General features: G+C 44.9%; 48 protein-coding genes and 6 pseudogenes (1 of these 54 cut by a window edge). 31 read left to right on the top strand and 23 right to left on the bottom strand.

Annotated features, from left to right (window positions below):
• Nucleotides 1-270: 270 nt before the first annotated feature.
• The 6 genes and pseudogenes from OCV19_RS25100 to OCV19_RS09340 form a co-directional block, all read left to right on the top strand.
• A pseudogene (locus OCV19_RS25100) lies at nucleotides 271-19,346 on the top strand (retention module-containing protein); the annotation flags it as partial.
• Complete coding sequence (locus OCV19_RS25095; RefSeq protein ID WP_455432134.1) at nucleotides 19,339-21,225, top strand: T1SS-143 repeat domain-containing protein; 1,887 nt, start codon at nucleotides 19,339-19,341, stop codon at nucleotides 21,223-21,225. The pseudogene OCV19_RS25100 and the gene OCV19_RS25095, both read left to right, overlap by 8 nt.
• Entirely contained in the window at nucleotides 21,152-22,894 is a 1,743-nt protein-coding gene (locus tag OCV19_RS25090; RefSeq protein ID WP_455432133.1) for a T1SS-143 repeat domain-containing protein, read from the top strand. The genes OCV19_RS25095 and OCV19_RS25090 overlap by 74 nt, the downstream gene beginning before the upstream one ends.
• Nucleotides 22,895-22,925: 31 nt before the next feature.
• Nucleotides 22,926-23,573 (top strand): T1SS-143 repeat domain-containing protein, encoded by a 648-nt coding sequence (locus tag OCV19_RS25085; protein ID WP_455432132.1) that lies wholly within the window; start codon nucleotides 22,926-22,928, stop codon nucleotides 23,571-23,573.
• A gap of 155 nt (nucleotides 23,574-23,728) precedes the next feature.
• Nucleotides 23,729-47,082: pseudogene (locus OCV19_RS24900) on the top strand (T1SS-143 repeat domain-containing protein); the annotation flags it as partial.
• 179 nt (nucleotides 47,083-47,261) lie between these two features.
• A protein-coding gene (locus OCV19_RS09340; RefSeq protein ID WP_261875664.1) for an IS5 family transposase occupies nucleotides 47,262-48,022 on the top strand; the annotation gives its coding sequence in 2 pieces (ribosomal slippage) (nucleotides 47,262-47,802 and nucleotides 47,802-48,022; 762 coding nt in all).
• Between the two features lie 55 nt (nucleotides 48,023-48,077).
• Here OCV19_RS09340 and OCV19_RS09335 read toward each other — a convergent pair.
• The 5 genes from OCV19_RS09335 to OCV19_RS09315 form a co-directional block, all read right to left on the bottom strand.
• Entirely contained in the window at nucleotides 48,078-48,842 is a 765-nt protein-coding gene (locus OCV19_RS09335; RefSeq protein WP_065677156.1) for a transporter substrate-binding domain-containing protein, read from the bottom strand.
• Nucleotides 48,843-49,085: 243 nt separating this feature from the next.
• Nucleotides 49,086-50,852, bottom strand: a complete 1,767-nt coding sequence (locus OCV19_RS09330; protein WP_065677157.1) for a sodium:solute symporter family transporter — start codon at nucleotides 50,850-50,852, stop codon at nucleotides 49,086-49,088.
• 780 nt (nucleotides 50,853-51,632) lie between these two features.
• Nucleotides 51,633-52,259: a bifunctional 4-hydroxy-2-oxoglutarate aldolase/2-dehydro-3-deoxy-phosphogluconate aldolase gene (locus OCV19_RS09325; protein WP_065677158.1), complete on the bottom strand. Its 627-nt coding sequence runs from the start codon at nucleotides 52,257-52,259 to the stop codon at nucleotides 51,633-51,635.
• A gap of 73 nt (nucleotides 52,260-52,332) precedes the next feature.
• Nucleotides 52,333-53,265: a 2-dehydro-3-deoxygluconokinase gene (gene kdgK / locus OCV19_RS09320; protein WP_052878562.1), complete on the bottom strand. Its 933-nt coding sequence runs from the start codon at nucleotides 53,263-53,265 to the stop codon at nucleotides 52,333-52,335.
• 34 nt (nucleotides 53,266-53,299) lie between these two features.
• On the bottom strand, nucleotides 53,300-53,635 hold the full coding sequence (locus OCV19_RS09315) for a cupin domain-containing protein (protein WP_065677159.1): 336 nt from the start codon (nucleotides 53,633-53,635) through the stop codon (nucleotides 53,300-53,302).
• A 333-nt stretch (nucleotides 53,636-53,968) separates the two neighbouring features.
• Here OCV19_RS09315 and OCV19_RS09310 point away from each other — a divergent pair, with 333 nt between their 5' ends.
• The 3 genes from OCV19_RS09310 to OCV19_RS09300 all read left to right on the top strand — a co-directional run bounded on the left by OCV19_RS09310 (nucleotide 53,969) and on the right by OCV19_RS09300 (nucleotide 59,445).
• A complete protein-coding gene (locus tag OCV19_RS09310; protein WP_065677160.1) occupies nucleotides 53,969-56,167 on the top strand; it encodes a heparinase II/III domain-containing protein in 2,199 nt (732 codons plus the stop codon).
• Nucleotides 56,168-56,169: 2 nt separating this feature from the next.
• On the top strand, nucleotides 56,170-58,323 hold the full coding sequence (locus OCV19_RS09305) for a heparinase II/III domain-containing protein (protein WP_065677161.1): 2,154 nt from the start codon (nucleotides 56,170-56,172) through the stop codon (nucleotides 58,321-58,323).
• A gap of 297 nt (nucleotides 58,324-58,620) precedes the next feature.
• Nucleotides 58,621-59,445, top strand: coding sequence for a fumarylacetoacetate hydrolase family protein (locus OCV19_RS09300; protein WP_065677162.1), 825 nt, complete (start codon nucleotides 58,621-58,623; stop codon nucleotides 59,443-59,445).
• A 98-nt stretch (nucleotides 59,446-59,543) separates the two neighbouring features.
• Here the strand turns inward: OCV19_RS09300 and phnE (OCV19_RS09295) are convergent, their stop codons facing one another.
• From phnE (OCV19_RS09295) to phnD, 4 genes are all read right to left on the bottom strand, one after another.
• Nucleotides 59,544-60,374 (bottom strand): phosphonate ABC transporter, permease protein PhnE, encoded by an 831-nt coding sequence (gene phnE / locus OCV19_RS09295; protein WP_050621206.1) that lies wholly within the window; start codon nucleotides 60,372-60,374, stop codon nucleotides 59,544-59,546.
• 10 nt (nucleotides 60,375-60,384) lie between these two features.
• The gene (gene phnE / locus OCV19_RS09290) at nucleotides 60,385-61,239 is read right to left on the bottom strand and encodes a phosphonate ABC transporter, permease protein PhnE (protein ID WP_052878558.1); all 855 of its coding nucleotides are present in this window, start codon (nucleotides 61,237-61,239) and stop codon (nucleotides 60,385-60,387) included.
• Entirely contained in the window at nucleotides 61,236-62,054 is an 819-nt protein-coding gene (gene phnC / locus OCV19_RS09285; RefSeq protein WP_017069947.1) for a phosphonate ABC transporter ATP-binding protein, read from the bottom strand. Before phnC ends, phnE (OCV19_RS09290) begins: the two co-directional genes overlap by 4 nt.
• A 143-nt stretch (nucleotides 62,055-62,197) precedes the next feature.
• The gene (phnD, locus tag OCV19_RS09280) at nucleotides 62,198-63,154 is read right to left on the bottom strand and encodes a phosphate/phosphite/phosphonate ABC transporter substrate-binding protein (protein WP_048607068.1); all 957 of its coding nucleotides are present in this window, start codon (nucleotides 63,152-63,154) and stop codon (nucleotides 62,198-62,200) included.
• 266 nt (nucleotides 63,155-63,420) lie between these two features.
• Between phnD and OCV19_RS09275 the strand changes: the two genes are divergently transcribed.
• The 8 genes and pseudogenes from OCV19_RS09275 to OCV19_RS09240 all read left to right on the top strand — a co-directional run bounded on the left by OCV19_RS09275 (nucleotide 63,421) and on the right by OCV19_RS09240 (nucleotide 78,553).
• The gene (locus tag OCV19_RS09275) at nucleotides 63,421-64,140 is read left to right on the top strand and encodes a FadR/GntR family transcriptional regulator (RefSeq protein ID WP_065677163.1); all 720 of its coding nucleotides are present in this window, start codon (nucleotides 63,421-63,423) and stop codon (nucleotides 64,138-64,140) included.
• Between the two features lie 728 nt (nucleotides 64,141-64,868).
• Nucleotides 64,869-66,647 (top strand): sodium:solute symporter family transporter, encoded by a 1,779-nt coding sequence (locus OCV19_RS09270; protein WP_065677164.1) that lies wholly within the window; start codon nucleotides 64,869-64,871, stop codon nucleotides 66,645-66,647.
• 218 nt (nucleotides 66,648-66,865) lie between these two features.
• Nucleotides 66,866-68,944, top strand: a complete 2,079-nt coding sequence (locus tag OCV19_RS09265; protein ID WP_065677165.1) for a DUF4962 domain-containing protein — start codon at nucleotides 66,866-66,868, stop codon at nucleotides 68,942-68,944.
• Nucleotides 68,945-69,599: 655 nt separating this feature from the next.
• The gene (locus OCV19_RS09260; protein WP_048607064.1) at nucleotides 69,600-70,481 is read left to right on the top strand and encodes an NAD(P)-dependent oxidoreductase; all 882 of its coding nucleotides are present in this window, start codon (nucleotides 69,600-69,602) and stop codon (nucleotides 70,479-70,481) included.
• A 1,047-nt stretch (nucleotides 70,482-71,528) separates the two neighbouring features.
• Complete coding sequence (locus OCV19_RS09255; RefSeq protein ID WP_065677166.1) at nucleotides 71,529-73,400, top strand: methyl-accepting chemotaxis protein; 1,872 nt, start codon at nucleotides 71,529-71,531, stop codon at nucleotides 73,398-73,400.
• A 237-nt stretch (nucleotides 73,401-73,637) separates the two neighbouring features.
• Complete coding sequence (locus tag OCV19_RS09250) at nucleotides 73,638-75,380, top strand: polysaccharide lyase family 7 protein (protein WP_065677167.1); 1,743 nt, start codon at nucleotides 73,638-73,640, stop codon at nucleotides 75,378-75,380.
• A gap of 426 nt (nucleotides 75,381-75,806) precedes the next feature.
• Nucleotides 75,807-77,375 (top strand): polysaccharide lyase family 7 protein, encoded by a 1,569-nt coding sequence (locus OCV19_RS09245; RefSeq protein ID WP_065677168.1) that lies wholly within the window; start codon nucleotides 75,807-75,809, stop codon nucleotides 77,373-77,375.
• A 415-nt stretch (nucleotides 77,376-77,790) separates the two neighbouring features.
• Nucleotides 77,791-78,553, top strand: a pseudogene (locus tag OCV19_RS09240) (IS5 family transposase).
• A 671-nt stretch (nucleotides 78,554-79,224) separates the two neighbouring features.
• Here the strand turns inward: OCV19_RS09240 and OCV19_RS09235 are convergent.
• Nucleotides 79,225-80,979 (bottom strand): hypothetical protein, encoded by a 1,755-nt coding sequence (locus tag OCV19_RS09235; RefSeq protein WP_065676817.1) that lies wholly within the window; start codon nucleotides 80,977-80,979, stop codon nucleotides 79,225-79,227.
• Nucleotides 80,980-81,169: 190 nt separating this feature from the next.
• A complete protein-coding gene (locus OCV19_RS09230) occupies nucleotides 81,170-82,030 on the bottom strand; it encodes an oligogalacturonate-specific porin KdgM family protein (RefSeq protein ID WP_065676816.1) in 861 nt (286 codons plus the stop codon).
• A 502-nt stretch (nucleotides 82,031-82,532) separates the two neighbouring features.
• Between OCV19_RS09230 and OCV19_RS09225 the strand changes: the two genes are divergently transcribed.
• A complete protein-coding gene (locus tag OCV19_RS09225) occupies nucleotides 82,533-83,384 on the top strand; it encodes a polysaccharide lyase family 7 protein (protein ID WP_167352288.1) in 852 nt (283 codons plus the stop codon).
• A gap of 26 nt (nucleotides 83,385-83,410) precedes the next feature.
• Here the strand turns inward: OCV19_RS09225 and OCV19_RS09220 are convergent.
• A pseudogene (locus OCV19_RS09220) lies at nucleotides 83,411-84,676 on the bottom strand (IS4 family transposase).
• 171 nt (nucleotides 84,677-84,847) lie between these two features.
• On the opposite strand from OCV19_RS09220, the gene OCV19_RS09215 reads away from it, so the two are divergent.
• Nucleotides 84,848-85,885 (top strand): polysaccharide lyase family 7 protein, encoded by a 1,038-nt coding sequence (locus OCV19_RS09215; RefSeq protein ID WP_065677610.1) that lies wholly within the window; start codon nucleotides 84,848-84,850, stop codon nucleotides 85,883-85,885.
• A gap of 109 nt (nucleotides 85,886-85,994) precedes the next feature.
• On the opposite strand, the gene OCV19_RS09210 is transcribed toward OCV19_RS09215, so the two are convergent.
• The 4 genes from OCV19_RS09210 to OCV19_RS09195 form a co-directional block, all read right to left on the bottom strand.
• Nucleotides 85,995-86,651: a nitroreductase family protein gene (locus tag OCV19_RS09210; protein WP_065677609.1), complete on the bottom strand. Its 657-nt coding sequence runs from the start codon at nucleotides 86,649-86,651 to the stop codon at nucleotides 85,995-85,997.
• Nucleotides 86,652-86,873: 222 nt separating this feature from the next.
• On the bottom strand, nucleotides 86,874-88,241 hold the full coding sequence (locus OCV19_RS09205; RefSeq protein ID WP_081090258.1) for an MATE family efflux transporter: 1,368 nt from the start codon (nucleotides 88,239-88,241) through the stop codon (nucleotides 86,874-86,876).
• Nucleotides 88,242-88,389: 148 nt separating this feature from the next.
• Entirely contained in the window at nucleotides 88,390-89,112 is a 723-nt protein-coding gene (locus tag OCV19_RS09200) for a FadR/GntR family transcriptional regulator (RefSeq protein WP_048613964.1), read from the bottom strand.
• A 174-nt stretch (nucleotides 89,113-89,286) separates the two neighbouring features.
• Nucleotides 89,287-90,063: an SDR family NAD(P)-dependent oxidoreductase gene (locus OCV19_RS09195; protein ID WP_017072470.1), complete on the bottom strand. Its 777-nt coding sequence runs from the start codon at nucleotides 90,061-90,063 to the stop codon at nucleotides 89,287-89,289.
• Nucleotides 90,064-90,405: 342 nt separating this feature from the next.
• On the opposite strand from OCV19_RS09195, the gene OCV19_RS09190 reads away from it, so the two are divergent.
• From OCV19_RS09190 to OCV19_RS09180, 3 genes are all read left to right on the top strand, one after another.
• Nucleotides 90,406-91,125, top strand: a complete 720-nt coding sequence (locus OCV19_RS09190; RefSeq protein ID WP_065677608.1) for a FadR/GntR family transcriptional regulator — start codon at nucleotides 90,406-90,408, stop codon at nucleotides 91,123-91,125.
• A 284-nt stretch (nucleotides 91,126-91,409) separates the two neighbouring features.
• Complete coding sequence (locus tag OCV19_RS09185) at nucleotides 91,410-93,272, top strand: DUF294 nucleotidyltransferase-like domain-containing protein (RefSeq protein WP_065677607.1); 1,863 nt, start codon at nucleotides 91,410-91,412, stop codon at nucleotides 93,270-93,272.
• On the top strand, nucleotides 93,272-93,988 hold the full coding sequence (locus OCV19_RS09180; RefSeq protein ID WP_065677606.1) for a 3'-5' exonuclease: 717 nt from the start codon (nucleotides 93,272-93,274) through the stop codon (nucleotides 93,986-93,988). Before OCV19_RS09185 ends, OCV19_RS09180 begins: the two co-directional genes overlap by 1 nt.
• 123 nt (nucleotides 93,989-94,111) lie before the next feature.
• Here OCV19_RS09180 and OCV19_RS09175 read toward each other — a convergent pair whose 3' ends face one another.
• The 3 genes from OCV19_RS09175 to OCV19_RS09165 all read right to left on the bottom strand — a co-directional run bounded on the left by OCV19_RS09175 (nucleotide 94,112) and on the right by OCV19_RS09165 (nucleotide 97,670).
• Nucleotides 94,112-94,786, bottom strand: a complete 675-nt coding sequence (locus OCV19_RS09175) for an oligogalacturonate-specific porin KdgM family protein (protein WP_065677605.1) — start codon at nucleotides 94,784-94,786, stop codon at nucleotides 94,112-94,114.
• Between the two features lie 73 nt (nucleotides 94,787-94,859).
• Nucleotides 94,860-96,119 carry an alginate lyase family protein gene (locus tag OCV19_RS09170; RefSeq protein WP_065677604.1) on the bottom strand — a complete coding sequence of 420 codons (1,260 nt, stop codon included), beginning with the start codon at nucleotides 96,117-96,119 and terminating at the stop codon, nucleotides 94,860-94,862.
• Nucleotides 96,120-97,058: 939 nt separating this feature from the next.
• The gene (locus tag OCV19_RS09165; RefSeq protein ID WP_065677603.1) at nucleotides 97,059-97,670 is read right to left on the bottom strand and encodes a toxin-antitoxin system YwqK family antitoxin; all 612 of its coding nucleotides are present in this window, start codon (nucleotides 97,668-97,670) and stop codon (nucleotides 97,059-97,061) included.
• Between the two features lie 509 nt (nucleotides 97,671-98,179).
• Between OCV19_RS09165 and OCV19_RS09160 the strand changes: the two genes are divergently transcribed.
• From OCV19_RS09160 to OCV19_RS09150, 3 genes and pseudogenes are all read left to right on the top strand, one after another.
• The gene (locus tag OCV19_RS09160) at nucleotides 98,180-99,952 is read left to right on the top strand and encodes a sodium:solute symporter family transporter (RefSeq protein ID WP_065677602.1); all 1,773 of its coding nucleotides are present in this window, start codon (nucleotides 98,180-98,182) and stop codon (nucleotides 99,950-99,952) included.
• An 85-nt stretch (nucleotides 99,953-100,037) separates the two neighbouring features.
• Nucleotides 100,038-101,654: a polysaccharide lyase 6 family protein gene (locus OCV19_RS09155; RefSeq protein ID WP_065677601.1), complete on the top strand. Its 1,617-nt coding sequence runs from the start codon at nucleotides 100,038-100,040 to the stop codon at nucleotides 101,652-101,654.
• Between the two features lie 142 nt (nucleotides 101,655-101,796).
• Nucleotides 101,797-103,065 (top strand): annotated as a pseudogene (locus tag OCV19_RS09150) (IS4 family transposase).
• Nucleotides 103,066-103,243: 178 nt separating this feature from the next.
• Here the strand turns inward: OCV19_RS09150 and OCV19_RS09145 are convergent.
• The gene (locus OCV19_RS09145) at nucleotides 103,244-103,741 is read right to left on the bottom strand and encodes a peptide-methionine (S)-S-oxide reductase (RefSeq protein WP_065677527.1); all 498 of its coding nucleotides are present in this window, start codon (nucleotides 103,739-103,741) and stop codon (nucleotides 103,244-103,246) included.
• Between the two features lie 239 nt (nucleotides 103,742-103,980).
• On the opposite strand from OCV19_RS09145, the gene OCV19_RS09140 reads away from it, so the two are divergent.
• From OCV19_RS09140 to tnaA, 3 genes are all read left to right on the top strand, one after another.
• Nucleotides 103,981-105,093, top strand: coding sequence for a YcjF family protein (locus OCV19_RS09140; RefSeq protein WP_065677528.1), 1,113 nt, complete (start codon nucleotides 103,981-103,983; stop codon nucleotides 105,091-105,093).
• Nucleotides 105,080-106,768: a GTPase family protein gene (locus OCV19_RS09135; protein WP_065677529.1), complete on the top strand. Its 1,689-nt coding sequence runs from the start codon at nucleotides 105,080-105,082 to the stop codon at nucleotides 106,766-106,768. Before OCV19_RS09140 ends, OCV19_RS09135 begins: the two co-directional genes overlap by 14 nt.
• Before the next feature lie 817 nt (nucleotides 106,769-107,585).
• On the top strand, nucleotides 107,586-109,058 hold the full coding sequence (gene tnaA, locus OCV19_RS09130; RefSeq protein ID WP_065677530.1) for a tryptophanase: 1,473 nt from the start codon (nucleotides 107,586-107,588) through the stop codon (nucleotides 109,056-109,058).
• A 158-nt stretch (nucleotides 109,059-109,216) separates the two neighbouring features.
• On the opposite strand, the gene OCV19_RS09125 is transcribed toward tnaA, so the two are convergent.
• Nucleotides 109,217-110,101, bottom strand: coding sequence for a LysR family transcriptional regulator (locus OCV19_RS09125; RefSeq protein ID WP_017090766.1), 885 nt, complete (start codon nucleotides 110,099-110,101; stop codon nucleotides 109,217-109,219).
• A gap of 254 nt (nucleotides 110,102-110,355) precedes the next feature.
• Between OCV19_RS09125 and OCV19_RS09120 the strand changes: the two genes are divergently transcribed.
• Complete coding sequence (locus OCV19_RS09120; protein WP_065677531.1) at nucleotides 110,356-110,595, top strand: hypothetical protein; 240 nt, start codon at nucleotides 110,356-110,358, stop codon at nucleotides 110,593-110,595.
• 214 nt (nucleotides 110,596-110,809) lie between these two features.
• Entirely contained in the window at nucleotides 110,810-111,127 is a 318-nt protein-coding gene (locus OCV19_RS09115; RefSeq protein WP_009846539.1) for a Dabb family protein, read from the top strand.
• A gap of 149 nt (nucleotides 111,128-111,276) precedes the next feature.
• On the opposite strand, the pseudogene OCV19_RS09110 reads toward OCV19_RS09115, so the two are convergent.
• Together OCV19_RS09110 and OCV19_RS09105 are read right to left on the bottom strand one after the other, a co-directional pair.
• Nucleotides 111,277-111,465: pseudogene (locus OCV19_RS09110) on the bottom strand (DUF3103 family protein); the annotation flags it as partial.
• Nucleotides 111,466-111,494: 29 nt separating this feature from the next.
• Nucleotides 111,495-114,512 (bottom strand): EAL domain-containing protein, encoded by a 3,018-nt coding sequence (locus tag OCV19_RS09105; RefSeq protein ID WP_083994397.1) that lies wholly within the window; start codon nucleotides 114,510-114,512, stop codon nucleotides 111,495-111,497.
• Nucleotides 114,513-114,996: 484 nt separating this feature from the next.
• Here OCV19_RS09105 and OCV19_RS09100 point away from each other — a divergent pair, with 484 nt between their 5' ends.
• A protein-coding gene (locus OCV19_RS09100; protein ID WP_065677533.1) for an SLC13 family permease crosses the window boundary here: on the top strand, nucleotides 114,997-115,343 show its start. 1,072 nt of this gene lie beyond the right edge of the window; 347 of the gene's 1,419 nt are visible here — the first part of the coding sequence; the start codon lies at nucleotides 114,997-114,999; its stop codon lies beyond the right edge, outside the window.

Genomic DNA, 115,343 nt, shown 5'->3' with positions numbered 1-115,343 from the left:
GTCCATGAACAAACTAAAGTGAATGCCTAGATTTGTGAAAAGAAGTTACTTCGCACAGACATGACATTTCGGATAAGGAAGACTAGGCTTAAGGTTAAGTAAACTATAAAAAAAACAGGCGAAACGGAACTGACTCATCACATACATCAGTCTACGTAATTGATTGTTAATGCAGAGAATAAGTTCTGAATATAATTTAAGCCTGAAACCGTTATTACTATCATTTTCACGATGTTGGGCAATACAGCATTTTGTGACCTCGGGGGATATATGGGTATTGAAGTTTCGCGCCAAGCTGCAGTTGTAGAGGCAGTGAGTGGAGAAGTCATTGCGGTTAAGTCTGATGGAAGCGCACGAAAAATTTCAGTTGGCGATATTATTCGTGAAAACGAGATTGTTATCACTGCAAACCAAGCAGAGCTGTTATTAGGTAACCCAAACGGTGTCACTGAGGTGGCAAGCAATTGTGTTGGCTGTGTTGATCAAGACTTAGTGTGGGCTGATGCTCCTATCGCTGGAGAAGTTAATTTTGACTTACAGCAAGCCGATGCAGGAGATTTTGATGATGATGAATTTGCTGCTATCCAAGAAGCCATTTTAGGTGGTGCCGATCCGACCCAAATCTTAGAAGCAACGGCTGCGGGTGGCGGATTAGGTTCTGCAAACGCTGGCTTTGTGACGATTGACTACAACTACACCGAAACTCATCCGTCGACATTTTTTGAGACCGCAGGTCTAGCAGAACAAACGGTTGATGAAGACCGAGAAGAGTTCAGAACAATAACCCGTTCATCGGGAGGTCAATCAATCAGTGAAGTGCTCACCGAAGGCTCCATTTCTGGCAATACCTACCCCCAATCTATTACAACTACCGAAACGATTATTGCTGGTAGTTTAGCGCTCTCCCCTGATTCTTTTGTTCCAGAAGCACTGTCTCTCGCTTCGCTACTCACAGAGCTAAACAGTGATATTACTTCAAGTGGTCAACCCGTTACGTTTACTTATGATGCGGCGACCAATTCTATCATTGGTGTTCAAGGCACCGATGAAGTATTACGCATCGACATCGATGTTGTTAGTGTTGGAAATGACATTGAATTATCGCTGACCACAACTGTTTCCCAACCGATAGATCATGTTGCGTCGATTGGTGGCGGACAGGTTTCCTTTACGGGTGACCAAATCAACATCGCTTTTGACATACAAGGCCAAGACACCGCAGGTAATCAGCTCGTCACACCAATTAATGCGCAAGTGACCGTCTTTGACGGGGTAGATCCGTCTGCTGAAAGTGTGAATATCAGTAACGTTGAAACAAGCAGTGCTGCAATTGAAGGCACGTTTTCAAATATTGGTAGTGATAATCTTCAGTCAGTTGTTTTCGACCCAAGTGCACTCGTTCAGTTTGATGGTGTGCTCAGTGACAATCAGGCGACCGTTGCATCTTTGTCTGCTGATGGAAGTACCATCACACTGTCAATCCAAGGTAGTAGCGATGTTATTTTAACCGTTAGCTTAGATACTGACGGCACCTATCGATTTGAGCAATTGAGACCAATAGAGCAAGTTGGTACTGATTCGTTGTCTTTCTCTTTGCCAATCACGGTTACCGATTTTGACCAAGATATCGTAACCAATACCATCAACCTCGCTATTTCTGATGGTGATAAACCAGTCATTACCAATGTCGACAGTATTGATGTTGATGAAGCTGGCATTGTTGGCGGTTCTCAAGAGGGGACGGCAACGGTATCAGGAAGTGGCAGTGTCACCTCAGAAATTTTTGATAGTGACATTATCGATCATCATGAACTTGAACCTGCAGAGTTTAATACCGCTGGCACACTGATATCTAACGGTGAGGTGGTGTTACTTGAGCTGGTTGATGAAACCAATGGTGTGCGAACGTACGAAGGCTATGTCGAGATTAATGGCGCAAAAATTACGGTTTTTGATGTAAAAATTGATAGCCCATCTTTGGGTAACTATGAATTTAACCTCTATGAAGAACTGTCGCATCAAGGCGCTGAAGATGCACAGTTAACCTTTGCACTGCCTATTTATGCGGTAGATGCAGATGGCGATAGGTCTGCATTATCTAGTGGTTCAAGTACACCAGAAGCCGCCCAGATTCTTATCAACGTTAAAGATGATGTCGTTGATATTGTTGATAAAGTTGAGTCCGTCACTGAGCCGACTTTAGCTGGCGATACCGTTGTCTCGTATAACCTGTTCAATTTCGAAGGCGCGGATGGTTCGACAATTCAATCATTCAACTACGATGGTGTTGATTATTCATTAGATCAAAGCTTACTGCCTGATGCTCCACAAACTTTCAGTTTTACTGAGGGTGTGGTCACTATCTCGCTAAACGGTGATTTCAGCTTTGAAGTTGCTCGTGATATCGATCATTCCAGTAGCGAAACGCTCATCAAACAGTTTTCATTCTTAGCCGAAGACGGTGATGGCGACACTGATACATCAACGCTTGAGTTAAGTATTACCGATGGTCAAAACCCGGCAATCAATCTGATTCCACCTGTTACTTTATCTGAAACCAATCTAGCTGATGGCTCTGCACCAATTGGAAGTGCAGTAAGTGCAACCAACACTATCACCTTTACTTCTGGCAGTGATGACGTGGCGAATTTCCGCATTGAGCCTACAGAGTTCAATGTCGGCGGCGCACTAAAATCGAATGGCTTTGTGGTTGAGATAAAAGAAGACTCGGCGAATCCAGGTACTTACATTGGTTTCATTACTGATGGTTCAAACACTGAAATCCCAGTGTTTACGATTAGCTTCTCGTCCACCACGCTTGGTGAATACACCTTTACTCTATTGGAAGCGTTGGACCATGCCGATGGCCTAGCGAACAATGATCTGAGCTTTGATCTTCCGGTGTATGCGGTAGACAGTGATGGCGATGATTCTGTTGTGTCCCAACTGAATGTGACTATCGGTGATGATGTTCAAATCATGCAAGATGGCACATTAGATATCATCGAACCAAATCTTGCTGACGGTACTGTAACAACCAACACCATTGACGTGATGCCCGATCAAAGTGCAGATGGCGCGACTATCACTCAGTTCACTTATGACGGTGTTGTAAACACACTGGATCAAAGTATTTCAGGCGAGCAGCAGTTTAACTTCGCAGAAGGTAGCTTGTTCATCACCCTTGAAGGCGAAATGCGTTTCGAGCCCAACCGCGATCTCGACCATACCACGAGCGAAGATATCGTGAAGTCGATTGTGGTGACCTCAAGCGACTTCGATAAAGATTCAGTCACTTCAACGGTTACATTGACGATCACCGATGGTGATATCCCAACTATAGATGTGATTCCAACGGTTAGCTTATCTGAAACGAATCTGAGTGATGGTTCGAACCCGAGTGGTAGTGCCGTAAGCCAAACCGAGACGATCACTTTCACCAACCAAAGTGACGATGTTGAGAAATTCCGTTTAGAGCCTAGTGAATTTAACGTTGGCGATTCTCTCACGTCCGATGGTCTGGTGATTGAGATTAGAGAAGAACCTGCGGGGTCGGGTAATTATATCGGTTTCACGACTGATATTTCGAATACTGAAACTACCGTTTTCACTCTTGATTTCAGCAGTACCAATTTGGGTGAATACACCTTTACGCTTCTCGAAGCGATTGACCACACGCCGATTCAAGGCAATAACGACCTAACATTCAACTTGCCAGTTTACGCCGTCGATAGCGACGGTGACGATTCTCTGATGTCTCCGTTGGCGGTGACGATCACCGATGACGTTCAAGTGATGGTCAATAGCTCACTCAATATTGAAGAGCCAACGGTTGCGGATTTAGCGGCAGGCACGCCGACCACGACAACGGTTAATGTTCTCGATGAAGAAGGCGCTGATGGAACGACCATTACTCAGTTTACCTACGATGGTGGAGTGGTACTAACACTTGACCAAAGCGATACAGGTGAACAGAAGTTTGATGTTGCTGAGGGTTCGCTGTATATCACCCTACAAGGCGACGTGCGTTTCGAGCCTAATCGCAATCTTGACCACACAGGCGGAGACATTGTTAAATCGATAGTGGTGACCTCAAGTGATTCTGATAACGATCTTGTTTCTTCAACGGTTACGCTGACCATTACCGATGGCGATATTCCAACCATTGATAATGTACCAAGTGTTACGCTATCTGAATCCAACCTGAGTGATGGCTCTGCTCCAAGCGGCAGTGCGGTCAGTCAAACTGAGACGATTACCTTCACCAACCAAAGTGATGATGTGACGAGTTTCCGTATTGAACCTACTGAGTTCAATATTGGCGGCCTTCTAAAATCGAATGGACTGACGGTTGAGTTGAAAGTCGACCCAAGTACACCGGGTGGCTACATCGGCTTTGTGACGACGGCGCCTAATGTTGAAACGAACGTGTTCACGATTAGTTTTTCGGATACCAATATCGGTCAATACACCTTCACACTGTTGGAAGCGTTAGATCACGTTGATGGTCTGGTGAATAACAGTTTGAGCTTTGACCTGCCGGTTTACGCTGTTGATAAAGATGGTGATGATTCACTGGTGTCTCAACTCAATGTGACTATCGGTGATGATGTCCAAATCATGCAAAACGGCACATTAGATATCGTTGAACCGAATGTTGCAGGTTTGGCTGGTGGTGCTGTAACGACCAATACCATTGATGTGATGCCAATGCAAAGTGCTGACGGCGCGACAATCACTCAGTTCACCTACGATGGTCAACTTCGAACACTTGATCAAACTGATAATGGCGAGCAAAAGTTCAGCTTCACGGAAGGAGAGTTATTCATCACTCTTCAAGGTGAAGTGCGTTTTGAGCCAAATCGTAATTTAGACCACACAACGAGCGAAGACATCGTGAAGTCGATTGTGGTGACTTCAAGTGACTTCGATAACGATCCAGTGACAGCAACGGTTACGCTGACGATTACCGATGGTGATATCCCAACCATCGATGCCGTGCCAAGCGTTACTCTATCTGAAACACAGCTTGCTGATGGCTCGACACCAAGCGGCAATGCAGTCAGTCAAACTGAGACTATCTCGTTTACTAACCAAAGTGATGATGTTGAGAAGTTCCGAATCGAACCGACCGAGTTCAATGTGGGTGGTGCGTTAACGTCGAATAACATTGTTGTCGAGCTCAAAGAAGACCCAGCAGACTCAGGCATTTATGTCGGCTTTATTGATGAGGCTGGAACGGACGTTCCTGTCTTCAGCTTAAGCTTCTCCGGTACCACGTTGGGTGAATACACCTTCACGTTGCTTGAGGCGTTAGACCATGCCGATGGCTTAGATAACAACGAATTGACCTTCGACTTACCAGTTTATGCGGTGGACTCAGATGGTGATGATTCATTGATGTCTCCGTTGTCGGTGACCATTGGTGACGACGTCCAAATCATGGCGAACGGTACGCTGGATATTACCGAGCCGAATTTAGCTGACGGTACGGTGACGACCAATACGATTGATGTAATGACGGCGCAAAGTGCCGATGGCGCAGTGATTACCCAGTTCATTTATGACGGTGGCACGCCTCAAACCTTAGACCCAACAATCACAGGTGAGCAGAAATTTACGTTCACTGAGGGTGATGTGTTCGTCACCATTGAAGGTAACGTGCGTTTTGAGCCGAACCGTGATTTAGACCACGAGAGTGGCGATATCGTTAAATCTCTCGTCTTCACGTCAAGCGATGGCGATGTGGATGTTGAAACGGCCACTGTCACACTGACGATTATTGATGGTGATATCCCAACCATAGAATCTGTTCCGAGTATTACGTTGGCAGAGGCGGGACATGCAGATGGCTCTTCTCCAATCATTGGGGCAGTGAGTCAAACAGAAACCATCTCGTTCACGAATCAAAGCGATGATGTTGAGAAATTCCGTTTAGAGCTAAGTGAGTTCAACAGTGATGACTCATTGAAATCCGATGGCCTGCCAATTGAGTTGAAAGAGGACCCTGCAGGCTCAGGTAACTATGTTGGTTTTACAACTAGTGCCTCTAATGTAGAAACACAGATTTTCACATTAAGCTTTAGCGCTGCGACTCTGGGGCAATATACCTTTACGCTGTTGGAGAATATCGACCACGAGGATGGTCGCAATAACGACTTCACGTTTGAACTACCAGTTTACGCGGTGGATACCGACGGTGACGATTCGTTAATGTCACCGCTATCGGTGACGATTACTGATGATGTTCAAGTGATGGTGAGTGGTTCGCTTAGTATCGAAGAGCCTACTGTCGCCGATTTGGCTGCAGGTACGCCAACGACATCAGTATTTGATGTATTACCATCCGCGAGTGCCGATGGTGCGAGCGTGACTCAATTTACCTATGACGGCACCGCTTATTCTCTAGACCCGAATGATGCGATCGAGCAAGAGTTTACTTTCACCGAAGGCTCACTGTTTATCACGACTCAAGGGAAGTCCGCTTTGAGCCGAACCGCGATTTAGACCACTCGGGTGGCGATATCGTTAAGAGCATCGTGGTGACGTCCAATGATGGCGATAATGACGTTCTTACCTCGACAGTGGCGCTTACGATTACGGACGGCGATGTGCCAACCATTGACGTCATTCCTCCAATCTCACTATCTGAAACGAATCTAGCCGATGGCTCTGATCCATCTAACTCTGTGGTCAGCGACACCAAAGTGATTCAGTTTACTCATGAAAGTGACGATATTGAGTCTTTCCGTATCGAGCCAACAGAGTTCAATACTCTAGGTACGTTAACATCAAACAACTTGGCGGTTGAGCTAAAAGAAGAGCCTAACAGTGCTGGCGATTACATCGGTTTTGTGAAAGATGCGTCGGATGTTGAAACCAACGTCTTTACCATTAGCTTCTCGGATACAAATCTAGGGCAATACACCTTCACGCTACTTGAAGCGCTTGACCACGAAGATGGTCTGGTGAATAACAGTTTGAGCTTTGACCTGCCTGTTTATGCAGTAGACAGCGATGGCGATGATTCTTTGGTTTCTCAGTTAAATGTAACCATCGGTGATGATGTTCAAATCATGCAGGATAGTACGTTAGATATCACTGAGCCAAATCTTGCAGACGGCACAATCACAACCAGTACCATCGATGTGATGCCAGAACAAAGTGCCGATGGCGCGACGATCACTCAATTTACGTATGATGGTCAAACTCGAACATTGGATCAAACTGACAATGGTGAGCAGCAATTTAGCTTCACAGAAGGTGAGTTGTTTATCACTCTTGAAGGTGAAGTACGCTTCGAACCAAACCGCAATCTAGACCACACGGTTAGCGAAGATATTGTGAAGTCGATTGTGGTGACATCCAGTGATGGCGATGTGGACGTTGAAACCGCGACGGTTGTTCTGACCATTACCGACGGCGATATCCCAACCATCGAATCCGTACCAAGCGTGACGCTATCAGAAACACAGCTTGTCGATGGCTCGACACCAAGCGGCAGTGCGGTGAGCCAAACCGAGACTATCTCGTTTACCAACCAAAGTGATGATGTTGAGAAGTTCCGAATCGAACCAACTGAGTTCAATGTGGGTGGTGCGTTAACGTCGAACAACATTGCGGTTGAGCTTAAAGAAGACCCAGCAGACTCAGGCATCTATACCGGCTTTATTGATGACGGTGGAACGGACGTTCCTGTCTTCAGCTTAAACTTCTCCGGTACTACGTTAGGTGAATACACCTTCACACTGCTTGAAGCATTAGACCATGCAGATGGTCTCGACAATAATGATCTGACGTTTGAATTACCAGTCTATGCCGTCGATTCTGATGGTGATGATTCCTTGATGTCTCCGTTGTCTGTGACCATTGGTGATGACGTCCAAATCATGGCGAACGGCACGCTGGATATCACCGAGCCGAATTTAGCTGACGGTACGGTGACGACCAATACGATTGATGTAATGACGGCGCAAAGTGCCGATGGCGCAGTGATTACCCAGTTCATTTATGACGGTGGCACGCCTCAAACCTTAGACCCAACAATCACAGGTGAGCAGAAATTTACGTTCACTGAGGGTGATGTGTTCGTCACCATCGAAGGCAATGTGCGCTTTGAACCGAACCGTGATTTAGACCACGAGAGTGGCGATATCGTTAAATCTCTCGTCTTCACGTCAAGCGATGGCGATGTGGATGTTGAAACGGCCACTGTCACACTGACGATTATTGATGGTGATATCCCAACCATTGAATCGGTGCCAAGCATCGCGCTTTCTGAAGCAGATTTAGCGGATGGCTCGTCACCAATCATGGGGGCCGTGAGTCAAACAGAAACCATCACTTTCACTCATCAAAGCGACGATGTAGAGAAGTTCCGCCTAGAGCCTAGTGAGTTTAATAGTGATGACTCATTGAAATCCGATGGTCTGCCAATTGATCTGAAAGAAGATCCTGCAGGCTCAGGTAACTATGTTGGTTTTACAACTAGTGCCTCTAATGTAGAAACACAGATTTTCACATTAAGCTTTAGCGCTGCGACTCTGGGGCAATATACCTTTACGCTGTTGGAGAATATCGACCACGAGGATGGTCGTGGCAATAACGACTTCACGTTTGAACTACCAGTTTACGCGGTTGATACCGACGGTGATGACTCGTTAATGTCACCGCTATCGGTGACGATTACTGATGATGTTCAAGTGATGGCAAGTGGCGACCTGACGATTGAAGAGCCTACGGTGGCGGATTTGGCTGCAGGTACGCTAACGACATCCGTTTTCGATGTATTAACATCCGCGAGTGCCGATGGCGCGAGTGTGACTCAATTTTACCTATGACGGCACCGCTTACTCTCTAGACCCGAATGATGCGACCGAGCAAGAGTTTACCTTCACCGAAGGCTCACTGTTTATCACTACTCAAGGGGGAAGTGCGCTTTGAGCCGAACCGAGATTTAGACCACTCGGCTGGCGATATCGTTAAGAGCATAGTGGTGACATCGAGTGATGGTGATGACGACGTTCTTACCTCAACAGTGACGCTGACTATTACCGATGGTGATGTTCCGACCATTGACGTGATTCCGCCTGTATCACTGTCGGAATCCAGTCTTGGTGATGGCTCTGCGACAAGCAACTCTCCAGTCAGTGAAACGAAAGATATTCAATTCACGGAACAAAGTGATGATGTTGACCACTTCAGAATTGCGACTGATGAATTTAATCCGTTAGGTACTCTCACTTCGAATGGTTTGGAAGTCGAACTTCGCGAGTTCCCGGCTGACTCAGGGGAATACACGGGCTTTACGACTAACGCACTAAATCAAGAAGTTGAAATTTTCACCATCAACTTTGATGACGTTGTGTTGGGGCGTTACACCTTTACGCTACTTGAAGCGCTTGACCACGAAGATGGACTCGACAATAACACCTTGAGCTTTGATCTTCCGGTGTACGCGGTAGACAGCGACGGTGATGACTCAGTGATGTCGCCACTGACGGTGACCATCGAAGATGATGTTCAAGGCATGAGCAATGGCATCCTGAATATCGAAGAGCCGACTGTCGCCGATCTGGCCGCAGGGTTGGTGACCACAACTACCATTGATGTGATGCCAGAGCAGAGTGCTGATGGCGCGACCATTACTGAGTTCACTTATGATGGTGGGACTCCACTGACGCTTGACCAAAACGATACTGGCGAGCAAGAGTTTATCTTCACGGAAGGCTCGTTGTTTATCACTCTTGAAGGTGACGTACGCTTCGAACCAAACCGCAACCTAGACCACACGGTTAGCGAAGACATCGTCAAATCGATAGTGGTGACATCTAGCGATGGCGATGTAGATGTTGAAACGGCTACGGTTGTACTGACCATTACTGATGGCGATATTCCAACCATCGAATCCGTACCAAGTGTGATTCTGTCTGAAACACAACTTTCTGATGGCTCGACACCAAGCGGCAGTGCGGTGAGCCAAACCGAGACTATCTCGTTTACTCACCAAAGTGACGATGTTGAGAAGTTCCGAATCGAACCGACGGAGTTCAATGTCGGCGGAGCGTTAACGTCGAGTAACATTGCGGTTGAGCTTAAAGAAGACCCAGTAGACTCAGGCATCTATGTCGGCTTCATTGATGACGCTGGTACGGAAGTACCAGTCTTTACCTTGAGCTTCTCCGGTACTACGTTAGGCGAATACACCTTCACACTACTTGAAGCGCTAGACCATGCCGATGGCTTAGATAACAACGAACTGACCTTCGATTTGCCAGTTTATGCAGTGGATTCAGATGGTGATGATTCATTGATGTCTCCGCTGTCGGTGACCATTGGTGATGACGTCCAAATCATGGCGAACGGTACGTTAGATATCACTGAGCCGAATTTAGCTGACGGGACGGTGACCACCAACACCATTGATGTAATGACGGCGCAAAGTGCCGATGGCGCAGTGATTACCCAGTTCACCTATGACGGTGGCACGGCTCAAACTCTAGATCCAACAATCACAGGTGAGCAGAAATTTACGTTCACTGAGGGTGATGTGTTCGTCACCATTGAAGGTAACGTGCGTTTTGAGCCGAACCGTGATTTAGACCACGAGAGTGGCGATATCGTTAAATCTCTCGTCTTCACGTCAAGCGATGGCGATGTGGATGTTGAAACGGCCACTGTCACACTGACGATTATTGATGGTGATATCCCAACCATAGAATCTGTTCCGAGTATTACGTTGGCAGAGGCGGGACATGCAGATGGCTCTTCTCCAATCATTGGGGCAGTGAGTCAAACAGAAACCATCTCGTTCACGAATCAAAGCGATGATGTTGAGAAATTCCGTTTAGAGCTAAGTGAGTTCAACAGTGATGACTCATTGAAATCCGATGGCCTGCCAATTGAGTTGAAAGAGGACCCTGCAGGCTCAGGTAACTATGTTGGTTTTACAACTAGTGCCTCTAATGTAGAAACACAGATTTTCACATTAAGCTTTAGCGCTGCGACTCTGGGGCAATATACCTTTACGCTGTTGGAGAATATCGACCACGAGGATGGTCGTGGCAATAACGACTTCACGTTTGAACTACCAGTTTACGCGGTGGATACCGACGGTGACGATTCGTTAATGTCACCGCTATCGGTGACGATTACTGATGATGTTCAAGTGATGGTGAGTGGTTCGCTTAGTATCGAAGAGCCTACTGTCGCCGATTTGGCTGCAGGTACGCCAACGACATCAGTATTTGATGTATTACCATCCGCGAGTGCCGATGGTGCGAGCGTGACTCAATTTACCTATGACGGCACCGCTTATTCTCTAGACCCGAATGATGCGATCGAGCAAGAGTTTACTTTCACCGAAGGCTCACTGTTTATCACGACTCAAGGGGAAGTCCGCTTTGAGCCGAACCGCGATTTAGACCACTCGGGTGGCGATATCGTTAAGAGCATCGTGGTGACGTCCAATGATGGCGATAATGACGTTCTTACCTCGACAGTGGCGCTTACGATTACGGACGGCGATGTGCCAACCATTGACGTCATTCCTCCAATCTCACTATCTGAAACGAATCTAGCCGATGGCTCTGATCCATCTAACTCTGTGGTCAGCGACACCAAAGTGATTCAGTTTACTCATGAAAGTGACGATATTGAGTCTTTCCGTATCGAGCCAACAGAGTTCAATACTCTAGGTACGTTAACATCAAACAACTTGGCGGTTGAGCTAAAAGAAGAGCCTAACAGTGCTGGCGATTACATCGGTTTTGTGAAAGATGCGTCGGATGTTGAAACCAACGTCTTTACCATTAGCTTCTCGGATACAAATCTAGGGCAATACACCTTCACGCTACTTGAAGCGCTTGACCACGAAGATGGTCTGGTGAATAACAGTTTGAGCTTTGACCTGCCTGTTTATGCAGTAGACAGCGATGGCGATGATTCTTTGGTTTCTCAGTTAAATGTAACCATCGGTGATGATGTTCAAATCATGCAGGATAGTACGTTAGATATCACTGAGCCAAATCTTGCAGACGGCACAATCACAACCAGTACCATCGATGTGATGCCAGAACAAAGTGCCGATGGCGCGACGATCACTCAATTTACGTATGATGGTCAAACTCGAACATTGGATCAAACTGACAATGGTGAGCAGCAATTTAGCTTCACAGAAGGTGAGTTGTTTATCACTCTTGAAGGTGAAGTACGCTTCGAACCAAACCGCAATCTAGACCACACGGTTAGCGAAGATATTGTGAAGTCGATTGTGGTGACATCCAGTGATGGCGATGTGGACGTTGAAACCGCGACGGTTGTTCTGACCATTACCGACGGCGATATCCCAACCATCGAATCCGTACCAAGCGTGACGCTATCAGAAACACAGCTTGTCGATGGCTCGACACCAAGCGGCAGTGCGGTGAGCCAAACCGAGACTATCTCGTTTACCAACCAAAGTGATGATGTTGAGAAGTTCCGAATCGAACCAACTGAGTTCAATGTGGGTGGTGCGTTAACGTCGAACAACATTGCGGTTGAGCTTAAAGAAGACCCAGCAGACTCAGGCATCTATACCGGCTTTATTGATGACGGTGGAACGGACGTTCCTGTCTTCAGCTTAAACTTCTCCGGTACTACGTTAGGTGAATACACCTTCACACTGCTTGAAGCATTAGACCATGCAGATGGTCTCGACAATAATGATCTGACGTTTGAATTACCAGTCTATGCCGTCGATTCTGATGGTGATGATTCCTTGATGTCTCCGTTGTCTGTGACCATTGGTGATGACGTCCAAATCATGGCGAACGGCACGCTGGATATCACCGAGCCGAATTTAGCTGACGGTACGGTGACGACCAATACGATTGATGTAATGACGGCGCAAAGTGCCGATGGCGCAGTGATTACCCAGTTCATTTATGACGGTGGCACGCCTCAAACCTTAGACCCAACAATCACAGGTGAGCAGAAATTTACGTTCACTGAGGGTGATGTGTTCGTCACCATCGAAGGCAATGTGCGCTTTGAACCGAACCGTGATTTAGACCACGAGAGTGGCGATATCGTTAAATCTCTCGTCTTCACGTCAAGCGATGGCGATGTGGATGTTGAAACGGCCACTGTCACACTGACGATTATTGATGGTGATATCCCAACCATTGAATCGGTGCCAAGCATCGCGCTTTCTGAAGCAGATTTAGCGGATGGCTCGTCACCAATCATGGGGGCCGTGAGTCAAACAGAAACCATCACTTTCACTCATCAAAGCGACGATGTAGAGAAGTTCCGCCTAGAGCCTAGTGAGTTTAATAGTGATGACTCATTGAAATCCGATGGTCTGCCAATTGATCTGAAAGAAGATCCTGCAGGCTCAGGTAACTATGTTGGTTTTACAACTAGTGCCTCTAATGTAGAAACACAGATTTTCACATTAAGCTTTAGCGCTGCGACTCTGGGGCAATATACCTTTACGCTGTTGGAGAATATCGACCACGAGGATGGTCGTGCAATAACGACTTCACGTTTGAACTACCAGTTTACGCGGTTGATACCGACGGTGATGACTCGTTAATGTCACCGCTATCGGTGACGATTACTGATGATGTTCAAGTGATGGCAAGTGGCGACCTGACGATTGAAGAGCCTACGGTGGCGGATTTGGCTGCAGGTACGCTAACGACATCCGTTTTCGATGTATTAACATCCGCGAGTGCCGATGGCGCGAGTGTGACTCAATTACCTATGACGGCACCGCTTACTCTCTAGACCCGAATGATGCGACCGAGCAAGAGTTTACCTTCACCGAAGGCTCACTGTTTATCACTACTCAAGGAAGTGCGCTTTGAGCCGAACCGAGATTTAGACCACTCGGCTGGCGATATCGTTAAGAGCATAGTGGTGACATCGAGTGATGGTGATGACGACGTTCTTACCTCAACAGTGACGCTGACTATTACCGATGGTGATGTTCCGACCATTGACGTGATTCCGCCTGTATCACTGTCGGAATCCAGTCTTGGTGATGGCTCTGCGACAAGCAACTCTCCAGTCAGTGAAACGAAAGATATTCAATTCACGGAACAAAGTGATGATGTTGACCACTTCAGAATTGCGACTGATGAATTTAATCCGTTAGGTACTCTCACTTCGAATGGTTTGGAAGTCGAACTTCGCGAGTTCCCGGCTGACTCAGGGGAATACACGGGCTTTACGACTAACGCACTAAATCAAGAAGTTGAAATTTTCACCATCAACTTTGATGACGTTGTGTTGGGGCGTTACACCTTTACGCTACTTGAAGCGCTTGACCACGAAGATGGACTCGACAATAACACCTTGAGCTTTGATCTTCCGGTGTACGCGGTAGACAGCGACGGTGATGACTCAGTGATGTCGCCACTGACGGTGACCATCGAAGATGATGTTCAAGCGCATGAGCAATGGCATCCTGAATATCGAAGAGCCGACTGTCGCCGATCTGGCCGCAGGGTTGGTGACCACAACTACCATTGATGTGATGCCAGAGCAGAGTGCTGATGGCGCGACCATTACTGAGTTCACTTATGATGGTGGGACTCCACTGACGCTTGACCAAAACGATACTGGCGAGCAAGAGTTTATCTTCACGGAAGGCTCGTTGTTTATCACTCTTGAAGGTGACGTACGCTTCGAACCAAACCGCAACCTAGACCACACGGTTAGCGAAGACATCGTCAAATCGATAGTGGTGACATCTAGCGATGGCGATGTAGATGTTGAAACGGCTACGGTTGTACTGACCATTACTGATGGCGATATTCCAACCATCGAATCCGTACCAAGTGTGATTCTGTCTGAAACACAACTTTCTGATGGCTCGACACCAAGCGGCAGTGCGGTGAGCCAAACCGAGACTATCTCGTTTACTCACCAAAGTGACGATGTTGAGAAGTTCCGAATCGAACCGACGGAGTTCAATGTCGGCGGAGCGTTAACGTCGAGTAACATTGCGGTTGAGCTTAAAGAAGACCCAGTAGACTCAGGCATCTATGTCGGCTTCATTGATGACGCTGGTACGGAAGTACCAGTCTTTACCTTGAGCTTCTCCGGTACTACGTTAGGCGAATACACCTTCACACTACTTGAAGCGCTAGACCATGCCGATGGCTTAGATAACAACGAACTGACCTTCGATTTGCCAGTTTATGCAGTGGATTCAGATGGTGATGATTCATTGATGTCTCCGCTGTCGGTGACCATTGGTGATGACGTCCAAATCATGGCGAACGGTACGTTAGATATCACTGAGCCGAATTTAGCTGACGGGACGGTGACCACCAACACCATTGATGTAATGACGGCGCAAAGTGCCGATGGCGCAGTGATTACCCAGTTCACCTATGACGGTGGCACGGCTCAAACTCTAGATCCAACAATCACAGGTGAGCAGAAATTTACGTTCACTGAGGGTGATGTGTTCGTCACCATTGAAGGTAACGTGCGTTTTGAGCCGAACCGTGATTTAGACCACGAGAGTGGCGATATCGTTAAATCTCTCGTCTTCACGTCAAGCGATGGCGATGTGGATGTTGAAACGGCCACTGTCACACTGACGATTATTGATGGTGATATCCCAACCATAGAATCTGTTCCGAGTATTACGTTGGCAGAGGCGGGACATGCAGATGGCTCTTCTCCAATCATTGGGGCAGTGAGTCAAACAGAAACCATCTCGTTCACGAATCAAAGCGATGATGTTGAGAAATTCCGTTTAGAGCTAAGTGAGTTCAACAGTGATGACTCATTGAAATCCGATGGCCTGCCAATTGAGTTGAAAGAGGACCCTGCAGGCTCAGGTAACTATGTTGGTTTTACAACTAGTGCCTCTAATGTAGAAACACAGATTTTCACATTAAGCTTTAGCGCTGCGACTCTGGGGCAATATACCTTTACGCTGTTGGAGAATATCGACCACGAGGATGGTCGTGCAATAACGACTTCACGTTTGAACTACCAGTTTACGCGGTGGATACCGACGGTGACGATTCGTTAATGTCACCGCTATCGGTGACGATTACTGATGATGTTCAAGTGATGGTGAGTGGTTCGCTTAGTATCGAAGAGCCTACTGTCGCCGATTTGGCTGCAGGTACGCCAACGACATCAGTATTTGATGTATTACCATCCGCGAGTGCCGATGGTGCGAGCGTGACTCAATTTACCTATGACGGCACCGCTTATTCTCTAGACCCGAATGATGCGATCGAGCAAGAGTTTACTTTCACCGAAGGCTCACTGTTTATCACGACTCAAGGGAAGTCCGCTTTGAGCCGAACCGCGATTTAGACCACTCGGGTGGCGATATCGTTAAGAGCATCGTGGTGACGTCCAATGATGGCGATAATGACGTTCTTACCTCGACAGTGGCGCTTACGATTACGGACGGCGATGTGCCAACCATTGACGTCATTCCTCCAATCTCACTATCTGAAACGAATCTAGCCGATGGCTCTGATCCATCTAACTCTGTGGTCAGCGACACCAAAGTGATTCAGTTTACTCATGAAAGTGACGATATTGAGTCTTTCCGTATCGAGCCAACAGAGTTCAATACTCTAGGTACGTTAACATCAAACAACTTGGCGGTTGAGCTAAAAGAAGAGCCTAACAGTGCTGGCGATTACATCGGTTTTGTGAAAGATGCGTCGGATGTTGAAACCAACGTCTTTACCATTAGCTTCTCGGATACAAATCTAGGGCAATACACCTTCACGCTACTTGAAGCGCTTGACCACGAAGATGGTCTGGTGAATAACAGTTTGAGCTTTGACCTGCCTGTTTATGCAGTAGACAGCGATGGCGATGATTCTTTGGTTTCTCAGTTAAATGTAACCATCGGTGATGATGTTCAAATCATGCAGGATAGTACGTTAGATATCACTGAGCCAAATCTTGCAGACGGCACAATCACAACCAGTACCATCGATGTGATGCCAGAACAAAGTGCCGATGGCGCGACGATCACTCAATTTACGTATGATGGTCAAACTCGAACATTGGATCAAACTGACAATGGTGAGCAGCAATTTAGCTTCACAGAAGGTGAGTTGTTTATCACTCTTGAAGGTGAAGTACGCTTCGAACCAAACCGCAATCTAGACCACACGGTTAGCGAAGATATTGTGAAGTCGATTGTGGTGACATCCAGTGATGGCGATGTGGACGTTGAAACCGCGACGGTTGTTCTGACCATTACCGACGGCGATATCCCAACCATCGAATCCGTACCAAGCGTGACGCTATCAGAAACACAGCTTGTCGATGGCTCGACACCAAGCGGCAGTGCGGTGAGCCAAACCGAGACTATCTCGTTTACCAACCAAAGTGATGATGTTGAGAAGTTCCGAATCGAACCAACTGAGTTCAATGTGGGTGGTGCGTTAACGTCGAACAACATTGCGGTTGAGCTTAAAGAAGACCCAGCAGACTCAGGCATCTATACCGGCTTTATTGATGACGGTGGAACGGACGTTCCTGTCTTCAGCTTAAACTTCTCCGGTACTACGTTAGGTGAATACACCTTCACACTGCTTGAAGCATTAGACCATGCAGATGGTCTCGACAATAATGATCTGACGTTTGAATTACCAGTCTATGCCGTCGATTCTGATGGTGATGATTCCTTGATGTCTCCGTTGTCTGTGACCATTGGTGATGACGTCCAAATCATGGCGAACGGCACGCTGGATATCACCGAGCCGAATTTAGCTGACGGTACGGTGACGACCAATACGATTGATGTAATGACGGCGCAAAGTGCCGATGGCGCAGTGATTACCCAGTTCATTTATGACGGTGGCACGCCTCAAACCTTAGACCCAACAATCACAGGTGAGCAGAAATTTACGTTCACTGAGGGTGATGTGTTCGTCACCATCGAAGGCAATGTGCGCTTTGAACCGAACCGTGATTTAGACCACGAGAGTGGCGATATCGTTAAATCTCTCGTCTTCACGTCAAGCGATGGCGATGTGGATGTTGAAACGGCCACTGTCACACTGACGATTATTGATGGTGATATCCCAACCATTGAATCGGTGCCAAGCATCGCGCTTTCTGAAGCAGATTTAGCGGATGGCTCGTCACCAATCATGGGGGCCGTGAGTCAAACAGAAACCATCACTTTCACTCATCAAAGCGACGATGTAGAGAAGTTCCGCCTAGAGCCTAGTGAGTTTAATAGTGATGACTCATTGAAATCCGATGGTCTGCCAATTGATCTGAAAGAAGATCCTGCAGGCTCAGGTAACTATGTTGGTTTTACAACTAGTGCCTCTAATGTAGAAACACAGATTTTCACATTAAGCTTTAGCGCTGCGACTCTGGGGCAATATACCTTTACGCTGTTGGAGAATATCGACCACGAGGATGGTCGTGGCAATAACGACTTCACGTTTGAACTACCAGTTTACGCGGTTGATACCGACGGTGATGACTCGTTAATGTCACCGCTATCGGTGACGATTACTGATGATGTTCAAGTGATGGCAAGTGGCGACCTGACGATTGAAGAGCCTACGGTGGCGGATTTGGCTGCAGGTACGCTAACGACATCCGTTTTCGATGTATTAACATCCGCGAGTGCCGATGGCGCGAGTGTGACTCAATTTACCTATGACGGCACCGCTTACTCTCTAGACCCGAATGATGCGACCGAGCAAGAGTTTACCTTCACCGAAGGCTCACTGTTTATCACTACTCAAGGGGAAGTGCGCTTTGAGCCGAACCGAGATTTAGACCACTCGGCTGGCGATATCGTTAAGAGCATAGTGGTGACATCGAGTGATGGTGATGACGACGTTCTTACCTCAACAGTGACGCTGACTATTACCGATGGTGATGTTCCGACCATTGACGTGATTCCGCCTGTATCACTGTCGGAATCCAGTCTTGGTGATGGCTCTGCGACAAGCAACTCTCCAGTCAGTGAAACGAAAGATATTCAATTCACGGAACAAAGTGATGATGTTGACCACTTCAGAATTGCGACTGATGAATTTAATCCGTTAGGTACTCTCACTTCGAATGGTTTGGAAGTCGAACTTCGCGAGTTCCCGGCTGACTCAGGGGAATACACGGGCTTTACGACTAACGCACTAAATCAAGAAGTTGAAATTTTCACCATCAACTTTGATGACGTTGTGTTGGGGCGTTACACCTTTACGCTACTTGAAGCGCTTGACCACGAAGATGGACTCGACAATAACACCTTGAGCTTTGATCTTCCGGTGTACGCGGTAGACAGCGACGGTGATGACTCAGTGATGTCGCCACTGACGGTGACCATCGAAGATGATGTTCAAGCGCATGAGCAATGGCATCCTGAATATCGAAGAGCCGACTGTCGCCGATCTGGCCGCAGGGTTGGTGACCACAACTACCATTGATGTGATGCCAGAGCAGAGTGCTGATGGCGCGACCATTACTGAGTTCACTTATGATGGTGGGACTCCACTGACGCTTGACCAAAACGATACTGGCGAGCAAGAGTTTATCTTCACGGAAGGCTCGTTGTTTATCACTCTTGAAGGTGACGTACGCTTCGAACCAAACCGCAACCTAGACCACACGGTTAGCGAAGACATCGTCAAATCGATAGTGGTGACATCTAGCGATGGCGATGTAGATGTTGAAACGGCTACGGTTGTACTGACCATTACTGATGGCGATATTCCAACCATCGAATCCGTACCAAGTGTGATTCTGTCTGAAACACAACTTTCTGATGGCTCGACACCAAGCGGCAGTGCGGTGAGCCAAACCGAGACTATCTCGTTTACTCACCAAAGTGACGATGTTGAGAAGTTCCGAATCGAACCGACGGAGTTCAATGTCGGCGGAGCGTTAACGTCGAGTAACATTGCGGTTGAGCTTAAAGAAGACCCAGCAGACTCAGGCATCTATGTCGGCTTCATTGATGAGGCTGGAACGGACGTTCCTGTCTTCAGCTTAAGCTTCTCCGGTACCACGTTGGGCGAATACACCTTCACACTGCTTGAGGCGTTAGACCATGCCGATGGCTTAGATAACAACGAACTGACCTTCGATTTACCAGTTTATGCGGTGGACTCAGATGGTGATGATTCATTGATGTCTCCGCTGTCGGTGACCATTGGTGATGACGTCCAAATCATGGCGAACGGTACGTTAGATATCACTGAGCCGAATTTAGCTGACGGGACGGTGACCACCAACACCATTGATGTAATGACGGCGCAAAGTGCCGATGGCGCAGTGATTACCCAGTTCACCTATGACGGTGGCACGGCTCAAACTCTAGATCCAACAATCACAGGTGAGCAGAAATTTACGTTCACTGAGGGTGATGTGTTCGTCACCATTGAAGGTAACGTGCGTTTTGAGCCGAACCGTGATTTAGACCACGAGAGTGGCGATATCGTTAAATCTCTCGTCTTCACGTCAAGCGATGGCGATGTGGATGTTGAAACGGCCACTGTCACACTGACGATTATTGATGGTGATATCCCAACCATAGAATCTGTTCCGAGTATTACGTTGGCAGAGGCGGGACATGCAGATGGCTCTTCTCCAATCATTGGGGCAGTGAGTCAAACAGAAACCATCTCGTTCACGAATCAAAGCGATGATGTTGAGAAATTCCGTTTAGAGCTAAGTGAGTTCAACAGTGATGACTCATTGAAATCCGATGGCCTGCCAATTGAGTTGAAAGAGGACCCTGCAGGCTCAGGTAACTATGTTGGTTTTACAACTAGTGCCTCTAATGTAGAAACACAGATTTTCACATTAAGCTTTAGCGCTGCGACTCTGGGGCAATATACCTTTACGCTGTTGGAGAATATCGACCACGAGGATGGTCGCAATAACGACTTCACGTTTGAACTACCAGTTTACGCGGTGGATACCGACGGTGACGATTCGTTAATGTCACCGCTATCGGTGACGATTACTGATGATGTTCAAGTGATGGTGAGTGGTTCGCTTAGTATCGAAGAGCCTACTGTCGCCGATTTGGCTGCAGGTACGCCAACGACATCAGTATTTGATGTATTACCATCCGCGAGTGCCGATGGTGCGAGCGTGACTCAATTTACCTATGACGGCACCGCTTATTCTCTAGACCCGAATGATGCGATCGAGCAAGAGTTTACTTTCACCGAAGGCTCACTGTTTATCACGACTCAAGGAAGTCCGCTTTGAGCCGAACCGCGATTTAGACCACTCGGGTGGCGATATCGTTAAGAGCATCGTGGTGACGTCCAATGATGGCGATAATGACGTTCTTACCTCGACAGTGGCGCTTACGATTACGGACGGCGATGTGCCAACCATTGACGTCATTCCTCCAATCTCACTATCTGAAACGAATCTAGCCGATGGCTCTGATCCATCTAACTCTGTGGTCAGCGACACCAAAGTGATTCAGTTTACTCATGAAAGTGACGATATTGAGTCTTTCCGTATCGAGCCAACAGAGTTCAATACTCTAGGTACGTTAACATCAAACAACTTGGCGGTTGAGCTAAAAGAAGAGCCTAACAGTGCTGGCGATTACATCGGTTTTGTGAAAGATGCGTCGGATGTTGAAACCAACGTCTTTACCATTAGCTTCTCGGATACAAATCTAGGGCAATACACCTTCACGCTACTTGAAGCGCTTGACCACGAAGATGGTCTGGTGAATAACAGTTTGAGCTTTGACCTGCCTGTTTATGCAGTAGACAGCGATGGCGATGATTCTTTGGTTTCTCAGTTAAATGTAACCATCGGTGATGATGTTCAAATCATGCAGGATAGTACGTTAGATATCACTGAGCCAAATCTTGCAGACGGCACAATCACAACCAGTACCATCGATGTGATGCCAGAACAAAGTGCCGATGGCGCGACGATCACTCAATTTACGTATGATGGTCAAACTCGAACATTGGATCAAACTGACAATGGTGAGCAGCAATTTAGCTTCACAGAAGGTGAGTTGTTTATCACTCTTGAAGGTGAAGTACGCTTCGAACCAAACCGCAATCTAGACCACACGGTTAGCGAAGATATTGTGAAGTCGATTGTGGTGACATCCAGTGATGGCGATGTGGACGTTGAAACCGCGACGGTTGTTCTGACCATTACCGACGGCGATATCCCAACCATCGAATCCGTACCAAGCGTGACGCTATCAGAAACACAGCTTGTCGATGGCTCGACACCAAGCGGCAGTGCGGTGAGCCAAACCGAGACTATCTCGTTTACCAACCAAAGTGATGATGTTGAGAAGTTCCGAATCGAACCAACTGAGTTCAATGTGGGTGGTGCGTTAACGTCGAACAACATTGCGGTTGAGCTTAAAGAAGACCCAGCAGACTCAGGCATCTATACCGGCTTTATTGATGACGGTGGAACGGACGTTCCTGTCTTCAGCTTAAACTTCTCCGGTACTACGTTAGGTGAATACACCTTCACACTGCTTGAAGCATTAGACCATGCAGATGGTCTCGACAATAATGATCTGACGTTTGAATTACCAGTCTATGCCGTCGATTCTGATGGTGATGATTCCTTGATGTCTCCGTTGTCTGTGACCATTGGTGATGACGTCCAAATCATGGCGAACGGCACGCTGGATATCACCGAGCCGAATTTAGCTGACGGTACGGTGACGACCAATACGATTGATGTAATGACGGCGCAAAGTGCCGATGGCGCAGTGATTACCCAGTTCATTTATGACGGTGGCACGCCTCAAACCTTAGACCCAACAATCACAGGTGAGCAGAAATTTACGTTCACTGAGGGTGATGTGTTCGTCACCATCGAAGGCAATGTGCGCTTTGAACCGAACCGTGATTTAGACCACGAGTGGCGATATCGTTAAATCTCTCGTCTTCACGTCAAGCGATGGCGATGTGGATGTTGAAACGGCCACTGTCACACTGACGATTATTGATGGTGATATCCCAACCATTGAATCGGTGCCAAGCATCGCGCTTTCTGAAGCAGATTTAGCGGATGGCTCGTCACCAATCATGGGGGCCGTGAGTCAAACAGAAACCATCACTTTCACTCATCAAAGCGACGATGTAGAGAAGTTCCGCCTAGAGCCTAGTGAGTTTAATAGTGATGACTCATTGAAATCCGATGGTCTGCCAATTGATCTGAAAGAAGATCCTGCAGGCTCAGGTAACTATGTTGGTTTTACAACTAGTGCCTCTAATGTAGAAACACAGATTTTCACATTAAGCTTTAGCGCTGCGACTCTGGGGCAATATACCTTTACGCTGTTGGAGAATATCGACCACGAGGATGGTCGTGGCAATAACGACTTCACGTTTGAACTACCAGTTTACGCGGTTGATACCGACGGTGATGACTCGTTAATGTCACCGCTATCGGTGACGATTACTGATGATGTTCAAGTGATGGCAAGTGGCGACCTGACGATTGAAGAGCCTACGGTGGCGGATTTGGCTGCAGGTACGCTAACGACATCCGTTTTCGATGTATTAACATCCGCGAGTGCCGATGGCGCGAGTGTGACTCAATTTTACCTATGACGGCACCGCTTACTCTCTAGACCCGAATGATGCGACCGAGCAAGAGTTTACCTTCACCGAAGGCTCACTGTTTATCACTACTCAAGGGGGAAGTGCGCTTTGAGCCGAACCGAGATTTAGACCACTCGGCTGGCGATATCGTTAAGAGCATAGTGGTGACATCGAGTGATGGTGATGACGACGTTCTTACCTCAACAGTGACGCTGACTATTACCGATGGTGATGTTCCGACCATTGACGTGATTCCGCCTGTATCACTGTCGGAATCCAGTCTTGGTGATGGCTCTGCGACAAGCAACTCTCCAGTCAGTGAAACGAAAGATATTCAATTCACGGAACAAAGTGATGATGTTGACCACTTCAGAATTGCGACTGATGAATTTAATCCGTTAGGTACTCTCACTTCGAATGGTTTGGAAGTCGAACTTCGCGAGTTCCCGGCTGACTCAGGGGAATACACGGGCTTTACGACTAACGCACTAAATCAAGAAGTTGAAATTTTCACCATCAACTTTGATGACGTTGTGTTGGGGCGTTACACCTTTACGCTACTTGAAGCGCTTGACCACGAAGATGGACTCGACAATAACACCTTGAGCTTTGATCTTCCGGTGTACGCGGTAGACAGCGACGGTGATGACTCAGTGATGTCGCCACTGACGGTGACCATCGAAGATGATGTTCAAGGCATGAGCAATGGCATCCTGAATATCGAAGAGCCGACTGTCGCCGATCTGGCCGCAGGGTTGGTGACCACAACTACCATTGATGTGATGCCAGAGCAGAGTGCTGATGGCGCGACCATTACTGAGTTCACTTATGATGGTGGGACTCCACTGACGCTTGACCAAAACGATACTGGCGAGCAAGAGTTTATCTTCACGGAAGGCTCGTTGTTTATCACTCTTGAAGGTGACGTACGCTTCGAACCAAACCGCAACCTAGACCACACGGTTAGCGAAGACATCGTCAAATCGATAGTGGTGACATCTAGCGATGGCGATGTAGATGTTGAAACGGCTACGGTTGTACTGACCATTACTGATGGCGATATTCCAACCATCGAATCCGTACCAAGTGTGATTCTGTCTGAAACACAACTTTCTGATGGCTCGACACCAAGCGGCAGTGCGGTGAGCCAAACCGAGACTATCTCGTTTACTCACCAAAGTGACGATGTTGAGAAGTTCCGAATCGAACCGACGGAGTTCAATGTCGGCGGAGCGTTAACGTCGAGTAACATTGCGGTTGAGCTTAAAGAAGACCCAGCAGACTCAGGCATCTATGTCGGCTTCATTGATGAGGCTGGAACGGACGTTCCTGTCTTCAGCTTAAGCTTCTCCGGTACCACGTTGGGTGAATACACCTTCACGTTGCTTGAGGCGTTAGACCATGCCGATGGCTTAGATAACAACGAATTGACCTTCGACTTACCAGTTTATGCGGTGGACTCAGATGGTGATGATTCATTGATGTCTCCGCTGTCGGTGACCATTGGTGATGACGTCCAAATCATGGCGAACGGTACGTTAGATATCACTGAGCCGAATTTAGCTGACGGGACGGTGACCACCAACACCATTGATGTAATGACGGCGCAAAGTGCCGATGGCGCAGTGATTACCCAGTTCACCTATGACGGTGGCACGGCTCAAACTCTAGATCCAACAATCACAGGTGAGCAGAAATTTACGTTCACTGAGGGTGATGTGTTCGTCACCATTGAAGGTAACGTGCGTTTTGAGCCGAACCGTGATTTAGACCACGAGAGTGGCGATATCGTTAAATCTCTCGTCTTCACGTCAAGCGATGGCGATGTGGATGTTGAAACGGCCACTGTCACACTGACGATTATTGATGGTGATATCCCAACCATAGAATCTGTTCCGAGTATTACGTTGGCAGAGGCGGGACATGCAGATGGCTCTTCTCCAATCATTGGGGCAGTGAGTCAAACAGAAACCATCTCGTTCACGAATCAAAGCGATGATGTTGAGAAATTCCGTTTAGAGCTAAGTGAGTTCAACAGTGATGACTCATTGAAATCCGATGGCCTGCCAATTGAGTTGAAAGAGGACCCTGCAGGCTCAGGTAACTATGTTGGTTTTACAACTAGTGCCTCTAATGTAGAAACACAGATTTTCACATTAAGCTTTAGCGCTGCGACTCTGGGGCAATATACCTTTACGCTGTTGGAGAATATCGACCACGAGGATGGTCGTGCAATAACGACTTCACGTTTGAACTACCAGTTTACGCGGTGGATACCGACGGTGACGATTCGTTAATGTCACCGCTATCGGTGACGATTACTGATGATGTTCAAGTGATGGTGAGTGGTTCGCTTAGTATCGAAGAGCCTACTGTCGCCGATTTGGCTGCAGGTACGCCAACGACATCAGTATTTGATGTATTACCATCCGCGAGTGCCGATGGTGCGAGCGTGACTCAATTTACCTATGACGGCACCGCTTATTCTCTAGACCCGAATGATGCGATCGAGCAAGAGTTTACTTTCACCGAAGGCTCACTGTTTATCACGACTCAAGGGAAGTCCGCTTTGAGCCGAACCGCGATTTAGACCACTCGGGTGGCGATATCGTTAAGAGCATCGTGGTGACGTCCAATGATGGCGATAATGACGTTCTTACCTCGACAGTGGCGCTTACGATTACGGACGGCGATGTGCCAACCATTGACGTCATTCCTCCAATCTCACTATCTGAAACGAATCTAGCCGATGGCTCTGATCCATCTAACTCTGTGGTCAGCGACACCAAAGTGATTCAGTTTACTCATGAAAGTGACGATATTGAGTCTTTCCGTATCGAGCCAACAGAGTTCAATACTCTAGGTACGTTAACATCAAACAACTTGGCGGTTGAGCTAAAAGAAGAGCCTAACAGTGCTGGCGATTACATCGGTTTTGTGAAAGATGCGTCGGATGTTGAAACCAACGTCTTTACCATTAGCTTCTCGGATACAAATCTAGGGCAATACACCTTCACGCTACTTGAAGCGCTTGACCACGAAGATGGTCTGGTGAATAACAGTTTGAGCTTTGACCTGCCTGTTTATGCAGTAGACAGCGATGGCGATGATTCTTTGGTTTCTCAGTTAAATGTAACCATCGGTGATGATGTTCAAATCATGCAGGATAGTACGTTAGATATCACTGAGCCAAATCTTGCAGACGGCACAATCACAACCAGTACCATCGATGTGATGCCAGAACAAAGTGCCGATGGCGCGACGATCACTCAATTTACGTATGATGGTCAAACTCGAACATTGGATCAAACTGACAATGGTGAGCAGCAATTTAGCTTCACAGAAGGTGAGTTGTTTATCACTCTTGAAGGTGAAGTACGCTTCGAACCAAACCGCAATCTAGACCACACGGTTAGCGAAGATATTGTGAAGTCGATTGTGGTGACATCCAGTGATGGCGATGTGGACGTTGAAACCGCGACGGTTGTTCTGACCATTACCGACGGCGATATCCCAACCATCGAATCCGTACCAAGCGTGACGCTATCAGAAACACAGCTTGTCGATGGCTCGACACCAAGCGGCAGTGCGGTGAGCCAAACCGAGACTATCTCGTTTACCAACCAAAGTGATGATGTTGAGAAGTTCCGAATCGAACCAACTGAGTTCAATGTGGGTGGTGCGTTAACGTCGAACAACATTGCGGTTGAGCTTAAAGAAGACCCAGCAGACTCAGGCATCTATACCGGCTTTATTGATGACGGTGGAACGGACGTTCCTGTCTTCAGCTTAAACTTCTCCGGTACTACGTTAGGTGAATACACCTTCACACTGCTTGAAGCATTAGACCATGCAGATGGTCTCGACAATAATGATCTGACGTTTGAATTACCAGTCTATGCCGTCGATTCTGATGGTGATGATTCCTTGATGTCTCCGTTGTCTGTGACCATTGGTGATGACGTCCAAATCATGGCGAACGGCACGCTGGATATCACCGAGCCGAATTTAGCTGACGGTACGGTGACGACCAATACGATTGATGTAATGACGGCGCAAAGTGCCGATGGCGCAGTGATTACCCAGTTCATTTATGACGGTGGCACGCCTCAAACCTTAGACCCAACAATCACAGGTGAGCAGAAATTTACGTTCACTGAGGGTGATGTGTTCGTCACCATCGAAGGCAATGTGCGCTTTGAACCGAACCGTGATTTAGACCACGAGAGTGGCGATATCGTTAAATCTCTCGTCTTCACGTCAAGCGATGGCGATGTGGATGTTGAAACGGCCACTGTCACACTGACGATTATTGATGGTGATATCCCAACCATTGAATCGGTGCCAAGCATCGCGCTTTCTGAAGCAGATTTAGCGGATGGCTCGTCACCAATCATGGGGGCCGTGAGTCAAACAGAAACCATCACTTTCACTCATCAAAGCGACGATGTAGAGAAGTTCCGCCTAGAGCCTAGTGAGTTTAATAGTGATGACTCATTGAAATCCGATGGTCTGCCAATTGATCTGAAAGAAGATCCTGCAGGCTCAGGTAACTATGTTGGTTTTACAACTAGTGCCTCTAATGTAGAAACACAGATTTTCACATTAAGCTTTAGCGCTGCGACTCTGGGGCAATATACCTTTACGCTGTTGGAGAATATCGACCACGAGGATGGTCGTGGCAATAACGACTTCACGTTTGAACTACCAGTTTACGCGGTTGATACCGACGGTGATGACTCGTTAATGTCACCGCTATCGGTGACGATTACTGATGATGTTCAAGTGATGGCAAGTGGCGACCTGACGATTGAAGAGCCTACGGTGGCGGATTTGGCTGCAGGTACGCTAACGACATCCGTTTTCGATGTATTAACATCCGCGAGTGCCGATGGCGCGAGTGTGACTCAATTTACCTATGACGGCACCGCTTACTCTCTAGACCCGAATGATGCGACCGAGCAAGAGTTTACCTTCACCGAAGGCTCACTGTTTATCACTACTCAAGGGGAAGTGCGCTTTGAGCCGAACCGAGATTTAGACCACTCGGCTGGCGATATCGTTAAGAGCATAGTGGTGACATCGAGTGATGGTGATGACGACGTTCTTACCTCAACAGTGACGCTGACTATTACCGATGGTGATGTTCCGACCATTGACGTGATTCCGCCTGTATCACTGTCGGAATCCAGTCTTGGTGATGGCTCTGCGACAAGCAACTCTCCAGTCAGTGAAACGAAAGATATTCAATTCACGGAACAAAGTGATGATGTTGACCACTTCAGAATTGCGACTGATGAATTTAATCCGTTAGGTACTCTCACTTCGAATGGTTTGGAAGTCGAACTTCGCGAGTTCCCGGCTGACTCAGGGGAATACACGGGCTTTACGACTAACGCACTAAATCAAGAAGTTGAAATTTTCACCATCAACTTTGATGACGTTGTGTTGGGGCGTTACACCTTTACGCTACTTGAAGCGCTTGACCACGAAGATGGACTCGACAATAACACCTTGAGCTTTGATCTTCCGGTGTACGCGGTAGACAGCGACGGTGATGACTCAGTGATGTCGCCACTGACGGTGACCATCGAAGATGATGTTCAAGCGCATGAGCAATGGCATCCTGAATATCGAAGAGCCGACTGTCGCCGATCTGGCCGCAGGGTTGGTGACCACAACTACCATTGATGTGATGCCAGAGCAGAGTGCTGATGGCGCGACCATTACTGAGTTCACTTATGATGGTGGGACTCCACTGACGCTTGACCAAAACGATACTGGCGAGCAAGAGTTTATCTTCACGGAAGGCTCGTTGTTTATCACTCTTGAAGGTGACGTACGCTTCGAACCAAACCGCAACCTAGACCACACGGTTAGCGAAGACATCGTCAAATCGATAGTGGTGACATCTAGCGATGGCGATGTAGATGTTGAAACGGCTACGGTTGTACTGACCATTACTGATGGCGATATTCCAACCATCGAATCCGTACCAAGTGTGATTCTGTCTGAAACACAACTTTCTGATGGCTCGACACCAAGCGGCAGTGCGGTGAGCCAAACCGAGACTATCTCGTTTACTCACCAAAGTGACGATGTTGAGAAGTTCCGAATCGAACCGACGGAGTTCAATGTCGGCGGAGCGTTAACGTCGAGTAACATTGCGGTTGAGCTTAAAGAAGACCCAGCAGACTCAGGCATCTATGTCGGCTTCATTGATGACGCTGGTACGGAAGTACCAGTCTTTACCTTGAGCTTCTCCGGTACTACGTTAGGCGAATACACCTTCACACTACTTGAAGCGCTAGACCATGCCGATGGCTTAGATAACAACGAACTGACCTTCGATTTGCCAGTTTATGCAGTGGATTCAGATGGTGATGATTCATTGATGTCTCCGCTGTCGGTGACCATTGGTGATGACGTCCAAATCATGGCGAACGGTACGTTAGATATCACTGAGCCGAATTTAGCTGACGGGACGGTGACCACCAACACCATTGATGTAATGACGGCGCAAAGTGCCGATGGCGCAGTGATTACCCAGTTCACCTATGACGGTGGCACGGCTCAAACTCTAGATCCAACAATCACAGGTGAGCAGAAATTTACGTTCACTGAGGGTGATGTGTTCGTCACCATTGAAGGTAACGTGCGTTTTGAGCCGAACCGTGATTTAGACCACGAGAGTGGCGATATCGTTAAATCTCTCGTCTTCACGTCAAGCGATGGCGATGTGGATGTTGAAACGGCCACTGTCACACTGACGATTATTGATGGTGATATCCCAACCATAGAATCTGTTCCGAGTATTACGTTGGCAGAGGCGGGACATGCAGATGGCTCTTCTCCAATCATTGGGGCAGTGAGTCAAACAGAAACCATCTCGTTCACGAATCAAAGCGATGATGTTGAGAAATTCCGTTTAGAGCTAAGTGAGTTCAACAGTGATGACTCATTGAAATCCGATGGCCTGCCAATTGAGTTGAAAGAGGACCCTGCAGGCTCAGGTAACTATGTTGGTTTTACAACTAGTGCCTCTAATGTAGAAACACAGATTTTCACATTAAGCTTTAGCGCTGCGACTCTGGGGCAATATACCTTTACGCTGTTGGAGAATATCGACCACGAGGATGGTCGTGGCAATAACGACTTCACGTTTGAACTACCAGTTTACGCGGTGGATACCGACGGTGACGATTCGTTAATGTCACCGCTATCGGTGACGATTACTGATGATGTTCAAGTGATGGTGAGTGGTTCGCTTAGTATCGAAGAGCCTACTGTCGCCGATTTGGCTGCAGGTACGCCAACGACATCAGTATTTGATGTATTACCATCCGCGAGTGCCGATGGTGCGAGCGTGACTCAATTACCTATGACGGCACCGCTTATTCTCTAGACCCGAATGATGCGATCGAGCAAGAGTTTACTTTCACCGAAGGCTCACTGTTTATCACGACTCAAGGGAAGTCCGCTTTGAGCCGAACCGCGATTTAGACCACTCGGGTGGCGATATCGTTAAGAGCATCGTGGTGACGTCCAATGATGGCGATAATGACGTTCTTACCTCGACAGTGGCGCTTACGATTACGGACGGCGATGTGCCAACCATTGACGTCATTCCTCCAATCTCACTATCTGAAACGAATCTAGCCGATGGCTCTGATCCATCTAACTCTGTGGTCAGCGACACCAAAGTGATTCAGTTTACTCATGAAAGTGACGATATTGAGTCTTTCCGTATCGAGCCAACAGAGTTCAATACTCTAGGTACGTTAACATCAAACAACTTGGCGGTTGAGCTAAAGAAGAGCCTAACAGTGCTGGCGATTACATCGGTTTTGTGAAAGATGCGTCGGATGTTGAAACCAACGTCTTTACCATTAGCTTCTCGGATACAAATCTAGGGCAATACACCTTCACGCTACTTGAAGCGCTTGACCACGAAGATGGTCTGGTGAATAACAGTTTGAGCTTTGACCTGCCTGTTTATGCAGTAGACAGCGATGGCGATGATTCTTTGGTTTCTCAGTTAAATGTAACCATCGGTGATGATGTTCAAATCATGCAGGATAGTACGTTAGATATCACTGAGCCAAATCTTGCAGACGGCACAATCACAACCAGTACCATCGATGTGATGCCAGAACAAAGTGCCGATGGCGCGACGATCACTCAATTTACGTATGATGGTCAAACTCGAACATTGGATCAAACTGACAATGGTGAGCAGCAATTTAGCTTCACAGAAGGTGAGTTGTTTATCACTCTTGAAGGTGAAGTACGCTTCGAACCAAACCGCAATCTAGACCACACGGTTAGCGAAGATATTGTGAAGTCGATTGTGGTGACATCCAGTGATGGCGATGTGGACGTTGAAACCGCGACGGTTGTTCTGACCATTACCGACGGCGATATCCCAACCATCGAATCCGTACCAAGCGTGACGCTATCAGAAACACAGCTTGTCGATGGCTCGACACCAAGCGGCAGTGCGGTGAGCCAAACCGAGACTATCTCGTTTACCAACCAAAGTGATGATGTTGAGAAGTTCCGAATCGAACCAACTGAGTTCAATGTGGGTGGTGCGTTAACGTCGAACAACATTGCGGTTGAGCTTAAAGAAGACCCAGCAGACTCAGGCATCTATACCGGCTTTATTGATGACGGTGGAACGGACGTTCCTGTCTTCAGCTTAAACTTCTCCGGTACTACGTTAGGTGAATACACCTTCACACTGCTTGAAGCATTAGACCATGCAGATGGTCTCGACAATAATGATCTGACGTTTGAATTACCAGTCTATGCCGTCGATTCTGATGGTGATGATTCCTTGATGTCTCCGTTGTCTGTGACCATTGGTGATGACGTCCAAATCATGGCGAACGGCACGCTGGATATCACCGAGCCGAATTTAGCTGACGGTACGGTGACGACCAATACGATTGATGTAATGACGGCGCAAAGTGCCGATGGCGCAGTGATTACCCAGTTCATTTATGACGGTGGCACGCCTCAAACCTTAGACCCAACAATCACAGGTGAGCAGAAATTTACGTTCACTGAGGGTGATGTGTTCGTCACCATCGAAGGCAATGTGCGCTTTGAACCGAACCGTGATTTAGACCACGAGAGTGGCGATATCGTTAAATCTCTCGTCTTCACGTCAAGCGATGGCGATGTGGATGTTGAAACGGCCACTGTCACACTGACGATTATTGATGGTGATATCCCAACCATTGAATCGGTGCCAAGCATCGCGCTTTCTGAAGCAGATTTAGCGGATGGCTCGTCACCAATCATGGGGGCCGTGAGTCAAACAGAAACCATCACTTTCACTCATCAAAGCGACGATGTAGAGAAGTTCCGCCTAGAGCCTAGTGAGTTTAATAGTGATGACTCATTGAAATCCGATGGTCTGCCAATTGATCTGAAAGAAGATCCTGCAGGCTCAGGTAACTATGTTGGTTTTACAACTAGTGCCTCTAATGTAGAAACACAGATTTTCACATTAAGCTTTAGCGCTGCGACTCTGGGGCAATATACCTTTACGCTGTTGGAGAATATCGACCACGAGGATGGTCGTGGCAATAACGACTTCACGTTTGAACTACCAGTTTACGCGGTTGATACCGACGGTGATGACTCGTTAATGTCACCGCTATCGGTGACGATTACTGATGATGTTCAAGTGATGGCAAGTGGCGACCTGACGATTGAAGAGCCTACGGTGGCGGATTTGGCTGCAGGTACGCTAACGACATCCGTTTTCGATGTATTAACATCCGCGAGTGCCGATGGCGCGAGTGTGACTCAATTTACCTATGACGGCACCGCTTACTCTCTAGACCCGAATGATGCGACCGAGCAAGAGTTTACCTTCACCGAAGGCTCACTGTTTATCACTACTCAAGGAAGTGCGCTTTGAGCCGAACCGAGATTTAGACCACTCGGCTGGCGATATCGTTAAGAGCATAGTGGTGACATCGAGTGATGGTGATGACGACGTTCTTACCTCAACAGTGACGCTGACTATTACCGATGGTGATGTTCCGACCATTGACGTGATTCCGCCTGTATCACTGTCGGAATCCAGTCTTGGTGATGGCTCTGCGACAAGCAACTCTCCAGTCAGTGAAACGAAAGATATTCAATTCACGGAACAAAGTGATGATGTTGACCACTTCAGAATTGCGACTGATGAATTTAATCCGTTAGGTACTCTCACTTCGAATGGTTTGGAAGTCGAACTTCGCGAGTTCCCGGCTGACTCAGGGGAATACACGGGCTTTACGACTAACGCACTAAATCAAGAAGTTGAAATTTTCACCATCAACTTTGATGACGTTGTGTTGGGGCGTTACACCTTTACGCTACTTGAAGCGCTTGACCACGAAGATGGACTCGACAATAACACCTTGAGCTTTGATCTTCCGGTGTACGCGGTAGACAGCGACGGTGATGACTCAGTGATGTCGCCACTGACGGTGACCATCGAAGATGATGTTCAAGCATGAGCAATGGCATCCTGAATATCGAAGAGCCGACTGTCGCCGATCTGGCCGCAGGGTTGGTGACCACAACTACCATTGATGTGATGCCAGAGCAGAGTGCTGATGGCGCGACCATTACTGAGTTCACTTATGATGGTGGGACTCCACTGACGCTTGACCAAAACGATACTGGCGAGCAAGAGTTTATCTTCACGGAAGGCTCGTTGTTTATCACTCTTGAAGGTGACGTACGCTTCGAACCAAACCGCAACCTAGACCACACGGTTAGCGAAGACATCGTCAAATCGATAGTGGTGACATCTAGCGATGGCGATGTAGATGTTGAAACGGCTACGGTTGTACTGACCATTACTGATGGCGATATTCCAACCATCGAATCCGTACCAAGTGTGATTCTGTCTGAAACACAACTTTCTGATGGCTCGACACCAAGCGGCAGTGCGGTGAGCCAAACCGAGACTATCTCGTTTACTCACCAAAGTGACGATGTTGAGAAGTTCCGAATCGAACCGACGGAGTTCAATGTCGGCGGAGCGTTAACGTCGAGTAACATTGCGGTTGAGCTTAAAGAAGACCCAGCAGACTCAGGCATCTATGTCGGCTTCATTGATGACGCTGGTACGGAAGTACCAGTCTTTACCTTGAGCTTCTCCGGTACTACGTTAGGCGAATACACCTTCACACTACTTGAAGCGCTAGACCATGCCGATGGCTTAGATAACAACGAACTGACCTTCGATTTGCCAGTTTATGCAGTGGATTCAGATGGTGATGATTCATTGATGTCTCCGCTGTCGGTGACCATTGGTGATGACGTCCAAATCATGGCGAACGGTACGTTAGATATCACTGAGCCGAATTTAGCTGACGGGACGGTGACCACCAACACCATTGATGTAATGACGGCGCAAAGTGCCGATGGCGCAGTGATTACCCAGTTCACCTATGACGGTGGCACGGCTCAAACTCTAGATCCAACAATCACAGGTGAGCAGAAATTTACGTTCACTGAGGGTGATGTGTTCGTCACCATTGAAGGTAACGTGCGTTTTGAGCCGAACCGTGATTTAGACCACGAGAGTGGCGATATCGTTAAATCTCTCGTCTTCACGTCAAGCGATGGCGATGTGGATGTTGAAACGGCCACTGTCACACTGACGATTATTGATGGTGATATCCCAACCATAGAATCTGTTCCGAGTATTACGTTGGCAGAGGCGGGACATGCAGATGGCTCTTCTCCAATCATTGGGGCAGTGAGTCAAACAGAAACCATCTCATTCACGAATCAAAGCGATGATGTTGAGAAATTCCGTATAGAGCCAACCGAATTTAATACAGATAACTCACTCAAATCAGATGGCTTGATCATTGAAGTTCGTGAAGAGCCAACGGGCTCGGGCAGCTATATTGGTTTTACAACAAGTATCTTGAATGTCGAAACTACGGTGTTCACTCTCGATTTCAGCAGCTCCACTTTGGGTGAATACACCTTCACTCTTCTGGAAGCGATTGACCACACACCAATTCAAGGCAATAACGACCTAACATTTAACTTGCCAGTTTACGCGGTTGATACCGACGGTGATGACTCGTTAATGTCACCACTATCGGTGACGATTACCGATGATATTCAAGCTTTAGTCGCTGGCTCATTGACAGCGAAAGAGCCATCAACAGGTATTGAAACATCCAATACTGTTGACCTTATGCCGGACAGCAGTGCGGACGGAGGGACATTAACGAGCTTCAGCTATGATGGGGAGGCTTTACAAACTCTTAATCAAAACATCGCAAGCGAACAGTCGTTCACTTATGACGAGGGTACGCTATACGTCACTATAGACGGAAACATGCGATTTGAACCTGTGTCAGACCTCGATCATTCTGGTGGCGATATCGTCAAAACTATCTCGGTTAATTCAGTCGATGGAGATGGGGATATTGTCAGCACCTCTGTGTCGCTGAGGATAGAAGATGGCGATGAACCAGTGATTGATCTTATTCCTTATGTTGCTCTGAATGAAGCAAGCTTAGCTGATGGTTCTGCCTCTACAGGGACAGCTGTCAGTGAAACCAAAGTCATTACGTTTACTGATGGTAGCGATGATGTGACGCACTTTAGGGTCGATAGCACGAACTTCAATTCGTCAGGCGCATTGAAGTCGAACGGCCTGACAGTGGAAATTAAAGAGCAACCTACTGATTCGGGGAACTATGTTGGCTTTATTTCCGGCGCTTCAAATGTTGAAACGAACGTGTTCACACTTGAATTTTCGAACAGCAATCTTGGTCAATATACATTTACGCTTCTAGAGGCTTTAGATCACGCTGATGGTAACCTTTCTAATACCTTAGATTTCGATATCCCTGTGATAGCGGTTGATGCCGACAACACCGATTCAGCATCGTCCTCTTTGAACGTCACCATTACCGACGACTTACAGCAAACGCAAGATCGTACTTTAAGTATTGTTGAACCTGTGACGACTTCAGGAGCAGGTGGTCCGCCAACTACAAGTATTGTCGATGTTATGCCTACAGAGAGTGCAGATGGTGCGACCGTTACCCAGTTTATGTATGGGGCAGATGGGCCGTTTACGCTTGTTCAAACTGATTTTACAGAGCAAGAGTTCTCAGTTGCTGACGGACGGTTGTTCGTTAAGTTGGATGGCTCGCTCCGTTTTGAACCAGATAGAGACCTTGACCACTCGAATGGCGATATTGTTCGAACCATTACCGTGACAACAAGCGATTTCGATAATGATGTTGAAACCGCAACGGTGACGCTTACTATCACGGATGGCGTTGATCCTGTTATCAACATTGTCCCTGACGTTTACTTATCTGAAGTGAACTTATCCGATGGTTCAATGCCGACGGCAGGGCCAGTTAGTTCAACTCATACCATCACTTACACAGAAGGGAGTGATGACCTGAGTCATTTCCGAATCGCTACGGATGAATTTAATTTTGGCGGGTTACTGAAATCAAACGGTATAGTCGTTGAACTGAAGGAGGAGCCAGCGGATTCGGGCAGCTACGTCGGATTCACCACAAACGGTTCCGGTGCAGAAACCGATGTCTTTACGATTAGTTTTGATAGTGTTAACAAGGGCCAATTTACCATTACCTTACTGGAAGCACTCGATCACCTTAATGGTCTCAATTACAACGATTTGAATTTCCGCTTGCCAGTTTATGCTGTCGATACAGATGATTCTGAATCAACAAGACGAGATGTCGTTGTGACCATTGAAGATGACATTCAGCAAATGCAGGATGGGATTCTTACGATCACAGAACCAAGCTCTGGCACGCCGACAACAGCAACGGTTGATGTTATGCCCTTGCCAAGCGCGGACGGCGCGACCATCACCGAGTTTACTTACGATGGTGGATTAGCCATTTCGCTCGATCAGACCGTGACGGGTGAGCAAGAGTTTACCTTTACTGAAGGCTCTTTGTTCGTCACGTTAGATGGTGATGTTAGGTTCGAGCCAAATCGAAACCTTGATCATTCTGCCGGGAATATCGTTAAAAATATCGTTTTCACTTCATCGGATTTCGATAACGATATCTTCATGTCGAGTGTTCGACTGACCATCATTGATGGTGAAGGGCCCGCGCTGAATGTAGTCCCCGGCGTTAACTTATCTGAAAGTAACTTAGCAGACGGATCTTCTCCTGACTCGGTGCTGATTAGTGAAACCAATACAATCACATCCATCGCTAGCAGTGACGACATTGCAAGAATTGTTGTCGACACGTCTCTATTTAACACTGCCGGATTAATCAAGTCGAATGGATTAGTGGTTGATCTAAGGGAAGAGCCAGCAAACTCTGGTGACTACTTAGCATTCACGACGGTTTCACCGGGCGTAGAGGTGCCTATCTTCACCTTAACGTTTGATAGTTCAAATCCAAGCATTTATACCTTTACACTACTAGAGCGACTAGACCATGCAACTGGCGATGGCAACAATGACATTACTTTCGATTTATCGGTTTATGCCGAAGACACCGATGGTGATGTGTCCGCTCCTAAGCAACTTGAAGTGGTTATTGGGGATGATGTTCAAGTGATGCAATCTGGAGACTTACTAGTCACTGAGCCAACCTCGGGCACGGCGAGCAGCAATGTGTTTGAAACTATAACGGGTCCAAGTGCAGATGGTTCAACAGTTACTAAATTTACCTATGATGGTGGGGCCGAGGTTCTTCTCGATCAAAATGATACTAATGAGCAAGTATTTGTTTACCCAGAAGGGACACTGTTTATTAAACTCAATGGTGATATTCGCTTTGAGCCGAATAGAAACCTAGACCATGAAAATGGCGATATCATTAAGAACATCGTTGTTGCATCTCAAGACCAAGATCTCGATCTAGAAGACGCAACCGTTAGGCTAGTAATTAGTGATGGTGCTCCACCGACGATTGATATCATTCCACCAGTGAGCTTGAGTGAAGTGAACTTAGCCGATGGTTCTTCACCAAGTTTACCTGTGAGCCAAACAGAGCAGATAACCTTTACTGCGGGTAGTGACGACGTTAGCTATTTCCGTATTGCGACCAATGAATTTAATGTCGGCGGAGCTCTAACGTCTAATGGATTAGCGATTCAATTGAAAGAGGACCCTTCAGTTGCCGGTGGTTATATAGGATTTACTACGGAAGACCCTCTTCTTGGGCCAGAAGTTGAAATCTTTGAAATGAGCTTCTCATCGTCAGTGCTAGGCGAGTACACATTTACGCTCCTCGAAGAGATCGACCATGCGGACGTTCAAGGTAACAATGATCAACTATTTACCTTGCCTGTTTACGCGGTAGACACCGATGAAACCGATTCAGCAATGACACCACTCAGTGTCACCATTACCGATGACGTGCCTGAAATTACTGAGATAGAGGTTGGCAGCACCTTTGTTGTGGATGAAGAGGAGATTGGAACACCAACGCAAGCCTCGGGAAGTTTTGTGACGACCGAAGGAGCTGACCAAGTTGAAACTTACGAATTGAGAAATATCTCAATGTTGGAAGCGACGCTATCGTCTGGCAATGAAGGTATTAAGATCACTGAGATCACAGGTGCTGCTAACACGACCACCTACCAAGGTGCAACTGACCCTGGCGGAACGCCAATTTTCACATTAGTTCTGACTGATTATGGTGCTTACACATTTACCTTGCTTGGTCCTCTAGATCATGAGCTTAGCTCAGAGGCGAGAAATAAGCTGCCTATCTCCTTTGATGTAGTGGCTGTTGATAGTGATGGAGATGATTCCAACCAGTATCAATTACCAATTCAAGTCATTGATGATATTCCGGAAATGACGCCGCCGACGGGTGAAGTGATTGTCGATGAAGATGACTTAGCGGGTATAGGCTCTGACCAATCTGAAGATACCGTCATTAATGGTTTGTTTACCATTGATGAAGGTGCGGATGGTGTTGTGTTGTATGAGTTGGTTAACCCTGATGCAGTGCTAACAGGGCTTACGTCTAATGGTGAAGCCCTAGAGTGGCTTCCGATTGTTGAGAGTGGTACGACATTTACCTACACAGCACAAACTGAGACAAGCAACGAGGCTGTGTTTGAGGTTGTGTTTGATACTACGGACAACAGCTATCAGTTTGAACTGTTTAAACCGCTCACACACCCTATAGCTGACGGTGAAAATAGCATACTGCTGAATTTCTCTGTCGTAGCCGAAGATTTCGATGGCGACCAGTCTAATGCAATCGCACTGGATATTACGGTCACCGATGACATTCCTCTAGTGACAACTCAGTCTATCTCTCGCCTAGAAGGGCAAAACTACAATGACTCTTTGGTTAATATGTTTGCGAGTGCAACAGACCCAGGTGCCGACGCTGCTGTGCTCACCCAAATAGAAGGTATTTCAAATAGTGGTGTTGATATCGTTTTCAGGAGAGGAACGAGTGGAGCATTTAGTGATAGTTATGACCTGAACTTAGGGCGCCAGCAGGTTCGTGTTTATGAACAAACCGATGATGGAAGTGGAGGAACAGTAGAGAGAGAGTTGGGTCGCTTGCGTATAAACTCGAACGGTGAAGTCGAATTTAGAGCAAATGGTTATCTAGATCATGACGGCGATGAGATCAACTTCTCGATCAACGTAATTGCAACCGATTCGGATTTAGATACCTCAGAAACGCCACTGAATATTACTATCGTTGATCAGGACTCAACGGCTGTGTCGCTGAAAGTGACGACAACGGAGGATATTGGTCGTGATGCATCAATTGATTATGCAGCGGGTAGTGAACCAACAGACCTAGAAAACACCTTTGATAATCAAGACGGTCTACCTGATGCACCTGCTCAAGTAGCATTGCAAGTAAACTTGTACGACCAAGATAACACAGAGGCGATCGGCCAACTGAAGATCTTCGATAATACAAACCATAGAGGTACATTCTATTACTTTGATGGTGCTGAATATGTGAAATTGTCGACAGATGTAGATGGAAACTATGTTCTAGATGGTGCAAATATCGTTCAGACTTTCATGCCTGATCCCGATGACTCAACTGAGCCAAAAGATGTCATAGCTACCATCGATAATCTTTATTTTGTACCAGACCGAAACTTTAGTACCGGTAATGGTGGAGCCACAATAAATTATGAATTGGAGATCGACAACAACGGGGTACCTGACCATACGGTAAGCTCCAACTTTAGAATTGATATTGAAGCCGTAGCAGATGAGGCTGAGTGGGATGATGCAAACAGCACTTATATTTATCTTCCTGATACAGACAGCATGGGTGCAGAGATTCCGGTGACGGAAGATGGAAATACCATCACTCTTAACCTCGAGGCTGATTCTCAAGATACTTCTCGCCCTGAAACACTCACATATCAACTTACTGTTGATGAAGGCGCTGGGAAGTTCACTCTATTGGATAGCTCAGGTAACCCGATAGGGCCTGTTGGAGGCCCATATGTTATTGATGCGGCAAATATCAATAGCACAGTCGTCGACCCGATTGATAACTTCTCGGGCACCATTAGCTTTAAAGTAGTAGCTTTGACGGAAGAAACCCGTAATCCATTCCTAGATGGCGATAATAGCGGTGCTAACAGTAAACAGGTTGCCACCTCTGAAGAACGAATATTAGTTATTGATGTACTTCCAGACGCCGACTTAGGCACCTTAAGCGTGAATCGCAAAACCATCAATGAAGATAATATTCTCGATCCAGATACTGTTGGAGATCCTAGCAATAGAGTCGCGTTCACTCTTGATGAAGTGATTACGATGACACCATCTGAAGATTTGGATACGTCGGAAACTCTATACGTACGCATCAATAATATCACTCAGGGGGCTGGGCTTTATTTACTTGGGACCGATACCCTTGTACCAACCGTGACAATTGAGGGTGTCGATTATCAAGAGATTCTTTACTCTGAACTTGCCAACGTAGAAGTGATACCCAAAGAGCACAGTAATGAAGACTTTAGTTTTGATGTGTTAGGTGTTGTCAAAGACAAGGCAGATCTTTCAACGGGTGAAGTAGTTGATGAAATCACATTTGGTCCTAAAACAGTCAACGTTGAGGTCATTGGTGTTGCTGATGTGCCATTTGGTGGCACTAATGGTACCGATTGGGAAGAGTTTACAGATGGCGGTGTGAGTGGGGTACAAACCACAATCCAAGAGAGTCAAAGCGGAGATAACTACGCTGTTCTAGATTTCACGGTGTTGTCTGGTGAGAGAAAACCAGATGACCCGGCTGATGATCCTCTTGTCGGCGATGGTTCCGAATCGATAACTGTTATTCTATCAGGTATCCCTGAGGGCGTGGTAATCGAAGACGGTGATGGTACGGTTATTGACCTAAATTTCGTTGGGTATGAAGATGACATTAACGGAAACCCTGATTTAGATAAACCAATCTATGAAGCGAATATCACAGAGGAAGGTATTACTTCTGGTATCCGAATTCGTCCGATTGACTCGTCGACAGAAAATATTCATATCAAGGGGCAGATTGTCGTTACCGAGAACGATGGACACACCTTAACGTTTGATCAAGAAGTTCGAGTGTTGGTTGAACCTAGAATCGACACTTCTGCAACCTATAGCAACACCACAACCGGTGATGAAGACACCGCTATTAATATTGATTGGCATCCACAAGGTGATGATTACATTGATGATGACGAACATTTCACTTCAATTACCATTAATGGCATTCCAACGGATGTAGTCGCGGTGGTCAATGGTGATGTTACGGTCGATTCCAGCACGGCCGGCACCCTAATCATTACACCGAAAGACACCTCACAGACACCGGAGCAATTTACTCAGATTGCTTTGGCGAACAACTTTATCCAAATGACACCACCAGAAAACTCAAGCGTCGACTTTACGCTGACAACCGTCGTTGAGATGGAGGAGAGAGATTTCGAGTACACCGACGATGCGATTGTTGGTGAGGGCGGCCGAGTAGTTGCTAATCCAGCAATTACAGGCACCATCACAGTACAAGTTGTGCCTGTTGTGGAACCTAAAGATCCAGATCCAGATGGAGATGGAGATGGAGTTGACGATAACTTTATCGTTTTCTCCAATGAAGACGGTAGTGGTGAGTTAACATCAATTACATCTGATGCTGCGGGTGTAATCAAATTCACAACCAATAGTGATAACCAAGCCGTAGATGGTGGTGGTATTGAGATCTTGGATGGTGAGTACGTTATCCGTTACAAAGAAGATGATGTCTCTCCTGTATTTCCTATCAACGAAGTCGTTAACGAGGTCGTGGTTCAGTTGACTACGACGTCTGATGGCGCGTTACCAGAAGATGTGTTGAGTCAACTGCTCGTGACTGGTGCAGTGTATGAGGGGGATGGCCGTTGGGTAGTCACAGATGAAGATGCATTTACGATTAGCGCACCAGAAGGCTTAGATCTAACAGCGCCATATGATGATGGTATCTCGACTAACACTAGCAGCATTAAGATGACGGTGTTTACTCAAGTTGAAGACTTGGGGGACGAATTGGGTGACCAGAATTCTGCGATTGCTCCAAGAGAGGGTAATGTTATTTTGACCTTCCCTGAAGAGATCGTTGGTGGAGGAGAAATTGCTGCTGATATCGCTGCAACTCCGAACCAGACAATCGACGCGATTGAAGATACTCAGCTCATGCTTGGTGACGCGCTTGAAAGTATCATTACTTTCAGTGGTGGCGATGTATTTAACGACGAAATTACCATCGTTATTGATGATACCGTGTTTCTTGACCCATCAGACCTTACCCAAACACTTAACATCAGCATCGGTGGTAGTGGTGAGATTGACTTCGTTAACGGCGAATATGTGTATCAGTCCACTTTGGTACAAGGTGTAACGCCAGACTTCTCTGATTTGGTGCTGAACTTACCCGCTGACTACTCTGGTGACTTTGAATTGCCATTTACGGTGATTACCAAAGACCTCATCTCTGGTGATGAAAATGTACTTGATACAAGCGCCATTATTAAAGTCTCCGCAGTAACTGACGTAGCGCCAACTATTTCTGTAGATATCGCGGGTTCTTTAGATGACTCGTTGGATCCCGTTGATATCGATGGTCAACCGGGGGCTGAAGCTGTGGGGTATGAAGACACCTATATTGTGCTTGATTTCTCGGGTTCGCTTGCAGACCAAGTTAATGGTGTTGAAGGCGGTAATGAGCGCTTCACCGATATTACTCTAACCTTAACTGACACAAGTAATGGTGAATTTTACAGTGATACTGGAACGCCATTGGGCACATCTATCTCTTTCACCGAAAGTGAAATTGAAAATGGTGCCTTGTCAGGCGTGTTGTTTAAACCGAAAGAGAACTTCCCGACTTATGATGACGTAACTGGTGCTGATGTCAGTACTGTGAACGTTACTGTGACAGGTAACATTTTAGATACGGCGACCTTCAATCAAGATATTCCTGACACAACTGAGGATGCCATAATCGAATCTTTCTCAACGTCGGTTAGCTTTGACGTAGTTCCTGTGGTGGATGATATTGCGATCACTGGTCCTGGAACGAACGCAGATGTCATTGAAATAACGGGTAGTGAAGACCAAGAGATTTCACTCGCTGGCTCAAGTCCAGTGTCGATTGCTTTGACGGATTTAGATGGTTCGGAAGAGTTTGTCTCTATCAAGTTTACTGATGTCCCTGATGGCTTCCAATTCAGGGTAGATAACTCCTCAGACTTCACGGTTAAGAATAATGGTGGAGGCGTGTGGAGTGTCCAATTACCTTCAAGTGTCTCGAATTCATTCGATTTGAGCGAAATATCGGTACTGCCTCCGAAAGATTTCAGCGGTACTTTTGAGTTTGGTGTTGAGGTGTTTACGCAAGAATCTTTGCTCGGTGTACCAACTAACGCAGGCACTCTGCCAAGTTTCCAAGTGCATGTACTTCCTGTAGGGGACGATATTGATACGGATCCGACTGATTCGGTAGTCGGTTTAGAAGGCGAAAATATTGATATTGAAATCAACACGACTATTCTGGATAACGCATTTTCAGCATCGGGGAGTGGGACTTATACTGAAAACTCGCCAGAAACCATCCGTGTTGTGGTCAGCAATGTTCCACAAGACGCGTCAATTTTGCATCCGGATGGAACAACACTAGGTATTTACGATTCAGACTCTGATACATGGACGTTAGACGTAGATGCAACAGCACTCGATAAGATCGTGTTTAACTCCGGTGAGCACAATTCAGACACAGGTAATGCGCTTGGTATTGATACACCGTTGTCTATTTCTGTTCGCTCAGTAGATACAGATGCGGATAACACTGAGTATTTAGGGGCGGAAACCATTTTCAGTGTCGACTTGGTGGTTGATCCGATCAATGACCAACCAACCTTTGTCAATATTGAAAACTTAGAGACGCCGGAAGACACCTCTATTGCATTGAGTGATATGCCTGGCTTTAAGATCGAGGACCCAGACGCCGTTTATGATGATCCGAACTCGATTTACACACTAACATTATCGGTCGATCAAGGTACGTTGACTTACACCTCTTCAACAGGTGTTACCTCTACGCCAACTAGTGGCAGCGCCATTGTTCTCTCTGGAACTTTGGCCAATATAAATACTGCTCTGGATACAGGTAGTGTCAGATTCGAATTGGGTGCGGATGAGAATTACCTAAATCAAGGAGGTGTTGCGACAGTCACTGCCACTGTTGATGATGGTGGTAATAACGGTCTGATTGATGCTGGAGATCCGAATACTGCTCAAACCAATCAAACGACCTTTACCATTAAGGTAACGGAAGTGAATGATCTGCCAGTGGCAACGGACATCGACTTGGGCACGATTGCTGAAGATGATCAAATCGTAATTAAAGCTGAAGATTTGATTGCCGCATCAAGCGATCCTGAAGGTGATAACCTGACAATAACCGATGTCAGTCTCACTTCGGGTCAAGGGCAGTTGGACTACTTTGAAAACAGTGGTGGTGTAGATGACCCGTCGATTACTGGCCCATATTGGGTTTTTGATGCCAACGATGAATACGATGCGACCAGTGGAAATATCAGCTTTACATATACCGTTCAAGACGATGGGCAAACCAATGGAGCTGATGACTTCCTAACAGACACCGGCGATTTGAGCTTAACTGTGACAGGTGTTAATGATTCGCCAATTATTAATGGTGACGGTGTCACGCCTGTCATTGACGAAGATGTCGAGCAATTGATTAGTGGTATTACCGTAGCAGACCCTGACTATGTAGGCGTTCATGCCGACGATTTCATGACGGTTACCTTGAGTGTCGATTTTGGTGCTTTATCGGTAACTCTGCCAGGAACAACCACTGTCACTGTTAGCGGGCAGGACACAAGCTCAATCATACTGGAAGGTACACCGGCGGATATCAATGCAATCATTAATACACCAACCAACCCTGTTGGCGTGTTTGTGAATACGCAATATATCCCATCGAACAGTATTCAGTTACAAGTGGTAGCTCAGGATAGTGGTAATCCATCTGGCATTATTATCGAAACACCACCAGAAGAGTTTACGATACAGGTGACACCAGTGGCTAACGCGCCAACGTTATCGATTGACCCTGCGTCTAACTACGTAAGAAACATCACTGCGAGCCAGTCGGTGAGTAATAGTGGTGTTCCTTTGGTTGGCATTATCGCAGCTCTAACAGACGTTACAGAAGAGCTAACGCTACATATCAGTGATGTGCCTGCGGGTGCTCAAATCACCAGTGACGTTGGCTCCGTAACGGATCTTGGTGGTGGGGTATGGATGGCGACCGCTGATGCAATTGAAAGTTTGCAGGTGGTTGGGCTTTCTCAAACACCAGGTAGCTACACGCTTAAAGTTGAGGCGGTTTCTGAAGAGCTAGATAACAACGATACAGCCATATCGACGGCAATCGATCTAAACGTGAACATTGTGTCAAACGCGGTAGATATTAATTTGGCTGGTGAGACCGATGATGTGCAGTTACTGGCTGGGGCTAATGCAACAGATCTAACGGCGGGCTCAGGTAATGACCGACTTGAAGGCGGAGCAGGTGATGACACCCTTATCGGCGGTGATGGCAACGATACGCTCATTGGTGGCGGAGGTTCGGATATCTTGACCGGTGGTGATGGTATGGACTCGTTTGTTTGGCTGAACATTGAGGATGGTGTCGAAGATACGATTACTGACTTCAATTTAGCCGAAGGTGACCAGATTGACCTACGTGAGGTATTACCTGAACTGAAAGACGCGAATGTGAATATGGCGACATTGCTTCAGCATGTTGATGCCAAGCTAGAAGGGAATGATGTTGAGTTAACCATCAACCCTGATGGCTTAGGTACAACAGAGCAAGTGATTGTGGTTGAGGACCTCGCGCCTCAGTTGACGTTAAGCGGCACCATGCCTTCAGATATTCTGGACGCACTCGTACAGCAGAATGTTATTACTCATGGGTAGTTTTCCGCTCTGATAAGCTCGATAGCCAGAGCGGATTAAAATAAATGAAATAGGCCAGCAATGCTGGCCTATTTTTTATCTAGAAGACTAGGGCGTGTTGATCTTTCGTGAGTGTTTTTTGAACAGCATGGTAAAGAGTTATAATTTGCTTCGCCAAAAGTAAAACCATAACCAATACCATGCCAAGAACAATGCTAACTGATATTCGCTGGGAACTGCTACTCCAAGTTATGAAAAGTACAGGTCGTATTTACGATAAAACTGAACATCGAATGACATTTGAAGGAATACTTTATCGAATGAGAACAGGTATTCCTTGGCGAGATCTACCCTCTGAGTTCGGAGAGTGGAGTACCGTTTACAGACGATTTAATCTTTGGTCAAAGAAAGGGATTTTAGATAATCTTTTCAAAAGCTTATCTAACATGGCTGATTTTGAATGGGTATTTCTTGATGGCTCTATAGTTAGAGCACATCAGCATAGTACAGGTGCAGCTACTGAAAGTTCAGAGCAAATAGGAAAAAGTCGCGGGGGCAACTCAACCAAAATTCACTTAGCCGTAGATAGTGGTGGCCTGCCGATTTGCTTTGATTTATCAGAGGGACAACGCCACGATATAGTGCATGCCGAAAGCTTAGTTGAGCAACTCGATGAAGTTAATACCATCGTTTGTGATAAAGGATATGACAGCGAACCTTTCCGTATTTTGTTAAGGAACGTGGCGGAGAAACGGTAATTGCTAAACGCAATTACGGACAAGATATAGACAAAGACAGTATGGATTGGTGTTTATACAAGTATCGTCACTTGGTCGAAAATGCCTTTGGGAGAATTAAGCATTATCGAGCTATTTCAAGTAGATATGATAAGCTAGAAAGGAATTATGCCAGCATGTTATCGCTGGCATTCATGTTAATGTGGCTACCGATGTATTGTTGAACGCGAAATGTACAGCAAAGATCAACACGCCCTAGAAGACTAGAAGACTAGAAGACTATTTAAGAGAGTTGTGAATCAGGAACTCTTCTTCAACACCTTTCAGTTTCATCTCATCCATAATGAAGTTCACAGTGTTCAGCAAACGTTGCTCACCTTTAGGAATGAGGTAGCCGAATTGGCTGTTGGTAAATGGTGTTTCACAGCGAGCTGCTTCAAGGCGTTCGTCCGTCACTTGGTAGAATAGGCCTTCCGGAGTTTCAGTCACCATTACATCAACTTTGCCTTCCGCAACGGCTTGCGGTACATCTAAGTTGTTTTCGTAGCGAGTGAAGCTTGCATTCTGTAAATGAGCATCTGCAAACATCTCGTTAGTGCCACCGATATTTACGCCAACACGGACCGAAGATAGATTCACTTTCTCGATGCTGTTGTATTGTTCTGCTTTACCTTTAGCGACTAAGAAACACTTACCAAACGTAATGTAGCCTTGAGTTTGTTCTGCGTTTAGCTGACGCTGTATTTTACGTGTAATGCCTCCCATCGCGATGTCGTACTTATCGTCGTCTAGGTCGGTCAGCAGATCTTTCCATGTGGTACGAACAATCTTCAATTCAACGCCTAATTGCTCCGCGATGTGCTGTGCAACATCGATATCGTAGCCAGAGTAGCTTTTACCATCAAAGTAAGAAAATGGCTTGTAGTCGCCAGTGGTGCCCACACGAAGGGTACCGGATTTTTGAATGTCTTCTAACTGGTCAGCTTGTGCGACACCAGAAAGTGCCAGAGCAATGGAAGCAAGTAATAGTGATGTTTTTTTCATTGTAATTATCTGTTGTGTTTGTGTTGTCATTCAAAGTAACAGAAACAATCCGAGAAAGAGATCAAACCATTGGAAAGGTTGGAAAATAAGATAAAACGAGGGCAGGAGATAGGCATTTCTATGGTTTGTGAGCATTAATCGAGATGCGTTTCATATTCTATTTTGATAAAGCGAAGGCAAATAAAAAGCCCATGTTATCGAATAACATGGGCTTCATTTTGGTTTAGCTGTTTAGCTGTTTAGCTATTTAGCAACTGACTCGTTGTTCATCTTAGCTGGAGCTTTAGATGCGTTAACCAGAAGGATACCAACGGTTAGTACCATCGAACCACATAGTAGGAACAATAAGCGTCCTGTTGGTTCGTTTGGAATCAGAGCCATTGCGAGGATACCGAAACCTGCCGTGCTGATAAGCTTACCAAGCATTGAACGCTGTTTAGTATCTAGGTTCTGCTGCTCTTCACCTTCCGCTACTAACGGCGTGTTCCAGTTAGTGAATAGTTGGTCAACTTCTTTCTCACGCTCTGGCGATAGGCCTTTGTAGAAGCGAGAAGTCATGATGAAGTAACCACCTGTGAACACTACATGAGCCGCTAGGCTTAGACCTACCTTCAAGTCGCTCCATTCACGGCCAGTCAGTGCTGTTTCTAGACCAAATAGGTTCTCGATGTCTTCTGCTTGAAGCGAAATACCGAAGATGTAAGAAACGAAACCACCTACAACTAGTGTTGACCAACCCGCCCAGTCTGGCGTCTTACGAATCCACATACCAAGTAGTACAGGGATAAGCATTGGGAAGCCAATCAATGCACCAACATTCATTACGATGTCGAATAGGCTCAAGTGACGTAGAGAGTTGATGAACAAACCAATCGAGATAATGATGATACCCATCATGATGGTTGTAAGCTTACTTACAATAACCAGCTCTTTTTGTGTCGCGTTTTTACGAACAATAGGGCTGTAGAAGTTCATCACGAAGATACCAGCGTTACGGTTCAAACCTGAATCCATAGAAGACATCGTTGCAGCGAACATTGCAGACATTAGAAGACCAACCATACCTGCAGGCATTACGTTTTGTACGAATGCTAGGTAAGCAGCATCACCCGCTTTATCGCCCATTGATGCGTATTGATCCGCAAACTCAGGCATGAATGCACTTACGTACCAAGGTGGTAGGAACCAAATTAGTGGGCCAACAACCATAAGGATACATGCTAGGCCTGCCGCTTTACGTGCGTTTTCACTGTCTTTTGCACATAGGTAACGGTAAGCATTGATGCTGTTGTTCATTACACCGAACTGCTTCACGAAGATGAATACAACCCAAAGGATGAAGATGCTCATGTAGTTTAGGTTGTTACCTAACATGAAGTCGCCGTCGAAGTTAGCAACGATGTTAGTTAAGCCGCCACCGTGGAAGTAAGCTGCTACCGCACAAGTGATTGTCACGGCCATGATTACAAGCATTTGCATGAAGTCAGAAGCAACAACCGCCCAAGAGCCGCCCGTTACTGCCATCAATACTAGAACCATACCCGTTACCACAATGGTAGCTTCCATTGGGATATTGAATACCGCTGCTACAAAGATAGCTAGACCGTTTAGCCAGATACCTGCAGAGATAAGGCTGTCCGGCATACCTGCCCATGTGAAGAATTGTTCAGACGTTTTACCAAAGCGCTGACGAATAGCTTCGATCGCCGTTACCACACGAAGTTGGCGGAACTTTGGAGCGAAGTACATATAGTTCATGAAGTAGCCAAAAGCATTGGCTAAGAATAGGATTACAATAACGAAACCGTCATTGAACGCGCGTCCTGCGGCACCTGTAAACGTCCATGCTGAAAACTGTGTCATGAAGGCAGTTGCACCAACCATCCACCACAACATTTTGCCGCCCCCTCTAAAGTAATCACTTGTTGAGGTGGTGAACTTACGGAACATCCAACCAATCGCGATTAAAAAGAAGAAGTAGGCGAGAACAACAAAAGTATCAATAGTCATCTTTTCAGCCTTTTAAATATCATAATTAACTGGGCTTAGATTAACGCGTACAAAGGTTTATTTGTACTACAATATGTCTTTAGTATGATCTAGGTCGCATTGATTTTTTCTTTAATATTAGTGGTTGAATTAAATTATTGTTTTTAATGGTTTTAATTAGTATCTAATTTTGGTTTTGTTTGATGTTTAACGACCCAGTAAATGTACATATGTATTACAATATAAACCAAAAAACAATAACAAAGGTCACCCATAAGATTTTAGTTATAACCGTAACAAATGTGCTACAAATGAGCCCAGTTTTGCGACAGCTCTCATAATTAAAATTACGACATAATTATCAACCATCACGTGGTTAACGCAGAGGTAGCTTGTTGTTTTTAAGTGCTTATTTGATTCTTATGAGCTGGAGCACGCCCATAGTTTCTTTTGATTTCAATATCAGTGAAGGTAACTAGTATTTTGTTCGAATAGTGCTCTTAAAATGCAAGCTGGCTACTCATTTGAGAGTTGGGGCCTAGCAATAGTGAATTAAAGTGGTCAATAAGTAGGGGGAAGTGGTGGAGCGCTTAGGAGAAAGTTAAAGTGGTTCGTGGTGAATTAGATGTAGCGTGGTGAATTAGATGTAGATAGGTTTGTACGACAAAAGCTAGGGGCTTTAGCATATATTAGCGCTTGAGTGTAAATGACCATACCAACGCCTAGTGGGAGCGGTAAGCTAAAGCGTAGACAACAAAAAGCCCCACCGAAGTGAGGCTTTATCAGCAAATCTAAAACAGATTAAGCGTTAACGTGTTCAACTGCATTACGTACTAGTTTGCCTAGCTCGTCCCATTTACCTTCGTCGATAAGGTTAGTTGGAACCATCCAAGTACCGCCACACGCAAGTACAGAAGGGATAGATAGGTATTCGTCTACATTCTTCAAGCTCACGCCACCAGTAGGCATGAATTTAACAGGGTAAACCGCAGTTAGTGCTTTAAGCATGCCAGTACCGCCTGAAGGCTCAGCCGGGAAGAACTTCAACGTACGAAGACCCATTTCCATTGCTTGCTCAACTAGGCTTGGGTTGTTAACACCTGGTACGATCGCAACACCTTTGTCGATGCAGTATTGAACTGTACGAGGGTTGAAACCTGGGCTTACGATGAAATCAACGCCAGCTTCGATAGATGCGTCAACTTGCTCGTTAGTCAGTACAGTACCTGAACCAATTAGCATGTCTGGGAATTCTTTACGCATGATGCGAATCGCTTCGATTGCACATTCTGTACGTAGCGTGATTTCTGCACATGGCATGCCGTTTTCAACAAGTGCTTTACCTAGAGGGATAGCGTCTTCAGCACGGTTGATAGCGATTACAGGAATTACTTTTAGGTTTGCTAGTTGTTCATTTAATGTAGTCATGAATTCTTCCTCACGTTAAATGTGGGCTTGCTTTCAACTAAGCAAACCCTTGATTAATAGTTAAAGTGCGTAATTATAGAGACAGATCAGGCGTCGCTTCTAGAGGAATGATAGCACCTGGATGCTGAATCACAGTCCCTGCCACAGTATGACCTGCTAACGCTGCATCACGTGCATTGCCACCGCTTAAGCGCTTAGCTAGGAAGCCCGCGCTGAACGAGTCGCCAGCCGCTGTAGTATCAACAATGTTGTCTACTGGGTTTGGAGCAACGTACTGAGCGCTTTGGCTTTCAACTACTAGGCAGTCTTTAGCACCACGTTTAATGATGATCTCTTTCACACCAGATTCAGACGTACGTGCAATACACTGTTCAATGCTTTCGTCGCCGTACAACTCTTGCTCGTCATCGAACGTCAGTAGAGCCGTGTCTGTGTACTTAAGCATCTTCAAGTACCAAGAAATTGCTTCTTGTTGGCTTTCCCAAAGTTTTGGACGGAAGTTATTGTCGAAGAATACTTGGCCGCCTTGAGCTTTAAATTTGTCTAAGAAGTTGAATAGCTGCGTGCGTCCATTCTCTGTCAAGATAGCAAGCGTAATACCACTTAGGTAAACCGCATCAAAAGAGAATAACTTATCAAGTAGAGCAGGTGTGTCTTCCTGGTCAAACATGAATTTTGCTGCAGCATCATTACGCCAGTAGTGGAAACTGCGTTCACCAGTTTCATCGGTCTCGATGTAGTAAAGCCCTGGTTGTTTGTGATCAAGCTGAGCAATTAAGCTAGTGTCGATACCTTCCGCTTGCCACTTTTCTAACATGTCGGTACTGAATGGGTCAGTGCCTAGTGCTGTTACGTAGCTCGTGTTGATATCTTGCTCTTTTGTTAAGCGAGACAAGTAAAGTGCAGTATTTAGTGTGTCGCCACCGAAACTTTGCTTAAGCCCGTCTTGTTTCTTTTGTAGCTCAACCATGCACTCGCCAATGACCGCGATGTTTAATGATTTCATATGCTTACCTTAGCAACTGAGGTTGCGCTAGTTATTATTTTAGGAAATCTTCACGCGCAGGGTTGAAGATATCAAGAAGGATGCTGTCTTGCTCTAGTGCAACAGCACCGTGCATCATGTGTTTACGAGCGAAGTAAGCATCGCCTTCTTTAAGGACTCTCTTTTCGCCTTCAATCTCAGCTTCGAAGCTGCCACGAACTACGTAACCGATTTGGTCATGGATTTCGTGAGTATGAGGGTGGCCAATCGCGCCCTTGTCAAAACATAGGTGTACTGCCATTAGATCGTCAGTGTAAGCAACGATTTTACGCTTAATGCCGCCAGCAAGTTCTTCCCATGGGTTTTCATCTAGGATAAAGAAAGAGTTCATTGTGTATCTCCTAATCTGTTTAAATCTTTTAAGTGTTACTTAACTTGCATCCATCATAAGGGAATGAGCTTAATTGTAATACAATATATCTAAATTTGTGTGATATTGATCAAGCGATACTTTATATAGCGTAAATAAATCAACAACTTAATAAATGGCCAATATTTACCATTAGTTAGCTACATCAATGACTTATAGCTAATTGTGTGACTCTACTCATCATTTAGCGACGAATAGGTATAATTAAAGCTCATATTGTATTACTTTATATGGAGTTTGAAAATTTAATCAAAGTTTAAGCAGATAAACTCTTTATTGAGGGTGACAAAGAATATGACGACTAAACCAGTATTGTTGACTGAAGCAGAAATCGAGCAGCTTCATCTTGAAGTGGGCCGTTCTAGCTTAATGGGCAAAACCATTGCAGCGAACGCGAAAGATCTAGAAGCATTCATGCGTTTACCTATTGATGTCCCAGGTCATGGTGAAGCTGGGGGTTACGAACATAACCGCCATAAGCAAAATTACACGTACATGAATCTAGCTGGTCGCATGTTCTTGATCACTAAAGAGCAAAAGTACGCTGACTTTGTTACAGAATTATTAGAAGAGTACGCAAACAAATACCTAACGTTTGATTACCACGTACAGAAAAACACTAACCCTACTGGTCGTTTGTTCCACCAAATCCTGAACGAACACTGCTGGTTAATGTTCTCAAGCTTAGCTTACTCTTGTGTTGCTTCGACACTGACACAAGAGCAACGTGATAACATTGAGTCTCGCATTTTTGAACCAATGCTAGAAATGTTCACGGTTAAATACGCACACGACTTTGACCGTATCCATAACCACGGCATTTGGGCCGTTGCTGCTGTCGGTATCTGTGGTCTTGCTTTGGGCAAACGCGAGTACCTTGAAATGTCAGTGTACGGCATCGACCGTAACGATACTGGCGGCTTCCTAGCGCAAGTTTCTCAGCTATTTGCACCTTCTGGTTACTACATGGAAGGCCCTTACTACCACCGTTATGCAATTCGCCCAACGTGTGTGTTCGCTGAAGTGATTCACCGCCACATGCCTGAAGTAGATATCTATAACTACAAAGGTGGCGTGATTGGCAACACAGTACAAGCGATGCTTGCGACGGCTTACCCGAACGGTGAGTTCCCGGCTCTGAATGATGCTTCTCGTACAATGGGTATCACAGACATGGGTGTTCAGGTTGCGGTAAGTGTTTACAGTAAGCATTACTCTTCTGAAAACGGTGTAGACCAGAACATTCTTGGTATGGCGAAGATTCAAGACGCAGTATGGATGCATCCATGTGGTCTTGAGCTATCTAAAGCATACGAAGCCGCTTCTGCAGAGAAAGAAATCGGCATGCCTTTCTGGCCAAGTGTTGAATTGAACGAAGGCCCTCAAGGTCACAACGGCGCGCAAGGCTTTATCCGTATGCAGGATAAGAAAGGCGACGTTTCTCAACTTGTGATGAACTACGGCCAACACGGTATGGGTCACGGCAACTTCGATACATTGGGTATTTCTTTCTTCAACCGTGGTCAAGAAGTGCTACGTGAATACGGCTTCTGTCGTTGGGTGAACGTTGAGCCAAAATTCGGCGGCCGTTACCTAGACGAAAACAAATCTTACGCTCGTCAAACGATTGCTCACAATGCAGTTACGATTGATGAAAAATGTCAGAACAACTTTGACGTTGAACGTGCAGACTCAGTACATGGTTTACCTCACTTCTTTAAAGTAGAAGACGATCAAATCAACGGTATGAGTGCATTTGCTAACGATCATTACCAAGGCTTTGACATGCAACGCAGCGTGTTCATGCTAAATCTTGAAGAATTAGAATCTTCGTTATTGTTAGACCTATACCGCTTAGATTCTGAAAAAGGCGGCGAAGGCGAGCATCAATACGACTACTCACACCAATATCAAGGTCAGATTGTTCGCACTAACTTTGAATACCAAGCAAACAAAGAGCTAAACACTCTAGGTGACGATTTCGGTTACCAACATCTATGGAACGTGGCAAGCGGTGAAGTGAAGGGCACAGCACTTGTAAGCTGGCTACAAAACAACACTTACTACACTTGGCTAGGTGCAACGTCTAACGACAAGGCTGAAGTTATCTTTACTCGCACTGGCGCTAACGACCCAAGCTTCAACCTACGTTCAGAGCCTGCATTCATTTTACGCAGCAAAGGCGAAACAACACTGTTTGCTTCTGTTGTTGAAACGCATGGTTACTTCAACGAAGAATTCGAGCAATCTGTAAGCGCACGTGGTGTTGTGAAAGACATCAAAGTAGTGGCTCACACCAATATCGGTTCAGTAGTAGAAATTACGACAGAGAAATCAAACGTGACAGTGATGATCAGCAACCAACTTGGCGCGACTGACAGCACTGAACACAAAGTAGAACTGAACGGTAAAGTATACAGCTGGACAGGCTTCTACTCAGTAGAAACAATTTTAAACCCAGAATTAGCAAGCACAGCAGAGCAGGGGAAATAATAATGAGCTATCAACCACTTTTACTTAACTTTGATGAAGCAGCAGAGCTTCGTAAAGAACTTGGCAAGGATAGCCTTTTAGGTAACGCACTGACTCGCGATATTAAACAAACTGACGCTTACATGGTTGAAGTTGGCATTGAAGTTCCAGGTCACGGTGAAGGCGGCGGTTACGAACATAACCGTCACAAGCAAAACTACATCCACATGGATCTAGCCGGCCGTTTGTTCCTTATCACTGAGGAAACAAAATACCGTGACTACATCGTTGATATGTTAACTGCGTACGCGACGGTATACCCAACGCTTGAAAGCAACGTAAGCCGTGACTCTAACCCTCCGGGTAAGTTGTTCCACCAAACGTTGAACGAGAACATGTGGATGCTTTATGCTTCTTGTGCGTACAGCTGTATTTACCACACTATCTCTGAAGAGCAAAAACGTCTGATCGAAGACGATCTTCTTAAACAAATGATCGAAATGTTCGTTGTGACTTACGCACACGACTTCGATATCGTACACAACCACGGCTTATGGGCAGTGGCAGCGGTAGGTATCTGTGGTTACGCAATCAACGATCAAGAGTCTGTAGACAAAGCGCTTTACGGCCTGAAACTGGACAAAGTAAGCGGCGGTTTCTTAGCGCAACTTGACCAACTGTTTTCGCCAGACGGCTACTACATGGAAGGTCCTTACTACCACCGTTTCTCTCTACGTCCAATCTACCTGTTCGCAGAAGCGATTGAACGTCGTCAGCCTGAAGTGGGTATCTATGAATTCAACGATTCAGTGATCAAGACAACGTCTTACTCTGTATTCAAAACCGCATTCCCAGACGGTACATTGCCAGCGCTGAACGATTCATCGAAGACGATCTCTATTAACGATGAAGGCGTTATCATGGCAACGTCTGTGTGTTACCACCGTTACGAGCAGACTGAAACTCTGCTTGGTATGGCTAACCACCAACAAAACGTTTGGGTTCATGCTTCAGGTAAAACATTGTCTGACGCTGTTGAAGCCGCTGATGAAATCAAACCATTCAACTGGGGTAGTCTGTTTGTAACCGACGGCCCTGAAGGTGAGAAAGGCGGCGTTAGCATTCTTCGTCACCGTGACGAGCAAGACGACGACACCATGGCGTTGATCTGGTTTGGTCAGCACGGCAGCGATCACCAGTACCACTCTGCGCTAGACCACGGTCACTATGATGGACTGCACCTAAGCGTATTCAACCGTGGCCACGAAGTGTTGCACGATTACGGCTTCGGTCGCTGGGTAAACGTTGAGCCTAAGTTTGGCGGTCGTTACATTCCAGAGAACAAGTCTTACTGTAAGCAGACGGTTGCTCACAACACAGTAACGGTTGATCAGAAAACGCAGAACAACTTCAACACAGCATTGGCTGAGTCTAAGTTTGGTCAGAAGCACTTCTTCGTAGCAGACGATCAGTCTCTGCAAGGCATGAGCGGTACAATTTCTGAGTACTACACTGGCGTAGACATGCAACGCAGCGTGATTCTTGCTGAACTTCCTGAGTTCGAGAAGCCACTAGTGATCGATGTATACCGCATCGAAGCTGACGCTGAGCACCAGTACGACCTGCCCGTTCACCACTCTGGCCAGATCATCCGTACTGACTTCGATTACAACATGGAAAAAACGCTTAAGCCGTTAGGTGAAGACAACGGTTACCAACATCTGTGGAACGTGGCTTCAGGCAAAGTGAACGAAGAAGGTTCTTTAGTAAGTTGGCTACATGACAGCAGCTACTACAGTCTAGTAACCAGCGCGAATGCGGGCAGCGAAGTGATTTTTGCTCGCACTGGTGCTAACGATCCAAACTTCAACCTTAAGAGTGAGCCTGCGTTCATCTTACGTCAGTCTGGTCAAAACCACGTGTTTGCTTCTGTACTAGAAACGCATGGTTACTTTAACGAGTCTATCGAAGCCTCTGTAGGCGCTCGTGGTCTGGTTAAATCAGTGTCTGTTGTGGGCCATAACAGTGTCGGGACTGTTGTGCGCATTCAAACGACATCTGGCAACACTTACCACTACGGTATTTCAAACCAAGCTGAAGACACGCAGCAAGCAACTCACACTGTTGAGTTCGCGGGTGAGACATACTCGTGGGAAGGATCATTTGCTCAACTGTAAATGATTAACATACATGCCGTTTAACAATGGCATGTATTGATGTGGTGCTTTGCGGGAACGAAGCATCACATTGAATTCAGTCGTGATTGCAAAATCGTTCGTTGATACCAACAACGACTGAATACATCGGGAATAAGTCAAACCGAGTAACTCACTGCGAGTTGCTCGGTTTTTTTATGCGTGCTGCTTTTATAAGGGGGGAGAGAAGAGGGAGGGCTACAGAGCTTCCCTTTTCCTTCGAATCCTTCAGAGTGGGCTAAAGTATAATTTAGGATTTAAAAATGAAGGGATTCAAGGATGAAGTGGTTATTGGCAATAGTTACGATATCTGGCGTCGCATTGGCGGCAGAAAATAACAGTGTTGAGGTGAGCAGTGAGCATTTTGTCCGTTATCAATACCAAGACAAAGTCAGCTATGGAAAGCTAGACAATGACGTTGTGTTACCGGTCAGCGGCGATATCTTTGGAGAATATTCGGTAGCAAAAAATTCGATCCCGTTAGAGTCGGTAGAGGTGTTACTGCCGACAAAACCAGAGAAAGTCTTCGCTGTCGGAATGAACTTCGCTAGCCATTTAGCCTCACCTGCCGATGCACCACCGCCGATGTTTCTTAAACTTCCTTCCTCTTTGACTCTCACGGGCGAAGTGATTCAAGTGCCAGCAAAAGCAAGAAATGTTCATTTTGAAGGCGAGCTGGTGGTTGTGATTGGTAGAGAGCTCAGCCAAGCCAGTGAAGAAGAAGCCGAGCAAGCGATCTTTGGTGTCACGGTGGGCAACGATATTACGGAAAGAAGTTGGCAAGGCGCCGATTTACAATGGCTCCGAGCGAAAGCTTCGGATGGTTTTGGCCCGGTTGGCAACACAATTGTGCGCGGCGTTGATTACAACAATGTTGAGTTGACCACTCGTGTTAACGGCAAAGTGGTTCAACAAGAAAATACTTCGTTCATGATTCACAAGCCACGAAAAGTCGTGAGCTATTTGAGCCACTATTTTACCCTCAAACCGGGCGATCTTATTTTTATGGGAACACCAGGCAGAACCTATGCTCTGTCCGACAAAGATCAAGTGAGTGTCACGATTGAAGGAGTAGGGACTGTGGTCAACGAAGTGCGGTTCTGATGGTGAAAAATGTTTATTACGTTTCAACAAACGAAAAGCCTACTCACTGAGTAGGCTTTGGTCCTAACTAACCGTCTATTTTACGTTGTTTTTATTATTTAGATAAGGGCTTTTCTTGCTTTGGCTGCCACCCATTCGGAGAAGATGACCGTCACCAGAATCGCACAGAAAATCACAGTCACTTGAGGCCATGCCAGCATCGCCATCGATTCTTGCAATTTCAAGCCGATACCGCCAGCGCCGACCAAGCCTAAAACCGTAGACTCACGAATATTGATATCCCAACGGAACAAGCTCGTGCCGATGAAACTTGGCATCACTTGCGGAAGAATGCCGTAGTTCAATACCTGCAGCGGAGAAGCTCCGGTCGATTGGATTGCTGACATCTGTGTTGCGTTCACTTCTTCAATCGCTTCATACATTAACTTCGCCACGAAGCCAATTGAACGTAGCGCTATCGCAATGATACCGGCCAACAAGCCTGGGCCGATGATTGCTACCAATAACAATGCCCAAATTAACGAGTTAATTGAACGACTTGCCGCGATGATGAACAGCGCGATAGGTCTGATAAACGTCATGCTTGGCGTTGTATTACGTGCCGCTAAGAACGCTACTGGAAACGCGAGTACGATCCCTAACAGTGTGCCAAGTGTCGCGATGTTAATGGTGTCCCACAACGGGCTCCAAAGAGACTCCAAGTAGCTCCATCTTGGTGGCCACATACGTGAAGATATATCAGCAAATTGATTCGGTGAGTCGGTCACAAAGTACCAAATCGTATCTTTGTTCATGACTTGCCATGCGAATACTGTCAAAGCAACAAAGCAAAGCCAGCCCAGCCAAAGCATGAGGCTCTGTTTACTATCGTAACGCTGCCATTGGGTACGATTGATGGCGCTTGTCGGTGTTTCATTTAGCGTGCTCATTGGTCGTTCCTTACTGCACATGCTTACGGATGATGGTTGATAGGTATTCACACAACATCACAATCACGATAATAATCAATAGAATAGCGGCTGCTGCGCTGTATTCGTAACGGTCCATTGCTGTGTTTAACGTTGCGCCGATACCACCTGCGCCAACAATGCCAATCACGGCTGACTCACGAAAGTTGATGTCGAGTCGGTACATAGAAAGTCCGATGAAGCGCGGCATCACCTGTGCTTGAATTGCGTAATTCACCTGTTGTAACCAACTTGCGCCCGTTGCACGCATTGCGGTGAGTGGTGCTGGGTCAATGGCTTCAATTTCATCGGCAAACAGTTTTGCGAGAAAGCCGATGGTCGCGAAGGTGAGCGTGACAAAACCCGCAAACGTACCAAAGCCAAATAGAGCAACACACAGAATCGCTACGATGATTTCTTGTAAGCTACGAGCAACCGAAATAAACGCACGACAGAATAGGTAAACGGGAGTAGGGGCAAGGTTTTTCGCTGCGCCTAATCCGAATGGGATAGAAAGAAGGACACCCGCCACGGTCGATGTCAGGGTCATGGTTAAACTTTCAATCAAACCTTGTGAGATGTTGTTCCAACGGCCACCAAAATCTGGGTTCATGAAAGCCAAAATGAACTGCCAGCCGCGTTCGCTGCCTTCGTAAATTCGAGTCCAGTTGACGTGTACCGATTGAGTCGCAAGGTACAAGTAAACCGCGACAATGATGATTAAGCTCCAGCGCAGCCATGGGCTAGAAATAAGTGGCGGTTTTGTCCACTGTGTCGGGTATTGTTTGGAATTCTGTTTTCCTGACTTTAAATGCTGCTGAACTTGATTTGGATATGGTTGAGTCATATTGTTGCCTCAGACAGGCGAGGGCTCGTGATGATTAGGTCATCGGCCTCTTCTTCTGCTTGTTGACTCCAGTCTTCTTCACCGTAGATTTGCGTTAAAACATCTTCAGTGAGCAGGTTTGGTTTGTCATCAAATACGACACAACCCGCATTTAAGCCGACAACACGGTCAACAAACTGCTTTGCTAATTGAACATCGTGAATATTGATGATGGCAGGGAGCTGTTGCTCTGAACAAATCTCACTGATCAGTCGCATGATTTGGCGCGCTGTACGTGGATCAAGTGCGGCCGTTGGTTCATCAATCAACAGTAATTTCGGTTTCTGAGCAAGTGCACGTGCAATACCAACACGTTGACGCTGACCACCCGACAGAGCATCGGCCCTTTTATTGGCGTGTTCTAACAATCCAACACGGTCGAGTAGCGCATAAGCGGCTTGGATATCCGACTCAGGGAAACGACGAGTAAAGCTTTGCCAGAAATTCACGTAACCCAAACGTCCTGAAAGTACGTTTTCCATCACCGTCAAACGCTCAATCAGCGCGTACTCTTGGAAAATCATCCCGATTTCACGGCGTGATTGTCTCAGTTGTCGCTTAGACAGCGTCTCTAGATTGGTATTGGAAAAGATCACTTCGCCGCTGGTGGGCTCGGTGAGCCGATTAATACAACGGATAAGCGTTGATTTACCCGCACCAGATGGACCAATTAAACCAACCACTTCACCGGCATTGACCGACAAGCTAACGTTGGTAAGGGCTTTATCAGAACTGGAGTAGTGCTTGGTAAGCCCTTTAAGGGTAAGAGTAGACATAGAATTCCTATAAGAGCGGTGTACTAAGACTTCGCCTGAGACAGGCATGGAAAGTAAACCGGAAAGAGTGGTGAATAACTGCAGGCGATTACACCTGCAGTTAGTTTTATCGGTGTGTGATTGGCTTTTTAGTTCGGTTGAACTTAGCTACACGTGTAAGAGACTTTGTTTGCCGTATCGATAGTGCGGATCACTTCCCAGTGCTCTTTGTAAGTAATAGGAACGAACTGCGCTTCGCCGTTACGTTCAAATTCTTCTTGAAGCTTTGTGCCTTCCCAATCGAAAGTGAAGAACGCTTTTTGAATCTTCTCTTGCAGCTCTGGCGTCAGGTTGTGCGCTGTGCCGTAAGCGGTAGTCGGGAAGGTTTGAGATTTGTAGATGCTCTTGATTTGGTCTTCTTTCACAACATCGCGTGAAAGCATGCGGTTCAATACTGAGTTAGCAACTGCTGCAGCATCGTAATCTTTGTGCGCCACACCCAAAATAGAGTTGTCGTGTGCGCCAGAGAATGCTGGTTTGAAATCTCGGTCAGGTTGAAGTTGGTATTCAGCGTCCAAAATAGCAGAAGGTGCTTTGAAGCCAGAGTTAGACGTTTGTGATGTGAACGCTAGGTTCTTATCTTTTAGGTCTTCCACTTTCTCAATGCCAGAACCAGGGTAAGTGATGATTTCCATTTCGTAACCGAAAGAGCCATCTTCTGCAGCCATCATTGTGAATGGGGCAAAGCCTGCACAGTTAACCGCTAGTGGTGTAGAACCTGTGTTGAAACCTGCGATATGTAGGCGACCTGAACGCATTGCTTCAATTTGAGCAGCGTTATTTTGAACAGGGAAGAAACGAACCGTCTTTTCCGTTGTTTTTTCAAGGTGGCTCAAAAACTCGCTCCACACATCAGCGTATACTGCAGGATCTTCAACTGGCGTATAAGCAAAAATTAGCGTGTTTGGGTCAACCCATTGTGATTCATCTTGAGGAACATCAGCAACCAAGTTGCCAGAGCGATCTTCGTATCGTGTATCCATTGCTAATGCAGAACCAGAAAAAATCAGCGCAGCAGTAATAGCGCTCTTAAGCGTGAGATTTGTTTTTGTCGGTTTCATTATTTCAGTCCAATTGAGTGATTTCTTGGGAAGGGAGTATAGAAATCGAGGATGACAGAACCGATGCGTTTTGATGACGGATTTATGAATGGTGTAACATAATGTTTCTAGCTGTGTGGAATTAGATGAGTTATAAGTATTTGATTCATTGAGTAAATTAATAGAGCACGACTCGTTGCTAATTTACTCAATTGGCGCTAGGTTGAAATCCTGTTATAGTGATCCTTAAATAATACATAAACATAACATATAAAATAAGTGAACTTATGGTTAGCACTTTTAATTCAATCTCGGGCTCGAAGCGCAGCCTGCACGTGCAAGTAGCGCGTGAAATCGCTCGTGGAATCTTGTCTGGTGAACTGCCACAAGGTTCTATTATTCCTGGTGAAATGGCGCTGTGTGAACAGTTTGGTATCAGCCGTACGGCACTTCGCGAAGCCGTTAAACTACTGACTTCTAAAGGTCTGTTAGAGTCCCGCCCGAAAATCGGTACTCGTGTAGTGGATCGCGCATACTGGAACTTTCTTGATCCTCAACTGATTGAATGGATGGATGGTCTAACCGACATAGACCAATTCTGTTCTCAGTTTTTAGGTCTTCGCCGTGCGATTGAACCTGAAGCGTGTGCATTAGCGGCAAAATTTGCGACTGCTGAGCAACGTATCGAGCTTTCTGAGATCTTCCAGAAGATGGTTGAAGTGGATGATGCAGAAGTGTTTGACCAAGAACGTTGGACATACATCGATATTCGTTTCCATAGCTTGATCTTTAATGCGACAGGTAACGATTTCTACCTGCCATTCGGCAATATTTTGACTACCATGTTCGTTAACTTCATCGTGCACTCTTCTGAAGAGGGCAGCACATGTATCAATGAACACCGTAGAATCTATGAAGCGATTATGGCTGGCGACAGTGAAAAAGCTCGTACAATGTCAGCGGCTCACTTGCAAGATGCTAACCACCGTTTAGCCACTGCAAGCTAAACACGGTTTTCAACTTCATTTGAACCAATAAAAAAAGGTATGCCAAGTGCATGCCTTTTTTGTTTTTAGAAAGCGTGTTGCACCATGTGTGGCACTGTTTTGGTTCACCCCCGCTTAACCCTTTCATAAGTTAATTCCTTCTTGTATACGTCTAGCGATCGTTCTCTTTACCATCATAATAAAAACAATATTACGCTCGATATTCGTTTTTAAGACATTCGAGCTCCCCCAAATAATTATGCGTCATTCATGATTTTTCATTTTTGTATATTTTGAATACGCCATCGTTTGAACTGGATATGCCTCTTCTATATTGATTAATTTAAGTAGGATTCTAATGAAATTATCCACTCTCAATAGATAAAAACACTGGTTTATTGTGTGATAAATGAGGGTGATTTAGCTCTGATTTGGCTTTTATTATTTTTGAGGATTTTATATTTATATGTGTTTGGTTGTATTTGTTAATAAGTGTGCAAAGTCTCACTTTCTCATAAGCCTTTGATTTTAATGGGTGTGATGTTTTTTGGCCTTGTTTTTTGAGTTTTTACCTCAAACACCAGTAATTGCCTTGATGGATTGGCCATATTCCATCCTATGTCATATATATAATTAACTTAATCAATCAAAATAAGATCGCCATCACTTATTTGGATTATTGTACTACAAATAAAGTTTGAGATTTCCTATAGTCCTCGTAACAAAATACAACGGACAAAGGATACACGATGGAACTCAACACGATTATTGTCGGCATTTATTTCCTATTCTTGATTGCGATAGGTTGGATGTTTAGAACATTTACAAGTACCACCAGTGACTACTTCCGCGGGGGCGGTAACATGTTGTGGTGGATGGTTGGTGCAACCGCCTTTATGACCCAGTTTAGTGCATGGACATTCACCGGTGCGGCAGGTAAAGCGTATAACGATGGTTTTGCAGTAGCGGTTATCTTCATAGCTAACGCATTTGGCTACTTCATGAACTTCGCATACTTTGCTCCAAAGTTCCGTCAACTACGTGTAGTAACGGTAATCGAAGCAATTCGTATGCGTTTCGGTGCGACTAACGAACAAGTGTTCACTTGGTCTTCAATGCCAAACAGTGTTGTTTCTGCTGGTGTATGGTTAAACGCACTAGCAATCATCGCTTCTGGTATCTTCGGTTTCGACATGACAGCAACTATCTGGATTACCGGTTTGGTTGTATTGGCAATGTCTGTAACGGGTGGCTCATGGGCGGTAATCGCATCTGACTTTATGCAGATGGTTATCATCATGGCAGTAACCGTGACATGTGCTGTTGTTGCTGTTGTTCAAGGTGGCGGTGTTGGTGAAATCGTGAATAACTTCCCTGTAGCGGAAGGCGGTTCTTTCCTTTCTGGTAACAACATTAACTACTTAAGCATCTTCAGCATTTGGGCATTCTTCATCTTCGTGAAGCAGTTCTCTATTACTAACAACATGCTTAACTCTTACCGTTACCTAGCGGCTAAAGACTCAAAGAACGCGAAGAAAGCAGCGCTACTAGCGTGTGTGCTAATGCTTTGTGGTGTATTTATCTGGTTCATGCCTTCTTGGTACATTGCAGGTCAAGGTGTCGACCTAGCGGCGGCTTACCCAGAAGCAGGTAAGAAAGCGGGTGACTTTGCTTACCTATACTTTGTACAAGAATACATGCCAGCAGGTATGGTTGGCCTTCTAGTTGCGGCGATGTTTGCAGCGACAATGTCTTCAATGGATTCTGGTCTAAACCGTAACTCAGGTATCTTTGTTAAGAACTTCTATGAACCAATCGTTCGTAAAGGTACGGCTAGCGAAAAAGAACTAGTAACGGTTTCTAAGATTACTTCTGCCGTGTTTGGTATTGCTATCATCCTTATTGCACAGTTCATCAACTCGCTTAAAGGTTTGAGCCTGTTCGATACAATGATGTATGTAGGCGCACTTATCGGCTTCCCAATGACAATTCCTGCATTCCTTGGCTTCTTTATTAAGAAGACTCCGGACTGGGCTGGTTGGGGTACGCTAGTGGTTGGTGGTATTGTTTCTTACTACGTAGGTTTCGTTGTTAACGCTGAAATGGTGTCTTCAGTCTTCGGTCTAGAAGAGCTAACAAGCCGTGAATGGTCTGATGTTAAGGTAGCTATTGGTCTGATTGCTCACATTACACTAACAGGTGGTTTCTTCATCCTATCAACTCTGTTCTACAAGCCATTAACTGAGAAGCGTCAAGCAGACGTTGATAAGTTCTTCGGCAACCTGTCTACTCCATTAGTTGCGGAGTCAGCAGAACAGAAAGTACTGGATAACAAACAGCGTGAAATGCTTGGTAAACTGATTGCGGTAGCGGGTGTCGGTATCATGCTAATGGCTCTACTTACTAACCCAATGTGGGGACGTCTAGTCTTCATTCTTTGTGGTGTGATTGTTGGTGGTGTTGGTGTCTTACTGGTTAAAGCGGTCGATGACGGCGGCAAGCAAGCGAAAGCAGTAACCGAAAGCTAATACATAGAAAACGTTTATAATAGAATGCGACGACTCGAAAGGGCGTCGCATTTTTTGTTCTGCGACACGGAAAAACTGTCAGGTGGAAGATATCTGACCTAAATCACGAAAACTGTACAAAATGGTTCAATCGAATCGAAATATATTCAATTGTCCTACAATAAGACGTATATTATTGCTAATTCCTTTCAATCAACTTGAAAAATAAGTGAGTTAGAATGAGCGACCAAAAATCTCTTGATGCAATCAGGAAGATGAAGCTGGAGAATGATACTTCAGCAGGTAATCTTGTAGACCTACTCCCTATCGAAGTTCAAACACGTGACTTCGACCTATCATTCCTAGACAACTTGAGCGAAGCACGTCCACGTCTTCTTGTTCAAGCAGATCAGTTAGAAGAATTCAAAGCGAAAGTGAAAGCTGATGAAGCTCACTGCATGTTTGATGATTTCTACAATAACTCGACAGTTAAGTTCCTTGAGACTGCTCCTTTCGAAGAGCCTCAAGCGTACCCAGCTGAGACGGTAGGTAAAGCTTCTCTATGGCGTCCTTACTGGCGTCAAATGTACGTTGATTGCCAAATGGCACTGAACGCGACACGTAACCTAGCAATTGCTGGTGTTGTGAAAGAAGACGAAGCGCTAATTGCTAAAGCAAAAGCTTGGACTCTAAAACTGTCTACGTACGATCCAGAAGGCGTGACTTCTCGTGGCTATAACGATGAAGCGGCTTTCCGTGTTATCGCGGCTATGGCTTGGGGTTACGACTGGCTACACGGCTACTTCACAGATGAAGAACGTCAGCAAGTTCAAGATGCTTTGATTGAGCGTCTAGACGAAATCATGCACCACCTGAAAGTGACGGTTGATCTATTGAACAACCCACTGAACAGCCACGGTGTTCGTTCTATCTCTTCTGCTATCATCCCAACGTGTATCGCGCTTTACCACGATCACCCGAAAGCAGGCGAGTACATTGCATACGCTCTAGAATACTACGCAGTACACTACCCACCATGGGGCGGTGTAGACGGCGGTTGGGCTGAAGGTCCTGACTACTGGAACACACAAACTGCATTCCTAGGCGAAGCGTTCGATCTATTGAAAGCATACTGTGGCGTAGACATGTTCAACAAAACATTCTACGAAAACACAGGTGATTTCCCGCTTTACTGCATGCCAGTTCACTCTAAGCGCGCGAGCTTCTGTGACCAGTCTTCAATCGGTGATTTCCCTGGCCTAAAACTGGCTTACAACATCAAGCACTACGCAGGTGTTAACCAGAAGCCTGAGTATGTTTGGTACTACAACCAACTGAAAGGCCGTGATACTGAAGCGCACACAAAATTCTACAACTTCGGTTGGTGGGACTTCGGTTACGACGATCTTCGCTTTAACTTCCTTTGGGATGCACCTGAAGAGAAAGCACCATCGAATGATCCACTGTTGAAAGTATTCCCAATCACGGGTTGGGCTGCATTCCACAACAAGATGACTGAGCGTGATAACCATATTCACATGGTATTCAAATGTTCTCCGTTTGGCTCAATCAGCCACTCTCACGGTGACCAAAACGCATTTACGCTTCACGCATTTGGTGAAACGCTAGCGTCAGTAACAGGTTACTACGGTGGTTTCGGTGTTGATATGCACACGAAATGGCGTCGTCAAACGTTCTCTAAGAACCTTCCACTATTTGGCGGTAAAGGTCAGTACGGCGAGAACAAGAACACGGGCTACGAAAACCACCAAGATCGCTTCTGTATCGAAGCGGGCGGCAACATCTCTGATTTCGACACTGAATCTGATGTGAAGATGGTTGAAGGTGATGCGACAGCGTCTTACAAGTACTTCGTTCCTGAAATTGAATCTTACAAGCGTAAGGTCTGGTTTGTTCAAGGTAAAGTGTTCGTAATGCAAGACAAGGCAACGCTTTCTGAAGAGAAAGACATGACTTGGCTAATGCACACAACTTTCGCAAACGACGTGGCAGACAAGTCTTTCACTATCCGTGGCGAAGTTGCACACCTAGACGTAAACTTCATCAACGAGTCTGCTGACAACATCACTTCAGTTAAGAACGTTGAAGGTTTTGGCGAAGTTGACCCATACGAGTTCAAAGATCTTGAAATCCACCGTCACGTTGAAGTGGAATTCAAGCCATCGAAAGAGCACAACATCCTGACGCTTCTTGTTCCTAATAAGAACGAAGGCGAGCAAGTTGAAGTGTCTCACAAGCTTGAAGGCAACACGCTGTTGCTCAATGTTGACGGTGAAACGGTTTCAATTGAACTGTAATTCGCTGAAGTAACAGAAGCTAGATATTAAAAACTCCGAGTGAAAGCTCGGAGTTTTTTTGTTTGGCTAGCCAGTTAAATTGGATAAGTCAGTTAAGTTGTATTAGCTGGCAACGTCGGGAACCCCATCAAGTTGAAAGAAAACTAAATGGCCAAGAGATCAATCGCTTCTCGATGCCAAGCCAATAGTTCGATGGCTAAACCTGGAAGTTGATACACACAAAGACTGGGTATGTACTTAGCCACTATGCTTAATGAAATGTGCAGGAGTCGTATACGAGACCCGCATTTATCGCTCTGTTAAAAGAATAGGGCACCAACACCTTTTTCGTAAAAACTGATATGACTTACTTCTGCGTGAACGGTCTAATCACTGGCTGAGTAGGGGAGTCGTGAACTATACATAGGTAATGGCGTTGCTTGTGCTTACTAATCGTATGACATTTAACGTATGTTATTTCATCAATAGACGGTTTTTAAAGTGGCAAATAGTTCCTGTAAGCACAAAGCGTGACCCATATTTTCTCGTAAAGTGAACCCCCGTCACAACTTACGTCTAACCATTAAATCAATGCCCTAAAACTATTGCGTAACGAGAAAGACGTAGTTATTATAATGAGCATATAATCATACAATACTATATTTGGAGTTTGAACATGACTAAACCTGTAATCGGTTTCATTGGCCTAGGTCTTATGGGCGGCAACATGGTTGAAAACCTGCAAAAGCGCGGCTACCACGTAAACGTAATGGATCTAAGCGCTGAAGCTGTTGCTCGCGTTACAGATCGCGGCAACGCAACTGCATTCACTTCTGCTAAAGAACTAGCTGCTGCAAGTGACATCGTTCAGTTTTGTCTTACAACTTCTGCTGTTGTTGAAAAAATCGTTTACGGCGAAGATGGCGTTCTAGCGGGCATCAAAGAAGGCGCAGTACTAGTAGACTTCGGTACTTCTATCCCTGCTTCTACTAAGCAAATCGGTGCAGCTCTTGCTGAAAAAGGCGCGGGCATGATCGACGCACCTTTAGGTCGTACTCCTGCACACGCTAAAGATGGTCTTTTGAACATCATGGCTGCTGGCGACATGGAAACTTTCAACAAAGTTAAACCTGTTCTTGAAGAGCAAGGCGAAAACGTATTCCACCTAGGCGCTCTAGGTTCTGGTCACGTGACTAAGCTTGTAAACAACTTCATGGGTATGACAACTGTTGCGACTATGTCTCAAGCTTTCGCTGTTGCTCAACGCGCTGGTGTTGATGGCCAACAACTGTTTGACATCATGTCTGCAGGTCCATCTAACTCTCCGTTCATGCAATTCTGTAAGTTCTACGCAGTAGACGGCGAAGAGAAGCTAGGTTTCTCTGTTGCTAACGCAAACAAAGACCTTGGTTACTTCCTTGCTCTTTGTGAAGAGCTAGGTACTGAGTCTCTAATCGCTCAAGGTACTGCAACAAGCCTACAAGCTGCTGTTGATGCAGGCATGGGTAACAACGACGTACCAGTAATCTTCGACTACTTCGCTAAACTAGAGAAGTAATCGACGTACGACCTCGCTAGGGTATTGCCTGTCCTTTTAGGCGGCGATACTTCAGCGAGGTTCGTGTTTATCATCCATACCCAACCCTTTGTTCCCTCGTTAAACTCTTCTACTTCCTCAGCTACACCTACTCAAAACTCTGTTCAACTTTGTTACTGCCTCAATTCCTATTTTTGTTTCTATATTTATATCTATATCTATATCTATTTGTAAATTCAAAGCGTTCTAGCGCCCACTCGTTCACTCACTTTTCCTCGCAAGCTTAAACCAGTGCACTTAACTGGTTGTTGATGATGGCTTAACACCGCTCATATATTGGGTCTGAAAAGAAAGTAAAAAAAAGCCCACACAGCTGGTGACTGTATGGGCATGTTCGGACGAGCCGTCTGGAAAAACAAATGATCAATAACAAGTGAAAAAACGAATAACGAGATCCCCCGACAGTTTCTACGTTAAACGCGTTCAATGACCTTAAAGCGGCTGCTTCAATTATCACTTTGAACTGAACAAAAGCATCCAGAAAGAACTTAAGTTATGATTCAAATACACCATAACCTAAGGCTTATTGTATTACAAATAAATTTTAAGATTGAATGCCTTTAGTGAATGGTTAGTTGGTAGAAGTGTGAGTTAAGACTCATTTTTACATACTATTAGGTAGCGTGGGACATTAAAATCTGGTGATGATAATTATCGACAGAAATATGACTTTTCACTATGAAGTTGGATATTTTACAAATTTATAGTGATTTTATTCAATGAGGGAAAAGTCAAAACGCATAAATGATAACTATGTCACAGGGCTATTTTAGCCAGTTTTAATATATCAAGATTGCTCACAGAATGATTGGTTAATTAAACATACAATATTAATTAAATTGGTGGTTGTGACGATGGAACGGCATGAATAAAATCCGCTTCTCGTATCTTCGAAAATGTAAAAAATGACCATTTCATTCGGATAAAAATAATAGACATAGGTTGATGTGGATGATGAGTTTTATGAATTCAAAATTGTCTCTAGGGTTTAAAGGAAAATTGATTTTAATGGTAGCGATTGTCAGTTCCAGTGCTTTGGCATTTACGAACTGGTTTACGCTTAACTTGGCCACTGAACAGGTAAACCAAACGACTTATAACGAGATTGATCACTCGCTTACGATAGAAATTAATCAAATAGAAAATACCGTTCAGCGCACCATCGATACCGTTAACTCTGTTGCACAAGAGTTCATGAAATCCCCATACCAAGTGCCGAATGAAGCACTGATGCATTATGCTGCAAAGCTGGGTGGCATTGACAAGATTGTGGTGGGTTTTGACGACGGCCGTTCTTATACCTCTCGCCCTTCAGAGTCTTTTCCTAACGGTGTAGGGATAAAAGAAAAATACAATCCAACCGTTCGACCTTGGTATCAACAAGCCAAATTGAAATCAGGCTTATCTTTTAGTGATCTGTTTTTCACTAAGAGTACTCAAGTGCCTATGATCGGTGTGACCTACTCATACCAAGATCGTGTCATCATGGCCGACATACGTTTTGACGATTTGGAAACTCAGCTTAAACAGCTGGACAGTATCTACGAAGCCAAAGGCATTATTATCGACGAGAAAGGGATGGTGGTCGCTTCAACAGTCGAAAACGTACTTCCGCAAAGCAATATATCTTCTGCAGATACTCAGATGAGACTCAATAGTGCCATTGAACAGCCTGACCAATTCATTGAGGGTGTGATTGATGGCAACCAGAGAATTTTGATGGCCAAGAAAGTGGATATTGGCAGCCAGAAAGAGTGGTACATGATCTCTAGTATCGATCCTGAACTCGCGCTCAATCAGTTGAATGGCGTGATGTCGAGTGCGCGTATCCTTATCGTGGCATGTGTGCTTGGCTCGGTGATATTGATGGTTTTACTGCTGAATCGCTTCTACCGCCCAATCGTGTCACTGAGAAAAATCGTCCACGATCTATCTCAAGGTAACGGAGACCTGACTCAAAGGCTTGTTGAGAAGGGGAATGATGACTTAGGGCATATCGCCAAAGACATCAACTTGTTCATCATTGGTCTGCAAGAGATGGTTAAGGACGTCAAATTTAAGAACTCGGATCTCGATACTAAGGTACTGAGTATTCGTGAAGGTTGTAAAGAAACCAGCGATGTACTGAAAGTTCACACTGATGAAACGGTTCAAGTGGTCTCCGCAATTAACGGCTTATCTGAAGCATCAAATGAAGTTGAGAAGAGTTCTCAGTCGGCGGCAGAAGCAGCAAGAGAGGCCGCTGTGTTCAGTGATGAGACGAAACAAATTAACATAGTGACGGAAACCTATATCAGTGATCTTGAGAAGCAAGTCTGCACCACCTCTGATGATATTCGCTCAATGGCGAATGAAACGCAGAGCATCCAGTCTATCGTGTCTGTGATTGGAGGAATTGCGGAACAAACTAATTTGCTGGCATTGAATGCGTCAATTGAAGCGGCGAGAGCGGGTGAGCATGGCCGAGGTTTCGCGGTGGTTGCTGATGAAGTCCGTGCGTTAGCCAACCGAACTCAAATCAGTACTTCTGAAATTGATGAAGCGCTGTCTGGCTTGCAGTCTAAATCAGATGGTTTGGTTAAATCGATTGAGTTGACCAAAAGTAACTGTGAAATGACGCGTGCCCAAGTGGTTCAAGCGGTAAATATGTTGGCCAAGCTAACGGAACAGATGGAAACGGTAAGTCGTTTTAATAACGATATTTCGGGTTCGTCTGTTGAGCAGAACGCCCTTATTCAGAGCATTGCTAAGAACATGCATAAGATTGAAAGCTTTGTTGAGGAGCTTAATAAGCTAAGCCAAGATCAGTTGATTGAATCAGCAGAAATCAAAACACTTAACGGCAGCGTTAGTGACTTGATGAGCAGCTTTAAGGTTTAACTTTTCTAATATTTATATTTAAAAATCAACATACTAAGTTTAGTTGTTGATCTGAGAGCCACTCAATAGCTTGCGAGTTTAGAGTGGCCTTTCTGCGTTTTTCTTGAGTCTAACTCTACGCAATACTCATTCATCCCACTTCATTTGCCGCATCTCACATTCTGATAAATATACAATTGACATAAAATAGTACAAATATACATTGTCACTCTATTCTTATGGATAAGTGAGATAAATGTGAATAAGCCAATCTTCGTCGTAGTACTCGCTTCGCTTACGTATGGCTGCGGTGGAAGCAGCTCCAGTGACAGCAGTGATCCTTCCGATACCAATAACCCAGGAATGCCCGCTGGTGTTGTTGCTCCCTATGATATTACCAAGTATCAAAACATTCTTTCCAGCTCAGATCTTCAGGTCTCTGATCCTAATGGAGGGGAGGGCAATAAAACCTCTGAAGTCAAAGATGGTAACTTCGATGGTTATGTCAGTGATTATTTTTATGCTGATGAAGAGACGGAAAATCTTATCTTCAAAATGACGAACTACAAGATGCGCTCTGAAGTTCGTGAGGGAGAAAACTTCGATATCAACGAAGCGGGCGTAAGGCGCAGTCTGCATGCGGAAATAAGTTTGCCTGATATTGAGCATGCCATGGCGAGTTCTCCCGCTGATCATGATGAAGTGACCGTGCTACAGATCCACAACAAAGGCACGGACGAGAGTGGTACGGGTTATATCCCTCACCCACTATTACGTGTGGTTTGGGAGCAAGAAAGAGATGGGCTCACAGGTCACTACTGGGCAGTCATGAAAAACAATGCCATTGACTGTAGCAGTGCCGCTGACTCTTCAGATTGTTACGCCACTTCATATAATCGCTACGATTTGGGAGAGGCGGATCTCGATAGTTTCACCAAGTTTGATCTTTCTGTTTATGAAAACACCCTTTCGATCAAAGTGAACGATGAAGTTAAAGTCGACGAAGACATCACCTACTGGCAGCACTTACTGAGTTACTTTAAAGCGGGTATCTATAATCAATTTGAAAATGGTGAAGCCACGGCTCACTTTCAGGCACTACGATACACCACCACACAGGTCAATGGATCAAACGATTGGGATATTAGCGATTGGAAGTTGACGATTCCTGCGAGCAAAGACACTTGGTATGGAAGTGGCGGTGACAGTGCTGCTGAACTAGAACCTGGGCGCTGTGAATCGAGCAAAGACCTTCTCGCCAATGACAGTGATGTCTACGACAGCGATATTGGTCTTTCTTATTTCAATACCGATGAAGGAAGAATGCACTTTAGAGCTGATATGGGTTATGGCACTAGTACACAAAACTCTAACTATATTCGCTCTGAGTTAAGGGAGTTGTATCAAAGCAGTACTCAACCGGACTGCAGCACCAGCGATGAAGACACAAGTTGGTATTTGAACGACACACGAACCAATAAAACCAACCATCAACTCACCGCCACCTTGCGAGTTGAAGATTACCCGAACATCAGCAATCAAGATCCAAAAGTGGTACTTGGACAAATCCATGGTTGGAAGATCAATCAAGCATTGGTGAAACTATTATGGGAAGGAGAGAGTAAGCCAGTAAGAGTGATACTGAACTCTGATTTTGAGCGCAACAACCAAGACTGTAATCATTGTGACCCGTTCAGTGTCGAGTTAGGTACTTATTCGGCAAGCGAAGAGTGGCGATATACGATTCGTGCCAATCAAGACGGTATCTACTTGGCGACTCGTGATTTAGATGGAACCAACACCATTTCTCATTTAATCCCTTGGGGACAAGATTACACAGATAAAGATGGGGACACGGTTTCGTTAACATCAGATTGGACATCGACAGACATCGCTTTCTATTTCAAAGCGGGCATCTACCCACAATTTAAGCCTGATAGCGACTATGCGGGTGAAGTGTTTGATGTGAGCTTTAGTTCTCTTAGAGCTGAACATTATTGAATTAGCTAACGTTTGAGTAACAACAATGACTGCTTTAAAGACCATATTGATTCCTAACAATGTGGTCTTTTTTTAACTGCTGCGACACTGGTGAATGAGATGTTCTGAACGATAAATACTCTGCTCGAGTGATGCACATTCTCACCATTACCGCTCGGATTTTTCGCCCTTGATAGCCCATTTCGCATTCGAAATTTTCATATGTTGTCTTTTATCAATAGGAAGTGTGATCCAGTTAAAGTATGGAAAAAGCGAAAAGTGTTCCCAGTCTCATTTATTCAACGAAGTGTTTTATTTGTATTATAAGATTACGTAATATTTTTGTGTTATCGCAAATACTGAGAGAGAAAACGCCTTATAGCTCGTGTTTGCCAATTTATCTTTCACTTACGAACGCTGTCTTTGTATTATAATAATGGATTAGATATGAAACAAATTACTCTAAAAACCTTACTCGCTTCTTCTATTTTACTTGCAGTTGGTTGTGCGAGCACGAGCACACCGACTGTTGATTTCCCAAATAACAAAGAAACTGGTGAAGCGCTTCTGACGCCAGTTGCTGTTGCCGCTAGTAGCCATGATGGTAACGGACCTGATCGTCTCATTGACCAAGACCTAACAACACGTTGGTCATCTGCGGGTGACGGTGAGTGGGCAACACTAGACTATGGTTCAGTACAAGAATTTGATGCGGTTCAAGCATCTTTCAGCAAAGGTAACGAGCGCCAGTCTAAATTTGATATTCAAGTAAGTGTCGATGGCGAAAACTGGACAACCGTACTTGAAAACCAACTGAGCTCAGGTAAAGCGATCGGCCTAGAGCGTTTCCAATTCGAGCCAGCAGTGCAAGCGCGCTACGTAAGATACGTTGGTCACGGTAACACCAAAAATGGTTGGAACAGTGTGACAGGGTTAGCTGCGGTTAACTGTAACATTAACGCTTGTCCTGCTAGCCATATCATCACTTCAGACGTAGTAGCTGCAGAAGCGGCAATGATCGCTGAAATGAAAGCAGTGGAAAAAGCACGTAAAGATGCGCGCAAAGATCTTCGTTCAGGTAACTTTGGTGTAGCAGCGGTTTACCCTTGTGAGACCTCAGTTGAATGTGACACACGCAGTGCACTGCCAGTTCCGACAGGCCTGCCAGCGACACCAGTTGCAGGTAACGCGCCAAGCGAAAACTTTGACATGACGCATTGGTACCTATCTCAACCATTCGACCATGACAAAAACGGTAAGCCTGATGATGTTTCTGAGTGGAACCTTGCAAACGGTTACCAACACCCAGAGATCTTCTACACAGCTGACGATGGTGGTCTAGTCTTCAAGTCTTACGTGAAAGGTGTTCGTACCTCTAAAAATACTAAGTATGCGCGTACAGAGCTTCGCGAAATGATGCGCCGTGGTGACCAGTCTATTAGCACTAAAGGTGTTAACAAGAACAACTGGGTATTCTCAAGCGCACCTGAGTCTGACTTAGAAGCTGCTGCTGGTATTGATGGCGTTTTAGAAGCAACGTTGAAAATCGATCACGCAACAACGACAGGTAATGCGAACGAAGTAGGCCGCTTTATCATTGGTCAGATTCACGATCAAAACGATGAACCAATTCGTTTGTACTACCGTAAACTGCCAAACCAAGCAACGGGTGCGGTTTACTTCGCACACGAAAGCCAAGATGCAACTAAAGAGGACTTCTACCCTCTAGTGGGCGACATGACGGCTGAAGTGGGTGACGATGGTATCGCACTTGGCGAAGTGTTCAGCTACCGTATTGACGTTAAAGGCAACACGATGACTGTAACGTTAATGCGTGAAGGCAAAGACGACGTTGTACAAGTGGTTGATATGAGCAACAGTGGCTACGATGCAGGCGGCAAGTACATGTACTTCAAGGCCGGTGTTTACAACCAAAACATCAGCGGCGACCTAGATGATTACTCACAAGCAACTTTCTACCAACTAGACGTATCGCACGATCAATACAAAAAGTAATCTGGTCGAATAACACTTAATATTAAAGCTATCGCAATAGCCTCTAGCCTCAGGGTTTGGAGGCTTTTTTGTGCCTGCTGTTTAGGCAAAGAGTATGATTCAATTTAGTAAAAGAAGGGGATAGTTATCAGTTACACTGAATTTAGAACAGTCTTAGTAAACTCATTCAGTATTAACTTCAGTCGTTATGAGTTTCAGTCACTATCCTCCCCCCATCGCCGATCACCATTAACCTCAGTCATGATTAATCTCAGCTGATAACAGGTCATATTGTCTCTCATTCAAAGCTGTACAATGCCAATATTATTTTGGAATCGCCATAGCTAGGGCGTGTTGATCTTTCGTGAGTGTTTTTTGAACAGCATGGTAAAGAGTTATAATTTGCTTCGCCAAAAGTAAAACCATAACCAATACCATGCCAAGAACAATGCTAACTGATATTCGCTGGGAACTGCTACTCCAAGTTATGAAAAGTACAGGTCGTATTTACGATAAAACTGAACATCGAATGACATTTGAAGGAATACTTTATCGAATGAGAACAGGTATTCCTTGGCGAGATCTACCCTCTGAGTTCGGAGAGTGGAGTACCGTTTACAGACGATTTAATCTTTGGTCAAAGAAAGGGATTTTAGATAATCTTTTCAAAAGCTTATCTAACATGGCTGATTTTGAATGGGTATTTCTTGATGGCTCTATAGTTAGAGCACATCAGCATAGTACAGGTGCAGCTACTGAAAGTTCAGAGCAAATAGGAAAAAAGTCGCGGGGGCAACTCAACCAAAATTCACTTAGCCGTAGATAGTGGTGGCCTGCCGATTTGCTTTGATTTATCAGAGGGACAACGCCACGATATAGTGCATGCCGAAAGCTTAGTTGAGCAACTCGATGAAGTTAATACCATCGTTTGTGATAAAGGATATGACAGCGAACCTTTCCGTATTTTTGTTAAGGAACGTGGCGGAGAAACGGTAATTGCTAAACGCAATTACGGACAAGATATAGACAAAGACAGTATGGATTGGTGTTTATACAAGTATCGTCACTTGGTCGAAAATGCCTTTGGGAGAATTAAGCATTATCGAGCTATTTCAAGTAGATATGACAAGCTAGAAAGGAATTATGCCAGCATGTTATCGCTGGCATTCATGTTAATGTGGCTACCGATGTATTGTTGAACGCGAAATGTACAGCAAAGATCAACACGCCCTAGAAACTTCGACTTCGTTCTCAAGGTATGTACCAATGCAACGTCTATACACGAACGTATTGTTGTACGTGGTCTTCTAATAAGCGTTAACTTGGCTGATTACTCCCGTTCTGTTTTTGAAACCTCCACTTTTGGGTTGTTTAGCAAGACTCCTAGCAACAGCAATAAATAGTGTTTCAACTCTTTCATAACTAGAAGGTCAGGGTTAGCCATCACTCTATTAGCGCCAATGCTTCATGAAATACTCAGGCGGGTTCAAGTCGATGGTTAAACGAATCTAGTGATCAAGGGGATGCGCTTGAGGGTTAGTTGCTTACAGGCCGTAAATACCTTGATTGTATGGTACGGTGATGTTGAATAATAATTTGTGGGTGGAGTGTAGAGCTGAGGGTTTTTGTTTATCTATGATAGATACAGGGCTTTTGAGAGGGTTAAATAATTAGAGAGGCAAGGGGGTATTCTTTACTAGCAGAATCGGTGCTTATTCACGCTGAAGTAAAGTTCCGCTGAGTCAGAGAGCTTAAATTAATCGCCAGTCTGCTTTTTATTCTTGAGCTAGCAATAAAAAATCCCTATCAAATGCGTTGATAGGGATTTGTTTTATCTAGCAATTAAGTCAAACAGACTTTCTAGTGAGAACTAGAATAGGTCTGAATCTAGGTTGTCGAAGTAGGTGTATGTCCCTTTTGAACCATTGTCACCAGTGTATAGTGCAATAGCGGTCGGGGAACCACCTGCACTTTCAGCTTTTAACCCAGTGTAGTCTGTTCCATCAACATTGACGGTAATGTCTGTATCTACCCATGAAATGGTCACATCTACCCATGTGTCTTTTGAGTATGACGCAAGGTCAACTTGGCTGCCTGTTTCGTTGCGGAATTTAATCATACTAGATGTAAATACAACTTCAGTGAAGCGACCACTAGATGATGCATCGTTATTAGAACCTAAGAAAATGTATGATGCTTTTACATAGCCATCGCTAGGGATGTATACAGATGTAGAAACAGAGCCAGTTTCTGCTGCGCCATTAGCAAAGTCGCGGCCGACGATAGCTTTGTTATTATCAGTGGTTGAGTCCGCACCATCTTCAATGCGTAAAGAGTTAGAACCCGACTTGGCAAAGTCACTACTGATCACTGCTGTATTTAAAACCCCATCAACACCTTTTGTCTGGTACGCAGGGTTAGCCACATCGATCTGCGTACCTACAGTATAAGAATCGAAGTTGTCTGTTACTTCGCTCGGATCTGGTTCTTCAACTTGAGCTTCAAAAAGTTTTGAATCTAAGTTATCGAAGTAAGAAGAAGTACCTAAACTGCCGTTGTCACCCACATACATTGCAAACAATGTTGGAGCGCCTGGAATAGCATTCGCTGTTAGAAGAGCTGGCCACTCAACACCATCAATAGTGACAGTTACACCATAGGTGTCATCGTCATTTGGTGACCACGCCATATCAACATCAACCCAAGTATCTCTAGAGTACGACGCTAAATTAATCTTGTCTCCATTCTGACCTCTGAATGTTAATTTACTAGAACCGAAATATAGGTCAGCGAATCTAGCATCAGTTGAAGCATCCTCAGATGTTCCTAGGTATAGATAAGTCGATTTATTTGTATCACTTGGAACATAGACCGAGGTTGAGAGTAACCCACTCTCAGCTATGCCATCTACAAATGTACGAGATACAATAGGTTTACTTTCAGTTGAGTTGTCGTGCAAGAACAAAGAGTTCTCACCAGAACTAGCAACGGCATTAGAAATGTTTGCAATGTTCGTACTGCCATCAACATTTAAAGCTGTGTAGTCCGTGTTCGCTACGTCAATTTGTAATCCAACTTCATAAGTATCAAAATTATCAGTTACAGCAGCAGGCTCACCATCAGCTTCTTCTGCGGCATCGGTCACATTAGTATCATCACGATGGTCAGTACCTGATAGAGGGACGTTAGTATCGGTGATGGCAATACCACCATTTGATACAGCGTAGTTACCGTCTACTGATGTCGTGCTGACTGAACCGTCATCATTGAATAGCGTGAACGCAACTTGACCTGAAGTTTCATCTTCAATTGTCTCTTCATAAGTGGTTTCAAATCGTTCGTATTCACCAAGTGTGGTATCTGCTGAATTGTCAGTGTAGTAATAAAGTGTTTCACCATCTGCAGAGAAGCGATATACGTTGGGCAAGTCAGCACTACTCGATGATGAATAGGCTGCTGAGAATACTGTGGTATCAGAAAACTCCCAATAACCATCTAGTAATGCGGAAGTTGGTACTCCAGGATCGGTAGAACCATCCGTCGGAATAGGTAAACCATCACTGTTACAACCGAATAATAAACCTGTCGAAAGAGCGACAGCTGTAGCGACTTTAGAAATTTGCATAAAATATTCTCTTTATGATATTAAATCCATATGTAAATCACATAAGAAATAGATAATAAATAGTCGTTAAATATTTATTAGGATGAAGATAATTCTGATTAGAACATCCTATTATTTAAAATAAAGTAATTAAAATATGCCCAAATAAGTTACAAGAGGAGAGGGCTATTCTATATTTTGACTATTTTTATTAGAATGAGTAAGCAATACCAACACGGTATTTAGCTTCACGATCTTTTGAAGATGAACTGATATCAGACGACCAGATCTCAGCAAAAGGTTTCCAAGAACCGAACTTGTAGTTTACCTTTAAGCCAGCATCCCATTCCCAGTCATCACTATTATAAAGAAGTACGTTATCTAAAGATTTTACATAGTTTGCTTCGTAAGAAAGGCCAAGCTTCGGCAGAGATTCTACTTTGTAAGAACCCGTTAGTGTGACTTTAGACTTTTGAGCTGATTCTAAACGTTCACCAGTTTCAGAGTCTTTGTCACCAAATTGTGTGTGGTTACGGAAATCAGCATATTCATGACGGTAACGAATTGCGGTTGTTAGGCCCATGTCTGCTTTATAGCCAACACGGAACTGAGGCTTGAACGTAACCTTCTTCATCTTCCAGTCGCCGTCGTTGTAGTTCGGCTCATCCCAGTCCCAAGCGATTGGCATACCAACTTGTAGGTACCAGTTGTTATCGACCTTATAAGTTGCAGTATTTTCGACTTCCATGCCGTAAATGTACCAGTTGCCATTGTAGAAACTTCGGCTGTTGGCATTTTTTACGCTACCCGAATCTTCATCGTAGTAAGAGTCGTCAGTATGGAATTTAACTTCAAGACCTGTTGAGTGCTTCCACTTATCAGATAGCTTAAAGCTGTGGCCTAGTTTTACACGGTGCTGGTGGCGAGCGTCGACATGAGCTTCATCGCCATTGGTTTTTGTATAATCAGTCGCTGCACGATACTCATAGCGGTAATCAAGTGTTGTCGCTGATGCCATTCCTGCAAATAAAGTTGTTGCCACTGCGATAGCAACCATATTCATTTTTTTCATCATTACTCTCGTATTTTTAGATTTAAGATTAAGTAAAGGTAGGGTATTCCTAGTGAGCCACCCAATAACTCATACAATAATCTTATATGTTAAGTTTATGAAAAACCGTGAGCTGGTACTCAATGCGAATAAATGTAGTATTGACTAGTTTGTTAATTCAGTTCTGAGTCACGAAAATTTCTATAATTCGAACAAAAAACACTCTCAATTGTTAAAATATGGCACTGTAGTTAACAAGTTTAACTTTTTTAACTCGTCATATAGCAAAGTGTTATGAATATCCCACTTTTAATACTGTGTTTAATCTCAATAATGACTGGTCTCTCAATTTCCCCACTTGTCCAAGAAATACAAAAGCCATGTGATAAAATAATACAAATGCTTTATCGATGGTCGTAACAATATGATCTGGATGACTTGAATTAAACTGCTTTTATTTCATTGGTTAGTTTGTTGGTTCCATGGTCTGTACGTTTAACAAATGGTTGGTCGAGTAAGAAAAATGAAAAACTTAATATGCTTAGCCGCAGCTACTTCACTTTCGTTAGGAGCGTATGCGTCCGATTTAGGAGTCCCTGCTAATTCCTCTAAATTCAAAGAGATTTTGAAAGTTTCTAAGCTGCAAATGTCTGACCCTAAGGGGAAGCCCGGGAATAAAAAGGACTATGCGAGTAAAGGTGAATTCGATGGGGTGGTCTTTGAACATTTTTATCTTGATGAACCGACTCAAGCATTAGTCTTTAAAATGGCGGGCTATAAAAACCGCAGTGAGCTCCGCGTTAACGACAACTTCAAAATTGATGAACCCAGTAAATACCACCATTTAAGCGCTGAGTTCATGCCTATTAACCCTCGTGATTCGGTTCAGAATAGCGAAAAGAAACGAGATGAAATGACGTACTTGCAAGTGCATAACAAGGGTACGTATTACGATGGCAAACAGAGTTCCCATGGCGAAGGATATATACCTCACCCGTTGGTTCGCGTGGTTTATGATGCTAATAGAAGCGGTAAGACCGATTGGTATTGGGCAATCATAAAAAATAATGCGGTTAACTGCAGCTCCAAGAGCGGAAATAAAGGGTCAGCGGAATGTAAGAAAGCTTATATAAAGTTACCGCTTGGCCCGATAGCTCAAAAAGGCTCGGACAAATTTGATATTTATGTAGGTAACCAAAGGTTAATCATCAACCATAACGACAGCACTGTAGTTAATCACGACATTAGCTATTGGAAGGATATGGTGAGTTATTATAAGGCTGGCGTTTATAACCAATTTAAGAATGGTGAAAGCGAAGCCCATTTCTACAAGTTAGCTTATTCAATAAAAAATAAACCTGTTATTACAGATTAGGGTAGTACTGCCTCATAGACTGAACCTTAAGCATTAAGACCAGCATAAATCCCGTCTAACGTGATGTTTTTCTTTGACTTCCTCTGGGCGGACTTTTGTGCGTTCTTAAATATATAGCTAGAGGCCCATTCCAGTTTATTACCTATTTCTGACCATGCCTTGTGGCTGATACATTCAAATATGGGCAACAGCCACACATCCACATTTTTTGCCGCCTTAAACAGCGAGACCGATGGCATTATCTGAAGCGCAGTACTGCGCCTGATGATCAGCGAGAGTAAACTGGCCCAGATAAGCCCATCAACGATGGCCTTTTGTGCGGTGACAAATCGTTGCCAGTTTGTGTGAGATTTTAATTCTTTAAAAAGCAACTCCACCTGCCATCGACAGCGGTAGATCGCCATTATGTCATCAGCAGTATAGGTACCTGAAGGCAAGTTAGTTAACCAAATACAGAATCGCTTTTCTTCTGCAAACCAACGTCTTACCACTCTAAATTCTTGCTTACCACTACGAACTTTAAGGTCGAGTACCTGTGAGCGATTAGTACCTCGAGTGATGTCTTTGAGCTTCTTTCCTTCTAGTTTAGATAAATGCCGGCCCTGACCGTTTCTCGCTTCTATAACATGAGGATTCAGGGACTTTGCTCCTCGAAAATATAGAAACCACCATACAGTTCAAGCTCAGTAAAGAATTGGAAGTCAGGGTACCCTGCGTCAGCCAACAACAATTTGTTACTCATTGTTTTGGGGCGGGCAAAAGTCTCTTTCTGATGCTGTATCAGCGCTGATGCTCATTGCGACTGGAGAAAAGCTTTTTAAAGACATTGTCATATGGCATTCAACTGCGGCTGGATTGCGTTTAAATCGGCTCGGGTAAACGTTCGAAAGGTCACGATGAATGTGGAAAGAGCTACCATCTTGAAGCAGCACATCATCAAAGGTGGCGAGTTTATCTGGTAGGTTGGCACTCTGCTGGCGAGCAAACTGAGCTATCGCTCGCATGGCCAATTGGCGCATGAATATCGGAAATTCTTCTTTTCTTAACTGGTTATGGTAGGGCTTATAAGCCACAGTATCTTTAGCGCTTAAGCACATCCCATTGAATTGCCTTAGTAAATCGGCAATAGATGAGCAGTTTCCTTTGCTCAAAGCGGCCACTAGGCTTACTACTAGCTGGTCGGGTAAGATAGCCCGACATCGCTTCATAAGTCCTGTACTTTTCGCCATTTTTTGAAGGCTATCAGCATTAAAGAATTGCTTAAACTGTTTTTGTAGGGAGATAATCGTCATCGGCTTCACGGTTGATATGGGTGGTTTGTTTGGCGACGATTATCTGATCATAAATGAAGCCTTTTTTCTATCTAAATAAATAGCTTAGAGCTTAAGATCCTGTCTATGAGTACTGCCTAGTTTAATATTAATGGGTCTACAAATACTCGTTTGTTATTAAGGATAATTTGGATGTTCAAAAAAAATATGCTTGCTGTAGCTTTGCTATCAGCAGTACCTATTGTGTCGTTTGCAAATAATGGTGTGTCTTACCCCGTACCTGCCGATAAATTCGATATGCATAATTGGAAAATAACCATACCTTCAGATATTAATGAAGATGGTCGCGTTGATGAAATAGAAGGGGTCGCTATGATGAGCTACTCACACAGTGATTTCTTCCATCTTGATAAAGACGGCAACCTTGTATTTGAAGTGCAGAACCAAGCGATTACGACGAAAAACTCGAAAAACGCGCGTTCTGAGTTACGCCAGATGCCACGTGGTGCTGACTTCTCTATCGATACTGCTGACAAAGGTAACCAATGGGCATTGTCTAGCCATCCATCAGCAAGCGAGTACAGTGCGGTTGGCGGCACACTAGAAGCGACACTAAAAGTGAATCACGCTGCGATTAACGCTAAGTACCCAGAAAAGTACCCAGCTCACTCGGTGGTTGTTGGTCAGATTCACGCTAAAAAACATAATGAGCTAATCAAAGCTGGAACTGGTTACGGGCATGGTAATGAACCACTAAAGATCTTCTATAAGAAGTTTCCTGACCAAGAAATGGGTTCAGTATTTTGGAACTATGAGCGTAACCTAGAGAAAAAAGATCCTAACCGTGCCGACATCGCTTACCCTGTGTGGGGTAACACTTGGGAAAACCCAGCGGAACCGGGTGAAGCGGGTATTGCTCTTGGTGAAGAGTTTAGCTACAAAGTGGAAGTGAAAGGCACCATGATGTACCTAACGTTTGAAACAGAACGTCACGATACGGTTAAGTATGAAATCGATCTGAGCAAGGGCATTGATGAGCTTGACTCACCAACGGGTTATGCTGAAGATGATTTCTATTACAAAGCGGGCGCATACGGCCAATGTAGTGTAAGCGATTCTCACCCTGTATGGGGCCCAGGTTGTGGCGGTACTGGCGATTTCGCTATCGATAAAAAGAATGGCGACTACAACAGTGTGACTTTCTCAGCGCTTAAGTTGAACGGCAAATAGTACATAAGACTAGTTAGATACAGGCCTTAAGGAATGTTTTCGAAGACCACTTAACCGAATGTTGAGTGGTCTTTTTGTTTCTTTAAAAGCGCGGGGATCGAAGTGCTTGTTATATGACTTTAAATATTTCATCCTGAGGGAGTCGTGCTTTTGGTAGCCCGTGGTTGTAGTCTTCGCTCTCTAAGAAGTAACCCATTGCCAACGCAACTTCACAGATGTGCCCATCAAGCTCTTCGCTAAATTCTTGTCCGATCAAGTCCATATCGACTCCTTCCATCGGTGTAGAACCTATTTCAAGCCTCGCAAGAACGTGAAGGGCGTTACCTAATGCTAGGTAAAGTTGCGCTTTGGTCCAGTTACCATTAAAGCCGTTATCATCAGTATTGAGGTCTGCAAAAGCGTAACCGCCATTGAGCATGTTGTCGTACATTTCTGCAGGTAAGTGACCAGATTCAACTTCAACATTCACACGGTGAGCGTATTTGTCTTTGGTGTAGTTTGGGTCGTAGGCAAAAAGAATGATGTGCGATGACTCAATTGCGTGATGTTGATTGAACTGGAACTTGATAGCGAAAGTGTCGTGGAAGCGTTGCTTGGCTTCTTCGCTCTCTATCAGAATGAATTTCCACGGTTGTGAATTAATAGAAGAAGCAGAAAGGCGGATAGCTTCTTTGATGATCTCTATTTTTTCAGAAGAAATTCGTTTGCTAGGATCGTATTTTTTGACGGTGTAGCGCTTGTGAAGATCTTGAATAATGTCATGCATAGTGTGTTCACCCAATTCTCTTAACGATTAATCTAAGCTGGATTGATGAGTCTTTTGTTGCTTGAGATGTGTTAGCCACTGACCCAATAAATGCCTACCTTCAAAGTAGTACAACCTTGCCAAAGGACAAGGTTGTATTTTGGAGATTTTGTGCGAACTTCCTTTATTTCAAAAGCTTAGTGTTAAATGTGATGTCTGGACTCATCCAAAATGATTTTGGACTTAGTCATACATCAACTCTTTGGCTTTATCGGCATCAAACTCTTTAAGAGACTTACGAGCTAAGTGACGGAATGGGAAAGCTTTAACGACTTCTTCGAATGGTTGGATAGCAAAGGCCCAAAAGATAGAGCCATCTAAACCAAAGATGATCAATGCACACAATGGAATTGAAATTACCCATTGACCAGTGAAGTTGATTTTGAAGACTGCGGTCGTTTTTCCTAGTGCTCTTAATACATTCCCATGAACCGTGTTGTAGCCACGAACAATTGGCAAGAATATGTAGAGTGGGGCGATAACGGCCAATGCTTGATAGGTAGACTCATCCAAGTTCGGGTAAATGTCACCAATGACCAGACTTAATCCTGCGAACAAGAGTGCACAAACGAAAGAAATGACGACTGCAATATCGATACTGGTATCGACGTTTTTGACTAGGTCATCCATCTTTTTGGAGCCAATCGCTTGGCTGATAGTAATCGCGGAAGAGTGAGCCCAAGCGGTAATAAATTGAGAGACAGCCCTGATCCAAGGCATCACCAAAGTAATCGCTACGTAAGCGTTGATGTTAAGTTGCGAATACAACAATTGATATATCGTTGCGCCAATCAAAAGCATGGTCACGTTCGCTGCTACGGGGAATATTTCGATAAAGTGACGGCGAACGTTAGTAAAGAATTCAGATCGCTGAGCATCTAATTTGAGTGAAATCGCTGAGCTTAAATACACGCACAAAACCAGATACAGCAAGCGGATCGTTATTGCAATGATGCTGCCTAATGCGGCACCTTGTACACCAATGCCTTCAAAATTAGAAAAACCATGAATCAGCACATATGAGAGTACAGCATTGATAGGCAGTTCAATTAAGTAACCTTTGAATGGGACTTTAGTTCTGCCTAGTGCATTAAATAAAGCAATGATCACTTGCGTCAGTGCTGTGAAAATGACGATGTATTTCGAGATATCTAGATAGCGGCTGATTTCTAAGTGAAGGGAAGCGTCGTCTGTTAATGCTTGAATCAAGGGTTGTTCGAAAAAAGTAAGTAGAAGCCAAAACAGTGTTGCTACGCCAAGGTTGATAAATAACCCTGCCCAAAATGCTTTAGATAATGACGCGGCGATGCCAGAGCCCACTGCGCGGCTTAATACTAACTGAGTACCGTTTGCCAGCGCCATTTGAATTCCCAGTACAAAGGCAACGATAGTCGTCGCAATCCCCATTGCAGCTAAAGGGATTTCACCAAGAGGAGAAACCAGCAACGTGTCGATCATCAACATCGACTGCATCAAGATACCGTTTAAGGCGAGGGGCCAGGCGAGAGAGAAATTTTTCCTTACGTACGATTGCGAAGACACAAACAACACCTTATGTGTATAACCGTAAGCTTTCTCTGAGGTGACGGAGTAGAGCGTTTAAAGAAGAAAACACTACGGTATTTGATGGTTAAAAAATGGGTGCTAAAACAAGACTGACTTGTGTCTTTGAAACACAAGTCAGTTTGGTTAATCTCGGTTATGCGATGGCTAATTCAACCCTAGAGAGTTTTTGGTTCTCATCGTCTAGCAGGACTTGAGAAGCAATTCGAGCTTGCTTGGCATCGCCTGACATTATCGCGTCGTAAATCGCTTTATGTTCTTCTAAACAGAAGCGCCCGCCTTCAGCGGAGTGGTCGATAAACTGCTTGAAGATAGTCGACAGAATATTGGCGAATGGAATGTAAAACTGATTACCTGTCGATAAGAAAATCGTTTGGTGAAACAGGTGATCGTTGGTCGTCCACTCTTCATAATCGAAGTTATTTGCCGCGATAGTCATCTTCTGGAAAAGAATCGAAAGCTCTTTGCGTTGCTCAACGGTTGCATTAGTTGCAGCGAGTGCACAAGCTTCCGGGTCAATCGCTTTTCTTAAGCCTAAAAATTGAGACAAGAAGGGTTTGGTATCTTCTAAATCTTGGATCCAGTACAGCAATTGCGGGTCCAAGAAGTGCCACTGTGTTCTCGGTTTGATACGAGTGCCCACTTTTGGCTTCGACTCGATTAAACCTTTTGCCGAAAGTAGCTTAGTTGATTCTCGAAGGGCAGTTCTGCTTACTCCAAAGATATCGCACAGCTCCATTTCGCTGGGTAACTTTTGATTTTCTTCTAACTCGCCTGATAAGATCTTGCGAGCAATTTGTCTCGCCACTTGAACATGAATTCGGCGGCTTGAATCTTCCACCAATGTAAATATTGACATTTAAACCACCAGAAATTGAAACTTTGAAAACACTAAAAGCCAGACGAATCTGGTGTTTAGTGTCAGTGTATACGTCGAATTTAGTGTGAGGTTTTCCCTCATCTACTCGGGTCTTTTGACCTTATATAGTGTGGCGAACTTAAATCGCTGAGTGAGCTTATATAAACCAGCTAACTAGGGCGTTATTTGTCCGCCGTTAACATCTAGGATTTGACCTGTGATGTAACCGCTGCAAGCGTGCGATGCAAAGAAAGCGAATGAAGGGGCAACTTCATCAATATGGCCAAAGCGTCCCATTGGAATGTTGTTAGCAATGGTCGCTTTCAAATCGTCGCTCTTGCCATCGTGAAATGCGGTGTCGATAGTGCCCGGTGAAACAATGTTGAAACGGATATTGTCTTGCGCGAACTCTTTCACCCAATTTCGGTGAATGTCGTGTAACCAAGCCTTAGACGCGGCATAGATGCCTGCACCAACACCACCGCCTTCGCGAGCGGCGATAGATCCTGTGCTAATCACACAAGATGTTTGCCCGGACTCAGCAGCAGAGGCGCGTAAGTGCGGGATAGAGAACTTAGTTGTCATCAGCGCAGAGCGAACATTAAGGTTCATTACGCGCTCATAAAACTCATCATCGATATTTTCTAGATTGGCGCGACCACCAAGGCCACCGGCGTTGTTAATCAACACGTCCATGCCACCAAAATGATCAGTGAACTCTTTGACTAACCTTTCGCACTCTAATGTGTCCATTAGGTTTGCAGGGAAAAAGGCAACATCGCCACCCAGTGCGGTAAGTTCAGATAGAACGTCATCGACTTTTGGGCTGAAAGCACGACTATTGATGCCGATTTTTGCGCCGTATTTTGCAAAGACACGTGCAGTAGCTAAACCCATACCAGCAGTAGAGCCAGTAATTAGAATGCGTTTGCCTTTTAAATCGTTAAACATCAGAGCCGCCTATATTGTAGATTATTTACGCCAATAAATCATACAATAACACTTGCTATATTCAAGGGTGTTCATCTAAAAACGGGTTATTACCGACATAAATAGTGAGAGTAAGGATGGTTTTGTGAGTTCACGCATACATTGAAATAGTAAATGAGAATTATTTGTATGAATTAAAGGTTTAAATTGGTTTTATAAACCTAAAGATGAGCAGGTTTGTGAAATATTGCTCCAACCTTTACTGGTAGTGACCTCACGTTATTCTGATGCTGTGTTGGTGAAGATATAAATCAGTGCTATAGTCCGAGTTAAATAATACATATCTAATCGGTAAGTAGACACATGGCTGGCTCTTTCAATTCTATTTCAGGCTCTAAGCGAAGCCTTCATGTACAAGTTGCACGTGAAATCGCCCGTGGTATTTTGTCGGGCAAGTTGCCTCAAGGTTCTATTATCCCTGGTGAGATGGCTCTGTGTGAGCAATTTGGTATCAGTAGAACAGCATTAAGAGAAGCGGTTAAGCTTCTGACTTCAAAAGGCCTATTAGAATCTCGTCCTAAGATCGGTACTCGCGTTGTTGACCGTGCATTCTGGAACTTCTTAGATCCACAATTGATCGAATGGATGGACGGTTTGGCCGATACAGACCAATTCTGTCATCAGTTTTTGGGTTTACGCCGCGCGATTGAACCAGAAGCGTGTGCTTTAGCTGCTCAGTTCGCGAGTGCAGAGCAACGCATTGAGCTGTCTGGTATTTTCCAACAAATGGTAGAAATTTCTAGCGAAGAAACGCTTGATCAAGAGCGTTGGCTAGATATTGATATGAAGTTCCATAGCCTGATCTTCAATGCAACAGGTAACGACTTCTACCTTCCATTTGGTAACATCTTAACGACCATGTTTGTTAACTTTATTTCTCACTCTTCTGAAGAGGGAAGTACTTGTATTAACGAACACCGCCAGATTTATGAAGCAATCATGGCAGGTAATAGTGACAAAGCACGCCACGCGTCAGCAAGTCACCTGTTAGAAACAAATCACAGATTACCAGCCGCTAGTTAATTGTTTTCACTGTTATTTTAGCTTTGATCGTTTTGCATTATCGACGAGAGGTCATTCTCGCAAAACTAGGGTAGTCAAAGTTAAAATTACGGTTGTACAAAAGCTAACTTCAGCAGTGACCTCTAAAAAGCACGTTCCATACGTGCTTTTTTTTGCATCCAAATTTGATGAAAACCTGACTGGTGTCCAATATTTAATCTATTATTTGGTGTTTCGTTAAAAGCACTAGTAACCAGTATGTTAAGTTATATAATAACACTAATTAAATTATTGTGAGTGTGATTATGCCCCAGTCTCTACTGCCAAATATTCTTCAATTCATAGGTCAAATCGACCCATTCGATAAGATCCCTAAACAAGCACTTCGTGAACTTGCCTCTAACGTTCAAATTACTTATCTCGGTAAGGGAGATGTGGTTGATTTGTGTGAGTCGGGGAAGGAAAAATCGCTCTATATCATTCGAACGGGCTCTATGGAGCAACGAAAATCGGATGGTGTGCTTCGTGCTCGTCTAGGCAGTGAAGATTTGTTCGGCTTTACGTTCTTAGATTCTGAAGTCAACGACGAAAAAGGCTACAGAGCTGTCGCAATAGAAAACACCTTACTTTATGTGATTCCACACTCGGCACTTCAAACGCTTTTCAAAGCCTTTCCAAGTTGCGCAGAACACTTTGCTTCACAGGCGCAGGTTCGCTTGAAGTCGGCACTGGATGTGGTTTGGTCAAATAAAGAGAAAAGTCTATTCATTCGTAAAGTCGAAGAAGTAGCAAGCGGGCAGGTTGCGATTGTTAAGTCTGAGCAAACCATCCAGTCGGTTGCGGTTGAAATGCTTCATCAACGCTCACCTTGTGCCGTGATCTATGAAGGTGAAACCATTGTTGGTCTGATCACCGACCGAGACATGACTAAGCGAGTGATCGCCCACGGCGTGAGTACTGATAGTTTGATCTCTGAGGTAATGACGCACTCTCCACTTACTGTAAAACCGGATGATCTGGTGCTGCATGCGGCCTCTATCATGATGCAATTTAATATCCGGAACTTGCCCGTTGTGAAAGAGAATAAGGTCGTTGGTCTTCTTACTACGTCTCATTTGGTTCAAAACCACCGTGTTCAAGCGATATTCTTGATCGAGAAAATCAAATACGCGGGCAGCGTGAAAACCATGTCTTCGTTCACCTCAGAGCGACAAGCTATTTTTGAAGCGCTGGTGGAAGGTAAAGTGGCGCCTGAAACCGTCGGCAAGGTAATGACCATGATTATGGACGCCTACACCCGTCGATTGATTCAAATAGCGATTGATAAGTTAGGCCCACCACCGTGTGATTTCTCTTGGATCGTAGCCGGATCGCACGCACGTAATGAAGTGCACATGTTGTCGGACCAAGACAGCGCGCTTGTTCTTGCTGACGATGCAACCGACAGTGACCGTATTTACTTCAAACACTTAGCGATGATGGTGACCAACGGCTTAGCAAGCTGTCACTACCCATTATGTCCAGGTAAATTCATGGCTGCGACGCCAAAATGGTGTCAGCCACTCAGTGTATGGAAGCACTACTACAAGAAGTGGGTGGCTAACCCAGAGTACGAACGCTTGCTTAATATCAGTGTGTTCCTAGAAATTCGTACTATCTACGGCAACAGTGAGTTCGAAGGTATTCTTCGCGATGAGTTGCACAGCAATATTCGCGGTAACCGTGAGTTTTTAAGCACACTAGTGAAAGACGCGGTCAATACCAACCCGCCACTTGGCATCTTCAATAGCTTAGTGCTTGAGAAGTCAGGTGAGAATAAGAAAACGCTGAATGTGAAGAAGTACGCGATCAACTTGATTATCGACTTAGCGCGTATTTATGGTCTTGCTGTCGAGTGCGATTTGTCGGCGACAGACGAACGTTTCGCTGCTGCCAATGAAAAAGGCATGCTGAGCGACGATGCATTCAAGAACATTCTGGGTGCTTACCAGTTCATTCTCTCTTTCCGTTTTGGACATCAACTTGAAGCGTTGAAGAACGGGGATGTGCCTGACAACAACATCAACCCAGATAGCTTTGGTAGCTTTGAACGTAAACACTTGAAAGATGCCTTTAGGATCATTGCTGACCTTCAAGAAGCGGCGAAAATTCGTTTCGGAGCACGCTAATGAAATCGTTTCTAAATTACTTTCATCCGCTTGAGCGAATTAAACGTAAACGTAAGCAATATCTGGGAACGGTTAAGTTGCCAGAAGCGTTACATGATCTCGTAGAGCAGCCATGCCCTGAAATGACGGACTTGGCCAAAGACAGTGACTATATCGTGTTGGATCTTGAGACCACGGGTCTAGACAGCGAACAAGATCTGATTTTGTCCATGGGTTGGGTCGATGTGGTCAAGGGGCGAATAGACTTAGCGTCCGCCAAACATATTTATCTGAATAACGATTCGCAGATCAACGCTGAAACCGCTGTTATCAACCATATTACGCCGCAAATGTTGGAAGAGGGCGCGTCTATTCATGATGCGATGCTGACATTTTTCGAAGCAGCAAAAGGCAAGATCATTGTCGCGCACGCTTGTGTGGTCGAAGAGAAGTTCATTAGCCAATACCTTCTTCGCTGCTACGGTTTACGAGCTATTCCTCTGCTTTGGCTTGATACCTTGTGTATTGAGAAAAGCATGGAGAAAGCGATCAGCAATCATGAAGAAGTCGATTTAACTCTGGCAGGGACTCGCGAAAGGTACGGGCTTCCTGAGTACAACAGCCACAATGCATTAGCCGATGCCGTTTCGACAGCGGAATTGTTTTTGGTTCAGCAGAAGCGAGTTGTCCCTAACGATAATGTGACCGTTGCCTTTCTCTATCGGATTAGTCACTAGGAAAAAGAGCTGCAAGTGCTCGGATCTTATTTTACTGATTTTAAAGGAAAAAAAGCCAGTGATTAAGCTGGCTTTTGTTTAGGTCTTAGAAAATTAGGACAGTAATTATCTTAGATTATTCAATTAGAAGCTGTAAGTAATACCTACACGGCTACGTAGTTGACGGTCACGGCTGTCTTGAACGTTACCGAACTCAACGTATGGACGCCAGCTCCAGTCAGCCTCTTTGTAACCCACTTTAAAGTTGTAATCCCACTCGTTGTCAGCACCGCCGCCGCCAGTCCACTCACTGTCAATGAAGTCTTCTGCGTAGTTAGCTTCAAAGCCGAACTGCCATGCATTCCAGTTGTAATCGATGTTACCCGTTACTTTACTGCGGTTCTTATTCTCGTTTGAAGAGTCAGACGTGTAGTCACGGAACTCGTGACGGTAGCGAAGTTTCGCTTTTAGGCCTGATTCGAAAGAGTATTGAACACGTACTTGTGGTTTGTAGGTTACGCTGTCAGAACCAAACGTTACTGGCATACTTGGTTGAATTAACCAGTGCTCGTTAAGCTTGAATTTGTAGCCGTATTCGAACTCGTTGTCTGCCGCTTCCCACTCAGAGAAAGGCTTACCTTTTTGCTTCATTTCAGCGCCGAAGAAGTGGTTATCTACCGAACCACTCATCTTGATACGGCTTGCCCAGTCTTCTGAACCGTGCTTGTACTCTTGGCGGGCATCAAGTGATGCTGCTGAAACGCTGCCTGCAAATAGAGTTGCTACGACAGCTAAAGCGATTTTATTATTTTTTAACATTGTTTTGTTCCACTGTTTTTAATTAAAAATGGTTTTCAAGGGGCGGGTACATGCCCCCTTTTGAGCGTTTGGATTAAAGCTTCGGGTAAAGCAGTTCTACATCTCGTTGAGACCAAACTTCCGCTAGGTTCTTCTTGACTGTAAATTCACTGAAATCAGTCTCTGTTGCTAATTTCACCCATTCAGGGTTCTCCATAGCTACGCCAGCTTTCAGATAAAGCGGAGTCATACGTTCAACGCGACGACGCTCGTCTTTCTGTGTGTACGGCCACTCTTTTGATAAGTCGTTGTAGTCAGCCATTAGCTGAATACCTGTATCTAAAGAGCCGCCTTTCTTATTGGTGTAGTTCCAAAGATCGATACCGACCTTGTCACCGATCTGAGCCATACCTACCAATGGATCTAAGCTGAAGTAGTGGTAGTGGTAAGCACGCGTACGCTCGATTTCATGAGGCTGAGAGCCGTCTTTTTCGAATTGAGTGTCGATACGCATCTTGCCTTTTTGAACCATTTGCTTGGCAAGCGCATCGTTACCAATAAAGTAAGAAACACCAGCAACTTGATAGTCGTACCAAGTGCCGTGGTTGTTTTCTGCGTAAGCTTCGCCTTTAGGACCGCCTGATAGATCATCAATGATCAACCAGTCCAAATATTCGCTGTACCATTGGGTAATTTGTGTCTCGTCAGATTCTGTCCAGGTAGTTGATTGAGACAAAATAGCGATTGAATCCAACATGCGATCAGTCAGTGTTCTAGTATCGATGATTCCACCGCGGCGACCTTCTGCAACACCAGGAACACCTTGTCCGTAGTTCACGTTCGGGTTCATTTTGGTGTCTTCGTTGAAGAACCAAGTTCTAACGTATTCGATACCTTGCTGAGCGTATTTTTCGTCTTGGCTAAAATAGTAGGCGATCGCTAATGCGCGAACAGAACGGGTGAAGTGGCCAATACGTTTTGAGTCAGTTTCGTCAGTTTTTGATGCTGGGTTTGTTTTTCCGTCATGGCGAACCCATGGAAGCCCATCTTCTTTTGATTCATCAGGCCACCAGTAAGGGCTGATGCTCATGTAATCGTTTTTGCTGCCGCTTGGTGGAACCATGCCTTTATCAGCAACGCTGAAAGGACCATCGTTCATTGCTAGTTCTGCTTCTTCAATCAACTTGGTGTAAGCATCTTTCATTGAATCAGAAGCTTTATCTGACTGAAGAAGAGTACGGTTCGATTCTAATGTTGCTTCATCGAGGAAAACGAATTCAGCGGCCATAGCTTGTGAACCGAAAGTGATAGCACCAATACAGGCAGCCAGATGTAGGAGTCGGGGGGCTTTCATATTTACGCCTTTGTTTTGCATTTAAATAATACAAATATGATAGCGATCCGAGGCGTGATAATCTGTGAATTTGATCGTGTTGTTGGGACAAAACCACTATTTACAAAGGGTTACAAAGTTGAATTATTCCGGTAAGTTAATGATTTTTAGTGATTTATTTGGCTATTAATATTGATTTTTAAGGGTTTTGTTCGTCAATAAATGTGCGCTACAGCAAAAAATTGAACCTTTAGATATTATTTTTATTTGTAATACATTATTATTTGCTAACTTTCTGTAGCAACACATAACTTTGCTGTGTTGATTGCATGAACTGACTGTGTGAAGCCGAATAAGTAAGAGTGGTCTTGAAGCTAAATGGATTAAATCCACCGCTTTAAGAACATGAGGCATTTACTTGAGGTGATTTAAAGCTCAATCAGAGAAGGTTTGAAATGTAGTAGGCAAGGCAGTGACATAGCCTGCTATATGAGTACGAACTTGATAGGAATGAACAGGGTTCGAATAGTTACCCGTTGTTCTCATCGGCGACAAAGAAGAAATCGTTGAAGTGCTTGCGAAAGCATTTTGATTATTGCTCCCAACTATTCTAATTATAACTTCTGCTTTCGTTTAGAAAGGTAGGAGATGGTAGTCGAAGATCTGCCCTTGCGCTCATGTTGATACAGGCAACATGAGCGTTTTTTTTATTTGAAATTTGAGTAGAGAGTCGTTTGAGGCTCAATAAGCGTGTAAACCGCGGCTTAAGAATAGGCTTTTAGGTTGATGACAGCACGCTCAAGTGAGTCTGTTACAGCATCAAAGCCACGAACATTCACGCTTGGTCACATGAATGTTCGTTTCTCTTCTCTTGTTGCTTAGTTTCAGATGCGTAGCTGCTGACTTTAACAGCAGGCGTTTAGCCATATCAAAGAGCTCTGTGAGAGCCGTTCTTGATGCTTAGCTTTCTGTAGGCATCCACACCTGTTTAGAGGTGACTTTGTGGTCTTTAAAGGTCAGTTCTTCAACCTTGTCACCGTTAGTATTCCAGCGAGTAAGTTTTCCGTTCGCGACTTCACCTTCATCAAACTTCGCTTGGCTGGCCTTGTTACCGTTCGGGTAGTAGTCCGTTACCAATCCATCTTTTTGTCCGTCGCTGTATTCAGCTGTCAGGCTTTGTTCCCCGTTGGGATACCAGCGAGAGGTGGTGCCTGATAGTTCATTGTCTTTATAATTGAGTTCTGCTTTTTTCTGTCCGTTTGGATACCAGGTTTCAGCTTTGCCTTGCAGTTCACCTTTTACGTAATTCACTTTAGAGGCGACTTGACCATTCGGATACCAGTTAGTTTCTAGCCCAAGTTCTAAGCCATCGGCAAACTGAGCTTGGGTCGCGACTTGGCCGTTATCGAACTTCTCTTCAAATTGACCAGTGAAGGGTTTTGAATGGTTTACTTGGTAAGCCACGCCTTTACGCATCTGTAAGTAGTCAACAGCATCTTCACGTGGTGTTGCTGCATAGCTCATAGAAGATACCGTACTAAGAGCAATTAAGATTGGAACGTATTTCTTCATAATGACACCTTTTTATTGGACGGGGAAAGTGTAACGGGTGTGTTAAAAGCATTTCACTTCCGTGTATCCCTGTCAGTATCTAATAGTGGTTTTCAAGTTTTCATTATTGGCTGCCTAATATAGGGAACTTTTAAAAGCAAATTATCGATCTCATTTGCACTACAAATATGTTAGTTTGATTCATTTTTATAAATTATATCTAACGATATTTTTGCTGATCTTCTTTAAGCTTTGATCGTCACGAATAATAGTTTTTAACGATGAATCTTCGATTTTTAGAGACTTTGTTCATGTTTTTCGGGGTTTTGGTCGAAATTTAGTGCGGATAACTGCACTGACTTGAGGAATTGCGCTCCTAGGTGCTGCAACTTTGAACTCGATCACTTGTATGATTAATTGAGTGTCAGACTGTAAGATCACTGTCACGCATTTGGATTATTGTAGTACAAATATACTTGCCATCTATCTATAGTGACCTCAACAAAAAAACATAAATAAAAGGTCTAACGATGGAACTCAATACCCTGATAGTTGGCATCTACTTCCTATTCTTAATTGCGATAGGGTGGATGTTTCGAACGTTTACAAGTACGACAAGTGATTACTTCCGTGGGGGAGGTAACATGCTGTGGTGGATGGTAGGTGCAACCGCATTTATGACCCAGTTCAGTGCTTGGACATTTACTGGTGCAGCAGGTAAAGCCTTTACCGATGGCTTTGCCGTAGCGATTATCTTCATCGCGAACGCATTCGGTTACCTAATGAACTACCTTTACTTCGCTCCGAAGTTCCGCCAACTGCGCGTTGTGACGGTAATTGAAGCGATTCGTATGCGTTTTGGTAAGGTGAATGAGCAAGTATTTACTTGGTCTGGCATGCCAAACAGCGTTATCTCTGCTGGTATCTGGTTGAACGGCCTTGCGATCATCGCATCAGGTATCTTCGGCTTTGATATGACAACGACGATTGTCCTAACGGGTTTGGTTGTACTGGTGATGTCAGTGACGGGTGGCTCATGGGCGGTAATCGCATCTGACTTTATGCAGATGGTTATCATCATGGCGGTAACGGTGACATGTGCGGTCGTTGCTATTTACCACGGTGGCGGTGTGACGCAAATCGTTAGCGACTTCCCAACGGATTCGTTCATCACGGGTGACAACCTTAACTACATGAGCATCTTCAGCATCTGGGCTGTGTTCATCTTCTTAAAGCAGTTCAGCATTACCAACAACATGCTTAACTCTTACCGCTATCTTGCTGCGAAAGATTCAAACAACGCACGTAAAGCAGCACTGCTTGCTTGTGTACTAATGACGCTTGGTCCAATCATCTGGTTCATGCCTTCTTGGTTCATGGCTGGTCAAGGTGTTGATTTAGCAGCTGCTTACCCGGAAGCTGGCAGCAAAGCCGCTGACTTCGCTTACCTTTACTTCGTTCAAGAATACATGCCTGCAGGTATGGTTGGTCTTCTGATTGCCGCTATGTTCGCAGCAACAATGTCTTCAATGGACTCAGGTCTAAACCGTAACTCAGGTATCTTCGTTAAGAACTTCTACGAGCCGATTCTTCGCCCTAAAGCGACAGAGAAAGAGCTAATGGTTGTTTCTAAACTAACGTCTACTTTCTTCGGCATCGCTATCATCTTGGTTGCTCTGTTCATCAACTCTCTTAAAGGTCTGAGCCTTTTCGACACCATGATGTACGTGGGCGCATTGATCGGCTTCCCAATGACAATTCCAGCATTCTGTGGCTTCTTCATCCGTAAAACACCGGATTGGGCAGGTTGGGGTACGCTAGTTGTAGGTGGTGTAGTTTCTTACTTCGTTGGTTTCGTTATCACAGCGGACATGATTCAAAACTGGTTCGGTCTAAATGAACTAACAGGCCGTGAGTGGGCTGACCTGAAAGTGGCTATCGGCCTTATCGGTCACATCGTATTTACTGCTGGTTTCTTCGTACTTTCAACACTGTTCTACAAGCCTCTTGCTGAGCACCGTGAGAAAGACGTAGACAAGTTCTTCAACAACCTAGCGACACCACTAGTTGCTGAAAGTAATGAACAGAAGAAACTGGATAACAAGCAACGTCGTATGTTGGGTTCACTTATCGCGGTAGCGGGTGTGGGCGTAATGACTATGTTCGTACTGCCAAACCCAATGTGGGGACGCATGGTGTTCGTTCTGTGTGGCTTGATTGTGTTCTCTGTTGGTCTGTTACTTGTTAAAGCAGTCGATGACAAAGTCGAGCAACAAGACGAAGTGACTCCAGCCGAAGGCTAATCTAATTCGCATCCTAAATAACATCACGGCCACCTGAACGGGTGGTCGTCATTTTTATAATCCAATATTTAACGTGAGATGTACGATGAACAAAAAACTATTATCGGTAAGCATTATTAGCGCGTTCACGCTCGCTTTTGCAACTGGCTGTACAACACAAGAAAAAACAGCGCCCGTAGTCAGTGTCGCTGAACAAGCTGCGCCAGCTATTAGCGAAATCGACCGTAGTTACCTATTGAGCAGTGACCGCTTAACTGAGGTAGATGGCGACACTTTAGCCGTTGCTTCAGAAGAACAAGTGGCTGCGCTTAAAGCACAATTTGAAAACCTAAAAGATGGCGACGAAGTGGTGATCCCTGCCGGTAAATACGCGAACTTAGGTCAAGTGACTATTACGGCGAATGACATCACTATCAAGGCCGAGCAAGCAGGATCTGCGTGGATCACTGGTTTGATTCAGTTTGAACTGAAAGGTGATGACATCACGCTTGATGGCTTGGTATTTACTGAGGGCGGTCCTAACGAACGCTTTGGCGCAGTACGTATGATGGGTAATGGCAACACGCTGCAAAACTCAACATTCTACTACTTCAACCATGATTACACTTACGAGCCAGACGAGCGTCGTTCTGAGTATCCAAAGTACCTATGGGTTTCTCTATGGGGTAAAGATGGCAAAGTCATCAACAACCGTTTCGAAGGTAAGCAAAAACGCGGCACTTTGATTGGTGTGCAAAAAGATGACACGGCTGATAACCACCTGATCGCAAATAACATCTTCATGGATCAAAAGCCTAACCAGTTCAACGAATTCGACATCAAAGAAGCGATTCGTTACAACGGCAACAGTTGGGAAGCGATCCGTATCGGTGATTCTAAATCTTCACAGTGGGATTCAAGTTCTAAGTTCGTGAACAACCTAATGATCGATATGGATGGTGAGCGTGAGCTTATCTCGATTAAGTCGGGCGACAACACGATCTCAGGCAATACGATTTTCCAAAGCACAGCGCTTATTTCACTGCGTCACGGAAAAGGCAACACGGTTGAGAACAACATGATTCTAGGTAATGGAAAGCGCCTAACGGGCGGCGTCCGTATCTACGATGAAGATCATGTGATTCGTAACAACTACATTGCAAACACTCGAGGCCGCGATGGCTTGATTGAAGGCAACGCTGACCTACGTGGCGGCATTGTGATTAATACCGGCATCATCGACGTAGCGAATGGTGAGCAGCTAGATCAATCCGTGAAAGGCAAAGAGCTGAACAAGCAGTGGACGCCGAAAAACATCACCATCGAGAACAACTCTTTAGTCGATACTGAGTGGGGCATTGTTTACGGCAACCAAAGCCACCGTGTAAGTTTGTTTGACAACGCAGAAGTGGAAGGCATTTATGCGGGTGTTGATGTGGCGTTCAAACACAACGTGGTTGATAACTCGCAGTCACCTGAGTTTATAAGTGTACGTGCAACGCAAGACTTCCCGTTAGTTGGCGCAACCTACACAGACGAAACTTACGTAGGTCAAGTAACGGATTCTGAACTGATCGAAGGCTACTCGGTAGAGCTACCAAAAGTTGTTGTAGAAAACGGCATTAACGCTTATCAAGGTGAAGGTGCAGACGTGTCTAAACTTGCGGTTGTGACGGCTGAAACAGCGGGTCCAGACTACGTGCTTGAGAATACGACTAAGTAAGTTATTAGTTAATGGCTAATGGCTAAAGGTCAATCATAGACAGGATCTTAAGCTCTAAGCTATTTATTTAGATAGAAAAAAGGCTTCATTTATGATCAGATAATCGTCGCCAAACAAACCACCCATATCAACCGTGAAGCCGATGACGATTATCTCCCTACAAAAGCAGTTTAAGCAATTCTTTAATGCTGATAGCCTTCAAAAAATGGCGAAAAGTACAGGACTTATGAAGCGATGTCGGGCTATCTTACCCGACCAGCTAGTAGTAAGCCTAGTGGCCGCTTTGAGCAAAGGAAACTGCTCATCTATTGCCGATTTACTAAGGCAATTCAATGGGATGTGCTTAAGCGCTAAAGATACTGTGGCTTATAAGCCCTACCATAACCAGTTAAGAAAGAAGAATTTCCGATATTCATGCGCCAATTGGCCATGCGAGCGATAGCTCAGTTTGCTCGCCAGCAGAGTGCCAACCTACCAGATAAACTCGCCACCTTTGATGATGTGCTGCTTCAAGATGGTAGCTCTTTCCACATTCATCGTGACCTTTCGAACGTTTACCCGAGCCGATTTAAACGCAATCCAGCCGCAGTTGAATGCCATATGACAATGTCTTTAAAAAAGCTTTTCTCCAGTCGCAATGAGCATCAGCGCTGATACAGCATCAGAAAGAGACTTTTTGCCCGCCCCCAAAACAATGAGTAACAAATTGTTGTTGGCTGACGCAGGGTACCCTGACTTCCAATTCTTTACTGAGCTTGAACTGTATGGTGGTTTCTATATTTTTCGAGGAGCAAAGTCCCTGAATCCTCATGTTATAGAAGCGAGAAACGGTCAGGGCCGGCATTTATCTAAACTAGAAGGAAAGAAGCTCAAAGACATCACTCGAGGTACTAATCGCTCACAGGTACTCGACCTTAAAGTTCGTAGTGGTAAGCAAGAATTTAGAGTGGTAAGACGTTGGTTTGCAGAAGAAAAGCGATTCTGTATTTGGTTAACTAACTTGCCTTCAGGTACCTATACTGCTGATGACATAATGGCGATCTACCGCTGTCGATGGCAGGTGGAGTTGCTTTTTAAAGAATTAAAATCTCACACAAACTGGCAACGATTTGTCACCGCACAAAAGGCCATCGTTGATGGGCTTATCTGGGCCAGTTTACTCTCGCTGATCATCAGGCGCAGTACTGCGCTTCAGATAATGCCATCGGTCTCGCTGTTTAAGGCGGCAAAAAATGTGGATGTGTGGCTGTTGCCCATATTTGAATGTATCAGCCACAAGGCATGGTCAGAAATAGGTAATAAACTGGAATGGGCCTCTAGCTATATATTTAAGAACGCACAAAAGTCCGCCCAGAGGAAGTCAAAGAAAAACATCACGTTAGACGGGATTTATGCTGGTCTTAATGCTTAAGGTTCAGTCTATGAAAGGTCAATGGTTTAATGGCTTGAGCTATCAAATTAATTCACGATAGCTGTCCTGACCATAACACTTAAAAAGCCTCAACAGATAATGTCTGTTGAGGCTTTCTCGATCTTAGGTCGTGATCATCTCAATCTTACGTCGTGACTATTTTAATCTTACGTCGAGACTACTGTGATTTATACTTATGCAGCAGATCCCAAGGGATATGGCATAAGTGGTGATCTTCAGGGAAGTGACTTAAGTGATGCTGGTGGATGTCGTCGCTCGCGACATAGTGAGTTAACGGCAACACCTCAACAGCGATACGGTCGGCATCATCTCTTGAAGAAATATAGTGCTTAGCTTCTGTTAAGTGTGCTGCGTTGGTGCTGTAAACGCCTGTGCGGTATTTCTCTCCGACATCGACACCTTGTTTATTCACGCTGTAAGGGTCGATAATCTCAAACAAGTGTTCCATCAAAATCGTGACTGACGTGATGCTTGGATCAAACTCTATTTGTACGCACTCTGCGTAGCCATCGTAATCGTTTTGCGTCGACCCGTTTTCTGTTAGCTGGGCGCTTCCATTGGCACGGCCTGCTTCTGTGCTGATAACACCAGGAACGTACTTAATAAATTCCTGTACGCCCCATAAGCAACCGCCAGCTAAATAAATTTGTTCCATACTTACCTTTTACTTCTCTGTGTTTGTTGATGTTTGTTCGATGTGTGAATCAATACGATGATACCCGCACGTATAAAAAAGCGTCTATAAAAATGAGCGCGCAAATAAAAACAAGCGTTTAGGTATTGTAAACCTGTGCGACTGAACAAACAGTAGTTTAATATGATTTGTGATTATATAAGTCAGTATTGCTTTGTCATCAACTCGAATCTCAACATCAAGTGAGCGTTACTCTGAACATGTTTGATCAAATAAAAGACTTCATTAATCCGAGCAAGAACCCAGATCTTACTCAGGCCCATGAATACCAGCGTCAGCATCTGCCGACATTGTGGCTCTTGGGAAAAACGGGGGCGGGCAAGTCATCGTTTATTCAGGCGGTGACTGGTGACTCGTCTGTAGAAGTGGGTAATGGTTTTGCGCCTTGTACCATGACGGCGATGTCTTATGAATTCCCACAAGACAAACCCGTGATGCGCTTTCTCGATACCAGAGGACTAAGCGAAGCGAATTACGATGCGAAAGAGGATCTGGAAGAGATTGGTCAGGCAGGTAATGCGTTAGTCGTTGTAATGAAAGCCGACGAACCTGAACAATCCTCAGTGCTTGCGGCTCTAAAGCAGATTAAGAAACAGAAGAAAATTAAACACTTGCTGCTTGTTCATACTGCAGTGTTGTCTTCCAGTGAAATAGATCGAGCAAGGCAGGTTCAGTTCAACACCAACCAAGTAGAGAAGGCTTGGGGTAAAGAGTTTGAATCCGTCGCGGTGGATTTCGAAACGGATGACTCGAGCAATAACAGTGGTTCAATTTACAACTATAACATCTTGTTAGAAAAGCTGACCAGTATTCTTCCGGTGATCGGAATGATGGTGCAAGACAAAGAGCACTCCACACAGGAAGAAGCCAACTTTGATCAAGTAGAAAACGAAGTGCTTTGGTATGCGGGAAGTGCGGCAGCGAGCGACCTGATTCCGGGTGTTGGTTTGGTGTCGGTACCTGCGATTCAAGCGAAAATGCTACATAGTTTAGCGAATCAATATGGGGTCGAGTGGAACAAGAGAGTCTTCAGTGAGCTGATAGGCACTCTGGGAAGCAGCTTTGCTTTGCAATACGGAATGAAACTGGGCACTCGACAGTTGATAAAGCTGATTCCAGTTTATGGTCAAACGGTAGGGGCGATGGCTGCAGCGGCAATGAGTTTCGGCACCTCTTATGGTTTAGGTCGCGCGGCTTGTTTTTACTTCTATCATAAGAACAAAGGCGAAGAAGTGTCTGAACAAGAGATGCAGAAGATCTACAAAGAATCCCTGAAAAAAGGAAAGGCGGCGTCGGGCTATGAAGAAAATTAGAAACCTATTTCGATTACTGGCGGTGCTATCGAGCGGCCGTTGGGGCATTGCCCTGATTTCGGCCATCTTCCCAAGCATTATCATGATGGGTTTTGGTGTCTTCTTGGCGATCAAATACGGTTACCTACTCGAAATGTCGATTGCCATTGCCGTGAGTACCTTGGTATTCACCATTCCTTTGTTTATTTCTAGCCGTTCTTCTCGCGATTCTTCAAGCCGCTCTTCAAGTACGGAGCCCTTCTCAAATAAAGAGAGCGACGGCCTTAGCGAAGATGCTTCTGAATCTGAATCACAACATAACAAAGCTGACATCAACGATGCATTGGTTAAGGCTTCGGCTGATTGGTCTCAAAAAGAACTGTCGATCTGGAATGATTCAAAACATCATGTACGCCAACAATTAATGGTCGACATAGAGTGGGGTAACCTAGACCAAACCGGTTTAGAGGTACTTGAATTCGTTGCGAAAAAGTTTGATAAAAAATCGCTCGATTTCTCGATTCCTGAAGGACTAAAGCTGTTCGAAGAGGTCAGCCGACGCTACAAAGTGGTAGTGCGAGAGCATATACCCGGCATTGAGTATCTCAAGGTTTCTTACATCAAAGCGGGCTACGAAGCCTATGATAAATATGGCGAGCTAGGGCAGAAGATCGTTAAGGCCGCTATTTGGGGGAATCACCTTAAAAACCTCTATTTGAACCCGCTAAAAGTGATTTCTGATTTAGGTCGAGAACAAGCGACGGCATCGATGACAAGAGGGGTGGTTGATGACATGCAATACGCCGCTAAACAAGCCTTGTTAGATGAAGTCGCTGCGGTGGCGATTGACCTCTATAGCGGACGTTTCAGCATTGAAGATGAAGCACTGAAAGCGTCCGATGTTTCTGAACTCGATGAACAACGCTTTGCTCCAGAGTTAGAGCCCGTGCGAATCGTGCTGGTGGGGCAAACCAGTTCTGGTAAATCTTCACTTATTAATGCACTCAAACAAGAGTTGGTTGCAGAAGTGGATGTGCTGCCATCAACGGACACTTCAACGGTTTACAACGCGTTTGTCGACGATAATGATGTTCGCGTTGTTGATCTCCAAGGGCTTGATGGCAATCCTAAAACCGAAGCCTTAATGCTGAAAGAGATGACCCAAGCCGACGTAGTGTTATGGGTGCTTAAAGCCAATCAATCTGCACGTGATTTGGATAAGCAGTTGAAAGATAGATTTGATGCTTTCTATGACGATCCTAAGAACATCTCACGTAAGAAACCGATTGTGGTGTCGGTTGTTAATCAGGTAGACCGATTAAAGCCTGTAGACGACTGGCAACCACCGTATGACTTAGAGAACCCAACATCGGCCAAAGCGAAGATCATTGCTCAAGCGCTCGAATACAATCATATATTGCTGCAAACCGATATCGCGTTACCGCTGGCGATTGCGCCAGAAAAGGTACAGTTTGGTTTAGATACTTTAAGGCAGACGTTGATCGAGCGTATCGCTGACGCAAATAACGTTCAGAGAAATCGCCAACGTTTAGAAGCCATGAAAAGAGGCACGTCGGTTAAAGGCCAACTGAATAAAGCGGTCAAGGCGGGTAAGAAGGTTGCCCCCAGTGCATTGAAAGCAGCGACGCCAAAACTGGCTGAAATGGCCATCAAGCAAGCTGTTAAGAAGAAGTAAGTCATTCACTGCAAAACGGTTCTGGTGAGGCTTGAGACTCATCAGAACTGAGTTTTTTGGAGCGTGAGAGCTTATCTTTATTTAGTTAAGGCTGAGAGCTTTAGTGCTTAGCTTTTCTAGATCGGCGAGTTTTAGAGCTTGGCTTTATTAGATGATGGATTTTTTAGAAAACAGCCATCTTCGTTCCTTATTAAGAGGTATTGAGTTTAAAAGAGATTCGACATTATTAAGTAACTCTCTGAACTAGTTTAATAGTATATAAACGGCTGTGATTCACAGTTTATATAACACGCTATCGTATTTAATTACCATTCTAAATATTGATCACATTTATACTTTTCTAAGCTTTATTTATAAAACAATTGCACTATATTTAAATTTCGGATCATCTTGATTTCAACGTAGGGATATATTGTGAACATGTATCTGAAATGGCAATCAACAACTTGGCTAACCTTGTTAGCTTGGTATACCTTAGATCACCAGCTCTCGTTCCACCTTTCTTCAGAGTAGTACCCTCTAGGCGTCACGCGCCAGCAAAGCAGCGAGCTTTGTTTACCTATCAGCAGCTTTGATAACCTTTGAACGCATGAATGTCGCACTTATTATTCCGTGTAGGATGTTCGTTTTTTGTCGTTCTCGCTAATTATCTTAGCCTCTGTTTAGGTTTGATTAATAAGTCATTATTTAATTTGTTTATTTTCACTATTAATTTTCTGTGTGTCTTTATACGGAACTGTTAATTTAATGGTGAGGATTCGTGACATCTAAAGAAAATACATTTCGACCTGATCGGAATGTATTGAAAGGTATTATTATGGAAAACTTCAAACATCTACCAGAACCGTTTCGTATTCGCGTTGTCGAGCCAGTAAAGAGAACAACTCGCGTCTATCGTGAACAAGCCATTGTCGAAGCGGGCATGAACCCATTTTTGCTCGACAGTGATGATGTGTTTATCGACTTACTGACAGACAGCGGAACAGGATCTATCACTCAGCGTATGCAAGCTGCGATGTTAATGGGTGATGAAGCTTACAGCGGTAGCCGCAGTTACTACGCATTGTCGAATGCGGTGAAAGATATCTTTGGTTACGAGTTGACGATTCCAACCCACCAAGGACGCGGTGCAGAGCAGATCTACATTCCGGTTCTTATCAAGAAACGTGAAATAGAGAAAGGGCTCGACCGAAGCAAAATGGTCGCGTTGTCGAACTACTTCTTCGATACAACACAAGGTCACACCCAAGTGAATTGCTGCGTGGCGAAGAACGTTTATACCAAAGAAGCGTTTGATACCTCAGTGAACGCGGATTTCAAAGGCAATTTCGATGTGGTGAAGCTGGAAGAAGCGATCTTAGAAGCGGGCGCGGCCAATGTTCCTTACATTGTGAGTACCATTACTTGTAACTCTGCTGGTGGACAGCCAGTGTCTATCGCCAATCTAAAAGCCGTGTATGAAATAGCACAGAAATACGATATTCCAGTGATCATGGACTCTGCACGCTACGCTGAAAATGCTTACTTCATTCAGCAGCGTGAAGCCGGTTATCAAGATTGGACTATCGAACAAATCACTCGTGAGTCCTACAAATACGCGGATGGTTTGGCCATGTCGGCCAAGAAAGATGCGATGGTACAAATGGGTGGTTTGTTGTGCTTTAAAGACGACTCTTTCATGGATGTGTACACAGAGTGTCGAACTCTGTGTGTCGTTCAAGAGGGCTTCCCAACCTATGGTGGCTTAGAGGGCGGTGCAATGGAACGCCTTGCGGTTGGCCTTTATGACGGTATGCGTCAAGACTGGTTGGAATATCGTATTGGTCAGGTTCAGTACTTAGTCGATGGCTTAGAAGCGATAGGTATCGTGTGCCAACAAGCGGGTGGTCATGCTGCGTTTGTTGACGCGGGTAAACTGCTTCCTCATATTCCAGCGGGTCAGTTCCCAGCACATGCTTTGGCGTGCGAGCTGTACAAAGTGGCAGGTATCAGAGCTGTTGAAATTGGTTCCTTGCTGCAAGGACGCGACCCTGCCACGGGCGAGCAACATCCATGCCCTGCAGAGTTACTGCGCCTTACTATTCCACGCGCGACGTACACACAAACACACATGGACTTCATCATCGAAGCGTTCGAAAAAGTGAAAGAGAACGCAAGCAAAGTGAAAGGGCTCGATTTTACTTACGAACCGCCAGTGTTAAGACATTTCACTGCGCGCTTGAAAGAGGTTGAAACCGTTGAAAAACAGACAGAAAAAAAGGATGAACAAACGCTCGAAGAAGCATTTTAAAATAAAAACATAAGCGAATAGTCACTAGAAACATAATCAAAGGCTCCCACAGGAGCCTTTTCTTTTTTGGATGATAGGGGAGTTATGTCGTTAAGCAGCTAAGCCTTTAAGCTTTTAAGTACTTAACCCGTTAATCATTTTGGCCTTTAGATGTTGAACTATGCTTGCTTGTTTTTCAGCGTAGACTTTAGCATTTGGAATAGCCACTGATTCAAAGGCGCATCTTTCTGTGAACGACGGCAGCTCATCACATAACCCACATCGATCGTCAGTTTTTCGGGTAAATCAATACTACGACAGCCTTCTGGTACGCTGCCATTGAGGGTGATACCAAAATAGTCGGATTTGAACACAACATCGTGAATCATCGCAGGGTGATCGACTTCCACTCTTGGGTTTACGTGAAATCCGATATTTCTAAGGCGATCAAGGATCGGGTATTTATTGTCATTCCATCCCGGGGTTTTAAATAGAATGATTGGGTAGTTGGCGAGTGACTCAAAGTCTTTCGCTGGATGATCCTCTCTCACGAAGAACACCACTTTTCCTTTGCCGAATTCCATTTGAGAAATTGACTGCGGCAAGGTTTCATCAAAGTAATGAACTGCAATGGATTCTTCGCCGTCGATGAGCCTGTTCCTCACATTGCTTCCCCACCGAACGAATGAGTAGTGAGCATGCGGAGCTTCTTTACTCAGAGCAAAGTAGAGCTTCGAGCCAAAGCGCTCCCAGAACAGTGTATTCGCGTAGATTTTGATATCACCTTGGTAAGTTTCTGGCGAAAATACTTGGTGTTTAATGGCTTCAACGCTGCTCAAGATCTGCTCAAAATTTTCGATGTTGGTTTCAACAAAAGTCGTGGGTTCAAACCCGTGTTTGGTTTGAATGAACAGTGGATCGTCGAGCTGCAATTTTAACTTCGAGAGGTTCTTGCTGATCGCCCCTGATGTTTTTCCTAGCGACTCAGCAACCAGTCCAACATTGCGAAGTTCATACATACGCTTGATGACGAGGATATTTTGTATGTCTAGATTGATGTCCACAGGCTCTCCAAATGATTCCTTTTATAGGCAGTAATCTCGGCGCGGCAGGCGTACTGAAATTATGTGACTCTAATATCATAGTGGTAGTACAAAACGGATAAGACAGCACAGCGTCAAAACTTCGCTAATCCCTTGATTTTCCATTTGGTAAATCTTGCTTTTCCTCGAATGGTTCATGTTCGATTGTTAGAGTTACCCCAACAAAAACACAGATATCAAACGAACAAAGAATTAGAAATACAACGAGGTGATGTATGAACAAGTTAATCGCACTTGGATTGATGGCTTTATCTATGAACACGGCTTTCGCGGCTGACGGTACTTATGCGAGTACTCTCGATATGACGAGAAGCGAAGGTAATCAAGTAAAGGCTGAGCGTGTTGAATCTGAGCCAGTACTTGAAGGAAGAAATGAAGCGTCTAACGGCGGAATCCAATTCCAAAAGAACGTAGATCAAGACCAAACGATCCAGCTTACAGGTCGTCGTGATTAACGTTAAAGATGTGCTTACCATTGTCATGAGAAATGCTGCGCCCTCGGGTGCAGCATTTTTCGTTATTGGGTTGTGGAGTATTTTATAAACTCTAGCGATCTAGCCTTGGCATGTTGTGTAACGTGTGGCATTTTGTTGTTCTTTAATTTAGATCGCTATTGGGTGTTGGTTAAGCATTACAAACCAGTAAGCGAACGACTCGAAAGGACAAGGAATGACTCAAAAAGAAACGGGAATGATTCGTCATATTCTACTGATTAAGTTTAAAGAAAACGCTGAGGCTTCAGAGGTTCAAAAACTAAAGATGCTGTTTGAAGCGATGCCAAACAAGGTTGAAGGGGTCACTTCAGTAGAATGGGGATTAAATGACAGCCCTGAAAACAAGAATCAAGGTTATACCCACTCGGTGTTAATGACGTTCGCCGATGAAGAAGGCCGCCAGAATTACCTTCCGCACCCTGAGCATGATGCGCTGAAAGATGTGTTTCGTCCGCTTTTAGAAGACATCATTGTGTTTGATTACTCCCTGTAATTAGGTTCTGAGTAGGTCTCTTGTGTTTTACTTAGCTTCGATAATGAAGAGTTAGGGCCTAGCGATTAAGCCCTAGCTCAATAAGAAACGACTTACTCTGTTGGCGAAATCGTGACTGGTGCAAACGATGCGACAGCATTTCCGCCTTCGCCCCAGCGGTAGCGAGGCCAGAAGATAACTGTCTGATTGGGGTAGTACGTCTGTTTGTCGTAGTCCAGATAAGGCATCTCAACGAGGTCTATCTGTGGTTCTAAACATCTACTGTTTACGCTCATTTTTATTCCGTTAACCTGCCAATAGGCAGTAAAGTTAACGCAAAGCGTGAATAAGAATGGCATTACTTTTCAATAATGCCGTTGTGCCACGGTTAAGCTCTAGTCAATTTGATAGCCACTTCTGATTCCAGTTCACTTAATGGTCGAGGTTTACTGAAGTAATAACCTTGCAGCAGATCTATCCCCAGTCCGTTTAGGCGTTGGTTATGATCAGCAGTTTCCACCCCTTCAGCTACAACACGATAGCCCAAGCTTTTACCCATCATGATCATAGTGTTGACGAAGTCTAAGTTGGTCTGCCCTTGAGTTATGTCAGAGATAAATGAACGGTCGATCTTTACTTCACTTAGTGGAAGTTGCTTTAGTAGAGATAGAGAAGAGAATCCCGTTCCAAAATCGTCAAGAGAGATAGAAATGCCTACATCGTGTAGTTCTTTAAGTGAGTTTATGCATAACTCGTAATCGACAATTGCTGCTGATTCGGTTATCTCAATACAGAATAACGTCAAAGGAAGCTGGTATTGGCGAATAGTTCGAATGATTTCTTGAGCGAAGTGAGGCTGTATCAGCTGTTTTGCACTGATATTAATGGAAATATGGCTCATGGTTTGTAGCCATTCAGATCCTTCAACATCCTTACAAACTCGATGAATGATACATTCACCAAGCTTGCTGATTAGGCCAGCTGATTCAGCAACCTCGATAAACTGGTCAGGAGGGACATCCCCCAATGTTGGAGATTCCCATCTTGCTAGTGCTTCAACAGCAGTAATCTTTTCATCTTGCCCACAATATTGAGGTTGGTAGTGCACCTTTATTTCTTGTTGAGCGATGGCACGACTGAGTTGGTGCTCTATTTCGATTATGTTTTCCGTCTCTTTTGCCATTGACCTTTGAAAGTTGAGATAGCTTTGTCCTCCCAGCTTTTTAGCTTGATACATGGCAATGTCGGCCTGCTTAATTAATTCTTCGGCACTTACGCCATCATAAGGATACATAGCGATGCCTAGGCTTCCTTGGCTGATAATCTCAATATCATCAACGATCAATGGGTTTTGAACGGCATTTAAAATCTGCGTGGCGAGTGCGTTGATGTCTGCTTCGGAACTGACATCACACAAAAACAAGAATTCGTCACCTCCCAAACGTGCGACAAGGTGTTCACTTGATAGCACGTTCTGAATATGTTTGGTCACGTGGCAAAGAAGTGCATCACCGACGTGATGACCAAAAGAGTCGTTGATAATCTTAAAACGGTTAAGATCCATCAACATGACCGCGCGTTTTTGGTTAGGTCGTTTCACAATGTGTTGCGCGATGCTTTCCATTATTTTCCGGCGATTAGCGATGCCAGTAAGCGCATCATAATACGCCATGTGTTGAATCTTTTCCGCATCTTCTCGCTCTTGAGTTACATCCGTCATTGAGCCAATGAAGCGCACAGCCTGCCCTTCTGCATTATGAACCGCTGAGCCATTGGCATGAACCCAGATATATCCGCGATGTTGCGTCTTCATCCTGAATTCACATTTGAACGGTACTTCTTCGTTTAAGTGGTTATGAATGGCGGACTCGAGAAGTTCTAAGTCTTCTGAGTGTATATATTGGAACAGATGGTCACATCCTAACTTACGATCAGAAAAGGTATCTTGACAGCCAATCATTTTGGTTAACCGACTGTTCCAGACAAGAGTATTGGTTAGTAAGTCCCAATCCCAGATACCATCGTTTGAGCTGTTAGATACTACTTTGAGCTGTTGCAACAACTGTTGGGAGTTCTTCTGACGATTGTTACTTGTATTGATAAGCTCGTCGCGCTCGATGAACAGTGCGAGCATATCTAAATAATTGTTGAATACCGATTGTGTACCGATATCTTGGTGATCTTGCAATGAATCAACAACAGCGACGAGCTTCCAGTGATCTTCTTGCCCTGAGTTGATAGGAAGAATGGAAGCAACGAAATGATCATAGCGTTCGAAAAATGGGAAATTGCGAATATCGTCTTGAATATCTGTTTGTTGCGGTAGGGTAGTTGGCTGAGTCATGCCTTTTTCTACCCATTTCCTAATAGTGTATTGCTCCGAATTACACTCAGCGAGACAGGCCCAGTCAAGATTGTTTCCGTAAAGGCTTTGAGCATCTCTAATTGAGTCAAAACCTCCTTGTGCTTGTGAATAGAAATTTTCGAATATCTCAGCGGGAGAACGCCCTTGCACATTTAAGAGGATTTGGCGAGTCGAGTTGATATCTTCTTTATGTTCGAGATCTGGGTTTGTGTTACCGCAAGACTGATGAACGATGAGCTTTTGCGGGACACTATTATTGGCATTATTAAAAGGCTTCCCAGAAATACGTTCCAACACGCGGTGAAATACTTGCGTCGCTAGAAGCTCAAGCTGTTGGTCTACTGTTGTTAACTTGGGATTGAATTGTTGACCGACGAAAATATTATCAATGCCTACGATGGCGACATCGTCAGGTACCGAGATATTGCTGTGAGACAGTTGCTCCATCATACCTACAGCATTGTGGTCAGTTGCGCAGATAACCGCAGTGCATTTGGATTTACGCTGTATAAATTCTATTGCGGCTTCTCGTCCCCCAGATAGAGAACAATTCGACACGCGGAAGAAATGGCGTTGGTTGAATGAGCCTTTATGATCAATCACCGTGCGTTGATATGCTTTGAAGCGAGACCTGATATCATTAACAGTGAGATCGCCACAAAAGCCGATTTCTTCGTGTCCTTGACTTTGTAACCATTCATAGAGCTTAGTGACACCATCGCTTTGCACACTATAATACTGCTCAACGGGCAGCGGCGCATAGCTTGCTCCAATAGAAATGACTGGAATGTTTGCGTTTATAGCTTCTTCGATCAACTTTACTGTCGCTGCATGGAGAACGACCACAAGGGCATCGAGATGATTAAAATATATAGGAAGTTTAAAATCTCTTCGCTCACCCGAGCGGATGAAGATCAGATTGACTTTATGGTTTTTCGCAAGCCTTCTAAGGGTTGCATTTAGCTCGCCCATGTAGAAGCCACTGAGCATAGGCAGCACAATGCCAACGGTAGGACGTTTTTTAGATGTAACAATAGTCATGTTATTAGCCGGTCGAAAGTTGTGTTGTGTAGAACTGTTTTCGGGGGAGAATAGGTATCTTTTTATTATTTCTTCCATGCTCTACTAAGCGAGCTTGAAAATAAACTTACGGCAAAAGGAAATGCAAAACCACGCACAATCCGAGTAAGTCTAACTCATATATTTGAGAGGTTACTCAGAAGCGGTCCTCAATTTATGGACATGACTTAAGTGACAGACCTGTTCTGACAATACCTAGAATAACTGGAACGGAGTATGACTAGAAACGTAGAAACCACTCTCCTGAATTTAATTACAACAATAAATGACATACAAACATTGAGGTAGCGCACAGAAACGAAACTGGGGGTATCGCGATCACGTAATCATTGATCTAGCCGATAGTGAGATAGTGATAAGAGCTCGATAATTCGTTGTCGGATCTAAATTAGAGCTGTAAATCTAATTTCTAAGTAGTTGTTATCTCAGGAAGAGTTTTTGTGCTATGCGCCCCTATATTAAATACATTATCCCAATTTTAATTCCTTTCATTATCCTCGTAATGCCGCTATCAGCGTTTCCATTTGAAGGCCTTACGATTATTCAACAACGCGTTATTGCGATCTTTTTATTAGCGGCATTGTGCTGGGTGTTCGAGCCTATCCCGATTTACGCGACGTCTGTTGTTATTATCGTTCTGCAATTATTGATGTTGTCGGATAAAGGGCTGATCTTTTTAAGGTTTGAGCATGGGGAGGAACATTTTGGTGAGTTGTTAAAATACAGCGACATCATGGCGACATTCGCCAGCCCAATCATCATGCTGTTTTTGGGTGGTTTCTTCTTAGCGAT

This window comes from Vibrio celticus (genome assembly GCF_024347335.1).
GTDB lineage: Bacteria > Pseudomonadota > Gammaproteobacteria > Enterobacterales > Vibrionaceae > Vibrio > Vibrio celticus.
The sequence above is the reverse complement of the archived record's forward strand: the minus strand, read 5'-3'. Positions and strand labels throughout refer to the sequence as shown.

Excerpts from the sequence above, each read along its gene's own strand:
- OCV19_RS25095 (WP_455432134.1), top strand. The coding sequence starts at position 19,339 with ATGATGTTCAAGCGCATGAGCAATGGCATCCTGAATATCGAAGAGCCG.
- OCV19_RS25090 (WP_455432133.1), top strand. The coding sequence starts at position 21,152 with ATGATGCGATCGAGCAAGAGTTTACTTTCACCGAAGGCTCACTGTTTA.
- OCV19_RS09335 (WP_065677156.1), bottom strand. The coding sequence starts at position 48,842 with ATGAAAAAAACATCACTATTACTTGCTTCCATTGCTCTGGCACTTTCT.
- OCV19_RS09330 (WP_065677157.1), bottom strand. The coding sequence starts at position 50,852 with ATGACTATTGATACTTTTGTTGTTCTCGCCTACTTCTTCTTTTTAATC.
- OCV19_RS09325 (WP_065677158.1), bottom strand. The coding sequence starts at position 52,259 with ATGACTACATTAAATGAACAACTAGCAAACCTAAAAGTAATTCCTGTA.
- kdgK (WP_052878562.1), bottom strand. The coding sequence starts at position 53,265 with ATGAAATCATTAAACATCGCGGTCATTGGCGAGTGCATGGTTGAGCTA.
- OCV19_RS09315 (WP_065677159.1), bottom strand. The coding sequence starts at position 53,635 with ATGAACTCTTTCTTTATCCTAGATGAAAACCCATGGGAAGAACTTGCT.
- OCV19_RS09310 (WP_065677160.1), top strand. The coding sequence starts at position 53,969 with ATGACGACTAAACCAGTATTGTTGACTGAAGCAGAAATCGAGCAGCTT.
- OCV19_RS09305 (WP_065677161.1), top strand. The coding sequence starts at position 56,170 with ATGAGCTATCAACCACTTTTACTTAACTTTGATGAAGCAGCAGAGCTT.
- OCV19_RS09300 (WP_065677162.1), top strand. The coding sequence starts at position 58,621 with ATGAAGTGGTTATTGGCAATAGTTACGATATCTGGCGTCGCATTGGCG.
- phnE (WP_050621206.1), bottom strand. The coding sequence starts at position 60,374 with ATGAGCACGCTAAATGAAACACCGACAAGCGCCATCAATCGTACCCAA.
- phnE (WP_052878558.1), bottom strand. The coding sequence starts at position 61,239 with ATGACTCAACCATATCCAAATCAAGTTCAGCAGCATTTAAAGTCAGGA.
- phnC (WP_017069947.1), bottom strand. The coding sequence starts at position 62,054 with ATGTCTACTCTTACCCTTAAAGGGCTTACCAAGCACTACTCCAGTTCT.
- phnD (WP_048607068.1), bottom strand. The coding sequence starts at position 63,154 with ATGAAACCGACAAAAACAAATCTCACGCTTAAGAGCGCTATTACTGCT.
- OCV19_RS09275 (WP_065677163.1), top strand. The coding sequence starts at position 63,421 with ATGGTTAGCACTTTTAATTCAATCTCGGGCTCGAAGCGCAGCCTGCAC.
- OCV19_RS09270 (WP_065677164.1), top strand. The coding sequence starts at position 64,869 with ATGGAACTCAACACGATTATTGTCGGCATTTATTTCCTATTCTTGATT.
- OCV19_RS09265 (WP_065677165.1), top strand. The coding sequence starts at position 66,866 with ATGAGCGACCAAAAATCTCTTGATGCAATCAGGAAGATGAAGCTGGAG.
- OCV19_RS09260 (WP_048607064.1), top strand. The coding sequence starts at position 69,600 with ATGACTAAACCTGTAATCGGTTTCATTGGCCTAGGTCTTATGGGCGGC.
- OCV19_RS09255 (WP_065677166.1), top strand. The coding sequence starts at position 71,529 with ATGGTAGCGATTGTCAGTTCCAGTGCTTTGGCATTTACGAACTGGTTT.
- OCV19_RS09245 (WP_065677168.1), top strand. The coding sequence starts at position 75,807 with ATGAAACAAATTACTCTAAAAACCTTACTCGCTTCTTCTATTTTACTT.
- OCV19_RS09235 (WP_065676817.1), bottom strand. The coding sequence starts at position 80,979 with ATGCAAATTTCTAAAGTCGCTACAGCTGTCGCTCTTTCGACAGGTTTA.
- OCV19_RS09230 (WP_065676816.1), bottom strand. The coding sequence starts at position 82,030 with ATGAAAAAAATGAATATGGTTGCTATCGCAGTGGCAACAACTTTATTT.
- OCV19_RS09225 (WP_167352288.1), top strand. The coding sequence starts at position 82,533 with ATGAAAAACTTAATATGCTTAGCCGCAGCTACTTCACTTTCGTTAGGA.
- OCV19_RS09215 (WP_065677610.1), top strand. The coding sequence starts at position 84,848 with ATGTTCAAAAAAAATATGCTTGCTGTAGCTTTGCTATCAGCAGTACCT.
- OCV19_RS09210 (WP_065677609.1), bottom strand. The coding sequence starts at position 86,651 with ATGCATGACATTATTCAAGATCTTCACAAGCGCTACACCGTCAAAAAA.
- OCV19_RS09200 (WP_048613964.1), bottom strand. The coding sequence starts at position 89,112 with ATGTCAATATTTACATTGGTGGAAGATTCAAGCCGCCGAATTCATGTT.
- OCV19_RS09195 (WP_017072470.1), bottom strand. The coding sequence starts at position 90,063 with ATGTTTAACGATTTAAAAGGCAAACGCATTCTAATTACTGGCTCTACT.
- OCV19_RS09190 (WP_065677608.1), top strand. The coding sequence starts at position 90,406 with ATGGCTGGCTCTTTCAATTCTATTTCAGGCTCTAAGCGAAGCCTTCAT.
- OCV19_RS09185 (WP_065677607.1), top strand. The coding sequence starts at position 91,410 with ATGCCCCAGTCTCTACTGCCAAATATTCTTCAATTCATAGGTCAAATC.
- OCV19_RS09180 (WP_065677606.1), top strand. The coding sequence starts at position 93,272 with ATGAAATCGTTTCTAAATTACTTTCATCCGCTTGAGCGAATTAAACGT.
- OCV19_RS09175 (WP_065677605.1), bottom strand. The coding sequence starts at position 94,786 with ATGTTAAAAAATAATAAAATCGCTTTAGCTGTCGTAGCAACTCTATTT.
- OCV19_RS09170 (WP_065677604.1), bottom strand. The coding sequence starts at position 96,119 with ATGAAAGCCCCCCGACTCCTACATCTGGCTGCCTGTATTGGTGCTATC.
- OCV19_RS09165 (WP_065677603.1), bottom strand. The coding sequence starts at position 97,670 with ATGAAGAAATACGTTCCAATCTTAATTGCTCTTAGTACGGTATCTTCT.
- OCV19_RS09160 (WP_065677602.1), top strand. The coding sequence starts at position 98,180 with ATGGAACTCAATACCCTGATAGTTGGCATCTACTTCCTATTCTTAATT.
- OCV19_RS09155 (WP_065677601.1), top strand. The coding sequence starts at position 100,038 with ATGAACAAAAAACTATTATCGGTAAGCATTATTAGCGCGTTCACGCTC.
- OCV19_RS09145 (WP_065677527.1), bottom strand. The coding sequence starts at position 103,741 with ATGGAACAAATTTATTTAGCTGGCGGTTGCTTATGGGGCGTACAGGAA.
- OCV19_RS09140 (WP_065677528.1), top strand. The coding sequence starts at position 103,981 with ATGTTTGATCAAATAAAAGACTTCATTAATCCGAGCAAGAACCCAGAT.
- OCV19_RS09135 (WP_065677529.1), top strand. The coding sequence starts at position 105,080 with ATGAAGAAAATTAGAAACCTATTTCGATTACTGGCGGTGCTATCGAGC.
- tnaA (WP_065677530.1), top strand. The coding sequence starts at position 107,586 with ATGGAAAACTTCAAACATCTACCAGAACCGTTTCGTATTCGCGTTGTC.
- OCV19_RS09120 (WP_065677531.1), top strand. The coding sequence starts at position 110,356 with ATGAACAAGTTAATCGCACTTGGATTGATGGCTTTATCTATGAACACG.
- OCV19_RS09115 (WP_009846539.1), top strand. The coding sequence starts at position 110,810 with ATGACTCAAAAAGAAACGGGAATGATTCGTCATATTCTACTGATTAAG.
- OCV19_RS09105 (WP_083994397.1), bottom strand. The coding sequence starts at position 114,512 with ATGACTATTGTTACATCTAAAAAACGTCCTACCGTTGGCATTGTGCTG.